This window comes from Vibrio sp. 10N.261.51.F11 (genome assembly GCF_041471665.1).
GTDB lineage: Bacteria > Pseudomonadota > Gammaproteobacteria > Enterobacterales > Vibrionaceae > Vibrio > Vibrio crassostreae_C.
Map to the genome: position 1 here is coordinate 1 of NZ_JBFROW010000005.1, position 110300 is coordinate 110300.

General features: G+C 45.4%; 106 protein-coding genes. 28 read left to right on the plus strand and 78 right to left on the minus strand.

The annotated features are described in order from the left end of the window. Nucleotides 1-68 precede the first annotated feature (68 nt). From hflX to prmB, 10 genes are all read right to left on the minus strand, one after another. The gene (hflX, locus tag AB4351_RS02575) at nt 69-1436 is read right to left on the minus strand and encodes a GTPase HflX (RefSeq protein WP_372124997.1); all 1368 of its coding nucleotides are present in this window, start codon (nt 1434-1436) and stop codon (nt 69-71) included. Nucleotides 1437-1705: 269 nt separating this feature from the next. Then, a complete protein-coding gene (locus AB4351_RS02580) occupies nt 1706-2818 on the minus strand; it encodes an ABC transporter ATP-binding protein (RefSeq protein ID WP_372124999.1) in 1113 nt (370 codons plus the stop codon). Nucleotides 2819-2824: 6 nt separating this feature from the next. After that, nucleotides 2825-3682 (minus strand): carbohydrate ABC transporter permease, encoded by an 858-nt coding sequence (locus AB4351_RS02585; RefSeq protein ID WP_009848502.1) that lies wholly within the window; start codon nt 3680-3682, stop codon nt 2825-2827. Then, a complete protein-coding gene (locus AB4351_RS02590; protein ID WP_372125001.1) occupies nt 3679-4617 on the minus strand; it encodes a carbohydrate ABC transporter permease in 939 nt (312 codons plus the stop codon). Before AB4351_RS02590 ends, AB4351_RS02585 begins: the two co-directional genes overlap by 4 nt. Before the next feature lie 181 nt (nt 4618-4798). Next, nucleotides 4799-6046, minus strand: a complete 1248-nt coding sequence (locus tag AB4351_RS02595) for an ABC transporter substrate-binding protein (protein ID WP_004736057.1) — start codon at nt 6044-6046, stop codon at nt 4799-4801. 111 nt (nt 6047-6157) lie between these two features. Continuing rightward, nucleotides 6158-7603: an ATP-binding protein gene (locus AB4351_RS02600; RefSeq protein WP_017076787.1), complete on the minus strand. Its 1446-nt coding sequence runs from the start codon at nt 7601-7603 to the stop codon at nt 6158-6160. Between the two features lie 72 nt (nt 7604-7675). After that, the gene (locus tag AB4351_RS02605) at nt 7676-8404 is read right to left on the minus strand and encodes a response regulator (protein ID WP_121603504.1); all 729 of its coding nucleotides are present in this window, start codon (nt 8402-8404) and stop codon (nt 7676-7678) included. Between the two features lie 157 nt (nt 8405-8561). Next, nucleotides 8562-10019: a protein adenylyltransferase SelO gene (locus tag AB4351_RS02610; RefSeq protein WP_372125003.1), complete on the minus strand. Its 1458-nt coding sequence runs from the start codon at nt 10017-10019 to the stop codon at nt 8562-8564. Nucleotides 10020-10543: 524 nt separating this feature from the next. Next, a complete protein-coding gene (locus AB4351_RS02615) occupies nt 10544-11185 on the minus strand; it encodes a LysE family translocator (protein WP_017087910.1) in 642 nt (213 codons plus the stop codon). Nucleotides 11186-11424: 239 nt separating this feature from the next. Beyond that, entirely contained in the window at nt 11425-12357 is a 933-nt protein-coding gene (gene prmB / locus AB4351_RS02620) for a 50S ribosomal protein L3 N(5)-glutamine methyltransferase (protein ID WP_017076792.1), read from the minus strand. A gap of 62 nt (nt 12358-12419) precedes the next feature. Here prmB and smrB point away from each other — a divergent pair, with 62 nt between their 5' ends. Further along, nucleotides 12420-12950 (plus strand): endonuclease SmrB, encoded by a 531-nt coding sequence (smrB, locus tag AB4351_RS02625; protein WP_004736048.1) that lies wholly within the window; start codon nt 12420-12422, stop codon nt 12948-12950. Nucleotides 12951-13060: 110 nt separating this feature from the next. Here the strand turns inward: smrB and sixA are convergent, their stop codons facing one another. After that, a complete protein-coding gene (sixA, locus tag AB4351_RS02630) occupies nt 13061-13525 on the minus strand; it encodes a phosphohistidine phosphatase SixA (protein WP_017076794.1) in 465 nt (154 codons plus the stop codon). A gap of 304 nt (nt 13526-13829) precedes the next feature. Between sixA and AB4351_RS02635 the strand changes: the two genes are divergently transcribed. Then, nucleotides 13830-16607 (plus strand): insulinase family protein, encoded by a 2778-nt coding sequence (locus tag AB4351_RS02635; protein WP_372125007.1) that lies wholly within the window; start codon nt 13830-13832, stop codon nt 16605-16607. Between the two features lie 303 nt (nt 16608-16910). On the opposite strand, the gene fadJ is transcribed toward AB4351_RS02635, so the two are convergent. Continuing rightward, nucleotides 16911-19127 (minus strand): fatty acid oxidation complex subunit alpha FadJ, encoded by a 2217-nt coding sequence (gene fadJ, locus AB4351_RS02640; protein ID WP_372125009.1) that lies wholly within the window; start codon nt 19125-19127, stop codon nt 16911-16913. After that, nucleotides 19127-20434, minus strand: coding sequence for an acetyl-CoA C-acyltransferase FadI (gene fadI, locus AB4351_RS02645; RefSeq protein WP_017060645.1), 1308 nt, complete (start codon nt 20432-20434; stop codon nt 19127-19129). Before fadI ends, fadJ begins: the two co-directional genes overlap by 1 nt. A gap of 552 nt (nt 20435-20986) precedes the next feature. Between fadI and AB4351_RS02650 the strand changes: the two genes are divergently transcribed. The 4 genes from AB4351_RS02650 to AB4351_RS02665 all read left to right on the plus strand — a co-directional run bounded on the left by AB4351_RS02650 (nt 20987) and on the right by AB4351_RS02665 (nt 25402). Beyond that, nucleotides 20987-21535 (plus strand): sigma-70 family RNA polymerase sigma factor, encoded by a 549-nt coding sequence (locus AB4351_RS02650; RefSeq protein ID WP_017060646.1) that lies wholly within the window; start codon nt 20987-20989, stop codon nt 21533-21535. After that, nucleotides 21528-22256, plus strand: coding sequence for a DUF3379 domain-containing protein (locus AB4351_RS02655; RefSeq protein WP_017060647.1), 729 nt, complete (start codon nt 21528-21530; stop codon nt 22254-22256). Before AB4351_RS02650 ends, AB4351_RS02655 begins: the two co-directional genes overlap by 8 nt. Nucleotides 22257-22553: 297 nt before the next feature. Then, complete coding sequence (locus AB4351_RS02660; RefSeq protein WP_372125011.1) at nt 22554-23801, plus strand: outer membrane protein transport protein; 1248 nt, start codon at nt 22554-22556, stop codon at nt 23799-23801. A 296-nt stretch (nt 23802-24097) separates the two neighbouring features. Then, nucleotides 24098-25402, plus strand: a complete 1305-nt coding sequence (locus tag AB4351_RS02665) for an outer membrane protein transport protein (protein WP_372125013.1) — start codon at nt 24098-24100, stop codon at nt 25400-25402. A gap of 89 nt (nt 25403-25491) precedes the next feature. On the opposite strand, the gene AB4351_RS02670 is transcribed toward AB4351_RS02665, so the two are convergent. From AB4351_RS02670 to AB4351_RS02965, 60 genes are all read right to left on the minus strand, one after another. Beyond that, nucleotides 25492-26277, minus strand: coding sequence for a VacJ family lipoprotein (locus AB4351_RS02670; protein ID WP_017064102.1), 786 nt, complete (start codon nt 26275-26277; stop codon nt 25492-25494). 124 nt (nt 26278-26401) lie between these two features. Further along, nucleotides 26402-27622: a c-type cytochrome biogenesis protein CcmI gene (gene ccmI, locus AB4351_RS02675; protein ID WP_017064103.1), complete on the minus strand. Its 1221-nt coding sequence runs from the start codon at nt 27620-27622 to the stop codon at nt 26402-26404. Next, nucleotides 27622-28113, minus strand: coding sequence for a cytochrome c-type biogenesis protein (locus AB4351_RS02680; protein ID WP_017066364.1), 492 nt, complete (start codon nt 28111-28113; stop codon nt 27622-27624). The genes ccmI and AB4351_RS02680 overlap by 1 nt, the downstream gene beginning before the upstream one ends. Further along, the gene (locus AB4351_RS02685; protein WP_017060653.1) at nt 28110-28661 is read right to left on the minus strand and encodes a DsbE family thiol:disulfide interchange protein; all 552 of its coding nucleotides are present in this window, start codon (nt 28659-28661) and stop codon (nt 28110-28112) included. Before AB4351_RS02685 ends, AB4351_RS02680 begins: the two co-directional genes overlap by 4 nt. Nucleotides 28662-28666: 5 nt before the next feature. After that, the gene (locus AB4351_RS02690) at nt 28667-30637 is read right to left on the minus strand and encodes a heme lyase CcmF/NrfE family subunit (protein WP_371721000.1); all 1971 of its coding nucleotides are present in this window, start codon (nt 30635-30637) and stop codon (nt 28667-28669) included. Beyond that, nucleotides 30634-31116 carry a cytochrome c maturation protein CcmE gene (ccmE, locus tag AB4351_RS02695; protein WP_008218324.1) on the minus strand — a complete coding sequence of 161 codons (483 nt, stop codon included), beginning with the start codon at nt 31114-31116 and terminating at the stop codon, nt 30634-30636. The genes AB4351_RS02690 and ccmE overlap by 4 nt, the downstream gene beginning before the upstream one ends. Further along, nucleotides 31113-31319 (minus strand): heme exporter protein CcmD, encoded by a 207-nt coding sequence (gene ccmD / locus AB4351_RS02700; RefSeq protein WP_008218322.1) that lies wholly within the window; start codon nt 31317-31319, stop codon nt 31113-31115. Before ccmD ends, ccmE begins: the two co-directional genes overlap by 4 nt. Nucleotides 31320-31333: 14 nt before the next feature. Then, nucleotides 31334-32074 (minus strand): heme ABC transporter permease, encoded by a 741-nt coding sequence (locus AB4351_RS02705; protein WP_004739880.1) that lies wholly within the window; start codon nt 32072-32074, stop codon nt 31334-31336. A 148-nt stretch (nt 32075-32222) separates the two neighbouring features. After that, a complete protein-coding gene (ccmB, locus tag AB4351_RS02710; RefSeq protein ID WP_017060658.1) occupies nt 32223-32891 on the minus strand; it encodes a heme exporter protein CcmB in 669 nt (222 codons plus the stop codon). 1 nt (nt 32892) lies between these two features. Beyond that, nucleotides 32893-33510: a cytochrome c biogenesis heme-transporting ATPase CcmA gene (ccmA, locus tag AB4351_RS02715; RefSeq protein WP_017060659.1), complete on the minus strand. Its 618-nt coding sequence runs from the start codon at nt 33508-33510 to the stop codon at nt 32893-32895. 278 nt (nt 33511-33788) lie between these two features. Further along, nucleotides 33789-34301: a DUF2802 domain-containing protein gene (locus tag AB4351_RS02720; protein WP_017060660.1), complete on the minus strand. Its 513-nt coding sequence runs from the start codon at nt 34299-34301 to the stop codon at nt 33789-33791. Next, nucleotides 34301-34795, minus strand: a complete 495-nt coding sequence (locus tag AB4351_RS02725; RefSeq protein WP_017064109.1) for a chemotaxis protein CheW — start codon at nt 34793-34795, stop codon at nt 34301-34303. The genes AB4351_RS02720 and AB4351_RS02725 overlap by 1 nt, the downstream gene beginning before the upstream one ends. A gap of 72 nt (nt 34796-34867) precedes the next feature. After that, a complete protein-coding gene (locus AB4351_RS02730; protein WP_372125016.1) occupies nt 34868-35983 on the minus strand; it encodes a chemotaxis protein CheW in 1116 nt (371 codons plus the stop codon). After that, nucleotides 35970-36752, minus strand: a complete 783-nt coding sequence (locus tag AB4351_RS02735; RefSeq protein ID WP_017064111.1) for a ParA family protein — start codon at nt 36750-36752, stop codon at nt 35970-35972. Before AB4351_RS02735 ends, AB4351_RS02730 begins: the two co-directional genes overlap by 14 nt. Before the next feature lie 10 nt (nt 36753-36762). Continuing rightward, nucleotides 36763-37887, minus strand: coding sequence for a chemotaxis response regulator protein-glutamate methylesterase (locus AB4351_RS02740; protein WP_372073038.1), 1125 nt, complete (start codon nt 37885-37887; stop codon nt 36763-36765). A 13-nt stretch (nt 37888-37900) separates the two neighbouring features. Beyond that, a complete protein-coding gene (locus AB4351_RS02745; protein WP_372125018.1) occupies nt 37901-40093 on the minus strand; it encodes a chemotaxis protein CheA in 2193 nt (730 codons plus the stop codon). Nucleotides 40094-40102: 9 nt separating this feature from the next. Then, nucleotides 40103-40834 carry a protein phosphatase CheZ gene (locus AB4351_RS02750; RefSeq protein ID WP_017064113.1) on the minus strand — a complete coding sequence of 244 codons (732 nt, stop codon included), beginning with the start codon at nt 40832-40834 and terminating at the stop codon, nt 40103-40105. Nucleotides 40835-40939: 105 nt separating this feature from the next. After that, nucleotides 40940-41308, minus strand: a complete 369-nt coding sequence (cheY, locus tag AB4351_RS02755; RefSeq protein WP_016767062.1) for a chemotaxis response regulator CheY — start codon at nt 41306-41308, stop codon at nt 40940-40942. Between the two features lie 42 nt (nt 41309-41350). Beyond that, on the minus strand, nt 41351-42085 hold the full coding sequence (locus AB4351_RS02760) for an RNA polymerase sigma factor FliA (protein ID WP_372125020.1): 735 nt from the start codon (nt 42083-42085) through the stop codon (nt 41351-41353). Further along, nucleotides 42078-42965, minus strand: coding sequence for a MinD/ParA family protein (locus tag AB4351_RS02765; protein WP_017060668.1), 888 nt, complete (start codon nt 42963-42965; stop codon nt 42078-42080). The genes AB4351_RS02760 and AB4351_RS02765 overlap by 8 nt, the downstream gene beginning before the upstream one ends. Nucleotides 42966-42978: 13 nt before the next feature. After that, on the minus strand, nt 42979-44541 hold the full coding sequence (gene flhF / locus AB4351_RS02770; protein ID WP_372125022.1) for a flagellar biosynthesis protein FlhF: 1563 nt from the start codon (nt 44539-44541) through the stop codon (nt 42979-42981). Between the two features lie 27 nt (nt 44542-44568). Next, nucleotides 44569-46668, minus strand: a complete 2100-nt coding sequence (flhA, locus tag AB4351_RS02775; RefSeq protein ID WP_146492314.1) for a flagellar biosynthesis protein FlhA — start codon at nt 46666-46668, stop codon at nt 44569-44571. A 212-nt stretch (nt 46669-46880) separates the two neighbouring features. Then, on the minus strand, nt 46881-48011 hold the full coding sequence (gene flhB / locus AB4351_RS02780) for a flagellar biosynthesis protein FlhB (RefSeq protein WP_017064116.1): 1131 nt from the start codon (nt 48009-48011) through the stop codon (nt 46881-46883). A gap of 9 nt (nt 48012-48020) precedes the next feature. Continuing rightward, nucleotides 48021-48803 carry a flagellar biosynthetic protein FliR gene (gene fliR / locus AB4351_RS02785; protein ID WP_017060672.1) on the minus strand — a complete coding sequence of 261 codons (783 nt, stop codon included), beginning with the start codon at nt 48801-48803 and terminating at the stop codon, nt 48021-48023. Between the two features lie 6 nt (nt 48804-48809). Continuing rightward, nucleotides 48810-49079, minus strand: coding sequence for a flagellar biosynthesis protein FliQ (gene fliQ / locus AB4351_RS02790; RefSeq protein ID WP_029235191.1), 270 nt, complete (start codon nt 49077-49079; stop codon nt 48810-48812). Between the two features lie 11 nt (nt 49080-49090). Further along, nucleotides 49091-50020 carry a flagellar type III secretion system pore protein FliP gene (gene fliP / locus AB4351_RS02795; RefSeq protein WP_371714731.1) on the minus strand — a complete coding sequence of 310 codons (930 nt, stop codon included), beginning with the start codon at nt 50018-50020 and terminating at the stop codon, nt 49091-49093. Beyond that, nucleotides 50007-50417 carry a flagellar biosynthetic protein FliO gene (fliO, locus tag AB4351_RS02800; protein ID WP_372125024.1) on the minus strand — a complete coding sequence of 137 codons (411 nt, stop codon included), beginning with the start codon at nt 50415-50417 and terminating at the stop codon, nt 50007-50009. The genes fliP and fliO overlap by 14 nt, the downstream gene beginning before the upstream one ends. Further along, nucleotides 50417-50827 carry a flagellar motor switch protein FliN gene (fliN, locus tag AB4351_RS02805; protein WP_004739851.1) on the minus strand — a complete coding sequence of 137 codons (411 nt, stop codon included), beginning with the start codon at nt 50825-50827 and terminating at the stop codon, nt 50417-50419. Before fliN ends, fliO begins: the two co-directional genes overlap by 1 nt. A gap of 29 nt (nt 50828-50856) precedes the next feature. Further along, on the minus strand, nt 50857-51900 hold the full coding sequence (fliM, locus tag AB4351_RS02810; RefSeq protein ID WP_060983689.1) for a flagellar motor switch protein FliM: 1044 nt from the start codon (nt 51898-51900) through the stop codon (nt 50857-50859). Nucleotides 51901-51907: 7 nt separating this feature from the next. Continuing rightward, nucleotides 51908-52396 (minus strand): flagellar basal body-associated protein FliL, encoded by a 489-nt coding sequence (fliL, locus tag AB4351_RS02815; protein WP_146492312.1) that lies wholly within the window; start codon nt 52394-52396, stop codon nt 51908-51910. A gap of 90 nt (nt 52397-52486) precedes the next feature. Next, nucleotides 52487-54571: a flagellar hook-length control protein FliK gene (locus AB4351_RS02820; RefSeq protein WP_372125027.1), complete on the minus strand. Its 2085-nt coding sequence runs from the start codon at nt 54569-54571 to the stop codon at nt 52487-52489. Nucleotides 54572-54753: 182 nt separating this feature from the next. Beyond that, nucleotides 54754-55191 (minus strand): flagellar export protein FliJ, encoded by a 438-nt coding sequence (gene fliJ, locus AB4351_RS02825; protein WP_017060679.1) that lies wholly within the window; start codon nt 55189-55191, stop codon nt 54754-54756. Nucleotides 55192-55210: 19 nt separating this feature from the next. Further along, the gene (gene fliI, locus AB4351_RS02830; protein ID WP_017060680.1) at nt 55211-56530 is read right to left on the minus strand and encodes a flagellar protein export ATPase FliI; all 1320 of its coding nucleotides are present in this window, start codon (nt 56528-56530) and stop codon (nt 55211-55213) included. Continuing rightward, nucleotides 56530-57330 (minus strand): flagellar assembly protein FliH, encoded by an 801-nt coding sequence (fliH, locus tag AB4351_RS02835; RefSeq protein WP_017060681.1) that lies wholly within the window; start codon nt 57328-57330, stop codon nt 56530-56532. The genes fliI and fliH overlap by 1 nt, the downstream gene beginning before the upstream one ends. A 124-nt stretch (nt 57331-57454) precedes the next feature. Next, the gene (gene fliG, locus AB4351_RS02840) at nt 57455-58516 is read right to left on the minus strand and encodes a flagellar motor switch protein FliG (protein ID WP_017060682.1); all 1062 of its coding nucleotides are present in this window, start codon (nt 58514-58516) and stop codon (nt 57455-57457) included. Further along, nucleotides 58509-60251 carry a flagellar basal-body MS-ring/collar protein FliF gene (gene fliF / locus AB4351_RS02845; protein WP_371724532.1) on the minus strand — a complete coding sequence of 581 codons (1743 nt, stop codon included), beginning with the start codon at nt 60249-60251 and terminating at the stop codon, nt 58509-58511. The genes fliG and fliF overlap by 8 nt, the downstream gene beginning before the upstream one ends. A 16-nt stretch (nt 60252-60267) precedes the next feature. Continuing rightward, on the minus strand, nt 60268-60579 hold the full coding sequence (gene fliE / locus AB4351_RS02850; protein WP_017060684.1) for a flagellar hook-basal body complex protein FliE: 312 nt from the start codon (nt 60577-60579) through the stop codon (nt 60268-60270). 132 nt (nt 60580-60711) lie between these two features. After that, complete coding sequence (locus AB4351_RS02855; protein WP_372125029.1) at nt 60712-62121, minus strand: sigma-54-dependent transcriptional regulator; 1410 nt, start codon at nt 62119-62121, stop codon at nt 60712-60714. A gap of 33 nt (nt 62122-62154) precedes the next feature. Then, nucleotides 62155-63195 carry a PAS domain-containing sensor histidine kinase gene (locus tag AB4351_RS02860; RefSeq protein ID WP_372125031.1) on the minus strand — a complete coding sequence of 347 codons (1041 nt, stop codon included), beginning with the start codon at nt 63193-63195 and terminating at the stop codon, nt 62155-62157. A gap of 184 nt (nt 63196-63379) precedes the next feature. Further along, nucleotides 63380-64846 (minus strand): sigma-54 dependent transcriptional regulator, encoded by a 1467-nt coding sequence (locus tag AB4351_RS02865; RefSeq protein WP_017064122.1) that lies wholly within the window; start codon nt 64844-64846, stop codon nt 63380-63382. Nucleotides 64847-65074: 228 nt separating this feature from the next. Further along, entirely contained in the window at nt 65075-65485 is a 411-nt protein-coding gene (gene fliS, locus AB4351_RS02870) for a flagellar export chaperone FliS (RefSeq protein ID WP_004736194.1), read from the minus strand. 12 nt (nt 65486-65497) lie between these two features. Continuing rightward, nucleotides 65498-65803 carry a flagellar protein FliT gene (locus AB4351_RS02875; protein ID WP_017060688.1) on the minus strand — a complete coding sequence of 102 codons (306 nt, stop codon included), beginning with the start codon at nt 65801-65803 and terminating at the stop codon, nt 65498-65500. Between the two features lie 3 nt (nt 65804-65806). Next, complete coding sequence (gene fliD, locus AB4351_RS02880) at nt 65807-67834, minus strand: flagellar filament capping protein FliD (RefSeq protein WP_137001512.1); 2028 nt, start codon at nt 67832-67834, stop codon at nt 65807-65809. A gap of 22 nt (nt 67835-67856) precedes the next feature. Continuing rightward, on the minus strand, nt 67857-68282 hold the full coding sequence (flaG, locus tag AB4351_RS02885; protein WP_372073059.1) for a flagellar protein FlaG: 426 nt from the start codon (nt 68280-68282) through the stop codon (nt 67857-67859). An 81-nt stretch (nt 68283-68363) separates the two neighbouring features. Further along, nucleotides 68364-69494, minus strand: coding sequence for a flagellin (locus AB4351_RS02890; RefSeq protein ID WP_017066381.1), 1131 nt, complete (start codon nt 69492-69494; stop codon nt 68364-68366). A 588-nt stretch (nt 69495-70082) separates the two neighbouring features. Further along, nucleotides 70083-71216: a flagellin gene (locus tag AB4351_RS02895; RefSeq protein WP_048616124.1), complete on the minus strand. Its 1134-nt coding sequence runs from the start codon at nt 71214-71216 to the stop codon at nt 70083-70085. Between the two features lie 648 nt (nt 71217-71864). Then, nucleotides 71865-73001 (minus strand): flagellin, encoded by a 1137-nt coding sequence (locus AB4351_RS02900; RefSeq protein ID WP_017064128.1) that lies wholly within the window; start codon nt 72999-73001, stop codon nt 71865-71867. Nucleotides 73002-73419: 418 nt separating this feature from the next. Continuing rightward, the gene (gene flgL / locus AB4351_RS02905; protein WP_017064129.1) at nt 73420-74610 is read right to left on the minus strand and encodes a flagellar hook-associated protein FlgL; all 1191 of its coding nucleotides are present in this window, start codon (nt 74608-74610) and stop codon (nt 73420-73422) included. A gap of 10 nt (nt 74611-74620) precedes the next feature. Next, entirely contained in the window at nt 74621-76501 is a 1881-nt protein-coding gene (gene flgK, locus AB4351_RS02910; protein ID WP_372125032.1) for a flagellar hook-associated protein FlgK, read from the minus strand. Between the two features lie 220 nt (nt 76502-76721). Beyond that, nucleotides 76722-77663: a flagellar assembly peptidoglycan hydrolase FlgJ gene (flgJ, locus tag AB4351_RS02915; protein WP_372125034.1), complete on the minus strand. Its 942-nt coding sequence runs from the start codon at nt 77661-77663 to the stop codon at nt 76722-76724. A 10-nt stretch (nt 77664-77673) separates the two neighbouring features. Further along, the gene (locus AB4351_RS02920) at nt 77674-78765 is read right to left on the minus strand and encodes a flagellar basal body P-ring protein FlgI (protein ID WP_017062257.1); all 1092 of its coding nucleotides are present in this window, start codon (nt 78763-78765) and stop codon (nt 77674-77676) included. Nucleotides 78766-78859: 94 nt separating this feature from the next. After that, complete coding sequence (flgH, locus tag AB4351_RS02925) at nt 78860-79636, minus strand: flagellar basal body L-ring protein FlgH (protein WP_017071817.1); 777 nt, start codon at nt 79634-79636, stop codon at nt 78860-78862. 88 nt (nt 79637-79724) lie between these two features. Beyond that, the gene (flgG, locus tag AB4351_RS02930; protein WP_017062259.1) at nt 79725-80513 is read right to left on the minus strand and encodes a flagellar basal-body rod protein FlgG; all 789 of its coding nucleotides are present in this window, start codon (nt 80511-80513) and stop codon (nt 79725-79727) included. Between the two features lie 21 nt (nt 80514-80534). Beyond that, nucleotides 80535-81284: a flagellar basal-body rod protein FlgF gene (gene flgF / locus AB4351_RS02935; RefSeq protein WP_017056855.1), complete on the minus strand. Its 750-nt coding sequence runs from the start codon at nt 81282-81284 to the stop codon at nt 80535-80537. Nucleotides 81285-81535: 251 nt separating this feature from the next. Next, nucleotides 81536-82840, minus strand: coding sequence for a flagellar hook protein FlgE (flgE, locus tag AB4351_RS02940; protein ID WP_017062260.1), 1305 nt, complete (start codon nt 82838-82840; stop codon nt 81536-81538). A 49-nt stretch (nt 82841-82889) separates the two neighbouring features. Continuing rightward, the gene (flgD, locus tag AB4351_RS02945) at nt 82890-83603 is read right to left on the minus strand and encodes a flagellar hook assembly protein FlgD (RefSeq protein ID WP_010439286.1); all 714 of its coding nucleotides are present in this window, start codon (nt 83601-83603) and stop codon (nt 82890-82892) included. Nucleotides 83604-83620: 17 nt separating this feature from the next. After that, on the minus strand, nt 83621-84034 hold the full coding sequence (gene flgC / locus AB4351_RS02950) for a flagellar basal body rod protein FlgC (protein ID WP_004736176.1): 414 nt from the start codon (nt 84032-84034) through the stop codon (nt 83621-83623). Nucleotides 84035-84038: 4 nt separating this feature from the next. After that, nucleotides 84039-84434, minus strand: coding sequence for a flagellar basal body rod protein FlgB (gene flgB / locus AB4351_RS02955; protein WP_004736175.1), 396 nt, complete (start codon nt 84432-84434; stop codon nt 84039-84041). 255 nt (nt 84435-84689) lie between these two features. Continuing rightward, nucleotides 84690-85517 carry a protein-glutamate O-methyltransferase gene (locus tag AB4351_RS02960; protein WP_004736174.1) on the minus strand — a complete coding sequence of 276 codons (828 nt, stop codon included), beginning with the start codon at nt 85515-85517 and terminating at the stop codon, nt 84690-84692. 11 nt (nt 85518-85528) lie between these two features. Beyond that, entirely contained in the window at nt 85529-86455 is a 927-nt protein-coding gene (locus AB4351_RS02965) for a chemotaxis protein CheV (protein WP_017066180.1), read from the minus strand. A 77-nt stretch (nt 86456-86532) separates the two neighbouring features. Here AB4351_RS02965 and flgA point away from each other — a divergent pair, with 77 nt between their 5' ends. The 3 genes from flgA (at nt 86533) to AB4351_RS02980 (ending at nt 88267) form a co-directional block, all read left to right on the plus strand. Beyond that, on the plus strand, nt 86533-87279 hold the full coding sequence (flgA, locus tag AB4351_RS02970; protein ID WP_017064135.1) for a flagellar basal body P-ring formation chaperone FlgA: 747 nt from the start codon (nt 86533-86535) through the stop codon (nt 87277-87279). Nucleotides 87280-87457: 178 nt separating this feature from the next. Further along, on the plus strand, nt 87458-87775 hold the full coding sequence (flgM, locus tag AB4351_RS02975) for a flagellar biosynthesis anti-sigma factor FlgM (protein ID WP_017062263.1): 318 nt from the start codon (nt 87458-87460) through the stop codon (nt 87773-87775). Nucleotides 87776-87841: 66 nt separating this feature from the next. Further along, the gene (locus AB4351_RS02980) at nt 87842-88267 is read left to right on the plus strand and encodes a flagella synthesis protein FlgN (RefSeq protein WP_017064136.1); all 426 of its coding nucleotides are present in this window, start codon (nt 87842-87844) and stop codon (nt 88265-88267) included. Nucleotides 88268-88524: 257 nt separating this feature from the next. Here AB4351_RS02980 and flgP read toward each other — a convergent pair whose 3' ends face one another. Beyond that, nucleotides 88525-88956 (minus strand): flagellar assembly lipoprotein FlgP, encoded by a 432-nt coding sequence (gene flgP, locus AB4351_RS02985; RefSeq protein WP_017062265.1) that lies wholly within the window; start codon nt 88954-88956, stop codon nt 88525-88527. A gap of 9 nt (nt 88957-88965) precedes the next feature. Then, nucleotides 88966-89601, minus strand: coding sequence for a FlgO family outer membrane protein (locus AB4351_RS02990; protein ID WP_017064137.1), 636 nt, complete (start codon nt 89599-89601; stop codon nt 88966-88968). 192 nt (nt 89602-89793) lie between these two features. On the opposite strand from AB4351_RS02990, the gene AB4351_RS02995 reads away from it, so the two are divergent. Both AB4351_RS02995 and AB4351_RS03000 read left to right on the plus strand, forming a co-directional pair. Further along, a complete protein-coding gene (locus AB4351_RS02995) occupies nt 89794-90927 on the plus strand; it encodes a flagellar assembly protein FlgT (protein WP_017062267.1) in 1134 nt (377 codons plus the stop codon). 140 nt (nt 90928-91067) lie between these two features. Next, entirely contained in the window at nt 91068-91574 is a 507-nt protein-coding gene (locus tag AB4351_RS03000) for a hypothetical protein (RefSeq protein ID WP_017062268.1), read from the plus strand. A 128-nt stretch (nt 91575-91702) separates the two neighbouring features. Here the strand turns inward: AB4351_RS03000 and AB4351_RS03005 are convergent, their stop codons facing one another. From AB4351_RS03005 to AB4351_RS03015, 3 genes are read right to left on the minus strand one after another with little or no spacing between them, the layout of a single operon-like run. Then, the gene (locus AB4351_RS03005; protein ID WP_017062269.1) at nt 91703-92944 is read right to left on the minus strand and encodes an NAD(P)/FAD-dependent oxidoreductase; all 1242 of its coding nucleotides are present in this window, start codon (nt 92942-92944) and stop codon (nt 91703-91705) included. 23 nt (nt 92945-92967) lie between these two features. Next, nucleotides 92968-94041 carry a methyltransferase gene (locus AB4351_RS03010; RefSeq protein ID WP_017062270.1) on the minus strand — a complete coding sequence of 358 codons (1074 nt, stop codon included), beginning with the start codon at nt 94039-94041 and terminating at the stop codon, nt 92968-92970. A gap of 28 nt (nt 94042-94069) precedes the next feature. After that, complete coding sequence (locus tag AB4351_RS03015; RefSeq protein WP_017062271.1) at nt 94070-94459, minus strand: hypothetical protein; 390 nt, start codon at nt 94457-94459, stop codon at nt 94070-94072. A gap of 72 nt (nt 94460-94531) precedes the next feature. Here AB4351_RS03015 and AB4351_RS03020 point away from each other — a divergent pair, with 72 nt between their 5' ends. The 17 genes from AB4351_RS03020 (at nt 94532) to AB4351_RS03100 (ending at nt 110180) form a co-directional block, all read left to right on the plus strand. Continuing rightward, nucleotides 94532-95278, plus strand: a complete 747-nt coding sequence (locus tag AB4351_RS03020; protein ID WP_372125036.1) for a beta-ketoacyl synthase chain length factor — start codon at nt 94532-94534, stop codon at nt 95276-95278. Continuing rightward, nucleotides 95278-96048, plus strand: a complete 771-nt coding sequence (locus tag AB4351_RS03025; RefSeq protein WP_017062273.1) for a 1-acyl-sn-glycerol-3-phosphate acyltransferase — start codon at nt 95278-95280, stop codon at nt 96046-96048. The genes AB4351_RS03020 and AB4351_RS03025 overlap by 1 nt, the downstream gene beginning before the upstream one ends. 105 nt (nt 96049-96153) lie before the next feature. After that, the gene (locus tag AB4351_RS03030; RefSeq protein ID WP_004736154.1) at nt 96154-96414 is read left to right on the plus strand and encodes a phosphopantetheine-binding protein; all 261 of its coding nucleotides are present in this window, start codon (nt 96154-96156) and stop codon (nt 96412-96414) included. 10 nt (nt 96415-96424) lie between these two features. Then, the gene (locus AB4351_RS03035) at nt 96425-96682 is read left to right on the plus strand and encodes an acyl carrier protein (protein ID WP_004739745.1); all 258 of its coding nucleotides are present in this window, start codon (nt 96425-96427) and stop codon (nt 96680-96682) included. Further along, nucleotides 96682-97239, plus strand: coding sequence for a septation protein IspZ (locus AB4351_RS03040; RefSeq protein ID WP_017062274.1), 558 nt, complete (start codon nt 96682-96684; stop codon nt 97237-97239). Before AB4351_RS03035 ends, AB4351_RS03040 begins: the two co-directional genes overlap by 1 nt. A gap of 6 nt (nt 97240-97245) precedes the next feature. Continuing rightward, entirely contained in the window at nt 97246-98634 is a 1389-nt protein-coding gene (locus tag AB4351_RS03045) for an AMP-binding protein (RefSeq protein WP_372125037.1), read from the plus strand. 88 nt (nt 98635-98722) lie between these two features. Beyond that, entirely contained in the window at nt 98723-99085 is a 363-nt protein-coding gene (locus AB4351_RS03050; protein ID WP_017062276.1) for a 3-hydroxyacyl-ACP dehydratase, read from the plus strand. Further along, nucleotides 99078-100877 (plus strand): glycosyltransferase, encoded by a 1800-nt coding sequence (locus AB4351_RS03055; RefSeq protein WP_017062277.1) that lies wholly within the window; start codon nt 99078-99080, stop codon nt 100875-100877. The genes AB4351_RS03050 and AB4351_RS03055 overlap by 8 nt, the downstream gene beginning before the upstream one ends. Beyond that, complete coding sequence (gene hutH / locus AB4351_RS03060) at nt 100855-102402, plus strand: histidine ammonia-lyase (RefSeq protein ID WP_017062278.1); 1548 nt, start codon at nt 100855-100857, stop codon at nt 102400-102402. Before AB4351_RS03055 ends, hutH begins: the two co-directional genes overlap by 23 nt. Before the next feature lie 39 nt (nt 102403-102441). Next, nucleotides 102442-102945: a thioesterase family protein gene (locus AB4351_RS03065; protein ID WP_017062279.1), complete on the plus strand. Its 504-nt coding sequence runs from the start codon at nt 102442-102444 to the stop codon at nt 102943-102945. Then, nucleotides 102932-103612 carry an outer membrane lipoprotein carrier protein LolA gene (locus tag AB4351_RS03070; protein ID WP_372125039.1) on the plus strand — a complete coding sequence of 227 codons (681 nt, stop codon included), beginning with the start codon at nt 102932-102934 and terminating at the stop codon, nt 103610-103612. Before AB4351_RS03065 ends, AB4351_RS03070 begins: the two co-directional genes overlap by 14 nt. Next, nucleotides 103584-105956 carry an MMPL family transporter gene (locus AB4351_RS03075; protein WP_048659798.1) on the plus strand — a complete coding sequence of 791 codons (2373 nt, stop codon included), beginning with the start codon at nt 103584-103586 and terminating at the stop codon, nt 105954-105956. Before AB4351_RS03070 ends, AB4351_RS03075 begins: the two co-directional genes overlap by 29 nt. Further along, complete coding sequence (locus tag AB4351_RS03080) at nt 105953-106576, plus strand: DUF3261 domain-containing protein (RefSeq protein WP_029235193.1); 624 nt, start codon at nt 105953-105955, stop codon at nt 106574-106576. Before AB4351_RS03075 ends, AB4351_RS03080 begins: the two co-directional genes overlap by 4 nt. Before the next feature lie 5 nt (nt 106577-106581). Beyond that, nucleotides 106582-107781 carry a beta-ketoacyl-[acyl-carrier-protein] synthase family protein gene (locus tag AB4351_RS03085; RefSeq protein ID WP_372125041.1) on the plus strand — a complete coding sequence of 400 codons (1200 nt, stop codon included), beginning with the start codon at nt 106582-106584 and terminating at the stop codon, nt 107779-107781. Next, a complete protein-coding gene (locus AB4351_RS03090; protein WP_017062284.1) occupies nt 107774-108238 on the plus strand; it encodes a hotdog family protein in 465 nt (154 codons plus the stop codon). Before AB4351_RS03085 ends, AB4351_RS03090 begins: the two co-directional genes overlap by 8 nt. After that, the gene (locus AB4351_RS03095) at nt 108235-108960 is read left to right on the plus strand and encodes a 3-ketoacyl-ACP reductase FabG2 (protein WP_017062285.1); all 726 of its coding nucleotides are present in this window, start codon (nt 108235-108237) and stop codon (nt 108958-108960) included. Before AB4351_RS03090 ends, AB4351_RS03095 begins: the two co-directional genes overlap by 4 nt. Beyond that, nucleotides 108957-110180 (plus strand): beta-ketoacyl-ACP synthase, encoded by a 1224-nt coding sequence (locus AB4351_RS03100; RefSeq protein ID WP_017062286.1) that lies wholly within the window; start codon nt 108957-108959, stop codon nt 110178-110180. The genes AB4351_RS03095 and AB4351_RS03100 overlap by 4 nt, the downstream gene beginning before the upstream one ends. Nucleotides 110181-110300: the final 120 nt, after the last annotated feature.

Consider the following 110300-nt stretch of genomic DNA (forward strand, 5'->3'; position numbering starts at 1 on the left):
TAACTGATCGGCATTAGACCTCGTGGTCGACTTTTCTTTGGACGTTCTTATCTAAACTAGATAGACGATCAAGACTTCTGCATACGCTTTTTCAAGCGCGCTAAATCAATTGCACTTGAGCGTACAGTAAGCTTGATGCATTCGTAGTCGTATTCTTCCTTCACCACACTCATGTTTGAGCGAATCTCACCGATAATGCCTTGTCCAGAATAAGGAATCGTGATCTCTTCTTCGATCATGCCTTGTTCAGCCACACCCACAATGTACTTGTGTAGTTTGGTGATATCGAGCGGGTCACGAGTCGAGGTCAGCATTGCATCTGGGAATTCTTCAATCAGCTCTAACTGTTCTTCTTCGCTCAATCTATCGCACTTGTTCAGTACCAATAGTTTTTCGCTGCCTTCAACGCCCACTTGCGCTAATACTTCGTGTACCACATCAAGCTGTGCGCGGAATGAAACATCAGAAGCATCAACCACATAAAGCAGTAATGAAGCATCATGCGCTTCTGCTAGTGTTGAGTGGAATGAAGCAACCAGATCGTGTGGCAGTTTCTTGATGAAACCCACCGTATCTGACACTAAGATACGCGGCTGAGTGATCGGCTGAAGTGCACGAACCGTGGTATCTAAGGTCGCGAATAGCTTATCTTCACCGCTCACTTCGGTTGCGGTCATAGCGCGCATCATCGAAGATTTACCCGCGTTGGTGTAGCCAACCAGAGCAACAGTGAAAAGCTCCGAACGCTGAGTGCGTTGGTTCTTCATTTCGTCTTGTACGCTAACCAGCTCACGCTTAAGTGCAGCAATTTGGTCACGTACTTTACGGCGGTCTAGCTCTAGTGAAGTTTCACCTGCACCCTGACCCATTTGACGCTCTTTATCACCGTCGGCCGTCTCACGCAGTCGAGGCACTAGGTAGTTTAGTCGAGCGATTTCAACTTGCAGACGTGCGGTACGAGTACGAGCATGACGGCTGAAGATCTCAATGATGATACCAGTACGGTCAAACACCTCGACACCCAAGTGAGCTTCTACATTACGCAGTTGAGATGGGCTCAAATCACAGTCGAATACCACTACGTCAGCAGTACCAAACTCCACGTCTTCAGATGGAAGATCATCAAAATCTAACTCATCGATACCAGCACGAAAATCAAAAGACTCATCGATAAAATCTTCATCTTCGGCTTCTTCAATCGAACCTTGGTAACCGGTTAAGTGTGCAATTTCTGCAAGCTTACCTGCGCCCAACACGTTTTGTCGTTGTGTTGAACTGTGGTGCTGTGATTGTGTACCGACCACTTTAAACCCTAGGGTTGTTACTAAGCGAGCAAGTTCGGCAAGAGACTCTTTTGCTTCGTCACCTTTGAAGTCCGGTGTCGTAATAGAAATAAGTAAAGCGTTACTAGCTGAGGGTTTTGCTGTTAGTTTCATGTATTCTTCTGTTTATGCACTAATGTGCAACCTAGTATTTGGTCTAAAGTAGCGCGATCCTACGCTGTTCTCGGTCAGCTTTATAGAGCTAACGGAGGCTAATTAGCGATATTATTGCAGTTAATCCATTTATCTCGTTTATCCCTCTGTTTTCGTGAGGAAATAAAACAGGCTAAAACACAAAAAAGACAGCATCACGTTACTTATTATAAGTTAGTGATACTGCCTTTGTTTAAGCTTAGACTCTCATTGAGCTACTGTCTCAAAAACTAAAAATCAATTCTCGCTTCAGTCTGAGCATCAAAGAATACCGCCTTTGATAAGTCAAAATGCAGCGGCGCCATTTGCCCAACTGACACTTCAAATTCTGGCGACAAGCGACACGCTACTTCTTGGTCGTTCACTTTCACCATCGCAATCGTATCTGGCCCTGTAGGTTCCAAGACTTCCAGCTGTAAATCTAGCTTGGTCGTTCCCGACACATCTTCACTTTCCTGCTCAGTGATGTGTTCAGGGCGCAGGCCAATCACCACTTCTTTGCCATCTTGTTCACGCATGCTTTGTGGTAATCGAATGTGGTGCTCTTGCTCAGACGTACCCGTTACTTTGATGATCGGATTCTGCTCATCATCCAAATCCACCATGGTCTTAATGAAGTTCATAGATGGTGAACCCATAAAGCCCGCCACGAACATGTTATTTGGCTTGGTGTAGATCTCTTGCGGCGTACCGAGTTGCTGCAGTTCACCATCTTTCATCACCGCAATACGGTCAGCCAAGGTCATCGCCTCGATTTGGTCATGGGTCACGTAGACAATGGTGGTGTTCAGCTTTTGGTGCAGACGTTTGATCTGGTGTCGCATCTCGACACGTAGCTTGGCATCCAAGTTAGAAAGCGGCTCATCGAACAGATACAGCTTAGGACGACGCGCCAAAGCGCGCCCCATAGCGACACGTTGACGCTGACCACCAGATAGCTGCGATGGTTTACGATCAAGCAGTTGTTCGATTTGTAGCATTTCAGCGACGCGATTCACTTCTGCGTCGATTTCGTCTTGTGGCATCTTGCGGATCTTCAAGCCGAAGGCGATATTGCCGCGTACCGTCATGTTTGGGTAAAGTGCGTACGACTGGAATACCATCGCGATGTCGCGGTCTTTAGGTTCAACCTGCGCCACGTCAACACCATCAATCACGATTTCACCCGAGCTAATATTTTCTAGCCCAGCAATGGTGTTCATTAGGGTGGATTTTCCACACCCCGAAGGGCCGACAAGTATCAAGAACTCCCCCGAATCGATACTGATGTCGATGCCCTTTAACGTTTCGTTGTCCGCGTTGCGATAGGTTTTACGGATCTGTTTTAAATCTAATGTTGCCATGGGTAATTATCCTTTTACTGATCCTGCCGTTAGGCCACGAACAAAATATTTTCCTGCGAAGACATACACCAACAGCGTTGGCAGCGCGGCGATGATCGCGGCAGCCATATCAACGTTGTATTCTTTAACGCCCGTGCTGGTGTTGACTAAGTTATTTAATGCTACGGTGATTGGCTGAGTCTCTGAGCCGGAATACACCACCCCGAACAAGAAATCGTTCCAGATTGCGGTGAACTGCCAGATCACCGTCACCATGATGATAGGCGTAGAGATCGGTAATAAGATCTTGAAGAAAATGGTAAAGAAGCCTGCACCATCCAGTTTTGCTGCTTTGATCAATTCATCCGGAATCGAGATGTAGAAGTTACGGAAAAACAGAGTTGTAAACGCCATGCCGTAGATAACGTGCACAATCACCAAGCCGATGGTTGTGTTCGCTAGCCCCATCTTGCCGAGCATGGTTGCCATTGGTAGTAGCACCACTTGGAATGGAATGAAGCAGCCAAATAACAACAAACTAAAGAACAGGTTTGAACCTCTGAATTGCCATTTCGTCACGACATAGCCATTGAATGCACCGAGCAATGTTGAAATCGCAACCGCAGGAATCACCATTTGGAACGAGTTCCAGAAGTAGCCTTTGATGCCTTCACATTTCACGCCAGTACAAGCGGTGTCCCACGCTTTATACCAAGCATCGAACACCCACTCTTTTGGCAAACTCATCAGGTTGCCCGCCTTGATGTCTGGCAGAGTTTTGAATGACGTCAGCGCCATTACGAACAATGGCATTAGGTACACTAAACAGAAGAAAAGCAGTGCTGAATAAATAAAGATTCGAGCAAAATTGATGTTGTTCATCATGACTTTTTCTCCCTAAGTTCAGAGTAAAGATAAGGCACGAGAATCGCTAAAATGCCGGCAAGCATCATCATGGCACTGGCAGCACCAAGGCCGATTTGACCACGAGTAAATGAGTGGGCATACATGAATAGCGCTGGAAGATCCGATGAATAACCCGGGCCGCCTGCCGTCATTGCCGTCACAAGGTCAAAGCTCTTAATTGCAATGTGTGAGGTGATGATCACCGCACTGAAAACCACAGGGCGCAAGCAAGGTAAAATGATTTTGAGATAGATAGTGGGTAAGCTTGCCCCATCGATTTGAGCCGCTTTGATGATTGAAGAATCGATGCCACGCAGACCGGCTAAGAACATCGCCATCACGAATCCAGAAGACTGCCAAAGTGCTGCGATAACCAAGGTGTAAACCGACATTTCAGAATTGACGAGCCAGTCAAATTTGAAGTCAGTAAATCCCCAGTCTTGCATCAGCTTTTCAATGCCAAGACCCGGGTTAAGAATCCATTTCCACGCCGTACCCGTCACAATGAATGACAACGCCATTGGGTAGAGGTAGATAGTACGAATCGCGCCTTCTTGACGGATATTTTGGTCAAGCAATACCGCTAAACCAACGCCTAGCAAGATAGCAATCGCCATGAATAGAAAACCAAACACACCAAGGTTGGTGATTGAGGTGACCCAACGATCGTTATCCATCAGCTTTTCATATTGGGTTAAACCAACGAAGTTGAAGCTCGGAAGAAATCGAGAGTTGGTGAACGACAGTGCGGCCGTCCAAAATATATAGCCGTAGATACACACCACGGTCACTAACGCAGTTGGCGCCAGCACAATTTTAGGTAACCAATGTTGCAACCTGTCAGCAAAACTCGGTTTCGGTGCAGGCTGGCTCCTTGTGGGTTTTGGAGTCGACTCAGTCAAAACATGCTCCATAACTTATCCTTGTTGCACAATCGAGCCAATGGCTTACCTTTCGGCACCACATCAGCATCACGCATATTAGAATTGGGAGTGAAGAGCAGATAGGCTTCCTACGAGCCTACCCACCCTGGGGGTTCGATAAAGCAACACAACCCGTCACTCACGTGCGTTGTGTGTCGCTTATCAAGTTAGATTAGATAGCCGCTTTCACTGCTTTTGCTAACTTAGCTGCCGCTTGTTTCGGATCGGCATCTTTCTCATTGAAGAAGTTGGTTACCACATCATAGATAGCGCCTTGAGCGTAGCTTGTTGTCGCTAGGCCGTGAGCCATACTCGGAACAAGATCGCCAGATTCAGCACTCGCTTTAAAGGTTGCCATTGAGTCCAACGCACATTGGTCAAACTTAGACATGTCCATATCTAGACGTACAGGGATAGAACCCTTGTTAAGGTTGAAGACTTCTTGGAAATCTTTAGTAAGAATGGTTTTCGCTAGATCTTGCTGCGCTTTTTGGTTCTCTTTGTCACTTAACTCAAAGAACGCAAAGCTATCGATGTTGAAGGTAAATTGGCCGTCAGTGCCCGGTGCTGGTGCACAGATGTAATCTTTACCCGGCACTTTGCCTGCCGCAGTAAACTCACCTTTCGCCCAATCGCCCATGATTTGCATCGCGGCTTCGCCATTGATAACCATTGAAGTTGCGACGTTCCAATCACGACCTGGAGAGTTGCTGTCGATGTAGTCACGCATCTTTTTGAACTTGGTGAACACTTCCACCATCTTGTCGCCAGATAATACGTCCATATCAAGATCAACGAACGCTTTGTTGTAATCTTCACTGCCTAGAACATCAAGAGCCACCGCTTCGAATACGGTTGCGTCTTGCCAAGGTTGACCACCGTGAGCCAATGGAATGAAGCCAGCTGCTTTAATCTTGTCTGCAGCAACGAAGAACTCATCTAACGTAGTTGGAACCGTAACGCCCGATTTTTCTAAAACAACAGGGTTAGCCCAAAGCCAGTTAACACGGTGAACGTTAACAGGAACCGCCACATATTCGCCATCCCACTTCATCACTTTAGTCACCACCTCTGGCAGTAACTCATCCCATTGTTCTTGTTTAGCAGTCGCATCGAGAGACGTTAGAAAACCTAAACCACCCCACTCTTGAATATCATGACCTTTGATCTGCGCGGCAGATGGAGGATTGCCCGATACTGCTCGAGTTTTCAAAACAGTCATCGCACTTTCACCGCCGCCACCAGCAACAGCAAAATCTTTCCAAGTATGGCCTTGTTCTTCAATCATCTCTTTCAGTACCGCTGCGGATTTCGCTTCGCCACCGGCAGTCCACCAGTGAAGCACTTCCACTTCACCAGCTTGAGAAAATGTTGAGGCAGCAAGAAGAGATAGAGTAAGTAGGGTTTTATTGATTTTCATTATTATCTTCCATGTTTTAGCGGACTCGACGTCCGGTTCAATAAAGAGTCTACTTATTCTGATTGATAAGATTGAAACAAAAGGTAAGCCCTATGTAACACAATTGTTACATTACACTTCTAGGCCTGTTGGGATATAGACTTTGGCTTCTAAGCCGCCTTGAGAGGAGTTGCGAATAATGAGATCTCCGCCGTGTCCGTGCAGGATATTTCGGCAGATCCCGAGGCCAAGTCCGTGTCCTTGGTCGTCGGTTGCCAGCCTAAAGTAGGGTTCAAAGACCATCTCTAGCTTGTCTTCTGGAATGCCATTACCACGGTCTTGAATAGTCACGACCACCCAAAGCTCATCACCACTAACTTCCACTACGGCAGATGAACCATACTTAACTGCGTTGTCGATTAAGTTGGTCAGTACACGCTTAATAGCCAGTGGTTTCGCGACCAATGGCTCAATGACGACCGGCTCGAACTCTACCTTTGTTTGGTATTGGTTATGAGATTCAATCACAGAGAGCACCATTTCATTGAGGTCAATAATGGCATTATTCTCGTGTAGATCGGTGTCTCTTACCGCTTGCAAAGCACCTTTGACCATCATCTCGAGCTCATCGAGATCTTTATTGAATTTGTCTTTCTTTACTTCACTCTCCAACAACTCTGCACGCAATCTTAGACGTGTTATTGGTGTCTTTAAGTCATGGGAGATCGCAGAAAAAAGGTGCTCTCGGTCGGCAACATAGCGACGAATCCGTTGCTGCATGCGATTAAAGGCTCGCGTCGCGGTGACCAATTCAGTCGCCCCCTCTTCTTTCAGTTGGGGTTGCTGAATGTCCATACTCATCTCATTAGCTGCTCTTGCTAACTTTTTCAGAGGACGCACTTGGCGACGAATCATCAAGTAAGTTAGAACCAGCAGAATAAGCGTTGAAGAAACTAAGAAGATCACCTGCTCTCTGCCAAGAATCGTATCGTCGAGCTTTACGTATGGAGCAGGCAACAATGCCGCAATGTATACCCATTCGTGACTGGTCAATTCGATTTGTACAACTAGAATGGGTGGATTCAGCGGTTCTAACGTTAAAGTATGATGTGCCCATGATCGCGGAAGATCGCTTAAATAGATGTCATTTTTGAGCAAGCGAAGGTGTTCAGGACGAGAGAAATCAACCCGCACTGACGCCACTTTATTGAGTTTGCTACTCAAAACACTTTCTATCGCTTCAATCGAGGCGGTTTTTAAGCGGGTATCGGGGATCGGTTCGACAATCAAAGCCTCTTTATTGAAAGAAACGAAGAAACGCGTTCCCCCCATATTGCGGATTTGATCCAACACGATATGACGATATTTAACGGGTAGAGATTGGAAAAAAGTCACCGTTGAAGCAAACATGTTCGCCATGCTCGACGAAGCAGAACGAATCCCTTCCAGCTCTTTGTGTTTTGATTCGCTATACCATATAGACGTTGCGATACCTTGAGCTATCACCACGGCTAACAGTGTCAACAATAAGGTTCTTGCGACTAACGAATTTGGTTTCAACCAACTCATCCAGTTCATACGAGATATTTCATCCGGAATACTTCATTGGAAATGCTTTATTAGCATTACTTCATTAACAGTAGGTCATGCTTAGTGTTCATACTGAACCGGCACAGCAAGAATGTAGCCATTACCGCGCATAGTTTTGATGTAGTGAGGGTATTTACCACTGTCGCCCAGCCGACTTCTCAGGCGACTAAGCTGCACATCAATACCACGTTCAAAAGGCAGCGCTTCGCGGCCTCTAGTGGCGAAAGAGATGGTGTCACGGTCGAGAACTTCATTAGGACGAGTCAAGAACAGCATTAACAAAGAAAAGTCACTGCCCGACAAATCCATTTCCTCTGAGTTTTCATTGTGAGAAATTCTATGCGCGAGTGTATCGAGCGTCCAATCACCAAAAACAATCTGCTTTGGCAGTGCATCACTTGGCTTGTCATCCACTACTTGAACACGTCGTAATAACGCTTTGATACGAGCCATTAATTGGCGCGGACTAAATGGCTTGGCAATGTAATCATCGGCACCAATTTCTAAACCAATAATTTGATCGGTTTCATCCGATACCGCTGTCAGCATGATGATTGGCACATTAGATTGCTTTCGAACTCGCTGACACAAGGTAAAACCATCGTCACCGGGGAGCATAACATCGAGCAGAATCAGGTCTGGATAACCTTGGCTTTGCAGGTGGGCTTCTAATTCAACACCGTCTCCAACAGAAGAGACATCGAAACCCGATTTTGTGAGGTACTCTTCCAGCAGCTCGCGGATTTCTTGATCATCATCCACCACGAGAATTCGAGTATTTGTTGGCATCGCCCAAACCTATTAAATTTACAACTTATTCACATAGTGTATAGGCTGGCCGATTATTTGATTATTGACATGTTTGTAAAGTTAGACGAACAAACAGATAAAGATCACATCTTAGTGACCTCTACCTGTACTTAGCGACTCAAAGAATCATAGAAGGTTAAGAGGAACAGCTGATTTCCATGGCTTTGCCCCACTCAGGCGGCAAGGCGGCAAGGTATTCATAGTCTGGGTGTTCTGCATAAGGGTCAGCCAGAACCACCATTAATGCTTCAATATCGCTGCTATCACCACGCTCGGCTTTATCTATGGCGAGTTGAGCAAGGTAATTTCTGAGGATGAATTTCGGGTTAACCTGTCTCATCTTTTCACAGCGCTCTGCCACTGAACTCTCTTCCAATTCGCAGCGTTGTAAGTAGTTATCCATCCACAGCTTCGCTGCCTCGCGGTCGATAACCAAATCAATCACTTCCTGTGGCGGCAAGGTATCCAAGTTCGACAACGTTCTAAAGAACCTTGGGTAATCGACTTTGTTTTGCGACATAAGCTCAAACATAGATTCAAACAAACGACTGTCACCTTCTTGTTTCGAAAGCAGCCCCAACTTACGACGCATCATCTGACTGAAATAACCATTCATTTGTGGTTCGTATTGTTCGAGTGCCGCCTCAAGTTCGGCTTTATCCACCAGAGGCGAAAGTGAGTGCGCCAGTGCCGATAGGTTCCACAATCCAATTCTAGGCTGTTGATTGAAAGCATAACGACCTTGGTAATCCGAGTGATTACAGATCAATCTTGGGTCATATTCATCAAGGAATGCGAATGGGCCATAATCGAAAGTTTGCCCGATGATAGACATGTTATCAGTGTTCATCACTCCGTGAGCAAAACCATTCGCTTGCCACAATGCGACCATTTCAGCGGTGCGATCAACAATCTCATTAAACATGGCTGCGTAGGGTTTATCTTCATCGAGACACTCAGGGAAGTGCCATTCAATGACTTTATCGGCCAGCAACTTATGCTCAGCCAACTGATTGGTATAAAACAGATGTTCAAAGTGACCGAAACGGATGTGTGATTCGGCAGCACGCACCAACAATGCGCCCCACTCTTGCTTCTCTCGATATACCGGTGTATCGCTGGTCATCATAGCCAACGCGCGAGTGGTTGGGATATTGAGCCCTGCCATCGCTTCGCTACATAAGTACTCACGAACGGTTGATCGAATAACAGCGCGTCCATCGCCCATACGTGAATAGGGCGTTTTACCGGCACCTTTAAGGTGTAAATCGAACGTTTCGCCACTTTTCGCGACAACTTGCGCTAATAACAGCCCTCTTCCATCACCTAAGTCCGGGTTATAAGAGCCAAACTGATGACCTGCGTATTTCATTGCTACAGGCAAGAATTGCTCAGGTTCAATATTGCCAGATAACGTCTCAAGCAATTCCTCGGAAGCGTTTTCAAATGACGGAAAGCCAAGTTCATTCGCAAGATTATGGTTCCATGCGAGCCATTGGACATTGCTGAGCGGTGTAGGTTGAATTGGGGTATAGAACAGTCGAGGTAATGCGGTAAATCGATTGTTAAATGAAATAGAATCCCAGACAGACATGAGAGGCACACTGTAAATAAAAGATGATTTAAGATTATCACAGTTTGATAACAACTTCAGATCAGGTTATGCAGTGAGTCTATTGAGATAAAAGGGTTAATCAGACAAAGAGATTATTCAGAGAAAAAAAGTTACTGAGAGAAAGGTACTGCTAAGAAGAGGAAAAGCTAAGTGGCTAGACTGATGAGAAGAGCCACATTTACGAGAGTAAGAGTTCTGACTTTGAAGACTTTTTAACAAGTGTATTCATAATGAAAACTGAAAATATTGAGCCATAAAACTGACTACATTAGAGCAAGAATACCCATTAGAGAAAGGGTAGAGAAAATCCAAGTGCGACTGATAACGCCGAAATTACTGTGTTGAATCATTTCTTGATGCTGCATATGTCTCTCCTCGAGAACGTGATGGTGTAACACCAATATATCGACTTTATGCCGATATCAGCAAGCACATTAATATTAACCTTTTATGACAACACCAAGAAACTTCTGTAACTATTCAACTATTTGATAAATCAAAAGCTATGCTCGACTGGTCGTCGAAAGCAGTGCACCAGCCCCAATAAAGACACCTCCAGTGACACGATTGAATACCTTGGCTCGGCCTTTAGCAAACAACCAATTTGACGATTTAGCCCCTAAATAGGCGTAAACCAATAACCAAGACAATTCCATTACAATAAAGGTCAAAGCAAACACGGTGAACTGTGGAACCAGAGCGATCGATGGGTCAATAAATTGCGGAAAAAGTGCGGTAAAAAATAGGATAGCTTTGGGATTGCTCGCGCCAACAATAAAGCCACTGAGGTAATGCTGCGCAGCACTTTCTTTAACCGATTTAGAATCGGATTGTTGATTGGATAGGTTGTCGTAATCTTGCTGACTAGAACGCAGAGACTTCCAACCAAGGTAGATTAGGTAAGCGGCTCCTGTCCATTTAATGACGTTAAACACCACTTCAGAGGAAGCAATAATCACACCCAGCCCGGTAAAGGATAACGTTAGAATTCCAGTAATCGCAGTTAAGCTACCCAGCGCGGTAAATATCGATAGTTTAAAGCCAGATTGCACACCTTTGGTCATGCATAATAAAGAGCTTGGCCCGGGCGAAGCTGTCAAAATCAGCACCGCTAATAAATAATAAATCCATGTATCAAAGCTCATCGCGAATTCTCCTTAACTCACTAAAACGACTAAACATTGACCATCAATATGTGATAGTTATTCATATTAAGCAACTAAATAATATGCAACGAATCCTCAACGCTAAGTCCCGATATCCAAAATGTAGGCAATAAAAAACGCCATGCATTGCTGCATGGCGTTTAAATTAATACAGAGAGGGTTTCTCTAATAACGAAGGTAACCCGAATCTAATCAAAGAAGCTTTTTCGATACAAAGCTTAGTCTTTGTAGAGAGAGAACTCATCTGCGCAAGCCACTAGCTGCTCACGAGTGATCATGAATACGCCATGGCCACCATTAGAGAATTCAATCCAAGTGAATGGAATCTCTGGGTACTGATCCATCATGTGAACCATTGAGTTGCCCACTTCACAGATCAGAATACCATCATCCGTTAGGTAGTTTGGTGCGTTAGCTAAGATACGACGAACCAGTTTCAGTCCATCAGTACCTGCCGCTAGGCCAAGTTCTGGTTCATGAGTAAACTCTTCTGGCAAGCTGTTCATATCTTCTTCGTCCACGTAAGGTGGATTCGATACGATCAGGTTGTATTTCTCTTTTGGCAAATCACGGAAAAGATCTGAACGGATTGGGAACACTTGCTGCTCCATGCCGTGATCTTGAACGTTCTGCTCAGCTACTTGCAATGCGTCAGTAGAAATATCAATCGCGTCTACTTCAGCATCAGGGAATGCATGAGCACAAGCAATAGCAATACAGCCACTACCCGTACAAAGGTCCATGATGCGCGTTGGCTCTTCAGTTAACCAAGGTTGGAATTGAGCTTCGATCAGCTCACCAATTGGCGAACGAGGCACAAGAACGCGTTCATCAACGAAGAACTCTAGACCACAGAACCAAGCTTTGTTGGTTAGGTAAGCCGTTGGTGTACGATCATTGATACGCTTGATTACGCGCTCAACAATACGCAGACGTTCGCTGCTCGTTAAACGAGAGTTCATAACATGCGAAGGAACATCAATCGGCAGATAAAGAGTAGGTAAAATAAGTTGTACCGCCTCATCCCACGCGTTATCAGTGCCGTGACCATAAAAAAGGCCCGCTGCGTTAAAGCGACTAACAGTCCAACGAATCACATCTTGAAGCGTGTGTAGTTCTGATACCGCTTCTTCTACAAAAATCTTATCCAAAATTGTCTCCGAAAAGCGCTACAATACTGCTAATTACGTTTCTAATTAGAATTCATAACCTGATGAGCAAAAAAGACACCGACTTCGATGACGATTTCGCCCTATTCAACGATGCAGTAAAGGGCGTTAAAAAGTTGCAACAGGATACCATAGTCCAGCAGCCAAAAAGAAATGCCAAGCAAAAAGAAATTACTCGAACGGCAAGACAAGCCAGTGATAGCGAGTTTTATTTCTCGGATGAGTTCATTCCGCATCTTAGCGAAGAAGGCCCAACACGTTATGCGCGTGATGATGTCTCTAAGTATGAGGTGAAGCGCTTACGTCGTGGTGTCTACGTACCTGATGTGTATCTTGATATGCACGGTATGACTCAACAAGAAGCGAAACGCGAGTTAGGAGCCATGATTGCGCACTGCGTGAAAGAGAGCGTGGCGTGTGCCTGTGTTCAGCACGGTATAGGTAAACACATCCTGAAACAAAAGGTGCCTTTGTGGTTAGCGCAGCACCCTGACGTGATGGCCTTTCACCAAGCACCTTTAGAGTTTGGTGGTAACGGTGCGTTGTTGGTTTTGCTTGCTATTCCAGATAAATAACTCCGACTCACTATTTCCCCCCAACGTCAAAAACAGAAAAGGGCACCTCAAATCATTGAGGTGCCCTTTTCTTTGTTATCTTTCAGCCTACAGGTTAGATAAAACCTCGACTATGGATTGATGTTCCAAAGTAACTCGCCTTTTTGTGTCTCAAGGTCGAATTCAATGCAAGCCAAACCTGACGTCGGAAACATAGGTGGCGCCATGCCCGTTGCAAATTCTGCTGTTAAGTAGCCCACTAGAGGTAAATGAGAAACAAATAAAATGGTCTCTAGTTTTTCTACTTCTGCCATTGCTACGGTCAAATCAAACACATCGTCGGACATTCCATAAGGCGTAATATCATCACAGGTTTCTACTTTCTTTCCAGAAAACGCCTGAGAGATTTCTAACCACGTTTCTTGTGCCCTTAAATATGGGCTCACAAGCACTTTATCGAATTGACTAATCCCCTGCTCATTTGCAGCTTGAGCCACTGCAAGAGATGCCATTTTCCCGCGCTTGGTTAACGCTCGTTCTGCATCCGAATCCGCAAAATGTTCTGCTTCACCGTGGCGCATTATGAATATTTTCATGTTCAGTCCTGTCTACGTAACATTTCGAAAGTCGATATATCCCATATCAGCGATACGCTACTTAGCGTTTGGCTCTCAAACTAGAGAAACCGCAGTCTATATAAATAATTATATCAAGTCACTTGCTAAAGAGTTCGACTTTCTTAACAATCTTATTAAAAGAAAATAAATCACTGATAAAAATCGATAAAAATGATTTAGAAGTCGCCAAAAAGCTCTTCATATCCCAAAATGTGATCGCAAGGTTTGCACCTCAAATCATCGCGTACATAATTTAAAAACCACCTTCTCTGGAGATGCTTCTGTGCATTTAAGCCCTAATGATGAACATCAATACCGTTACGTAACCTTGGATAACGGATTGCGAGTACTGTTAGTTCACGATCAGAACGCTCAAAAAGCTGCAGCCGCACTCGCCGTTAATGTAGGGCATTTTGATGACCCTACCGACCGAGAGGGTTTAGCGCACTACTTAGAGCATATGCTATTTTTGGGAACTGAAAAGTATCCAAAGGTCGGAGAGTTCCAAAGTTTTATCAGCCAACATGGCGGTAGCAACAATGCTTGGACCGGAACCGAACACACCTGCTTCTTTTTTGATGTTGAATTGAATGCCTTTGAAACCGCACTCGATCGCTTCAGCCAATTTTTCACAGCGCCACTTTTTAACGAAGAAGCACTAGATAAAGAACGCCAAGCCGTTGATTCCGAATATAAAATGAAACTCAACGACGACTCGCGACGCTTGTACCAAGTTACCAAAGAACTGGTGAATCACAATCACCCATTCTCGAAGTTTTCTGTCGGTAATATCGAGACGTTAGGTGACAGAAACGGTGAAACGATTCGACAAGAGATCTTGGCTTTCCACCAGCAACAATATTCAGCCGATCTAATGACGCTGACACTGTCTGGCAATCAATCATTAGATGAGATGCAAAGTTGGGTTGAGGAGCGTTTTAGCTCGATTACCAATCACAAACTACAAGGTAAAAAGGTTGCAGTTCCGATTGTTGGCGAATTAAGCACGGGTGTACAAGTACACGTTAAACCGATAAAAGAAGTACGCAAACTTATCTTAACCTTCCCAATGCCAAGCATGGATGAACACTACGGGGTTAAGCCATTATCATTCTTTGCACACCTTATCGGTTACGAAGGCGAAGGCAGTTTAATGATGCAGCTGAAAGAGAAAGGTTGGATTACTTCCCTCTCGGCAGGTGGCGGCGCAAGTGGCAGTAACTATCGTGACTTCACGATCAGTTGCTCAATGACCATCGAAGGCTTAACCAAAACCGATAACGTCGTTCAAGCAATATTTCAGTACATCAAACTCATTGAACAACAAGGCATCGAAGAGTGGCGTTATCTTGAAAAACGCGCCGTTTTAGAGTCTGCTTTCCGCTTTCAAGAGCCAGCAAGACCGCTTGATGTCGTCAGCCACCTCGTCATCAACATGCAGCACTACCAAGAGCAAGATGTGGTGTATGGCGATTACAAAATGTCGCATTTCGATGACGAATTACAGCGTTCTTTGCTGCCTTACTTAACCGTAGACAACATGCGAGCGACCATTGTTGCTCAGGGATTCGAGTATGACAGGGAAGCGAAGTGGTACTTTACTCCCTACTCGGTCACACCTTTTAGCGCTGAACAAGTTCAATGCTTTACGTGCATTAACCCCGGTTGGCAGTTTGAACTCCCAAGCAAAAACCCGTTTATTTGCTACGATCTAGACCCGACTGAACTGGAAGGTGACGCTAAGTTCCCACAACTGTTAGAAGAGCTCGACGGCTTTAAGCTGTGGCACCTGCAAGACCATCAATTTCGAGTTCCTAAAGGTGTGGTGTATGTCGCTATCGATAGCCCGCACTCAGTTGCTAGCCCAAGAAATATCGTTAAAACACGCTTGTGCGTAGAGATGTTCTTAGACTCACTCGAAAAAGATACGTATCAGGCTGAAATCGCCGGAATGGGCTACAACATGTACACCCATCAGGGCGGTGTAACGCTCACTCTGTCCGGGTTTAGCGAGAAACAGCCACAACTGCTCAATATGATTCTTGAACGTTTCCAAGCACGCGACTTTAGTCCAACACGCTTCGAAACCATCAAGCATCAATTGCTCAGAAACTGGAACAACGCGTCGCAAGATCGCCCTATTTCGCAGTTGTTTAATGCAATGACTGGGATACTTCAACCAAATAACCCGCCTTATTCCGTGTTAATTGAAGCCCTAGAAACGATAGAGGTCGATGAGCTCTCCTCTTTTGTTCAAGCAATCTTGGCGGAACTTCATGTTGAGATGTTTGTGTATGGCGACTGGAAAAAAGCCGATGCACACAAGATGGCTGAAACGCTAAAAGATGCACTGCGTGTTCAAGATCAGGCTTACGAAGAATCACTGCGCCCGCTCATCATGCTCGGTGAAAACGGCAGCTTCCAACGTGAAGTGGTGTGTAACCAAGATGATTCAGCAATTGTGGTTTATTACCAATGCCCTGATATTTCACCTAAAAATATCGCGCTGTATTCATTGGCAAACCATTTGATGTCGGCCACTTTCTTCCATGAGATACGAACCAAGCAGCAGCTAGGTTACATGGTCGGTACTGGCAATATGCCGCTCAACCGACACCCTGGTATTGTGTTGTATGTGCAATCACCGAATGCCGCCCCTGCTGACTTGTTAGCTTCAATAGATGAGTTCCTCAATGCCTTTTACATGGTGCTGTTGGAGCTTAACGACTATCAATGGCACAGCAGTAAGCGCGGTCTCTGGAATCAGATTTCGGCACCAGATACGACTTTGCGAGGGCGAGCTCAGCGCTTATGGGTTGCGATAGGCAATAAGGATGTTGAGTTCAACCAGAGAGAGCGCGTATTGGAAGACCTTAAGGGGTTAACTCGCTCAGACATGATGCGTTTTGTGGTTAGCCAGCTAAAACCACGCACGGCAAATCGCCTGATTATGCATGCTCACGGTAATGCTCATAATGAGGAAGAGAAGCTGTCAGCAGGTGTTGAAATTGGCTCTATTGATGAGTTTCAGTTACGCCCGAAAGATACTGAGCTAGGCTGATAAAGCTGGAATGAAAATCATAAGGTTGATGTGAAAGCATCAACCTTTTTTATTGGATGCAGCCCAAAAGCAGATCTCCTATTACGCTCCTTCGTCGCTTTAGGAGATGACGGTAGTTTTGATTGACGTGTGTTTGACCACCTTTCTAATCAACGCAATAACTTACTTTTTATCTCTCAATCATCATTCCCGAGAAGGAGGAACGACTGAGTCGGGAATCTCATTCCTTTCACACTCGTTCATAAAACAGAAAAGCCCGCATCAATTGCTTGATACGGGCTTCTTAATCAATGAGTTAGAGAGTTACTTGTAGAAAGACTCACCCAATCCAGCACGTGTCAGTAGGCCATCACATGGCGCGAAACGATCACCGTACTTCTTAGCGAAATCGTTCATCATCTCAACCAGTGACTTAATGCCGATTTGATCCATATAACGGAACGGACCACCTAGGAATGGCGGGAAACCGATACCGAAAATCGCACCGATATCACCATCACGAGGGCTGCGGATAATGCCGTCGTCTAGACAACGAACCGCTTCGTTTAGCATAGGTAACACACAGCGCATCGCGATATCGTTATCGCTCAACTTAGGATCTGGTTGCAGCTCAAGCAGCTTGTAAACTGACTTATCCACCTCCTTCTTCTTGCCTTTGTAAGTGTAGAAACCTTTACCACTCTTGCGGCCTTTACGATTGTCATTCAAAAGAATATCGAACACATCAGGACCTTGGAAACGATCGCCAAGCTCATTCACTAAAATCGGAATGATCTTCGCACCGATATCAACACCCACCTCATCTAATAAAGTGATAGGACCAACCGGGAAACCGAAGTCCAATAACGTGCTGTCGAGCTTTTCAATCGGCTCGTTCGCTAGCAGTAAATGCGCTGCTTCGTTCATGTACGGAGCAAGAATACGGTTCACATAAAAACCAGCCGTGTCTTTCACAACAATCGGCGTTTTACCTTGCTTCTTCGCTAATGCAACAACCGTAGAAATCGTCTCTTCTGACGTAGTTTCATGAGGGATAACTTCTACTAGCGGCATTTTTTCGGCTGGGCTGAAGTAGTGAAGACCGACCACGTTTTCTGGTCGCTGCGCCTTCTCCGCAATCTTATGGATCGGCAATGAAGACGTATTCGTCGCGAAAATAGTCTCTGGCTTGGCATTGGCTTCGATGTCCGCAACCATTGACTGCTTAAGGTCGAGGTCTTCAAATACCGCTTCAATCACCACATCGGTGTGATTAAAGCTCGTAAAGTCGATACCACCAGACAGTTGAAGCATCTTACTTTCAAGGCCCGCTCGGCTCAGAATGCGACGCTTACGCTGCTTATCGAACAACTTGAAGTTGTAGTTAAGCGCGTTCAGTACACCTTCATTTGATACGTCTTTAATGCGTACAGGCACTTTCGCCTTAGCAACACTGACATGGCTGATGCCTGCGCCCATAAGACCACCGCCTAGCACACCAACACGCTTAACCGCTTTGGGTTCTGCGTCTGCGCCGTGTTCTTTTTTCATTTCCGTGGTTGCAAAGAAAATCGAACGAAGGGCTTTAGACTCTGAAGTCATAACCAGTTCTGAGAAACGCTTCGCTTCATACTGAAGACCTTTATCAAAGCCGTTCTCAAGGCCATAACGAATCACGTCTAAAATCGCATCCGCTGCTGGGTAATTGCCGCGTGTTTTCTGATTGGTCTTCTTAGAAGCTTGTTCAAAAATCACTTTACGACCAAGGCCGTTACGTGAAATCAGCTTTTCTTTGGTCGACGCTTGGCTTTTCGACGCAAGGCGCTTACCTTTTTTACTGCCCGTATTCTTTCCAACAAAGCTTTTAGCGACTTCAAGCAGGATAGTTTCAGGCACACAAGCATCGACAACACCGAGCGATTTCGCTTTCTTAGCGCGCAGTTGCTTACCCGTAAGGATTAGGTCAAGAGATGGCAACAAACCAATAAGGCGAGGTAGACGCTGTGTACCGCCAGAGCCTGGTAACAGACCTAACTGTACTTCTGGCAGACCAACGCGAGTCTTATCTGAATCGGTACATACACGGTAATCACACGCCAGTGCAAGCTCTAAACCACCACCTAAACATGGGCCGTGAATCGCTGCGACTACTGGGTACGGTAGTTCAGAAAGCGTTTGGAACATCTCCTGCCCTTGGCGAGCCAGAGACTGTGCTTCGTCAGCCGTTTTACACGCATCAAGCATTCTTACATCAGCACCAGCGATAAAGTTATCTGGCTTAAGAGAATGAACGATTAGGCCCTTAACTCGGCTTTGCTTTTCTTTGAGTTGCTCGAAGATGGCTTTCATTTCTTCAGCAAAAGCCGCTTGCAGCGTGTTCATTTTCTCGTTTGGTACATCAATCGCTAACCAAGCAATATCTTGCTCATCGATATTGAGAGTAAATGCTGTCGCTTTCTTTTTGGTTGATTCAGTCGCAGAGGTTGAATCTGGTTGAGCGACTGTTTCTTTTTTTGTTGTTGCATCAAGAGTCGTAGACATTATTCTACCTCCAAGATCATTGCTGCACCTAAACCACCAGCCGCACACGCTGTGTTCAGTGCCAAGCCGCCACCGCGACGTTTCAGTTCACGTAATGTTTGAGTCATCATGCGTGCGCCAGTCGCTGCAAACGGATGTCCGTAAGCAATCGAGCTACCCAGCACGTTGAACTTCTCCATATCAATCTCACCGATCGCTTTATCGCGGCCAAGATTCTTCTGTGCAAACTCATCGCTTGCGAACATTTTCACGTTAGCCAAAACTTGGGCAGCGAATGCTTCGTGCATTTCGATCAGTGTTAGGTCTGACAACTCTAAACCGGTGTTCTTTAATACTTGTGAGGTCGCGTAAGTCGGGCCCATCAGCATATCTGTTTCAACACCAATCGCTGAGAACGCATAACCACGAATATAACCAAGCACTTCTAAGCCTAGTTCTTTCGCTTTACCTTCGCGCATCAACATCACTGCTGCACCGCCATCGGTAAGAGGCGTAGCATTGGCTGCCGTTACACTGCCGTACTTTCTATCAAAAGCAGGACGCAGCTTAGCGTAACCTTCAACCGTTGAGTCGTGGCGAATGTTGTTGTCTTCCGCTAGATACTTTTTGTAAGGCGCCGGGAATGCAGTCATCACTTCGTCTTTAATCTTGCCTTCTTTCCATGCCTGAGAAGCCAAAGAGTGAGAACGGTGAGCAAGTGCATCTTGAGCTTCGCGAGTAATACCATGCGTCTTAGCCATTTGCTCAGCCGTTTGTCCCATGGATAAACCGGTCGAGTATTCAGCAACTGCAGGTGGTACTGGCATCAAATCTTTTACGGAAAGTGTTTTAAGAATTTTCAGCTTTTGACCCATAGTTTTCGTTTTACTCAGCGCTAATAGATTTGCCGCTAACTTTTTCGAAACACCGATAGGCAATACAGAAGAAGAGTCCGCACCGCCCGCAATACCGATATCAATCGTGCCAGCCATAATGCTTTCGGTCACGTTAACTGCCGCTTGGAAGCTGGTCGCACATGCTCGTGTGACACTGTAGGCATCGGTATTGATGTTCATGCCTGTGCCCAACACGATTTCACGCGCAATGTTCGGCGCTTCTGGCATTTGCACTACTTGGCCGAACACAACTTGTTCGATAAGCGCAGGATCGACATCCGTTCTTGCAAGCATTTCGCTCACAACCATTTTGCCTAGGTCAACCGCAGGCACTTGGCTAAATTCTGTGCTCTGACGAGCAAATGGGGTTCGTAATCCAGCGACAACGGCAACACGTTCTCCAGAACGCGTTTTGACTTCCTGTTTGCCCATGGTTTCTCCTTAAAGTTAAGAGGTCTGACCTGAAGCATTGTAAAGAAGTTGTTAATTAAATCAAACGAGCGTTTAAATAAACGTGATACGAGTATCTCACTGTTTGAAAATATAACTGCGCATTCAGGCGAACCTTTTGGGGGGAAAGGTTGTCGTAAGAGACTAAACTATTGTAAGCAAAGACTGTTATCGCTGTGTAGGGAATGGTTTTCTTGAGGCAAAAAAAAACCACACAAAGCTGTGTGGTCGGAATGTATATAAAGCAATTAACTTAGCGCCAATTGAAATAATCAGTTTCCTGATTAGGAGAAAGTAAAGTCAGCCTTCAAAAGGAAGTGTCGTCTTGCTCAACATGCTAGCCACGAATGACTAACTAGACGACAAGGTGTACTATAACGGGTTCGAGGCCTTAGATTTTGAAGTAGATCAATTTTAATGTGATTTTACGATTTCCTGCCGATCGTTAGCTCTAAAAATATAAAAACGAAGCACAACGTATAGAGGACAGCTATACGCAGAGCAATTATGGAGGCTCGTGTGTCAATAATAAAAATGTTTGGAAAGAAAACAGCCAAGCGTCCGGTCAACTCTGATATGGACAAACAAAGAAAATACGAAGCACTTGTGCGCGCCTATCATCGTGACCTCTTTCGCTACGCCTATTGGTTATGCAAAGACAAAAGCATTGCCGAAGACTTAGTTCAAGAAACTTGCCTTCGTGCATGGAAGTCACTCGATAGCCTTCAAGATGAAAAAGCCGCCAAATCTTGGCTGATTACCATCTTGAGACGCGAGAACGCTCGACGTTTTGAACGCAAACAGTTTGATCTGGTTGATATCGACGATCACGGTAACGATGCTAGTGTCAGTGATGACCCGCACCATCAGCATCAGTGGTTGCAAGCCCAGATCATGAAACTTGAAATTGATTACCGTGAACCTCTCTTCTTGCAAGTGATTGGTGGTTTTAGTGGTGATGAGATTGCCGATATTCTCGATCTCAACAAAAACACGGTGATGACACGTTTATTCAGAGCTCGAAATCAGTTGAAAGAGCTGTTGGATACAGAAGAGGCAGAGAGGGGGCAACATAATGGATGATTTGGAATTTCGTCGTCGTGTATTGTCGGAACCTAAACAACGTACACAAGATATTGTTGATGCGACCGCGAATAGCGAAGCCAATAGTAACTTCTTAGACGATGTACTAGCGCTTGATAAACAGATCCACTCTGCGATGAATGTGGATGTGCCAGACGATCTTGCTGATCGTATTCTGTTCAATCAGACCTCAAGCGAAGAAAGCAAAGTAGTAAGGCCAACGTTTGCGAGACGAGCAATGGCAATGGCCGCCTCAGTAGCATTCGTTGCAGGTTTATTAGTTGGCCAAGTGAATTGGGGAAATGCATTCGTTTCACCTGCGCAAGCTAGTTTAGTTGATACAGCGATGAAGCATGTTGTTGATGAGAAGAGCTTTGTTAGTAGCATCGATGAACAGGTTACATCGCAGCAGATCAACGCAAAAATGAACCCATTTGCTTTTCAGTTTGATGACGCTTTCCCTTACCATGTTTATTACCTAAACCACTGTGGCTTTGGTAAATCCAACGCAGTACATATGGTCTTCCAAGGCGCAAAAGGCAAAGTAACACTGTTTTTAACCGGTATTCCAACAGACAAACCTATCGATTTTGATGAAAAAGGCATGTCCGGCTCGGTAACACCCGTAGATGGCAGCAGCTTAATCCTTGTGGGTGAAAATGGTGAGGATGTTTCCAAAATCGCCGAAAAGCTGACAAAAATGATCAAACCAATGAGCTAATTCGCTCTTAAAGCCCCGTCACAAAAGGCCCAGCAATTATATTACTGATATTGCTGGGCTTTATTTATAAATAAACCACGAAACCATTCACACCACCAATACCTCTAGAGTTAAAACTCTAAAAAACAGCATTTCACACCATTTTCGTGCCAGATAGGCGTCATTTCCATAATTTTCCACTCAAAATTCCCAATGGTCGGATTTGTATATCGTATACTTCCGAATAGGATCAGCCACCATTGAGCAATTGCTCAAATTAATCGCCCTGTAGAGGCGGATATATAAAGGAATAAATGAATGACTACCAACAACACGCGTCTGTTTAAAAAGTCTCTTTTAGCAGTAACAATCACACTGGCGTCTTCGCAAGCGATGGCAGCAGGTTTCCAACTTAACTCACAATCAGCAACCGGCCTTGGTCGTGCTTTCGCTGGTGATGCAGTAATTGCAGATAACGCTTCTGTGATGGCACGTAACGCAGCAGGTATGGCGTTATTTGACTCATCTGAATTTTCAGTTGGTGTTAACTATATCCAAACTGATATTGATATAACCGATACTACATTTGCAGGTCAAGTACCAGTTGCTGACGCAAATAACAGCAGCGGAACTGCTGTTCCAAACATTTACTACATTCACCGACTAGATGATACTTGGGCCTTTGGTGCTGGTATTTACTCTAATTTTGGTACAACTAATAACTTTGACAGCAGCTATGGTGCTGGTACTGCCGGATTAGGTGGACCAACGAGCCCTGGAGCAATGGTGTTCGGTGGGACTACAGAGATCAAGAGCATAAACTATGCCTTGACTGTTTCGTATCGTGTAAATGAACAAGTAGCATTAGGTGCTGGCTTAGATATTATTCAGGGCAGCGGTAAACTAGTTCGTCCAACGGGACTAGGAGTAAATGCTGTAGATATTGATGCTGATGGCATTGGTCTTGGCTGGAATGTCGGTGCTGTATACGAGCTAGATTCAGCGAACCGTTTTGGTCTATCTTACCATTACAGTCCAGAAATCGAAGCTGATGGTGATGTAGCAGTTGGTGGTAGCTCTGCTGCCGCAGATAAAGTTTACCTTTCTCTTCCGAGCATGGCTGAATTCTCTGGTTACCATGAAATTCAAGATACTAAATTTGCAGTCCATTACTCTGTTCAATGGATTGGGTGGAGCACATTCGATACACTAGATATCAATACTCCAGCAGGACGAACAGCACTTAGCGAATACCAATGGCAAGACGGATGGCATTACGCAATTGGTGGTACATATTTTTTAAACGATGCTTGGACTCTCCGTGCTGGCTACATGTATGACACAGCAGCTCAAGATAAGTTAACTTCAATTTCAGTGCCAGATTCTGATCGTCAATGGTTCTCAGCTGGTTTCTCATATGCATTCGAGAAGCAACATACCGTTGATTTTGGCTTCACTTACCTGCTAGGCGAAGATGTAGATGTAAACGAGGGTAATGGTGCGCTAACAGCAACTACTCACGCAGACGCTATCTTAGCTGGTATCCAATACAGCTACAGCTTCTAATATAAGCCAATAAGTAATCCCCAAAGGGTCGCATTACGCGACCCTTTTTTATTGCATAACCCACTGACCAACATCAATTTAAGCTTACAGCTGTAGCCTGCAGAGGCAAAATATGCCTACAAGTGTACGCTCAAACTTCGCAACACAGCCGAAACATTTAGATTATTTCTCTAATAATTAAACACATTTACTCATTTAATCCCTAAAACACTGTTTTATTCGAATTTCATTTTTAAAGTAATAACTCTAAACGTAGAATCACGACACTAAATACTTATGATTCAGCGAACATAATAATGAAAATGAATAAGACTCTTCTATCTGTTGCAGTGGCAGTTGGACTACTTTCGACTTCTACCGTCACTCACGCGGCAGGTTTTCAACTAGCAGAATACTCAGCAACAGGCCTTGGCCGCGCATACGCTGGTGAAGCTGCAATGGCTGACGGCGCAGACGCACAATGGCGTAACCCTGCCATGCTGACTTACCTAGAAGGTACTCAGGTTTCTGTTGGTGCTATCTATGTTGACCCTAACATCGATATCGACGGTACTTCTACGTCCATGATGGGACAATCTACTTCGTCAAATTCTAGCGATTTTGCGCACAGTGCAGTAATCCCAAACTTTTATGTTTCTCATAAGTACAACGACAAGTTCGCATTAGGCTTTGCTGCTGGCACTAACTACGGTATGGAAACAGACCTAGGTAAAGACTTTGGTGGCGCAAACCACGGTAACGAAGCAAGTGTTACTACGATGGAGCTAAACCTAAACGCGGCTTACCAAGTACTTGAAAGCGTATCTATTGGTGGTGGTATTCGTTACATCATGGCTGAAGGTAGCTTTGGAGCGGTATCTACAGTTAACTCTCTAGTTCCTATGCCTCAAGGTACAGCTTTAAAATACATGGAAGGTGATGACACAGCGTGGGGCTGGCAAGTTGGTACCGCTTGGCAGATCAATGAAAACAACCGCCTTGGTTTTACCTACAAGTCAGAAGTAGACCTAACGCTTGAAGGCCACGCAAATGGTGTCGCTTTTGATGCTGTTGCTGGCGCTTTAGGTACTCCTGTGAAGTCAAAATATAACGGCTCAATGCAACTTGCATTGCCAGCTACCGCCGAGCTAGCAAGCTTCCATCAACTATCAGATAAGGTCGCTGTACATGCGAGCGTTAACTGGACTAACTGGAGCAGCTTTAAAGAACTAGTAGCTGACATCCCTGAATTCGGTCCTGCTCGAACTCAAGATATCAAGCAAGAGAACTGGGAAGATAACTACCGCTTTGCTCTTGGTACTACTTACCAAATGACGCCTAAGTTAGCTCTACGCTCTGGTATCGCATACGATACTTCAGCGGTAAGCGATGAGCACCGTACGGCAACGATCCCAGAAACAGACCGCACTTGGTTAAGCATTGGTGCTGGATATCAATGGTCTGAGCAACTAACTCTAGATGCTGGCTTCACTTACATTCTAGCTAAAGACGCAAAAATGGTTGAAGATGACGCAAGTTCTGCACCATTTGGTGGTGACTTCGAAGGTGAAGTAACAGGTAGCATCTGGCTAGTAGGTATCCAAGCGAACTACCGCTTCTAATCTACCTCCCTAAAAGTAGAAAGCATTAAAAAGGCTCGATGTTGCATCAACATCGAGCCTTTCTTTTATCGATTTTCTAAATCATGTTTCTAGTAATCTTCTAGATAACCATCGATCAAATCTTCTTCTTCAAGGTCGACCTCTTCAGGCTCGATCTCGGCTTTAAAGTCACGACGTTGAATATAAACATCTCGCGTTAACGCATATGGATCTGGCGAGTCATCCAACAGCGCTTCTTGTGACACTAACTGAGCACGAGTTTCCATGCCTTCGAATGCCCACTTTCCTAAGCTAGCCCAGAAGTTCAAGAACGACAGAGGCACATACATACCATCAACGGTTTCAGTTACTTCACGCGTTGTTATTGGGCCATAACCCGGCACCATGAAGTAGGGACCATTCCCTACCCCGTAATGACCAATCGCATCAGAGAACGACTTATCATCGTATTTGGTGATCCCCGCTTCGCTGGCAATATCGATTAAGCCTAACAAACCAATCGTTGAGTTAATCCAAAAACGATTGAAATGGTCGAGTGCTTTTTCACCATTGCCCATAATAAGGTTATTCACCATGCTTGATGGTTCGTCTAAGTTGGCTAGAAAATTGGATATACCAGAACGTACTGGCACAGGGGTGTAGTCAACATAAGCGAGGGAAACAGGGCGAACTAAATAAGGATCTAGATATTCGTAGTTGATATCCCACATCGCTCGGTTGAAGCCTTCAAAAGGATCATTCGGGTGGGACTCTTCGACGTATTCAGAGGTTTCGAGGTTATCATCGTCAACACTTTCGTCCGGCGCACTTGAACACCCAACCGTTAAGCTTGCGATAAAAAGTAAACTCGAGAGTCTTAAAACACTGACAGACATATCACCTTTTCCATAAGGAATTCAAATAATAAAAAAGGCCAGCAATCGCTGGCCTCAATTGTTTGGCTAAGTCTATACCGTTTATCTGCAAATCGGAATAGCTAACACCTATGCAAAGTGATGATTAATATTGCTTATTGATATCAATGGTAACTGGAGCACCCAGTTCAACCACTTCACTTTCACCGTACCAATCGCCTTCGCGAGTTGAAACGTTGCCGTCTGTATCAAGCCTAGCTCTAACCATCAGAGTTTCAAGGCTAGACAGCTCTTGTCCTTCCAGCATGCTGTTGCCGTCATCTAGAACAACAGTACGAGGGAAAGTCCCTAGTGGGTAACGAGCGGCTGCGATAGGCATTGGAGAACCATCTGCTCTGTGTACTGAAACAATTAACACTGAGTTAGGGTCAGCATTCACGTCTGCAGATAGATCGAGCGTTACAGCAACAGTCTTACCTTGGTCGACACCCATATTGTCGCCCATTTTCTTCTGAGCACTTTCAATACTGCGCGAAAGCATTTCATAGCGACTGTCTTGTGGACCAATCATCTGCTGCATGATGCTCCAGTACTTCACCGCACCTGGGTAGTCTTGACGCTCAAACGCATCAAACGCAAGCAGTGAGAACACACGAAGGTCAACGTAATCGTTTTGAATCAAACGGCTCAAAATCAAACGAGCTTGGTTTTGATCAGCTTCATCAGGAGAAAGCATCAGTGCTTGTGCGAAACCTAACTGAACATCTTCATTCTTAGGTTCAAGCTTGTAAGCTCGTTCCATAGAATCTTTTGCTGTTTCAGCGTCGCGGTTAGCCAGTGCAATACGACCGAGTAGCAACCAACCTGTTGAATCTTTTGGTTGGTAATGCAGACGAGTACGAAGCGCTAGAGTCAAATCTTCCAACTCATCATCCGTTAGTGCACCACCTTCCGATGACATTAGCTTTTTAGACAATTCAGGAAGGTTCGAGCTCACTTCTTGCCAGTGTTGAACTTTGTCCAACGCACCGAACTTAAAGTACATACCATAAGTCACAACGACGACAAGGATGATCGACGGTACAACCACACCAAGCGTAGAGATTTGAGTCTTCTTCATCTCTTCTTGTGCAGGAACATCATCAAGCAGAGACTGTTTCAAATCATCGATCAGTTCTTGTTGGTTATCAACAAGACCTTCCTCTGCTTCTACTTCTAACTCGACAAGACGGTCTTTATAGAATGCTTTGTTCAACTCGTCGCGAAGCATTTCGTCATTGTTTGCCTTCTTGTTAATGAAAGGCAGAACAATTAAGAAAATTGCCGCTAGCGAAAGGATAATGGTAGAAATCCAAAATAGAGTCATTACTTCTTATCTCCGTCGTTCTCTTCATCGAGTAACGCTTTTAAGCGAGCTTCTTTGTCTGCATCCCAGTCTTTATCTGACTCTACTGCCGCTTTCGATTTTGACTTTCTGCTTCGCAAAATGATCAAGCCAAATCCAAACACAACCACCGCAAACGGACCAATCCAAAGGATCGATGTTGCTAGTGTCAGTGGTGGATTGTAAGTCACAAAGTTACCGTAGCGAGCAATCATGTAATCAATGATATCTTGCTTCGACTTACCGTCTTTTGTCATCTCGTACACTTTTTGACGTAAGTCGACCGCTAGCTCAGCATTCGAATCACCAATCGTGTTGTTCTGACATTTAGGGCAACGTAGCGTATTACTCAACTCTTTAAACTGCTGTTCTTGATCTACGGTATCAAATTCATGGAACTCGATAGGCGCAGCAGAAACAGTCGCTGAAATTGCGAACGTAGCGAATAGAGTAATCAGTGCCTTTCTAATCATTTCGATTCCTCCAACAACTCTTGATACATCGGCTCAAGCGTCGATGCCCAGTTGGTTGGGTTCACGTCACCAACATGGCGGTAGCGAACTACGCCGTTAGCATCGATTAGGAAAGTTTCAGGCGCGCCATACACGCCAAGGTCAAGGCCTAGCATGCCATTACCATCAAACAGGCTAATTAGGTACGGGTTACCCAACTCTTTTAGCCAACCAACCGCTTTGTTGCGATCATCTTTGTAGTTAAGACCAATGATCTTAACGCCTTGATCCGCAAGCTTGTTCAGGTAAGAGTGCTCTGCATAACAAGTAGGACACCAAGTCGCCCACACGTTAAGAAGCAGTGGCTCGCCTTTAAAGATCGCTTGATCATGAAACTTACCTGGTTGTTCTAAGTCTTCTAGACCAAACTCAGGAACAGGCTTACCAATCAATACGGATTCTAGCTTAGTTGGGTCATCGCCCGACTGGTTGCGCATTAATTGCGTTGCAAAGATTCCAGCTAGAACCATGAACGCAATCAATGGAATGAATAAAATCTTCTTGTTCATTCGAATTAAGCCTCCTGCTCTTCAGCCGACTTTTTGGTTGGCTTACGGAAACGGTAACGACGGTCACTGATAGCAATAGCGCCACCAATCGACATAATCAAAGAACCTGCCCAGATCCAACGTACAAATGGTTTGTAGTAGATACGTACAGCCCAAGATTTGTTGTCGTCTAAACGTTCACCCATTGCAATGTAAAGGTCGCGCGTTACGCCACGGTCAATCGCTGCTTCTGTCATCATAGACTTAGCTGTGGTGTAGAAACGTTTTTCAGCGTGAAGCGTGTTGATGTATTTGCCTTCTTTAGTAATTTCAAAGTCAGCAATGTAACCATCGTAGTTAGGACCATCTTTGTCACGAACCCCTGTAAACAGGAAGCTGTATTCTTCAAGCTGGTAGCTTTCACCTGGCGCCAGACGTACATCACGTTCGATGCTGTAGTTTTGCACCATCGCGATACCAATCACTGTCACGGCTAAACCTATGTGACCACACATCATTGCCCAGTGGCTACGAGGTAGCTTAGTTAGACCTTTCAAGAATGTATGACGGTGAGTCGCACGCTCATGCAGCTCAAAGCCGTGCATGAAGATGATCCAGAACGCCATTACCCAACCAGCAAACGCAGTACCACTGAAGCGGTCAGCCAGTAGAGCAACCATTAGCGCACTCAAGCCAAGTGAGAATGCACCTGAAATCAGCATTGGTTTAACAAGCTTAGACAGGTTGTCACGTTTCCATCGGATCAGAGGACCGATACCAAGCAGGAACGAGAACGGGATCATTAACCAGAAGAACAACATATCAAAGAATGGTGCACCGATAGATACCGAGCCCAAGCCTAACTGTTTGTGAACTAATGGCAGTAGCGTACCTACTAACACAACGACAAGCGCTGCAATCAGTAAGATGTTGTTACCAAGCAGTGCGTTTTCACGAGAAACCAGATCGAAGTTACCGCGAACACGAACCGATGCGCCTTTAATAGCAAACAACAGCAGTGAACCACCGATAACAAAGACTAGGAAACCTAGAATAAACATACCACGAGCAGGATCTGACGCGAATGCGTGAACCGATACCAAGATGCCCGAACGAACTAAGAATGTCCCCAGTAAGCTTAGCGAGAATGCAGAGATAGCCAGCAGTACTGTCCAAGCTTTAAATGTGCCACGCTTTTCAGTTACCGCTAGTGAGTGCATTAGAGCAGTACCAGCCAACCAAGGCATGAATGAAGCGTTTTCTACTGGATCCCAGAACCACCAGCCACCCCAGCCAAGTTCGTAGTAAGCCCACCATGAACCTAGTGCGATACCTACCGTTAGGAATAACCAAGCTGCGATTGTCCAAGGACGCGACCAACGAGCCCATGCCGTATCAAGACGACCACTCATTAGAGAAGCGATTGCGAAAGAGAACGCAACAGAGAAACCTACATAACCCATGTAAAGCATTGGCGGGTGAATAATCAAACCCGGATCTTGCAGTAGTGGGTTCAGGTCACGGCCATCAACAGGGAAGAAAGGCAATGTACGTAAGAACGGGTTAGACGTCACGATAATGAACAGCAAGAAGCCGACAGTAATCAGACCCATGATAGCCAAAACGCGAGCCACAGACTCTTGAGGCATACCACGACTGAATGTCGCTACTGCTACAGTCCAACCCGCTTGGATGAGAACCCAAAGCAGTAATGAACCTTCGTGCGCACCCCAAACCGCCGTAATTCGGTAGTACCAAGGTAGTTGGCTGTTTGAGTTACTTGCTACGTATTGAATCGTAAAATCATTTGTGTAAAAGGCGTAACACAAGATAAAGAACGAAATCGCTAAGAATCCGAACATACCCCACGACAACGGTCGTGCGCTGTTCATCAATAATGTGTTATTTCGAGCGGCTCCATACAATGGGAGCACGCTTAGCAGCAATGCAAGTCCCAAGGACAGGATCATCGCAAAATGGCCGATCTCGGCTATCATTGAGCATTTCCTTCTTTTTGTTCAGTCGTGTATTGCAAAGGCTCATGTGTTTTCTTCATTGCTTCCGCAACTTCAGAAGGCATGTACTCTTCATCGTGCTTTGCCAACACCTCAAACGCTTCGATTGTCGTCGCATCTTTAAGGACACCTTGAGCAACAATACCTTGGCCTTCACGGAAAAGATCAGGAAGGATGCCATCGTATAAAATTGTTACTTTAGGACCTACATCTGCCAAATCAAAGCTTACTCGTAGTGATTCGTTGTCACGGCTTACAGAGCCTACGACAACCATGCCACCAATACGTAGGCGTTGGCCAACCTCTGGTTTTTTACCATCTTTACCATTAACAAGTTCAGTTGGTGTGTAGAACAGATCCATGTTCTGGTTAAGTGCGTAAACCATTAATCCAACAGTTGCACTGATACCAAAAAAGATCGCTAAGACAATGCCCAGCCTCTTTTTGCGTCTTGGGTTCATAGAGTGTTCTCCATATTTTTTGCTGCATCGATACGAGCTTGGCGATCAACCTTAGCTTGTACTTCAGTTAGTAATTGCTTACCACGACGAACGCTTACCACCAGTAAGATAATCATCGAGAGAAATGTGATTCCAAATGCACTCCATACGTATGATGCATAACCGCCCATGGCAAAGAAATCACTCAAAGATTCAAAATACATAAATACCTACCCTACTACGCTTTATCAGCCGCAAGCTTGCGAACCCATGGACGATGGCTTTCTTTACTGATGATTTCGTTACGGAAACGAATCATGGTTAAAGCGCCAAAGAAGAAAGCGAAGCCGAAGATGTTAAGAAGAAGCGGCCATAGCATGTCACTTGAGATCGAAGGTTTTGCGAACTTAGTAATGGTCGCGCCTTGATGAAGTGTATTCCACCACTCTACAGAGAAGTGAATGATAGGGAGGTTGATGACACCAACGATAGCCAAAATGCCTGCCGCTTTCGCTGCTGTTTTTTGGTCGTCAAAAGCGTGGTGTAGTGCGATCACACCCAAGTATAGGAATAGAAGAATCAGCTCTGAGGTTAAACGCGCATCCCAAACCCACCAAGCACCCCACATTGGTTTACCCCAAACTGCGCCAGTTAGTAACGCAATGAAGGTAAACACAGCGCCAATCGGTGCCATCGCCAGTGCGGCCATGTCTGATAGCCTTACCTGCCATACCAAACCGATAAAGGCAGCAATCGCCATCGACATGTAAACGCCCATCGACCAGATTGCAGACGGAACATGGATGTAGATGATACGGAAGCTATCGCCTTGTTGGTAATCAGAAGGCGCAAATGCAAGCCCCCACACGGTACCGACGGATAGACACAATAGCGCTAGGATCGAAAACCATGGCAAAAGTTTACCAGCAAGCTGATAAGAGGTTTCTGCTTTGGCATAGGGATGGAGCCATTTCCACATGTTGTAATCTCACTCTTACTTCATATTGCTTACAGCTATTAAAGCTATAATTATAATAATTTTATTTGTCTTGCTTTCAGTTTTATTGACTCTATGAGTCCAATCGACACATTTGGTTCACATTGGCTATACGATAACGGAACCCCAATCAGTTCACACTTACTCTAAGTGCGGCACTGATCGCAAAAGGCGTCATAGTCATCGCACCCATTAACATTGCCCCAAGCACCGCCAATTGACCGTTGTATGCAACGCCCAAAGCCGCAGCGTCAATTGCTGACGTCGCGAAGATTAAAATGGGGATGTAAAGCGGCAAGATTAACAGGCTTAACAGGACTCCGCCCTTCTGTAACCCAACGGTTAACGCAACACCAATCGCACCAATAAAACTCAATGCGGGTGTTCCTACCAGCAAGGTCAACACAACTGAGAGCCATGTATCAAAATCTAAAGACAACAAAACAGCCAATAATGGGCTGATTAAAATCAATGGTAACCCGGTCAACAACCAGTGTGCTATGACTTTGGACAATACTACCAACTGCAACGGGATTGGCATCAGCATCATCTGTTCAAGGGCGCCATCTTGAAAATCATCACGGAAAAGACGCTCTAAAGAGAGCAATGCAGAGAGCAAAGCGGCCACCCAAACAATACCCGCAGCAATACGCGCAAGTAGGTTTGGCTCTGGGCCAATACTCAAAGGGAAAAGCGTGATAACAATGATGAAGAACCACAAAGGGTTAAAGATATCCGCTTGACGTCGAAACGCGATAAGCAGTTCGCGTCGGATAATCGTGGTCATTGAAGAGATCATATTACTCACCCAACTTTATTTTTCTTAGTTTCGGGCTATCAGCAAACATATCTTGGTGTGTGGTTAACAACACAATGCCACCGTTGTCTGCATGCTGAGAAAAAAGAGATTCGAGAACTTTCACGCCCTGCTTATCAATGGCAGTCAGCGGCTCATCAAGAATCCACAACATTTGCTTGCTCAACCAAAGGCGAGCCAACGCAACTCGGCGTTGTTGGCCTGCTGAAAGTTGCCCCGCAGGTACGTCTTCTCTGCCCGCAAGCCCGACTTGAGCCAGCGCGTGATAAAGCTCTTCTTTGCTGGTACCGCCACTGTGAATCGACTGATAAAAGCTCAGATTCTCATAAGCACTAAGCTCGCGCTTTACGCCTGTTTGGTGACCAAGAAAAAGTAAATTTTGATGATAAACATCTCGACTCGATTCAATAGACTCACCGTCCCAAGAGATAGTGCCGTCATCGCGATCGCCTAAGCCAGTAATAATCCTAAGGAGTGTCGTTTTCCCGGTACCGTTACGACCTTCAACTTGAACCAGCTCACCTGGTTTCAATTGAAAAGACAACGATTCAAACAGAATCCTGTCGTCACGAATAGCAGTTAAATTTGAGACTTCTAGCATAGGTAAATTTAGTCGAGTAATGAGAGCACTATAGTAGCACACCAACATGGTGACAAAACAGGACTAGGCGTTTTCGATAGAACAAAGTCGGTAAGAAACTGTTACCACCTCATCACAATTTACACATTTTCATCAACAAACAAGATATTGTCGTAGATACAAGCACTTATAAACATCGTTCTATATAGATCGGACAGGCATAAAAAAAGAAGCCGAAGCTTCTTTTAAGAGGAATACGTAATAAACATCAATTGCTCAATACGAATTAAGCGCTCAATTTAACGACGTCGAGGCGGGTCTCTGCGATCGCGAGAGGCATCGGGTTGCTGATCGTACGATGAAGGGTCGCTTCGTAATGAAGGAATTTTCTCTTTACCAGCAAGCTTGTTCTGCAGAGACATCATCAGCTCAGCTTCTGCTTTGGGTAATTCACATTCTTCAATTAACTCGTTAATCCCAGCGCCAAGCTGAACCATTTTCGTTGCACGTGTGTACAAACGTCCATCGGTATCCGCATGTTCCAGCTCAACAATACGTTCATTCAAATGTTTGATAAGATCTTGTTGTTCAGTCACTTTCTGGCCAAGGCCAACCACAACAGAGCGAACCTCAAGTAATTGCTTACTCGATTTTTGAAGCTCTTTGTCCAAGTTACGAACTTGCAGGCGTGACTGATCGAGCTGCTTTTGAATCGCACGTTTTACTTTGCTAATCAAAATCAGGATAAATAACGTAAAAACCCCAACGCCTGATATCAGAGCGACAGGGCTTAAAGGAAGCGCTTCAAACATTACAGGTGAGCCATCTCATCCCATTCGTCTTCGCTTAGTAGTTTGTTTAGATCTACTAAGATAAGTAGCTTGCCATCTCGGTTACTTACACCTTGGATGAACTTAGCACTTTCATCAGTACCAACACTTGGCGTTGTGTCGATTTCAGAAGAACGCAGGTAAACCACTTCAGCAACGCTATCTACTAGAATGCCAATTACTTGACGCTCAGATTCAATAACGATGATACGAGTGTTGTCTGTGATTTCACCTTGCATCAAACCAAAGCGAGAACGAGTGTCGATAACAGTAACAACGTTACCACGTAGGTTAATAATACCTAGAACGTAATCTGGAGCACCCGGTACTGGAGCAATTTCGCTGTAACGTAGTACTTCACGTACTTGCATTACGTTGATGCCGTAAGTTTCTTCTTCTAGCTGGAAAGTCACCCATTGAAGTACTTCATCATTCGTTTGCTCTTTTCTTACTTCAACTTCACTCATATGAGACATAGATAATCCTCTTGCCGTCGTTACCGACCACTATTATTAACTTGATGCTTATTGTTAGCCCAATGCTTATTACTAGCTTAATGCTTTTACATCTAGCCCTGCGTTTAGCATGGCGATTAATGCTTCAACATGAATCAAAGCACACATTTTTTCTTTTACCATACCAGCGAGCCATGGGCGTTTCCCTGCCATTTCTCGCCAACGTACTTTGTCTGTATTAAGTAGCTCGGTGCCTTTGAGCTCTGTGCCCGCCAGGCCCCACAAGCTCTCTCCAAGCATCACTATATATTGATAGTTTTCTTTGTATTCGTCACCTGATAGCTTCTCAGACATCACCCATTTTGCGGTGTCGACCACATCTAGCTGACTATCACGGTTGGTTTGTAAACCCAAATACCAAGCTGGCTTACCAATGATATGACTTAACTCTTCAAGGCGATGGATGCCGCCAAGCTCATCAAGTGGCACCGCAAAGGTCACACCGTTCACATCGAAATACAGTACTTGAAAATCTTCTGTGCGAACCGTACTTTCCCAAGAGGTAAACTGGTCAGCACCTCCGGCTTGAGTTTCGGGTTCAATAACTGTTTCGGGCTCAGGAACATCAACTTCAGGCTCAACAGCCTTAACTTCTACTTGTTCCGTCGCTAACTCTTCAATTTGCTGCAATTCAACAGGTGGCTCTACAACAATTGATAAATCGGGTTCTGGAAGATTCCAATCCTGAATCTCTGGCTCTTCGAACACTTGAACAGACTCAACCGCAGCATCAAACATTTGCATGTCAGCTTGCTGGGCGATTTTCTGGGTGTTCTGATCCATCAACTCATCAAGGTTCAGTTCATCAACAACATTGGTCGCCTCTAAACGACTCAGTAGTTTCTGAACATCCTCAAGGTTAGGAACCTCAAACTCAGCCGCGCGTATTTCTGCATAGCTTGAGTGGTGACTCGAAAATTGGCGCTCTGGCTCTGGCTCTGGCTCTGGCTCTGGCTCTGGCTCTGGCTCTGGCTCTGGCTCTGGCTCTGGCTCTGGCTCTTCAGATTGTGATTCGTCGCTCGACTCGTCAACAAAAAAATCGTCAGATTCAAAGCTTTCATCACCTAACAGCGCAGTAAAGTAGTCATCCAGTGCTTGTTCACTGGATAGACTTGGCTGCGCCAATGTTGATTCTTTATTCGCGCTCATTTATCGCCAACCTTTCGAGATAAATAAGCAGCTGTTTATAAGCAAATACACCACGGCTACCCGATGCAAAATGAGAGGCTGGTAAGCGTTTTAGGCTCGCATCTCGAAACTTAGTATCTATCGGCACAGCAGATGTCCAAACTTGGTTTGGGTAATCATCTTTGAGCTGCGTTAATGTTTGCAGTGAGGCTTTGGTTCGCTTGTCGTACATCGTTGGGACAATCGTCACCTTAAACGGTGTTTTGCGAGACTTCTGCATGATGGTCAAAGTGCGAATCATGCGCTCTAAGCCCTTCATCGCCAAAAACTCAGTTTGTACCGGAATCAATATACGATCGCTTGCAGCCAATGCATTGACCATCATCACACCCAGAATTGGCGGGCAATCGATCAACACATAGTCATAGTCGTCTTTCAAAGCGGCCAAAGCGCGTTTCAAGATCAACCCCATGCCGCTTCGATTTCCCATTACACGGTCTAATGTCGCCAAAGACATGTGGGCAGGAATAATATCGATACCTTCGACTTCCGTCTGTAAAAGCAAAGGTCTTACCGTCTGCGCGTTAAACTCACGCAACTGGAACAGATCAAACAGGCTCGATTCCACCGTATCTGAGTCGTACCCCAGATAGGTGGTCAGTGATGCATGTGGGTCAGTATCAACCAATAGAACACGGTGCCCCTTCAACGCAAGTAAACCTGCTAGAGTCACGGTCGTGGTCGTTTTACCAACACCACCTTTTTGGTTTGCAACACTCCAAACAATCATTTCGATTTACCTAAGCTAACCCAACTTCAACCAAGATCCTTTCCGCTATGCGGTCTAGAGGGAGGTCTTCAGTAGAAATGCCAGCTTTTGCTACAGCTTGAGGCATACCATATACAACACAACTATCTTCGTCTTGTGCCCAAATCGTCGAGCCCGCAGTTTTCAACATACGCGAACCTTCTCGACCATCTGCGCCCATACCGGTCAGTATCATAGACAAGACTTTGTCGCCGTAGATCTTTGCAGCAGAGCCGAATGTGACATCCACACAAGGCTTGTAGTTCATGCGGTCGCCGCCATCGATAATTCTTAGACGTGCAGACCCTGCTCGGCCATCAACCATCATCTGTTTACCACCTGGAGCAAGATACGCCACTCCAGGTTTTAACACATCACCGTCTTGCGCTTCACGAACTTCAATCTTGCACAAGGTGTTCAATCGACTAGCAAAAGCAGCAGTGAAAGTTGCTGGCATATGCTGAACTAACACAATTGGGTGTGGGTAGTTAGCAGGGATACGAGTTAAAATCTTCTGTAGAGCAACAGGGCCGCCAGTCGAAGTACCAATTGCTGTTAATTGATACTTCTTACCTGACGCTCTGAATTTCGCCGTTGATGCAACCGCAGGCTTCGCTGTCGAAGTCGCAGCTGCTGTTGAAATCGGCTGGCGCAATGGCGTAGGTGTTGAAGTGGTCGCTGTCGCTCTCGGCGCAATAGGAGCACGACGCATAAACGCACGCTTCGCAGCAATCTGAATTACACGTTGTTGAAGCAATGCAACTGCATCGTCACGGTTACGTGCAATGTCTTCAAACTTCTTAGGTAGGAAGTCGAGAGCACCTGCATCTAACGCATCTAACGTTGCTCTCGCTCCATCATGCGTTAACGATGAAAACATCAAAATAGGCGTTGGAGACGCGGCCATGATTTCACGAACGGCAGTGATACCGTCCATGACAGGCATTTCAATGTCCATAGTGATTACGTCAGGTCTTAGCTGTTTCGCTTTCTCAACGGCTTCTTTACCGTTTACTGCAACATCAATGACTTCTAGGCGAGCCTCTGAGTTGATGATCTCGCTAACGCGACGACGAAAAAAACTCGAATCATCAACGACTAATACTTTAATCGCCATATTTATCCTTAAATTAAATTCTTGACGCTGCTGCGTACTGCTTCAACAAGTCCGGCACATCTAGAATCAATGCAATGTGTCCGTCACTTGTAATTGTCGCGCCTGCCATTCCTGGCGTGCCTTGCAGAAGCTTATCAAGCGGCTTGATGACTACTTCTTCTTGACCGATCAGCGTATCGACAACAAAACCAACACGTTGGCTACCAAGTTGCACGATAACAACATGGCCGTGTCCTTTGCGCAGTTCAACAATACCCGCTTTAGGTGCAAGCCAGTTTTGCAAGTAGAACAACGGAATAGACTTATCGCGAACGATGATCGTCAGCTGACCATCAACCACGTTTGTGCGGCTTAAATCTAGGTGGAAAATCTCGTTAACCGATGCCAATGGCAATGCAAATGGGTGACCTGCAACACCGACCATCAAGGTTGGTAGAATCGCTAGGGTTAGTGGAACCTTGATGGTGATCTTGGTGCCCTGTCCCATTTCTGAATCAATATCAATAGAGCCGTTCAGTGTGTTGATCGCTGTTTTCACAACGTCCATACCCACACCACGACCAGAGATATCCGAGATCTGCTCTTTGCTTGAGAAGCCAGGAGCAAAAATCAGGTTAAAACACTCTTTATTTGATAAGCGAGACGCTGCATCTTCATCCATCAGGCCACGTTTAACCGCGATAGCACGAAGCTTATCAGGGTCCATACCGCCACCGTCATCAACGATAGCCAGTTCAATGTGGTCACCTTCTTGAGAGGCAGACAGAATCACTTTACCCGTTTGTGATTTACCCGCAGCAACACGGTCGTTTGGCATTTCAATACCATGATCGACAGAGTTTCTCACCAAGTGAATCAGGGGATCAGCAAGTGCTTCTACTAAGTTTTTATCAAGGTCCGTTTCTTCGCCACGCATTTCAAGAACGATGTCTTTCTTCAAGCTACGAGCAAGGTCACGGACAACTCGTGGGAAGCGACCAAATACTTTCTTGATCGGCTGCATACGAGTCTTCATTACCGCACCTTGAAGGTCTGCAGTAACAACATCTAAGTTAGAGACAGCTTTCGACATTTCTTCGTCGTTGCTGTTGAGGCCTAGGCTGACTAGTCGGTTACGCACCAATACCAGTTCACCCACCATGTTCATGATGGTGTCCAGTGTTGATGTATCAACACGAACTGTCGCTTCAGCTTGTTGCTTCTTAGCCGGCACTTTAACTTCAGCTTTTGCTGGAGCGCTCGGTTTTGGCTCAGCTTTAACGGCAACTGGCGCAGCAGGTTTAGGCGCAGCTTGAGGTGCTACTGCCTTAACTTCTGCTGGCTTAGTCGCGGCATCCAATTCTTCAATCGAAGGTCCATTACCTGAGCCATGTAGTTGGTCAAGTAACTTCTCGAACTCTTCGTCAGTCATCAGATCATCGCCTTCAGACATCGCCGAAACAGGTGCTGCTGCTGGCGTTGGCGGTGGAGGAGGCGTTGAACTTGCCGCTGTCGGGCTCTTACCCGCACCGTGCAATTCATCTAATAACTTTTCAAATTCGTCATCAGTAATATCACCACTGTCAGCAACAGACTGAGGTGCAGCGGGTGCTGGCGGCGGTGTTGGTGCAGAAGGCGCTGTTGGTGAACCACCTTTACCGTGAAGCTCATCAAGCAAGCGTTCAAACTCATCTTCAGAGATATCATCGACTGAAGATGCATTGATGTTTGAGCTTTCAGCAGTAGGTTCCAGAGCAATAACAGGCTCAGGCGCTGCAACAACAGGTTCAGGGATAATAGGTGCAGGCGCTTCTACTGGTGCCACTTCATCCGCAGACTCTGGTTTACAGAGACGGTGAAGTTCATCCAATAAAGATTGGTCGGCTGGCACTAAAGGTTCCTGATCTTGCACGGCGCGAAACTGTACATTGACTGTATCTAGCGCCTGCAGCATGGTATCCATCAAACCTGATGTTACGCTGCGTTGGCCGTTTCGCAGAATGTCGAACACATTCTCAGCACCATGACAAGTATCCACCAGCTCAGTTAATGCTAGGAAACCAGCACCACCTTTTACTGTATGGAAACCACGGAAAATAGCATTTAATAGGTCTTTGTCGTCAGGGTTATTCTCAAGCTCTACCAGTTGTTCTGATAGGAGTTCAAGGATCTCTCCTGCTTCGACTAAAAAGTCCTGAAGAATATCTTCGTCTAAATCGTAGCTCATACGTTACCTTTAAAATCCAAGACTGGATAACAAATCGTCGACTTCATCTTGAGATGCGACAGCGTCTTCGCGCTCTTCTGGGTTCATAATTGGACCTTCAGGCGCAATCGATGCTTTCTTCTCTGACTCTGGAGTTGGCTCTTTTTGATTCGCACCGAATACCGTGAGAATCTCGACCAAACGTCCTTCCACCTCATTCACCAAGGTAATAACTTTGCTGATTATCTGCCCAGTTAAATCTTGGAAATCCTGAGCCATCAAGATTTCAGTCAATTGTCCGCGTAGTTCAGTACTGTCGCCTTCTACTTGGACAAGCAATCCATCAATGCGGTGACATAAAGCTTTAAATTGTGCCAGCTCAATGCGGCCATGCATCAGTTCATTCCATTGAGGCCTTACTTGAAGTAAACACTCGTGTAGGTTGTCTGCGATTGGCATACAGCGATCGACAGCGTCCATCGTCTTATTTGCCGCAACTTCCGTTTTATCAATGACATACTGAAGGCGATCCCTTGCATCAGGGATTTCGTCATTTGCGATAACGCTGATGCGTTCATCGAAATTGAATTGAGTCAAAGAGTCGTGGAGGTCGCGTGTCAGACTTCCTATTTCTTGAAGCATTGGATTGTCTTGAAGACTAAAGTTATCTTCATAAATGCTTCTCACAAGAGAATCAGCATTTTGCTGCTCATCGTTCTCAAGCAGCTCTACTAATTTTTTTGCTTGTTCTAATGAAATCATCCTGAATTCGGCCTTACTCCGCATACTTTGTGCGCTTAGGCTATCGAGATAAACAGATAACTTATCAGTCAGTGTTTACCTAGAAGTGCCTAAATTTATTGATGCTTATAAGCGATCAAAAATCTTATCAAGTTTCTCTTTCAGCGTTGCAGCAGTGAAAGGCTTCACAATGTAACCATTAACACCCGCTTGCGCAGCTTCGATGATCTGCTCACGCTTCGCTTCAGCTGTGATCATAAGCACTGGAAGGTGCTTAAGTTCTGCGTCTGCGCGAATGTGTTTAAGCAGGTCAATCCCTTGCATGCCTGGCATGTTCCAGTCAGTTACCACGAAATCAAATTCGCCTTTTTTCAGCATAGGTAACGCGGTCAAGCCATCATCTGCTTCTTGAGTGTTGTTGAAACCTAAATCGCGAAGTAGGTTTTTAACAATTCGGCGCATCGTTGAAAAATCATCAACAATGAGAATTTTCATGTTTTTGTTCAAATTAGCCTCCACTGAATAGGATCAGTGTTGTTAGTCGTTCTGTGTCCAAGCACTTAACTTAGTGCGTAAACGCTGCATAGATTGGCTCAGTATTTGGCTGACACGAGATTCGCTGACACCTAACACTTCCCCAATCTCTTTTAAATTGAGTTCTTCGTCGTAATAAAGCGAAAGCACAAGGCCTTCCCTTTCCGGAAGTTGTTTTATCGAATCGATCAAAGCTTGGCGGAATGACTCATCAGCAACCCCTTGAAAAGGCGTATTATCTTGAGAGTCTTCATTCGGAGATATTACATCATCTGAGACGCCTAAATCTTCAATTCCAACCAGTCTTGAGCAATTAATGTCAGTTAAAGCACTGTAATACTGCTCTAAACTGAGCCCCATGTGTTTTGCCACTTCGGCATCACTCGGGTCGCGGTTGAGGATACCCTCTAATTCCGCAATTGCACTGCTGATTTCTCGATTGTTCTTATGAACCGATCTCGGCACCCAGTCCCCACGGCGAATGTCATCCAACATTGCCCCGCGAATCCGAATACCAGCATACGTCTCAAAGCTTGCGCCTTTGGTACCATCATAGTTTTGTTGCGCTTCAATCAAGCCGATCATGCCAGCTTGAATTAAGTCATCAACCAATACATTAGGCGGTAATCGCCCCAACAAGTGATGAGCGATACGTTTAACCAACACAGAGTACTTCTCAAAAAAAGCCTGTTGGCTATTGTGATTAGCGTGTTGGTCGTAAGTAAGCGCTTTATTCACCAAATGGTTCCTCTATAAATTCAGTACGATTCAGCAGCCTTTCAACAAAGAACTCCAAGTGTCCGCTCGGTGTTTTTGGTATTGGCCAGGTCAAGGCTTTGTTAGCCAAAGAGCTGATTGCCAATGCAGCTGGAGAGCGAGGAAACGCATCGACTACGATTTTCTGTCTCTTGACTGATTGACGTACTTTATCATCTAAAGGAATACATGCTACGAGTTCGAGGCTCACATTCAAGAAGCGCTCTGTGACCAAAGTCAACTTTGCAAATAATTCTCGGCCTTCGCGGTAGCTTCTGACCATATTTGCAACAACTTTGAATCGCTGAACTTGGTGTTCTCTGCTTAAAAGCTTAATCAAAGCATATGCATCCGTGATCGAGGTAGGTTCATCACATACCACGACAACCACGTCTTGCGCCGCTCTTGAGAAGCTGATCACCATGTCCGAAATACCGGCTGCGGTATCAACCAACAAGATATCCATCTCGTCTTCAAGCGAACCGAATGCGCGAATCAAACCTGCGTGCTGTGCGTGTGACAGTTCAGTCATGCTTTGTGTGCCCGATGTCGCTGGAATAATTTTAATTCCGTGCGGCCCTTCGACAATCGCATCCTTAAGTTCACATTCGCCAGCCAACACATGCCCAAGGTTTCGTTTAGAACGAATACCTAGCATGATATCGACGTTCGCTAGCCCTAAATCGGCATCTAGCACCATGACTTTTTTGCCTTGGCGCGCCATGCAAATAGCCATACCTAACGTCACATTAGATTTACCAACGCCTCCCTTACCACCGGTTACAGCGATAACTTTTGTGAGTGAAGGCTTGGTTAAGCGACGGAGGCCGCTAGCTTGATCATGTATCATATTTTCATTCATATTTATCCGCCGCCTAGAGCCCTTCAGAATCGCTATTCCAGTAATGAGGTTCATTCTCTGTAGATTTTTCTAATAGCTCATTAGCCTTAGCAATCATGTACTTTGGCTGAGCTATAACGATATCTTCAGGAACTCGTTGACCATTTGCTATGTAAGCAACTGGTAATGCATTTTGTATTACGACACTGATGAATTCACCTAGACTTAGGGATTCATCCAGCTTAGTCATGATGCATCCCGACAATGGGATTCTTCTAAAGTGCTCAATTGTTTCTTGCAGCACTTTGCGTTGCGCGGTTGCAGGCAACACAAGGTAGCTATTGATAACGGAACCACTCTCTTGCATCAATGTGTCTAACTGCTCAGATAGGCGAACATCTCGTTGTCCCATGCCTGCAGTATCGACCAGAATCAGGCGACGATTACGTAACTGATATATTACATCGGCCAGTTCGCTAGAATCTTTAGCAACTCTTACAGGACAACCCATAATTCGACCGTAGATCGATAACTGCTCATGTGCACCTATACGATATGTGTCAGTTGTCACTAGTGCGACGTTATCGGCGCCATATTCCATGGCAGCACGTGCAGCTAGCTTTGCAACAGTCGTTGTTTTACCCACGCCGGTTGGGCCAAGTAGAGCCACAATACCGCCGCGTTTTAAAATATCTTTTTGTGTAACGGAGATTTGATCAGCAACTAAGGCTAACAAAGCCTTCCACGCACGTGCCGGTTTAGTATCTTCAGGAATGTAGCAAGCCATTTGATCGGCAAGCTCTGCAGATACACCCATACGCTCAAGGCGCTTAATAAGCATCGCTCTGAGCGGTTCACGACGCTCAACTTCTTGCCACATTAACCCGGAAACTTGATGTTCTAACAGACGACGAATTGAGGTCATCTCTTCGCGCATCGTTTCCATTTCAGTATCAGAACCTTTGGATTGAGTATTCTCTCGACCACGATCATAACGAGTCGGATCCAAGCGAGGTGCCGGGCGCTCTACTCTGCGGTCTTCAGCAATCAACTTAGACAAACCCGTTTCACGAGCAAATGCTGAATCAAGATTGCCGTGAGACTGTTGGTTTCCGTGAGATTGCAGATGGCCATGAGACTGCAAATTGCTTTGAGTCTGATGACTATAAGGCTTATGACCCGTGCTTGATTGGCGATTGAGCAATGCTGACAATGAATCTTCATTTTCAGCACGATGTTGTGGCTCATCATCGGCGCCATGACTGTATTGCTTTAGCATATTCGCAAAGCGCTTGGTCATTGAGCGTCCACCTTCAGCATTCGACTGTAGGCTAACCTTATCATCGTCTAATTGACGTCGCCCTGCAGGAGCTGCGGGCGCGGCCATTTGCGTATATTGGCTTTGTGCAGGCTGCTGAGGTTTATTTGGTCTCTGGCTCGCTGTCGACGGGCTGGATTCACCATCAATAGCGGCAACAATTTCCACGCCACCTGCGACCTTTTTATTAGACATGATCACAGCTTCCGAACCAAGTTCTTCTTTAACTTGGAGCAAGGCCGTTCGCATATCTTTTGCAAAAAATCGTTTAATTTTCAATTCGATCGTCCGTTCTAATTAGGCGGCTTAATTACCAACAGCTTGTACGATACGTATCTGCTTTTCGTCCGGTATTTCTTGGTAAGACAAGACTCTCAAGCTTGGAATCGTGTTTTTCACGAACTTAGCCAGAGTCGAACGTAACACACCAGAGGTCAGTAGCACCGCGGGCTCACCTTTCAGCTCTTGCTCTTGTGTCGCGTGACTGAGGGATGTCTGTAAACGTTCGGCTAAACCAGGTTCAATACCAGCAGATTCTCCGCCGGATGCCTGCATGGTTTGATGCAAGATTTGTTCCAGCTCAGGAATCAAGGTTATCACTGGCAATTCCGGTTCTATACCATTGATTTCCTGAACAATTAGCCGTTTCAATGAGATACGAACCGCCGCCGTAAGTATGTCAGGTTCTTGACTTTTACCAGAATACTCCGACAAAGTTTGGACTATGGTTCGAATATCACGAATTGGAATGGCTTCATTCAATAGGTTCTGTAGCACTTTTACGACTACACCCAACTGCAATTGATCCGGTACAAAACCTTCCACCAGCTTAGGTGTTGAGCGGCTGAGCATCTCAAGCAAGTTCTGAACTTCTTCGTGACCAATAAGCTGTGATGCGTTATTGGTTAGCAGTTGGCTAAGGTGTGTCGCCAGTACAGTAGAAGAATCGACAACGGTATAACCTAGAGCTTGTGCATGTTCACGCTGCTCTTCACGTATCCATACAGCTTCAAGGCCAAAGGCAGGGTCAATCGTCGGCTCACCATCGATCATACCGTAGACTTGACCAGGGTTAATCGCGAGTTCCATGTCTGGTTTTATCTCAGCCTCACCTACCGCGACACCCATCAAGGTGATTCGGTAGCTGTTTGGTGTCAGTTCTAGATTATCGCGAATGTGCACCGCTGGGATCAAGAAACCAAAATCTTGAGACAGCTTCTTACGCACACCTTTAACGCGTTCAAGCAGTTCGCCTCCTTGGTCTCTATCCACCAAAGGAATCAAACGGTAACCTACTTCTAAGCCAATAATATCAACAGGTTGAACATCATCCCAAGAAAGCTCTTTCTGAGAGCCTACTTCTCCATTCGCTTCAACGGTCGCCGGAAGGTTAGGTTCTTCCGCCTTCTTCTTGTTCTTTTTATCGATGTAATACGCCCCTGCACCCGCAACAGCTGCAAGGCTCAAGAACGAGAAATGTGGCATACCTGGAACAATACCCATGATGCCAAGGATTGCAGCGGTGATCATCAAGGCTTTTGGATTGTCGAACATCTGGAAGACGAGCTGCTGCCCCATGTCTTCATCAGTGTTTTGGCGCGTTACCATCATCGCGGCTGCAATAGACAGTAATAGAGATGGAATTTGTGCAACCAGACCATCACCGATAGTCAGTAGTGTGTAGATTTCAATTGCTTCACCAAAACCAAGGTCAAACTGAGCCATACCAATGCTCAAGCCACCAATGATATTGATGAATAAGATTAAGATACCAGCGATCGCATCGCCTTTAACAAACTTAGACGCACCGTCCATCGAACCGTAGAAGTCGGCTTCTTTGGTTACTTCAAAACGTCTCAGACGAGCCTGATCTTGGTCGATCAAACCTGCGTTCAAGTCGGCATCGATCGCCATCTGTTTACCCGGTAAGGCGTCCAAAGTGAAACGCGCGCTTACTTCCGAGATACGGCCTGCACCTTTGGTTACAACCATGAAGTTAATGATCATCAGAATCAAGAACACCACTAGACCTACGGCATAGTTACCACCGATAACCACGTTACCAAAGGCTTCAATCACGTTACCAGCCGCGTCGCCACCTTCATGACCATGAAGCAAGACCACACGTGTTGAAGCAACGTTCAAGGCTAATCGAAGCAGAGTCGCAATCAGAAGTACGGTCGGGAATGCAGCAAAGTCTAAAGGTCTGCGGGTATAAACCGAAACCAATAGCACAACCATAGACAATGCAATGTTAAAGGTGAAGAACATATCCAACAAGAAAGCTGGAATTGGCAACACCACCATAGCAAGCGTTGCAAGTACCATAACAGGTGCACCAACCGCAGGCATGGCACGGTTCGGGATTTTAGGTAGCTTGTCCGCAAAAGGCAGGGAGAATTTCATAAATCTAGACAGTTTCGCTATGTTGTAGCTCTCTGAACAAGTGGATTAGATCTTAGTCAGGGCTGTTTTGCTATGGGCTTATAATGTTCAGGCTTACTACAGCAAACACTGTACCAACATCTCACGTCAAATTATCGCCATCACCTCAATAAAAGGAAGATTGGCTAGATCACTATTATCAGGGTTCATCACGCAGAGCTCAAGCAATTGATCTAATGACGTAAATCAGGTGGGATCGGCATATTAGAATCTTGCAGTTTTGGTCTCTCACCACCTCGTTTTCGGTACTGCTTAAGCTGGAAAACATATGCAAGCACCTGCGCGACAGCCGTAAACAGACCGTCAGGAATTTGTTGTTCTAGTTCAGTGGTGTGATAAAGCGCCCTCGCCAATGGCGGTGCCGGAACAATATAGATATCGTTTTCGCGTGCAATTTCTCGGATCTTCATCGCCATGTGGTCGACACCTTTGGCAACCACAATCGGCGCTTTATCTTGATTCTGCTTATAACGCAGTGCCACGGAAAAGTGCTCTGGGTTGGTCACAATCACATCCGCTTGAGGGACGTCTGCCATCATACGACGCTGAGCGGCTTCCCTTTGTAGCATACGAATTCGGCCTTTTACTTCCGGCTTACCTTCGGTATCTTTGAATTCGTCTTTAACTTCTTGTTTAGTCATTTTCAGCTGATCAGCGTGTTGCCAGATCTGAAATGGGATATCAATGGCAACCACGATCAGCAAAGAGCAACTGATTAAAAGAATGAAGTTAAGCAAGATATCCAAAGCATGAAAGATATTCTGCGGATACACATCCATACTCAGCTGCATTAAATCATGCTGAGAGGCCTGAATAAGGTAAATAGCCATGCCTGATACAAGTGCCACTTTCAAAATAGATTTCAGCAGTTCAACCCAGCTTTGTAGGCCAAACATACGCTTGATACCACTGAGTGGATTGAGCTTAGACGCCTTTGGCATTGCAGCTTGCATCGAAAAGTTAATCCCGCCAACACCTGCCGCACCAATAACAGCCGCAACAAACAAAGTTATCAAGATTAAGAACAGTGGAAACAGTAAGTTCACCAGTGCGCCACCAGCGATTTCAAGGAGCTTGTTGGTGTCAAAGATCTCGTCGCGGCTCAGAGAAAACAGACGTTGCATGGCCTCGAACAAAGCCTTCGCCATCGATTCGCCAAACCACATTAATGCAATCGCACCGACTATCAGTACCGACGCTGAAGCTAGCTCTTTTGATCTTGCAACCTGCCCTTTCTCTTTGGCCTGTTGCAAGCGTTTGGGCGTGGCGTCTTCTGTGCGTTCTTGACCGTCTGACTCTGCCATTTCAGTCTCCTAGCAATCTAACCGGATTAGACGACATATCTGTTGTTCGCCTTGCATCCAGAATAGCTCATAGTGACTATACAAGCCGCCAAGGATGTACCAACAAAGTAACAGACCCACGAGTAGCGCAAATGCAAAACCCAAAGAAAAGATATTTAACTGAGGTGCAGCACGCGTCATTACACCAAAAGAAAGGTTAATCGTTAACAGTGCGATAATGCCCGACAAGGACATCGCCAATGCCGTTTTGAACATGATACCAAGCCACAACGCGAGTTCTCGAAAATCAACCGAAGTCAAAGAGCCACTGCCAATCGGCAAAGTCTTAAAGCTGAACACCACCAACTGCAGCATTTTCAAGTGACCGTCGGTTGCCAAGAAGAACATAGTGGCAAGTAGCATGAAGAGCTGACCCAATACTGGCGTGTTCTGTCCATTGGCTGGGTCGACCATAGAAGCGAAGCCCAAGCTAGATTGCATACCAAGGATTTGACCGAGCATAACAAAGGTTTGAATCATGAACTGAGTGACAAAGCCCATCGCCACACCAATCACAATTTGCTCAAAGACGGTTAGGAAACCTTGGAAAGAGAGCAGTTCAATCTCTTTTGGAACCGCGGGAATCGCGGGCATTACGGCAAAGGTGATCGCCAAGCCTAAATACAGACGAATACGCGGCGACACAAAGCGCGCCCCTGTTACCGTCATCACCATCAGCATGGCTGAGATGCGAGTGTATGGCCAAAAATAATTGGCTAACCACTCTAGTACAAGGCTCGTCGGGTATTCCATATCGATTTAATACAGAACTTGCGGCAAGCGTTCGATGAGTTCAAAAAAGAACTCCATCATCATCTGAGTCATCCAGTGTGCAAATAGCATCAACGCCAACAAAGTCACAATCAAACGCGGCAAGAAACTCAGTGTTTGTTCGTTGATAGAGGTCGCAGCTTGGAAAACAGCGACGACTAAACCGATCAGCAGGCTCGGGATGATAATGGCGCAAACCATAATGAGTACCATCCAAAGGGCATCTCGGAACAACTCTACGAATATTTCAGGATTCATTATTCCCCCAGCTACAAGGCAAAACTGCCAGCGAGAGTGGAGAGTATCAAGTTCCAACCATCAACAAGAACAAACAGCATCAACTTAAACGGCAGCGATACAATCATTGGTGACAACATCATCATACCCATAGCCATTAATACCGATGCCACTACCAAGTCGATGATTAGGAACGGCAAGAACAACATAAAGCCTATCTGGAAAGCCGTTTTCAACTCTGACGTGATAAATGCAGGAATCAGAACCGCCATTGAAACATCTTCAGGGTTGGTCACTTCCGCACCAGAGATCTCAACAAAGGTTTCTAGATCTTTGATTCGAGTCTGTTTAAGCATAAAGGACTTAATCGGTTCTTGGGCAACATCGAATGCCTGTCGTGCCGATATCTGTTCATTGAGATAAGGCTGAACTGCTTGTTCGTTAACTTGATTAATCACTGGCGACATGATGAAGAAGGTCAAGAATATCGCGATACCAATAATCACTTGGTTAGACGGTGTTTGTTGTAGACCCATTGCCTGACGCAAGATAGACATCACCACCACAATACGGGTGAACGAGGTCATCAAAATCACCATCGCCGGCAAGAAGCCAAGCATGGTCATTAGAGCCAAGATCTGTAGGTTTATCGAGTAGTCTTCACCACCATTAGCATTGGTTGTCATGGTAAAGGCAGGTATGCCACCACCATTGCCGGTTAAGCTACCCGTTGTCATGGTTTGCGATTTGGCTTGGTCTTGTTCCATCGTGCTGATGGTTACCGACTCTGAGCCAGCGGTATTCGCAGGAATGACGGTGCCATCTTCAGCCTGTGCAAATACCGACATACTGAATACGAGTGAGCAGAGGAGAGTGAGCTGAACCAACAACATTTTAACCATTCGGAAAGCTCCGTTTTGGCAAACGTAAGATGAGTTCAAAAGTCCGTTACTTGTTTGCATCTTTTTTTATTAGCTGGGAAAGCTGACTTGAAAATGTACTTTTTTCCAGCATCTCCTGAGTAAGAGGTTTATCGAGCTTAGAAATTAGCTGGATAGATTGCGTGGTAATCCCGACTAAGAACTGATCATCACCAGCTTGAACAATAGCGATGCGTTCTTTAGTACCTACAGGAATTTGCCTAACAATCGCCAAGCCTTGCTGATTCGACATTGCAGGCACTTGCATGCGCTTGAGTAGCCAAGCAATAAATAAGATGAAGGCTATAACGAAAATTAGCGACCCAAAAGTGGTCGCTAAATCGAGAGATGGCGGCGTTGCAGCAAAGGCAACAGAAGGAGAAGATAACAAAGCTCCCCCCACAATTAGCCTAGCCAATCTTGGAGACAGAAAGCTCATTAACGCAGCTTCTTAATTCGTTCTGTCTGGCTAATAACGTCAGTCAAACGAATACCAAACTTGTCGTTCACCACAACCACTTCACCATGAGCAATCAAGGTACCGTTTACCATCACATCCAGTGACTCACCAGCAATTCTATCTAGCTCAACAACCGAACCTTGGTTCAACTGAAGTAAATTACGGATACTGATCTGAGAGCGGCCAACTTCCATTGAGATAGTCACGGGGATATCCATGATGGTATCCAGTTTACGACGCTCATCTTCAGAAATCGGAGACGATGAATCGGTTAGCTCATCAAGTGGTGCCGCAAGCACGTCATCAACATCAATTGACGGTGCTGAAGGATCTTCACCAAGTGCCGCAGCCCACTCGTCTGCTAGCTTTTGATCTTCACTAGGTTCCATTACCAATTCCTATACTTTTATCTATTTTGCTATTCGTCATCGTCGCTATTTTCCAGCTCAGACATTAAGTCCTTGCCTAGAAAAGCGAGATCAGTTTTAACCACATGTGGTCTTTGAATTTTTTCAGAAATCTGTACTGCGAGCTTCTCACCGGAACGGCCCATTTTCACACGATACGTTGGCAGCTCTTCAACGAACATAGTCGCATGCTCAGGCATGTTCATTGGAATGACGTCACCGGGTCGCAGCTCCATCAAGTCACGCAGAGAAATATCTTGCTCTAGCAAGTTCACACGGAAGTTAACCGGCACATCCATAATTTCATCACGCAGCGCGGTACTCCAACGAACATCGGTTTCCATTTTGTCTGATTGAACACCGGCATCCAGCAGTTCACGAATCGGCTCTACCATGGAGTAAGGCATCACGACGTGGAAGTCACCACCACCGCCATCCACTTCAATGTGGAATGAGCTTACAACAATCACTTCTGTTGGGCTCACAATGTTCGCCATACTTGGGTTCACTTCAGAATCCAAGTATTCAAACTCAACCCCCATCACTGGAGACCAAGCTTCTTTGTAATCTTCAAAAACAATTTTCAACAGTAACTGAATAATTCGTCTTTCGGTTGGCGTGAATTCACGGCCTTCAATCTTAGCGTGGAAACGTCCATCACCACCAAAAAAGTTCTCTACGAGAATAAAAACAAGACGAGCTTCCATGGTGATAAGTGCCGTGCCTTTCAGCGGGCGGAAACGAACCATGTTTAAACTAGTGGGTACATACAATGTGTTTTGGTACTCACCAAACTTCATCATCTGCACGCCGTTGATCGACACTTCAGCTGTTTTACGTAACATATTAAACAAGCTAATCCGCATATGACGTGCGAAACGCTCGTTAATAAGTTCAAGGGTCGGCATTCGACCACGGACGATTCGATCTTGAGATGAGAAGTCGAAATTGACCGCACTATCATTGTCGGTTTCTAAGACATCTTCTACGTCTTCAACATCATCAACGCCATGTAATAGCGCATCAATTTCGTCTTGGCTTAATAAATCGGTCACAAATTACCTATTGAATTACGAAGTCAGTGAATAACACTTTTTCAATCACAGGCTGGCCAACAGCTTGAGCCAGGCTTGCTTTAATATCTTCAGTCGCCTTATTTCGCAGTTCAACTCGCCCAGTTGGAGAGCGCAATTGATCAACCGTTGCTGAAGCGAACGTTGCTAATAAAGTACTCTCTACAAGAGGAGAGTGGTAACGAGCCAAGTCTTCATTCTTGCTGCCACGCACCATCAACTGTGCTTTTATCTGAACTAGGCGGTCTTTTTTATCACCTGTCACATTGAACAAGAAGGGCTGAGGGATATTAACATACATAACAGGCTCGGCTGCGACCACAGCAGTAGTAGGCTGAGACTGAGATTCTGAGGCACTATCATCAGAGCCTAAAAAAAAGAACAGTGCGCCACCTACGCCAAGTAGTAAAACGACTACCGCTACAATGATGATGAGAAGCTTACTCTTCCCTTTAGGTGCATCTTGTTCTTCTGCCATATTTTGCTCTAACTTCCTGTTCTTTCGATTAACTGACGGTACTTTCTATTAACTGGTTCTGTCTATTAACTAAGTGTACTTAGCCTGATATTAGGCATAATAACTAATTCCATCACGCTTTGATGCGACATTCAATTCAAGATTGCTGCCACTATCAAGGTTTTCATCACCTTGCGTATCATTTGTGCGGTTAGCGCCGGATTGTTGCTCACCATTGTTGTATCTATCTTGTCCCTGACCGGAGTTCTGTTGTTGAACAGACGAATCGGCAAGCTGCAGACCTTGCTGAGCAAGCATCTCTCTCAAGCGAGGTAAGGTTTGTTCAATCACATCTCTCGCTTGCTGATTACTCACCGTAAAGTGCACGTTTGCCACGTCATTATTCATGGTCATGCGGATTTTCATTTGGCCCAATTCTGGTGGGTCGAGACGAATGTCCAAGTTCTTAAGGTTCTTAGACATCATCATTTGTACTTTTTCAGCCACTTGCTCATTGGCTAGCTCTTTGGTGAGCTGTAAGGGCGCTTGTTGAGCAGCTTGAATTTCAGCTCGCGTAGGTGCTGAACCCACCGTTGCCGTACCTTGTGCACCAGCCGCAGAAGCGATCTGCTGAGCAAAGGTCGAATCTTTAGAATCTTCTTTAGCACCCGCTTTACCCAAACCAGACAGTGCTGCTGCACCGGCGCCCGCTTTAAGAAGCGTATCAGTCGAGCCTGCTTTTGTGGCAGCTGGCGTTGCATTCATCGCCATTCCTTGCGCGGTTAAAGCTGGATCCAACGTTGCTTGCTGCTGAGGTGAAGCCACATTAGCTTGCTGAGCTGCGGCCTGTTGGGCTGCATGTGCATTATTGGCGTGCAGCATTGCCGCCTTGTCCGTAAGAGCATTGTTTGCTGATTGAGAAGCGGCCTGCGCTGACACTTGTTGTGTAGCCGTCGCTACAGCTGCTGTTGATGCTGCCGCAGCTAAGGCTTTAGTTTCGCTTGAATCCGTATTATCCCAATCGATAGCAGTGGGTTCACCAGACGCACTGTTCGCAGCCGGAGCTTGACTTAGCAAAGCTGTTACTTGTTGTTGAACGTTAGCGAGCTGTTGATTCAACAGGTCTAGGTTAGAGGTCGCTTTAGCCAAAGCGGCTTGCTCATCAACCGTCAACTTAGCGCCACTTTGTTGCTTATCAAGCAAGCTATCGACAACAGACTGCTCTGATTCGATTTGTCCATTCAATTGGTTTAGCGCTTTGGTATGGGCATCTACTTGCTTTGCCAGTTCAATATCCACGGCTGACAATGCTTGGCTCTGCTCGGCAGCAACCGCACTAGCTGCATTCTTTTGGCTCAGCTCTCGGCTCATACTGGCTTCAATTTGTTCTGGACTGACGCCTTTATCCATCAACTGTCGAATTTCAGTATCAGTTAGCTGAGAAACACCCTTACCTCCGGTAAGTACAGCGATTTCAGAATCGACTTCAAGGCTCTTCTCCTGATTTGCAGCCTTAGCTTGTTGTGTCGCCTTATCCGTAACGGAAACTCCTGCAACAGAAGCACCGGTGATATTACCTTGGGCTTGTTCTACCTGACCTTGCTGAGGCAAGCCTTTGCCGTTTGGCGCTTGATTTAGGGTTTTGTTTGCCTCATCCAATTGACCAAGCAATTTATTGCCTTCGCTCATCGCTGCATTGGCTTGCGATGCCTGCGTAGCACCATCTACCGCTGATGGACCCTGAGTTTGGGATTTACCATCTGCCTTATCTGCAACAGTCTTATCAGCGACAGTGCTATCAGTGCCCGAATTGGCTTTGAGCTGAGCCTCAGATCCAGACGCAGCCTCTGCTGATGTTTTATCAGCAGCTTTCTCGCCTTCTACTTCTGAAGCTGCTTGCTTGCTTTGCGCTTCGCTCACTTCGTCAGTAGCCTTTGATTCAGCGGAATCACCTTTGTTCGCTTCGGCTGACGCTTCACCTTCGGTAGATGTCTGTTTAGTATCAGGTTTCGCAGTGCTTTCTGTGTCTTTTACTGCGACTTTACTGTCACTTTCTTCAAAGCCGAGCGCTTCTTTAAAGGACTCAAAGAAACCTTTAGAGTCGCCGGTTTCTTCTACCTTGGAAGAGGCAGAACCGGTGTCCAACAACGATGACATTTTGTTGGTCGCTGAATTTGAGGAAAGACTAACATTCATATATACAAGCTCTATCTACTAGCTTTGCTGCCATGAATCAGGCAACAAAAAGAAAGTCGGATGCTTTTCATGCCTTTGGTGGGCATAACGCGCAATTTTATATAAAACGGAGCAAGAAACATGCCTATAAGTTCGGTTTTCACAATATAGAGAACAGCACTGACGTCATTCGTGGCTTAGGATCACATCTTCTTTCGGCTGTATAACAGAGTCGAAAACTCATCCATTTGCTTTTGTTCTCTTCGATCTTGCAGCTTTGCTTTCTCTTTCTGCTTTTTCTCCATCAACCACTCGTAGGATTTACGTTTTTTGCGTAACTCCATCCAGTAGCTTTGGCAGTTGTCGACTTGATTTTTAAAGTGGTGCTCGGCTTCTCTCTGTTTGGATAATGTTTCATCCAACTGAGTTAAGAAGCGGTTCAAGTGACCATATTGGCTCGCCGTTAAGCCTGCCTTGCCGCGGTCAACGAGCTGCTGACAGTAATCCAGTCGATACTTTTCAATCTGCGCAACCTGCTCATAGTAGCCTTGCAGCTCAGAGTTCGCTTTGTTGAGCGCAAGTACCGCTTGGTTCTCTTGATCTTTGGCTTGATCGAGCAAAAATTCTAATGCGTTATCCATGACTAACCTTATTCACCCGTTAGCCACCCAATACATGTTTCAACATGTTGACGCACATGTCGTATGGGACGGTCTCTTTCATCTTCTGCTGCAAGTACTCATCCAGTTTTGGTTTCAACGTGAAGGCACTATCGATTGCTGGATCCGTTCCTGGCTTGTAAGCACCAATCGACACCAAATCTTGGTTTTTACGGCAGATAGACAGCACTTGCCTTACCGCTTTCGACATCAAGACATGTTCTTCAGTGGTGATTTGCGGCATAACACGACTGACGGATTTCTCAACGTCAATCGCTGGGTAGTGACCGGCATCGGCCATCTCACGAGATAACACAACGTGACCATCGAGAATTGCTCGCGACGCATCCGCAATCGGATCTTGTAAGTCATCGCCTTCGGTTAACACGGTAAAGAAAGCCGTGATAGAACCTTGTTCATCATTGCCGTTACCTGCTCGTTCCACCAGCGCAGGAAGCTTAGCGAAGACTGATGGCGGATAGCCCTTGGTTGCTGGCGGCTCACCCACAGACAGAGCAATTTCACGCTGAGCTTGAGCAAAACGGGTCAATGAATCCATGAGTAGCAGAACATCTAAGCCTTGGTCGCGGAAGTACTCGGCGACAGCCAACGCGGTTTGACAGCCTTTTAAGCGCATCAATGGTGATGAGTCGGCAGGAGCGGCAACAACAACCGAACGCTTACGGCCATCTTCACCAAGAATCTCTTCAATAAATTCTTTAACTTCTCGTCCACGCTCACCGATTAGGCCTACGACCACTACTTGCGCAGTTGTGCCTCGAGTCATCATGCCCAGAGTTACGGATTTACCGACACCAGAGCCAGCAAACAGACCGATACGTTGCCCTTTACCCACGGTTAGCAAACCATTAATGGCTTTCAAGCCGACATCGAGTGGTTCAGAAATCGGTTTACGAGCTAACGGGTTGATTGGCTCCGCATTAAATGAAGCGCGTTGCTCTGTATAGATTGGACCTAAACCGTCGAGTGGATTACCTACGCCGTCGATCACTCGACCGAGCAGTTCCATTCCAACAGGGATACCACTTTCGGTAGTCATTGGCGTGACGCGAGCGCCAGGTAAGATCCCGGTGATTTGCTCACTCGGCATCAAAAATAGGTTATCGCCAGAGAAACCGACGACTTCGGCTTCCATCTGACCAGACATGGTTTCGACTAAACACAAACTGCCGATTGGCGCTTTACAGCCGGTCGCTTCAAGCGTTAAGCCAACAACGCGTACTAATTTACCAGAGGCAATTGGTCGCGATTTTAGCCCCTCGACTTTGTACTGACTGAGACGATTCGCTAACTCAAGCATTACTCATGACCTTGGTGACGATTTGCGCCGCAGAAATTTTGAATAACGTTCTTTACACGATCTTCCATGCGGTAGTTAACGCTCGACTCACCCGCTTCAATTTGTACATCACCACGGTTGAGTGCTGGCTCTGCGACCAGCGTCCAATTACGGCAGTCCAATTCAGTCTCGCCATACGCAGAGCGAATGATCGCCACATCTTCCGGATTGAGTTTCAATGTGATTGCGTGACCAGAAATCGGCAACGACTCTACCGATTCTTTAACGGTATCTAATATGATTTGTGGGTTGGTTTGCACTTCAACATGAACCACTTCTTTGACCATGGTAAGCACCATGTCGACCAATTGCTTCTCCACCTGAGCGTTCATCAACTCTAATGGTTGAGCGAACTGGTTTGCCAGCCCCATGAAGACGGCCACCTGCTGTTGAATGTACTCTTGACCCGCGGTTACGCCTTCAAGCTTGCCGGCTTCGTTGCCTTCTTCGTGACCGGCAGCAAAACCTTCTTCTTTGCCTTTTTCATAGCCTTGCTTAAAGCCCGCCTCTTGGCCTTGATGCAGCCCTTCCTGATAAGCGCCTTGTTTAATCAGCTCGATTTGCTCTTCAGTCAGAACCAGCTCTTCATCTTCAATGGCTTCTTCAACCGTTGGCATCCAACTAGGGTCGTAGTTAAAAGCGGTTTCTTTGGCTTGTTTGCTCACGTCAGAGGTGTAGTCAGGCAGCCCCCATTTCTGAGGTTGGGCAACCGTATTATCTTCTTCAGGGCGAAGGAAGCCGCGTTTTCTATCACCTGACATATCAGTACCTATCTATGAGTGGCTTAACTGTATTGTGAATTCAAGCAGTTAAACTGAGTTAATCTGTGGTTCGAGATTGGATAAAGAAAAGCCCCAACAGTGTGGGGCTTTTGAGATTTCTGTATTAAAGGAACTCGTCGGCGCCACCAGACAGCATAATTTCGCCACTGTCTGCCATCTTCCTCGCGATACCCAAAATCTCTTTCTGAGCAGCTTCAACATCAGAGACTTTGACTGGCGGCATCGCCTCAATATCGTCTCTCATCATATCGGCAGCACGTTTAGACATGTTCTTGAAGATCTTCTCACGTAGACCTTCATCTGCACCTTTAAGTGCTTTCTGTAGAATATCTTGTGGAACATCACGTAGTAGTCGTTGAACACCTTGGTCATCAACTTCAATAAGGTTTTCAAAGACAAACATCAGATCTTGAATCTGTGTTGCCATGTCTTCGTCTTGGTCACGGATTTGATCCATCAAGACGCCTTCCACGTTGTTATCCATGTAGTTCATGATCTCAGCCGCGGCTTTCAGGCCACCAATTTTGGCAGCTTGAGCACCCGCTTGACCCGCGAACTGTTTCTCCATGATTTCATTCAGTTCAGCAAGCGCCGAAGGTTGAACTTCTTCAAGGTTGGCAATACGCATCATCAGATCCAGACGAACTCGCTCTGGGAACTGAGACAGGATCTCAGCCGATTGATCGGCATCGAGGTACGACAACACAATAGTTTGAATTTGAGGGTGCTCGTTGATGATAATGCTCGCCACCTGACGAGGATCCATCCACTTAAGCGAATCCAAACCTTTCGAACCTGTGCCGAGAAGGATTTGGTCAACAAGGTTATTCGCCTTGTCTTCACCCAGAGCAGCAACTAACGCATTACGCATGAAGTCTTCGCTGCCCATACCAATGTTGGTGTACTTCTGAATATCATCTAAGAAAGCACGGTGCACAGCGCCTACTTTCTCTTGGGATAGGTCTGTAGCTCGCGCCATCGCACTACCCACACGCTGAACCTGCTTTGGCTCTAGGTGACGAATAATACCAGCAGCATCTTCTTCATTTAAACTGAGCAACAAGATCGCAGCGCGCTCATCGCCTGAGATAGAGCCGATATCCACGCTAGAGACATCAAGCACTTCACCGCCTTCAGTTTGTTGTGGAACTATTTCGTTAGCCATCTACCATCCAATTCTTAACTACTTGAGCTGCTAGCTCTGGTTCATTCGCTACAAGTGCACGTACTGCTTTCAGCACGTCCTCGTCTTTATGAAGGTTTGGTAAGTCGATACTTGAACCAAATTCAAACAGCTCACCACCTTCAATATCACCACCAATTAAGCTGGTTTCGCCGTCGGCACCAATTGGCATGCCATCAGGTCCGTACATCTGTTCATCGTTGTCTGCTGCTGGGTTAAGCAGTTTCTTCATTGCAGGGCGAACAAGTACCAACACCACCACAATGATAACCAAGGCACTTGCAAACCAACGAACCCAATCATTGAAGTTTGGATGCTCCCAGATTGGCACATCAGCAACAACATCTGTTACTTGAGGTGCAAACTGCATGCTTAATACGTTGAGCAAATCACCACGAGTTTCATCAAAGCCCACCGTACCAATCAGTACTTGGCGAATCGCATTGATTTCGCTCGCCGGGATTGGCGTATGAACCACTTCACCCGTATCTGGGTTCAAGGATTGGCGGTCTTTGATCGCAACAGAAACCGTCTGACGATTAACCGTGCCGCTCTGTTTACGTTCATGACTGATGGTGGTGTCTAGCTCAAAGTTTCGAGTCGCTTCTTTGTGAACAGAGCCTTGACCTGTCATCGCGCCGTCTTTCATCTGAGCCACATCTTGTGGAATTGAGGCATCCGCTGGAGGCTGGTTACTCAACGCACCCGGAATACCCGCCACCGTATTTCCATTGTTGTAATCTTCTAAGGTGTATTCACTTCGAGTCGCCGGTGTATTCGGATCAAAACGTTTTCTGGTTTGCTCCACAGCACTGAAATCGAGCTGGATATCAACCTGAGCGGTGTAGTTACCAAACCCAAGAATAGGAATCAGGATGGAGTCAATTTTTTCACGCAGCGCTTGTTCTTGATTGCGCTCTAACTCGTGTTCTTTACGACGCGCCGCTGACATAGGGTCTTGAGAGCCTGAGCTCAACAATCGGCCATGCTGATCGGTCACCGTAATACGTGAGGTTTTCATTCCCGGAACGGCACTTGCCACCATATCCACAACAGAATCAACTTCTTGCTGCTTGAGGTTAGTACCTGTTTTTAGAGTTAGGAATACAGAAGCAGAGGCTTCTTGATTATGACGTACAAAAACACTCTGCTTCGGCAGGGCCAATAAAACCTGAGCTTTACGCACCTGTTTCATCTGCTCAATGGCTTTGGCAAGTTGTCTTTCGCGGCTTAATTTAAGGCGTTCTTGTTCTAAACGTTGTGATACACCAAAACCCATGTCTTGCATGAGGATGTCATCACCCGCGTTTCGCTCTTGATTCAAACCCGCTCGTACCATATTAAGCTTTAATGAGTTGTACTCACTCGCCGGTACTGAGATGGTATTGCCTTCAAGCGTGTAATCGATCTTTTGCAGATCTAAGTAATCAAGAACGGGGATCAATTCTTCTGTTTCGTAAGCCCCTAATGGACGCATTTCTGGCTCTTTTACCCAGAAAAACAGCATCACAATCAGCGCTACACAGATAGAGATAGAAAGGACTAAGACGACCTGACGAAGTAAATCAAGATCACCGACAGCCATATCGAACTTCGATGAACTGCGTTCACCTAGATCGGGATTTTGCCCTTCTCCGTCTAGCTCAGAGCCTGCAATAAGTGCATGGTTGTTGCTATCGCTTACGGTTAAATCTGTTGTTTGACTATTATCTGCCACTATTTAACTACCCAACTTATACCGGCATATTCATCAGCTCTTTGTACGATTCGACCAATTTATTTCTAATTTGGATCGTCGCCTCAAAAGCCACACTAGATTTATTACGAGCAATCATCACGTCCGATAGGGATACGCTTTGGTCGCCACTATCAAAACGAGCTTGAAGATCACCTGAAGTCTTTTGTAATGAGTTCACATTATTGATGGCATTAGTCAGCATGTTGCCAAAATCTGCACCGACCGCTTGCCCCGTTGCTGCGGGACGCGCGCTGGCAGCTTCGACCATCATCGCCTGCATTTCGCCTTGTAAACCATCTATTCTCATCTACTACCTCAGGAGTCAAAATTATGACTATCTATTTAGCTATATTATTGACAGAGCAATTAGCGTGCCACACATTAAATTGACTAGATATCGTATTACACTAGTCAGAAAGCTGACACTACTAATCTATCCTCAGTTTGGGATATCTATTCCAGCATCGCGCATTTTAGCCAACTTGTAACGCAGTGTACGAGGGCTAATACCCAGTTTTTCAGCCATATCTTTGCGTCGACCATTACATGCAATCAGGGTTTCAAGAATGATCGCATACTCTTGATCTCTAAGCTCATTACCTAACCCTTCGCTGCTAGCCGCGATTTTACTGATTGGGTTTGCTTCGGCAATCGGCTTGATTTCTGGCGCAGCTACGTCAGTGCCTTCAACGATTTGTTGTAGGCTGCTTGCGTCTTGCCAATCGACACCTTCAAGAAGGATATGCTCACCAGAGATGTTCTCTTGTTCGCTCAATATTAACGCACGCTGTACCACATTGTCTAATTCGCGAACATTGCCCGGCCACGGATAATTGACGAGTTTGCTGATCGCTTGTGCTGACATAACGGGTACAGGCATACCAAGTTTGGTGCAGTGGCGCTCAACTAAGTGCTTGGCTAAAGGCTCAATATCGCCTTTACGCTCGCACAATGGAGGCCAAGAAATTGGGAATACATTCAGGCGGTAGTATAAATCCTCACGGAAATTCCCTTCAGAAACATACTGTTTAAGGTCTCGGTTACTGGTCGCTAATACACGAACATCCAATTTGATGCTCTTACGACTACCTAATCGCTCAACTTCGCGCTCTTGCAAAACACGCAGTAGTTTGGCTTGTAGGCTAAGATCCATTTCACTGATCTCATCCAACAGAATTGTACCGCCCTGCGCTTGCTCGAATTTCCCCGGGCAAGCTTGAATAGCGCCAGTAAATGCGCCTTTTTCATAACCAAACAGGGTCGCTTCTAACATGTTGTCTGGGATCGCCGCGCAGTTAATCGCGACAAACGGGCCATCTTTTCGGCTAGAAGCATTGTGAATGTAGCGAGACATCACCTCTTTACCAGAACCACTCGGGCCCAACACCATGACGTTGGCATCGGTTTTCGCAACTTTATCAGCCAGCATCATTAGCTTGATACTTTTTTCATCAGCAACGATAGCGTCACCATTGTCATCCGACTTTACAGGCGCATAACGGCTGACCATGTTGAGCAGCACTTCTGGCGCAAATGGCTTTGCCATATAGTCGATAGCGCCCTCTTTCATTGCAGCAACGGCATCTTCGATGTTGGCGTACGCTGTCATTAGCAATACCGGCAAATTTGGCCAATGCTGCTTAATGTTTCTCAATAGTGCCAAGCCACCCATGCCCGCCATCTGCACGTCAGATACGACAATATCAACGGAGTTCGATTTTAATTTGACCAGAGCATCTTCCGCACAATCCGCTTCCAGCCATTCATAGCCAGCAAGCGCGAGTGTGTCGACAAGGGCTTCGCGTAGACCTTCATCATCTTCGACGATTAACACTTTGCTTTGAGCCATAGGATTCTCCAGTGTAAATTCAGTTAAAACTTATTAGTCTTCAGAAGAAGCACTTCTTTCAAGCGGTAGACACATGGTAAAGCATGCGCCGTCGCCTTCTTCTGATATCAATTCCAGTCGGCCTTCATGTGCTCGACATACCATTTGTACAACCGCTAAGCCTAGACCTGTACCTTGTGAACGAGTGGTAAAGAAGGGTTCCATTATTTTACCTTGAAGCTCTTTCGGTACGCCGGGGCCACTGTCTTGCACTGATATCTTAAGCTCGCCATTTACGGACCTAAAAAACACATCGATCTGTGATTCCTTACCCGCAATTTGAACCGCGTTCAACACTAGGTTGCTTAACGCTGAGGCGATAGCATTGGCGTTGCCGAACATTTGAGTCTGTTCGCCCTCAACTTCTTGGCAATAATCAATCTGGTTAGTTTTCAATGCCGCTTCCACCATAGGGTGAAATTCAGTGATCAATTCAGCCACAGTAAATGGCTTAACGACTTTGTTGTCACCACCTTTGGCAAACAACAGCATGTCGTTCACTTGCTTCTCTAAGTCATGCAATCTATCCATAAGCTTAGATTGAAAACGCGTTTTTGTTGCCGGCGGCAGATTTGGCGCGGCAAGGTTTGATGCATACAGCATCGCACTTGAAAGCGGCGTTCGCACTTGATGGGCAAGCGAGGCCACCATTCTACCTAATGAAGACAAACGCTGAAGATCACTCACGCGAGACTGCAATAGTCGGGTCTCGGTCAGATCGGTAATCAAAATCAGCTGACCCGTGGTAGAGGCTGAAATCGCCAAACGCACTTTTCGCCCGTTCTTCAATGAGATCTCATGACCGTCATCGTCTTTTGGGTCAAAGGCACTTTGAATCACTGAAAACCACTTCTCGCCAACCAACTCAACACCAAGAATACGATGCGCTTCAGGGTTCGCTTCTCTCACTTCGCCGTGTGTATCTAACAAGATAACCCCTGCTGGCATCACGTCGAGTACTTGCTTATAGCGCTCAACCTGCTGTTCAACAGAATCTAGGTGTGATTGATTTTCTGGTTCGTTAGATACGCGCATGTCAAAAATTTGCCTCAAATACTAAAACAGCCTGAGACGTACAACACGAGTCAGGCTATTTGCTATATTTATCACATAGTTAAGCAAGCAACAACTCGACTATGGTTTATCTGTTCACTTAGCTAGAGTTACCAAATAGCTAAAAAGTGTGTGCTAGTTTTTCGTTTTCATCGAAAACTGGACACTATCGCTGCAAGTTATATTTACGCATTTTTTCAACCAGAGTGGTTCTACGCATTCCAAGCATGTCAGCAGCACGAGCAACAATGCCGCCCTGCGCTTCCAACGCTTGATTGATCATATTCACTTCCATATCCGCGAGTAGCTCTTTCAAGTTAACCCCTTCTGGCGGTAACTCTTGAGGCGCATTAGCATTGTCGGCAATATCATCTTGCTGATCAAAACTGAAATCTTCTGAGAATAAGTCAGCAAGTGCATCACGCTCTTGCTCCTCTTCAGATCCAAAGCTATTAAACTCTGGCTGGAACTCAGGGATATCGCTGTATCGATATTTAGTTGGCAGGTGATTCACATCAACCAAGCTGTTTGGATACAAGATAACCATTCGTTCAACCAGGTTCGCTAGTTCACGAACGTTACCTGGCCAGTAATGCTCCATCAAAGAGTTGATAGCACGAGCCGTGAAACAGATAGGCATGCTGCCTTCCGCTTCCATTCGAGTCATCAGCTCTTGAAGCAACAGTGGAATATCTTCTTTACGATCTTGAAGCGCCGGCATTTCAATCGGGAATACATTTAAGCGGTAGTAAAGATCTTCACGGAACGAATCATCGTCGATCATATCTTCAAGGTTGCGGTGGGTTGCCGCAATCACTCTAACATCAGCTTGTATGGTGCTATTGCCACCTACACGCTCAAAGCATCGCTCTTGCAGTACTCGTAGCAGCTTAACTTGCATCGCCATCGGCATATCGCCAATTTCATCAAGAAACAGTGTGCCACCTTCAGCCAATTCAAAACGGCCTTTACGTGCAGTAATCGCCCCAGTAAATGCGCCCTTCTCATGACCAAACAGTTCACTTTCAAGCAAATCAGGTGGAATCGCGCCACAGTTTACAGGAACAAAAGGCCCTGAACGACGTTTAGAGTGATAGTGAATGTTACGCGCTACGACTTCTTTGCCTGTACCAGATTCACCAAGAATCAGCACGTTCGCTTCCGTAGAAGAGACTTGTTCAATTAAGTGACGTACTTCTTGAATGCCAGCACTTTGTCCTACTAGGCTGCGAAACAGGGTGTTCTTGCGTGCCGAAGACACAACTTGAACACCTTTGCGGCCTAAGAAGTCTTTACAGTGTCTTAATGCATCACTTAATTGCGGGTAGTTAAGAGGAAGTTCAAGCTCACCAACATAGTTAGTCAACTCGTCAACCGGGTGATTGTTTTTGCCAATCACCAGTAAAGGGATGTGATTGGCGTGAACAAGCTTCTCATTCAGTAATGCGTTGAAGCCTTTACCTTTAATGGTACCAATAATGCAGCCGGCCCACTGTAGTGACCAGTCAACTTTACGTGCTTGTTCAGAGCTGATTACTTCGCAGCTCTCTCCTACAAACTCTAATATTGTGCTTAAATTGTGACGATCTTGAGCGTTATCGTCGACGACAAGCAGTTTTGCCAAACCTTGCATAAGTAGGAATTATTGCCTTTATTTTGGTGCGATGCAGAAAAACGGTGAGCGACGTAATCGATAAAACAGAGAAAAGTATCAATGATTATGGTCTACGTGGACAAATTTAGGAAATCAGCAACGAAAAAAGCCATTAGGCTATCTAATGGCTTCTATTTTATTTGATTAAAAAAATAAGGCAACCAACCAATTAAGGGATATGAGATTGGTTAAAACTGCAATTTTTCTTTAAATACCTACGTCAGCGGACGTCAAGTTGTGATATTCGTTCGGAATTTGGTCCCAAGCGCTCTTAATTTCGCGAATAATATCGATAACATCATCAATAGGCTGTGGGTCATTTTTGTGATTTGCCGCAGAAATTTGCGTGATCATGAACTCATAAAGTTGATCTAGGTTTTTCGCAATATCGCCACCATCGTCCATAGATAGGCAACTACGTAGGCTAATAATGATATCTAGAGCCTTACCAAGTCGCTCACCTTTCACTGGGATGTTGCCTGCTTGCATTGCCGCTTTGCCTTGAATCAAACGCTCGATAGCACCGGCCATTAGCATTTGTACAATCTTATGCGGTGAGGCAGCCGTTAGCTGACTATCCACTGATACCTTTTTATATGCCTGTAAAGAACCGCGCATAGTAAACCTCTTCTATAAAAACTTTTTGTATTGTTGAACTGATTTAGCGCCGTGACGGTATTTATGTAGGGTCTTACCTACTCGACTCGTCTCAGACTGCATCAATTCGACTAATTTTCTGGTTCTGGTAATGGCTTCAAACCATTCAGAACTTTGCTTAACGTCGGGATGTGAGTCGATTATTTGAAGCACGTTTTGCAATAACTGTTCTCTGTTATCGACAAGCTGCGTTATTTCTTCAGCATTAATTTCACTAAATTCCAGTTTAGAGATAATTAGTTGATCGAGTTCACAAAGCTCTTGTAGCTGGCTATTCATCTATTAGCCCAACGCATTCATCATACTGCCCAGCTGAGATTGCATCTTACTGGTCGCATCTTGCATGGCTGTGAACTTAGAGTGGGTACGGCTCTCTAGGCTGTCCATGCGGCGGTCGAGCGCGCTTTGGTCATCAACCAAACGGTAGTTTTGCTCGACCAAGCTCTTTTCTCTAGTACGGATTGAACCCGTGATACCTGTGATACCTTGAATCGCATCTTCCACTTTTTTGGCGAAACCGTTGTTGCCACCAAAGAACTCACCCAACTTATCAAAGTTATTGTTGAGTTGACGGTCAAGCATATCGTAGTTGATTTCTAGCGAGCCTTGTCTTGTGGTGGTGATACCGAATTCAGTCAAAGACTTTAGATTGTCTGGCGCACCTTCGATACTTGATGAGAACACACCTTTTAATCGTGAGTCGGCGTTACGCACGGTACTGTCACCAGACAGCGGGCCTTTTTGGCCAGTCGTTGGGTCAACACCCGCCAAGTTTTTAGACACTTGGTAAAACTGATTATAAGAATTAACAAAAGCTTCAATGTCTTGGCGAACACTATTACGGTCGTACTCCACACCAATTTCTGCCGGCGGCTTATCTTTTGGCGTTTTTCCTTTCACCGTAATATCAATACCTTCAATGGCATCTTCAATCACATTGTTATTACTAGAGAGTTGAGCAACACCATCTAGGACAACCATAGAATCTTGGCCAGCCTGAACTTCAGTCATTCCACTATAGGTATCAAAAGATTGCTGTGCTTGTTCAAGGTCTGCTTGCGCTTTATCGACCTTCTCTAAGAGCTCGCGCTCTTCGGGTTCTAATTTGGCACGCTCAATTTTCTTGGCTTGCTCTGCGGTGAGTTCGCCTTTTTGAACTTTCTCAGCCAACTCCGCTTTTTCTTGTGAAATCTTCTCTTCGATACGCGCTTGCTCAGCCTCAAGCTTTTGTTGGGCTTCTTTCGGTGTCACGTATGAATCGGTCAGAGTACCTGAGGCAGCATTTGACCACCCCGGCACATCGGGTGCCTTCTCTATCGCTTTTTCATCAAGCTCAAGTTCTGGTGTGTAGTAAGAATCTAAAAGCGTACCTGACGCGGTTTCAGTCCAGCCAGGGATATTATCTTCAGGCATCACAGACTTTGCCGCTTGAGCTGCGTCTAGGGCGGCTTGGCCGTCGGCGGCTGCTTGCTCACCGTAGCTGAGACTTTTAGAGTCTCCGTCAACATCTGAAGTAGAATCGGTTTGGGCTGCTGGGATGATATTGCCATCTTTATCGAGTGTTTCATTCGCATTTGGGTCATCGCTAGCGATCACTTCATCGATGAGTTCAACGGCTTTTCCTGCAGGGGTTAGAGCTAGAATATCTTGAGCAGCAACGCGCGCTTTCTCTAGCGCTTTAACACGTTCTTCAAGCGTTTTGTATTCGAGTTTTTTTAAGGGATTGGCAGCATCTGACTCAACATTAATGCTGATCTGCTGATCTGAACCAGACTGGTTCGAGGCAATAATAAGTCTTGGACCTTCGACATCGTTGATAATAGATGCACGAACGCCTGGGTTGCTATCTGCACCGTTGATACCACGAACAACTTCGATAAGTCTCGATCTGTCGCCAACTTGCACGTCAAAGCTGTCATCACCAAGCGAAACCTGCAGCTTACCTGGGCCAAATTTCATGTCCTCTGACAGTACATCAGAAGCCACTTTATGGCTTTGGGCAAGCTGCAACACATCGATGGCATATTTGCCAGCGATCGCTTCGGTAGTCGCGGTTGCAGAGACAAGCGCTTCATCGGTACTTTCCACTGTTCGCACAGCAAAAGCTTTTTCCTGACGAAAGTTTGTCATCAGGTTTTTCATCGAATCAAGGGATTCTCTGAGTCTTCCATAGGCACTAATGCTGGTATCGATTCGCGTTCGTTCATTGTCGATTCGTTGCTGTTTAGGTACACGCTCCGAATCAACAATTTTGCTGACCATGGAATTGATATCCATGCCAGACGAAATCCCCATTGGGCCAAAACTCATTAAATCACCTCAATAATACGACTTAAACCTTCACCTCAAATATTCGACTATTCGAGTTTTGGGCTGCTAGGCGTCTTAGAATTTCAAGCATTTCTTCATCAGGGATCTGGCGAATAATATCACCGGTTGTGGTCTCATAAATGGTCACCACATCTCTCCCAGATTCTTCATCGACCTTAAAAGCCACACCTTTATTGAGAGAGGAGATAAACTCGTTTACCTTCTCCACCATTTTGACTCGCTCTTCATCATTTAACTCTTGTCTATGTTGAGCTAATTGAATCGCCGCTTCGGTAGCTTGCTCTTTCGATTTCTCTACCTTGTCATAAGATGTTGCTTCTTTTAGTCGCGAAAGACTCGACGCACTACTACCTTCATCGCTTGCAATTTTAATGCCATTAGGTGAGCCATAAGGCTGGATGTTCGATGCGTTGGATGATATTTCCATAACACTCTCCCTCCCTCCTTTATGAGCCAAACAGTAAAACTCTACCCAGAGTAGAGTTTACCGCTACTTACCGAGGTAAGTTTAGCCCAATAAGCTTAGAGCTGCTGATGGTGACTGTTTTGCTTGAGCTAGGATAGAAGTACTCGCCTGTTGTAGGATTTGAGACTTCGTCATAGCTGTTGTTTCTTTCGCGTAATCAGTATCTTTGATACGGCTCTTAGACGCATTAACGTTTTCGTTGATGTTGTCTAAGTTGCTGATTGCATGGTCAAAACGGTTTTGGAAAGCACCTAGAGAAGCACGTTGGCTATCAACAGATTTTAGAGCACCATCAATGATAGATACTGCTTCGTTTGCACCTGCAACAGAAGTTACGTCGATATCGTTAACGGTAACGTCTTTACCAGCACCGATACCTAGTTCGCCCGCAAGGCTGCCGCCAAACTCAACATCACCTTCAACTTTTTGGCTTGAAGCGAAAAGTTGCAGTTTACCGCCTTCACCCACAGACGCTTTAACGTCTTGGCTTTGACCATTGATGTAAGTTGCTAGCTCTTCGATATCGTTGCCTTCTTTAGCAGAGATAGATAGCTCTTGCGCTTCACCAAACTTATCGTTGTATTTGATTGTTAAATCAGCACCCGCACCTACACGCCAAGAAGCATCTTTGCCTTCTGTAACGCCGTAGCTCTTACCACCCATGTCTTGAGTGTCAGTACGCATGTTGCTCATAGATAGCATTACTGCTTCACCTGAGTCAGCACCGATTTGGAAAGATTGGCTGCCGTAAGTACCGTTCAGAAGCTTGTTACCACCAAAAGAGGTCGTTTCAGCGATACGGTTAAGTTCTGTGTTTAGAGCAGAGACTTCTTCTTGGATCGCAACACGTTCAGATTTGCTGTTCGAACCGTTTGAAGATTGAAGAGAAAGGTCACGCATACGTTGCAGAATGTTGGTTGACTCATTCATTGCACCTTCAGCTGTCTGTGCAATAGAGATACCGTCATTCGCGTTTTTCACAGCCATATCTAGGCCACGACTTTGCGACGTTAAGCGGTTAGAGATTTGTAGGCCTGCAGCATCATCTTTTGCGCTATTGATTTTATAGCCAGAAGACAAACGCTCCATTGATTTTTGAGTACCTTCAGCCGCGCTATTTAGGTAGCGCTGAGCCGTCATTGCAGACACATTTGTGCTTACATTAATCGCCATAGTTGATCTCCTTTAGGCATTTTTTAATGTACTTATGTGACTCTCACCTCACACTAATACATGTCAATTTTGTTTATGCACCAGTGTCTCTCTCACCTTACATTGGTACATATCATTTCTCTCAATCCCTTTAACGGCGCCTTAATTAGAAGCTTTAATAAAAAATGCGCTTTTTTTCATATTCTTTTCAACAACAAAGGAAAGTGTGATCGGGCTTCAATTAATAGGGCGACATTCGCTAAAGTTGCCCCATTATTTAAGTGAATGAGCGTAGTGTTGAATATAAAGTCAGAAGAGATCCCTGATATCTCGTTCTACTCGATTCTGGGGTGACGAAAGACTGCTTCGATGTAGTAAGCGAGGAAACCATCATTTCCCAATTCCCGTCACTCCCTACAGTGAGGAGCGAGCGTGATAGGGAATCTCGCTTTCCAATCAACGACCAACACCAAAACTCCCCCCTTCTCCAAATTGCAGGCAATAAAAAACCCAGCCGAAGCTGGGTCTGTTTAGCGCTCATCTCTCACCACGAGCTAATTTGTGGAAGCCTAACGTTGACGCTTATAGTCAACGTGGCTTTTTAATCGATTAACCTAGTAGGCTAAGTGCCGAGTTCGGAGCTTGCTTCGCTTGAGCAAGAATCGAGCTTGAAGCTTGAGAAAGGATCTGAGACTTAGTCATCTGAGTCGTTTCTTTCGCGAAATCGGTATCTTTAATACGGCTCTTAGATGCGTTAACGTTCTCGTTAATGTTGTCTAAGTTGCTGATAGCGTGGTCGAAACGGTTTTGGAAAGCACCTAGCTCAGCACGGTGGCTATCTACATACTTAAGTGCCGCATCGATAATAGCTACAGACTCTTGTGCGCCGCCAACTGATGTTACGTCGATAGTATCAACCGTTACGTCTTTGCCAGGTTGCATGCCTAGTTCGCCAGCCAGGCTGCCAGAGAATGCCACTTCGCCTTCAACCTTGTTGTTACCAGTAAACATTTGTAGCTTACCGTCTTCAGTTACAGACGCTTTAACAGAGTCTTGTTGACCGTTGATGTACGTTGCTAGCTCTTCGATGTCGTCACCCGCTTTTGCGCTGATGTCGATTTCTTGTGCTTGACCGAAGTTATCAGTGAACGACATTTTTAGGTCGTTAGAGCCTGCTTGAACGTTCCAATCTTTATCTTTCGCGTTCTCAGTTTGGTAGCTCTTACCACCCATCTGAGCGTTATCAGAGCGCATGTCTTTCAGTTGAAGCATTACCGCTTCACCGTTGTCTGCACCGATTTGGAATGATTTAGTACCGTGAGTACCGTTAAGCAACTTGTTGCCACCAAAAGACGTCGTTTCCGCGATACGGTTCAGTTCGTCGTTCAGCGCTGTTACTTCTTCTTGAATCGCTACACGCTCAGATTTTGAGTTTGAGCCGTTTGAAGATTGTAGAGACAAATCACGCATACGTTGCAGGATGTTAGTCGTCTCATTCATTGCACCTTCAGCTGTTTGTGCAATTGAGATACCGTCGTTCGCGTTACGTACAGCAACATCAAGACCACGACTTTGAACGTTCAAACGGTTCGAGATTTGTAGACCCGCAGCGTCATCTTTTGCGCTGTTGATTTTTGAGCCAGAAGCTAGACGCTCCATTGATGTTTGTTGTGCGCTGTTTGCGTTGTTTAGGTAACGTTGCGCTGTCATCGCTGAAACGTTTGTATTTACATTCACTGCCATGGTGATTTCTCCAATTGATTTTCCGGTATAGCGGTTTCCGACGTCTCGGAAAACCAAGTAGTTCTCTCAAAGTTACTTTTAATAACGGCGCGAAAATCAGAAGCTTTAGAAAAACTTTCAAAAAACCACAAAAAAAATATTAATCTAATATTTATCAACAACTTAATTTTCATCATTTTCTAATACAGCGATAGATTTCAATTGGAAAAAGATCTTAATCTGTTCAGAAAGCGTACGAACCGCCGTCTAAATGGCTCAAGGTCGAGAAATGATCAATCGCCAAAGATCTCTGACTTACGCAAATCTTGTGTAATAGATGACATTATTTGTCGTGAAGAAGAACCATCAAATAGAGATTTGGAAAAGGTAGTGCGAGAAAGTTCACAGGAAAATAAATAGTAAAAACAAGAAATACAGAAAGGAAAAAGCCCCTTTTCCTTTGAGAGAACCGGGGCTAGTTGGCGCGTCAGAGCCTGTGTGGAGATCATCGAGAAATGAACACATTTCCGACTTGCCGTTGCATTCTTACTGCAAAAATGGATAGCAGGTGAGAGATGAGAGAGCTAAACATTCAATAGTAAGTATGCTTGCCAGTTTCCCTTGCTGCATGGCTCACGTCTGAACACGAGCAGCAAGTTCAACCAATAACTATTGCAATAATGACATTGCAGAGTTAGGCAACTGTTTTGCTTGAGCAAGTATTGAAGTACCTGCTTGTTGCAGAATTTGTGATTTGGTCATTTGCGTCGTCTCTTTCGCAAAGTCCGTATCTTTGATTCGGCTGTTTGAAGCGTCTACGTTCTCTTGTACGTTTGCCAAGTTATTAATACTGTGGCTTAGACGGTTCTGTTTTGCACCCAAATCAGCACGCTGTGAATCCACGTACTTCATTGCAGAATCAATCACGCTGATCGCGTTCTGTGAACCCGCAACGCTGGTTAAGCTAACATCTTGAACCGAGGTTGCGCGGCCTTCACTCTTAATACCTAGCTCAGACGCTAGACCACCAGAGATAGACATTGGGCCGTCAAGGTCAGGTTCAGCAACGAACAGTTGAATGCGACCATCATCAGTAACCGATGCGTTCACAAGATCAGACTGACCATTAATGTAAGTCGCAAGCTCTTCGATATCATCGCCCGCTTTGGTATTGATATCTAAAACGATGTCTTCACCCGCTTTGGTTTTGAATTCGAACTTAAGATCGCTCGCTGTTGGCGGCACTTCCCAGTTCTTATCTTTCGCGTTTTCTGAATCGAACGTAGTACCACCCATACGGTAGTCATCTGCACGGATACTTGTCAGAGCCATGATCATTGCTTCACCAGAGTTAGAACCGATCTGGAATGAAGCTTCACCGAATGAACCGTTCAGTAGACGACGACCACCAAACGATGTGGTTTCCGCAATACGGTTAAGCTCATCTTGAAGTGCCATTGACTCTTCGTTCAGTGCAGTACGCTCTGCCGGCGAGTTAGTGCCGTTTGATGATTGAATCGCTAGATCACGCATACGTTGTAGTACGTTAGTCGATTCGTTCATCGCGCCTTCTGCTGTTTGAGCAATCGAAATACCGTCGTTGGCATTACGCATTGCCACATCAAGACCACGAGACTGAGCGGTTAGACGGTTCGAGATTTGCAGACCTGCCGCATCATCTTTCGCGCTGTTGATCTTGTGACCAGATGACAAACGCTCCATAGAAGTCGCTAAGTCATTAGATGCTTTATTCAGGTAACGCTGTGCTGTCATAGCAGATACGTTAGTGCTTACATTGATAGCCATTTTGCTCTCCTTATGAGTTCGCAAAGTTTCTGCGAAGCGGCCAGCTTTACTCTCATATGGATAAGCACTGACCGTGTATTACTCGATAAACCCTATACAAGGTTTAAGATCTGTATTAATCATTTATAACCAACACAGATACAAGTTGTATGCCAAGTTTAATATCATATAAATAATTTTTTAATTATCTAAAAATCAGAAGCTTACAAACAACACTGCGCAATTATGATTTTCTACTATTAGAAGATGAAAAACATTCACCTTCCTTATTGCCGTTTTTTGCCGCTATTCTAGAAACATCATGCTTCGTACAAAAAAGCGGCAAACTGTGGCGTCATTCGCACGTATGGCATAGCACATACGGCAAGGAATCAACGCCATGGTGATCGACAAGCCACCATTAAATACCGATTGATCATTAAATATAGTTAAACAAGGTCAGGTCTTTGGTTTTGCCAAACGCTTGTTGAGAAGCTTGTAGTGCTCGAGAGTTTTCATTGAACTCAATGATCGCTTTCGAGTAATCCAAGTCTTCAAAGTTGCTTTTTGCTTTTGCTAAAGACAACTTGAAATCTTCATGTTGTTGCTCTTGAATATCCAAAGTACTCAAGCGTGCACCAACATCGGTTCTTGCCTTGGTCAAATGGATAAACGCAGCGTGGAACTCTTCAGTTACTTGGTGCAGTTTCGCTGTTGCTGATGCATCCGATACCGGGTTTTCAGCCTGCTCAGCAGCCTCTTTGAACGTATCAAAGATAGAGAAAGTCTCTCGTGGTTCTAAGGTGATCGAATCACCTTTAGTGATTTGGCCTTTGATTTGAATATTCAGCCCTTCATAAACAATGCCTGTCGAAGGATCAAAATCTTCTGCCGCAACCACTGCGCCGTCTTTTTCAAGCTGATAAGCGAAATTGCCCGTCTGCATGTCGACAAACGTCACTTTATAAGTAGACCCATCTTCATCGCTGTTGGTCGCACGCCCGAGCAATAACTCAGACGCAGGTTCAAGCTCGTACTGAGGTTCGTAGTCACCGAACGGGTTGTCTATTTCCATAAACATCTTGCTGCCCGGATCATTCATTGCCATTTCAAAGCTGCTTGCCACACGCATCTTGCGTTGGTAGTCATCACCTTGATATGTCACATTCCCTTCGTTATCTCGAAAGAAAGGCTGATTTTTCGGCTTAGTGCCTGCAAACGTGTAGTTACCCGACTCATCTTGAGAGTTGGCTAAATGCAGGAAGTTATTCGCCAGTTCTTGAATTTCACGCTTCTTAGCTAAACGGTCTTCCGGAGAAAGCGCACCGTTGATCATTTCCATCACGGTTCGTTTTGCTTCATCAGCAAAGCCTTCAGTGTTAGAAACCAATACTTCATGATGCTCAAGACGGTTTCTGACTAGAGTAATCGCATCGACATACTGTTTAAGCTGTTCTGACTGCTGACCAATGTTCTGTAAATAGTGCGTCGCTAATGGGTCATCACTTGGCGACTGTAACTTCTTACCCGAAGCAAGTTGTGCTTGGTTGTGATGCACCTTGTTCTCTTGACGGCGCAAGTCGTTTTGTACTGACTGATAATTATGGAAGCTAGAGATACGATTCAACATTTATACCTTCCTATCTCAGAGCCAAAATAGTGTTAAACGTATCGTTGGCTGCTTGCATGATACGTGAAGAAGCCATATACGCTTGCTGAAATTTCATCATGTTTGCCGCTTCTTCATCGAGGTTTACTCCCGAGATAGAAGCAATACGTTCTTGAGCCGACTGTTTTTCTAATGTCGCAATATCACTCAGGCGATTTGCCGTTGAAGACTTCAAGCCCGTATTAGTATTCAAGTTGTGGTAAAGGTCTAAAATCGTAGACTCACCATCATTCAACAGCTTTCCTGTTTGAAGATCTTGTAGCTTACGCAGGTTACCGTTGTCACCTTCTGATGGGACAAGGTTTGCCGTAAACTTATCATTTGCCACCGCACCGGGTGTGAGCTCAAACGTTGTACCGTTGATGGTCACTGGCCCTTGTGGCGGATACGGTTGAGGCTGCATTAAAATGTTACCCTTCGGATCCGTCACAGCAAACTGCTCACCTTTTGGTGAGACAATCACTTCAAACTCACGCAGTTGACCTGCTTCTAGGATTTTAAATCCCGCTGTACCCTTGGCAAACGTGGTCGATGCCTCATAACTTTGCGCAGCAATGTCTTCCGGGTCTTTGGTTTCCATATGAATCTGCGCAGCAAAATTACGCGTTGGACGCAGTAACAGTTTCTCTCCTAGTTCAGGAGGGTTACGTACTTCCACTCGCATGCCATCAAGATAAAAAGCACTACCGCTAGAGTCGGTCGCCATCTTAACGGTCTCACCGTTCGGCTTAGTCACGACATAATCACTGCCATCGTATTTCAGTCCATACTCACCGCCTTTTAAGGCAGAAGTATCATCAATGTATACCGCAACATCGGCTTTCGATTGCCCGCTAGCCGTGACACGAGATTTTGCCACCAGCTCTGAGTTCACGTCGGTAAACAAGTCCTTACCTACGTTGCCGTTAAGATCCAAACCTTGTTCTTGAAGACTATTGACCTCATATGAAAACGCGGTCGCCAAACGACCAAGCTCATCCATGATTGCTGGGATATGTTCGTCACGCATGTCTAGCATGGCGCCGATTTTTCCGTCGATATCACTGCTGGTGATCGGTTTTAAAGACTTACCTTCAACAATCGCTAGGCGGCGCTGATGTGCATCGGGTAAGCCATCAACCATCTTCAGCTGACTCGCTTCACTACCAGAGACCAAGGTATGGCCATTACCAATATGGACATTAAACCCTTCGGCATTTGAGCGTGGTGTCACCGTAACTTTGGTGTAACCAGAAAGCTCATTAATCAACTTTTCATGCTGATCTCGTAGGTCATTATGAGGCCCAGGAGTTCGCATCATTAAACGCTGAACATCACGGATCTCGTACGCAAGTTGGTTAACTCGCTCGATACCCATATCTAATTTTTTATTCGTAGAATCAGACTGTTGACGAACTGTTTCATGAAATTCATTCAAGGTTTTAGTTACAAGCCCTGCTTTCTCTAACACGACCTTACGCGCACCCACATCATTTGGGGTATCGGCGAGAGTCTTAACGGAATCAAACCATTCGTTGAGGTTTTCTGGAATCTTCTTTGAAGCGACCGACGACAACATGCTCGACAGCATATCGAGGTTGGCTTCGGTATCGCCTTTGTTGGCGGCATTGGTTGTCGATAAGTTAAGTTCTTTGACGGCAAACTGATCCCAAGAGCGGCGAACATTTTCCACATGTACACCCATACCGTAGGATTGCCCACCGTACTGGCGCGGGTCATTCACACCTTGAATCACAGACTGGCGGCTATAGCCCTCTGTGTTAGCGTTAGAAATGTTATGACCTGTGGTGTTGAGCTGTCTCTGAGCCGTAAGAACACTTTGTGCCCCTACATTCAGAAGATCCGACGCCATAATGCCCCCAAAAAACTTAACAAAACCAGAATGAACTGATTAACTACAACCGTATATTACCAAGATAAAAGCAATATATGTGCCAACACAAACAATAGGAAATTAAAAGACGATAATTTATTGAAGTGTAAGGAGATAACTATGGATTACGCGTAAGAACTGAAGGGGCGGAGAAGAAAAGAGCCTGCCAGTAGCAAGCTCTCTATGTTGATTTATGACGCTAGTTCATCTCATCAATCTTGGCTTTAACTCGTAAAACCTTGTCTGCATAGTTAGGGTCAGTTGCGTAACCTGCCTGATGAATACCTTTGATGAAATTCTCTGAATTGCCTTGATGCTGTAGCGCCGTTTCGTATCTTGGATTTTCGTTCAAGAACTTCACGTAATCATTAAAGCTATCTTCGAAATTAGAGTAAGAACGGAAGGAAGCTGACTCTTTAACGGCGGTTTTGCCATGGAACTCAAGAGTTTGAGTCGCGACCTTATCGCCCTTCCAACTTCTATCTGCTTTGATGTTAAATAAGTTATTGCTGTTGCCCAAAGAGTTCTTAACCATTTTAGAACCCCAACCCGTTTCAAGGGCAGCTTGTGCCAATAGAAGAGACGAGTCCACACCAAGCGCACTTGCCGCTTTTTCCGCGTAAGGCTTCATTGAGGTCACAAACGATTCTGGAGAATCAAAGGATACTGGCTGTTTTACTGCTTGCACATCTGTTGCTGACATAGCTTGCGCAGGTTGAACGTCTGACGCTCGCTCTTCCGAACGGCCTGAATATTGCGGTCTTTGCAATGAAGCATCAAAGCCTTCACTGCGAACCTTCTCTTCAGACGTATCGCTTGCTTGGCCAGCGCTTAGTTGAGCCACGATCATATCTGCAAGACCTAATGAACCTGAAGCGCTTAACTCACTCGCCATTTGGTCATCTTGCATCTGACGATAGAACTGCTCGTTCTGGCTGTTCAACATATCCGACTTAAAGCTCGAGTTAGCATCGCGCATTGACTTAAACAACATCGAGGTGAAAATCGATTCAAACTGTTTTGCCGCCGCGGTTAATGCTTCTTTCTCGCTACCTTCTTCACCGTTTACCGCTTGTTGACGAAGACGGTCTAAACTACCGATGTCGTGAATAAAGCCGATGTCATTGTTATTCTTAATCATGCTTTATTCCTTAGATAATGATCAATTGGCCTTCAATCGCACCCGCTTGTTTCAGTGCTTGAAGGATTGCCATTAAATCAGAAGGTGCAGCGCCCACTTCATTGACTGCGCGTACCAAATCGTCCAGCGTTAGGCCAGGTTCAAATTTGAACATCTTACCATCGCCTTCCGTGATTTCGATATCAGAATCAGGGACCACTACCGTTTGGCCACCAGAGAATGCATTCGGTTGGCTTACGTTTAGATTTTCTTTAATTGCAACCGTCATACCACCGTGGGTGACCGCCGCCGCTTTTAGGCGAACGTGCTTACCAACCACAATCGTACCTGTACGAGAGTTGACGATGATTTTTGCAGAGCCTTCAGCAGGGTCGAACTCGATGTTTTCGATAGCCGACAAGAATGCTACACGCTGGCTGATTTCACGCGGTGCACGAACTTTTACTGAAGTTGCGTCTACCGCTGAAGCCATTTGTGGGCCTAGGAAATTATTAACCGCATCAGCCATACGCTGAGCCGTTGTGAAATCTGATTGGATTAGGTTGAAGGTGATGTAGTCACCACGACCGAATGGCGTTGGGATCTCTTGTTCAACCGTCGCACCGCTAGAGATGATACCAACGTTAGGGTTGTTACCGACAATCTTAGAACCGTCGTTACCTTGTGCACTAAAGCCACTTACCACCAAGTTACCCTGCGCGACCGCATACACTTGACCGTCTAGACCTTTCAAGAAGGTCTGTAGCAAGGTACCACCACGAAGGCTTTTTGCTGAACCGATAGAAGAAACGGTTACGTCAACTTCTTGGCCTTGCTTAGAGAATGCTGGCAGTTCAGCAGTCACAATAACAGCCGCGACGTTTTTGGTTTTTGGCTTAGTGCCGGGCGGCAATTGGATGCCAAAATTTTGCAGCATTGCGTTAAATGTTTGATCGGTAAAGGGAGTTGTCTCACCAGTACCCGGCAAGCCCGTGACCAAACCATAACCGACAAGTTGGTTACTACGAACACCCGCCACTTTTGCCACGTCTTTGATTCGCGCAGCATGGGCACTGGTGGCAAGAAATAGCATGCCGAATAGTACGAGTGTCAGTTTTTTCATTGAGTAACCTGTCTGTATTGCTTAAATTTATAATAGCTTAGCTAAATGTGGCTGAGTGATAGAGGCTGTCAGTATGTCGTCGTCCTATCAAGCTCTACAGAGATACATTAAAGAATCGTGCCAAGAATCCAGGCTCTTGCATATCTTTCTGTACGCCAGTCCCTGAGTACTGAATTCGTGCGTTAGAAACACGGTTTGAAGCAATGGTATTTTCGAAGTCAATATCGTCTGGACGGATGGTACCGCTTAGGCGGATGTACTCATCGCCGGTGTTCAGTGTCATCCACTTCTCACCACGAACCACTAGGTTGCCATTAGCTAATACTTCGATGACTTCAACGGTAATGTAGCCGCTGATGCTGTTACTTTGGTTGGCTGACGCATCACCAGCAAAAGTATTGGTGTTACTCAGATCATAAGAGAAGTTGTACTTGTCGATCGTCAGATCTTGACCACCAACAGCCAGCGGCTCCATTGATGCATCATTCGACTTAGACATGTCTGCGTTGGCTTTTTTGGTCGCTCGAGTATTCTCATCTAGCGCTACAGTGATGATGTCACCAATACCACGAGGCTTTGAGTCGTCATACATGCTGCCAATGTGGTTCACATTAAACAGTGAGCCCGTTGCCGCTGCATAATGCTCTGGCTTCTGCTTGGGGTTGATTGGCGCCCATGCAGGGTCACCAGCAATTGGATCGGTTCGCCCACGAAGCGTGTCGATAATTCCTGAACTTTCTTCTGCCGACTTATCGCCTTCAACCGCATCAACCACTGTGGTCGCGTTCTCTTGTGCTGGCGTCTCAATTGGATCCAGTACTGTACAACCAGTCATCGAAGCTAACAGGGCTAAACAAAAAATACGTTTCATGGCGATATACTCTCAGCAGGCAGTGGTAAATGGGTCAATTAGCAAAAACAGATAGATTAATTAAAAAAGTAAACGGCGAATAAACCAATTACAGCTGTTGGTTAACAAAGCTCATCATCTTGTCTACTGACGAGATAACTTTCGAATTCATTTCGTATACACGCTGAGCTTCAATCATGTTTACCAGCTCTTCGGTTACGTTTACGTTCGATGTTTCTAGCATCGATTGGCGGATGTTACCCAGGCCATCAAAACCCGGTACACCCTCTTGTGGGTCGCCACTCGCGCCAGTTGGCAAATAAAGGTTTTGACCTACTGGCTCTAGACCACCTGGGTTTACAAAGTCAGTAATGGTAATTTGACCAACCACGACGTTGTTTTGCTCGCCACGTAGACGAACCGATACTTCACCGTCGTTACCAACCGTTACCGAGATCGCGTCTTCAGGAATCACAATTTCTGGTTGTAGAGGATAACCTTGGCCCGACGTTACGATCGCGCCTTCACCGTTCAGTGTGAACTGACCATTGCGGCTGTAACCTGTTTCACCGTCTGGCATTTCAACTTGGAAGAAACCGTCGCCTTCAATCATCATGTCTAGGCTGTTAGATGTCGTTTGTGCGTTACCGTGAGTGTGCACTTTTTGAGTCGCGACGACCTTAGAACCGGCACCCAGCATCAAACCACTTGGCAGCTCAGTATTCTGAGACGATTGACCACCCGGTTGATTAATATTCTGGTAGAACAGATCTTCAAATACCGCGCGGCTCTTTTTAAAACCAATGGTTGAGGCGTTGGCAAGGTTGTTCGAAATCGTTGAGATATTGGTTTGTTGAGCGTCTAAACCCGTTTTACTTACCCATAATGCTGGATGCATAGCAATGTCCTTTAAATTCTATTAGCTCATACGAAGCAGTGAATCAGACGACTTGTCCATTTCCTCTGCTGTGCTCATCATTTTGACCTGCATTTCAAACTGACGTTGTAAGTCAATTAGGCTGGTCATTTCACCTACGGCATTTACGTTACTGCCTTCGATAGCACCTTTTAGCAACGTTACCGCTGCATCTGCTTCGTATGCCTGATCTGGGTTTTTCGAACGGAATAGACCATTCGTGTCTTTAAACAAACTTTGGTTGTCTGGACGTACAAGCTTAATACGATCAACCACGGCCAATTCTTCAGCTGGAGCGCCTTGAGGAATGACAGAGATCGTACCGTCTGTACCAATTTCTACTTTGCTGATTGGGATTGGCAGCGTGATTGGTGCATCGTTTTCACCAAGCACTAAGTGACCGCTTGCGTTGGTTAGTAAACCGTTTTGGTCAACCCTTAGGTTACCGTTACGTGTTAAACCTTCACGGCCAGTATTGTCCATCACTGAAATCCAACCATCACCTTGAATGGTAACGTCTAGATCTCGGCCAGTAGTAACCACACTACCCTGAGCGAAATTATGACCCGGACGCTCTGTCATGCTGAAAACACGAGTAGGCATGCCTTCGCCATACGCTTGCATTGAACGTGCCTGTGCTAAATCAGCACGGAAACCCGTTGTACTTACGTTGGCAAGGTTGTTTGCACGTAGCTGCAAAGCTTGCATATTTTGCTTAGCGCCACTCATGGCAAGAAACAGTGCGCGATCCATAATTTTGCTCCAAAAATCATCTTCTGGGGCTAATAAAGCAAACACTGTGCCAATATTTTTAACTGTTATTTATCAATAATTTAAATAGAAAACGAACAAGAAGGGTGATCATCAAAGGATCATTGAGGAAGAATTGTTGCCAGTGGCATTACCGGGCGGCAATAGGGGCGGCAAATAAAAAGACAAACAACAATACCCAATTCAATAACATTGAATTGGGTATTCGCAGATGATTCAAACGCTTTAAACGATTAACGAATCTGAAGAATATTCTGTTGTAGCTGGTTGTGTACTTCTAGAGAACGCGAGTTCGCCTGGAAGTTACGTTGAGCAGAAATCAAATCAACCAGTTCTTGAGTCATATCGATGTTCGACTGCTCTAGCGAGCCGTTGTTGATGCTACCAAATGAACCTTTGTTCGATTCACCCCAGATCTTGTCACCAGAGTCGTTGGTAGAATCCCATTGAGTACCGCCTTTCTTATCCAGACCTTGCTCATTTGGTACACGAACCAAGCCTACACGGCCAAGCATCACGTTTTCACCATTTGAATAAGTACCTAGAACACTGCCGTACTCATCGAAATCGATTTTTGTTAAGAAACCTGTTGTCGCGCCATCTTCATCAAACTTAGTCAATTCAAACGGAGCGGCAAACTGAGTTGAAGAATCTAAACCAAACTTAAGCACTTGAGTTGGATCAGCACCGTTCAAGTCAATTGGGTTCGCACCAGCACCCAGTGGTTCCGAGTTAATCGGCTGACCATTGTTTAGGCTTGCTAACGTACCGTCATTGTTGAACTTCATTGTGTGACCAACATGACCTTGTGCATTCGTCGCATCACCACCAGTAATGTTGACCGGCTTTTCACCGTTCTCATCTGACATGGTGTAGTACGTTTGCCAAGTGTTTGGTTGAGTCTGATCTTTGAGGTAGTAAGTCGTTAACTTGTAAGACTGACCCATAGAATCGTATACCGTCGAAGACGTTGCACGGTTATAAGTATCAGCATCTTTGAAGTTAAATGCAGCCGGGTCTTTAAGATCACCGTTTGCAGGAAGGTTAACCCCTACTTCAATGTTTTCTGTCTGTTTTGGTTTACCAAACTCAGCAGGAATGTCGAGAGGCTTTGGTGCGTAAGAAAGAACTTCACCCGAGTTTGGATCAACATCGTAACCTAAAAGAAACTCATCGTTAGCGGTAACCATGTAGTTGTCTTTGTTTAGGTGAAATGCACCATTACGCGTTAATTCGTTAATCTCTGGCACCATGCGGTCTTTCGATACTGCAAAGAAACCTGTACCACTTACACGTAAGTCCATTGGGTTGTTCGTATAAATACTTGAACCTTCGTGGAACTGTTGCGCCACTTGGCTAGCTTGCGCACCGCCACCTGCCGTCGTTTTTGCGTTAGTGAACAACGAGCTTGAATAAACATCACCGAACTCGGCACGAGACTCTTTAAAGCCAAATGTGTTTGCGTTCGCAATGTTGTTACTGGTTGTATTAAGGTCTAATTGTGCAGCGGATAGGCCGCTTAAAGCTACATATGACATTCCATTATTCTCCTAATCTATCTAGCTAGCATAGTCACTCAATAAAGAGCTACGCTTTACCAACTTCTAGTACTTCAGCAAGTCGTACTGGCGATGTGAAACCAGCCAGATTGAGTAGTACGTTGCCATCGCCCTTACCAAGAAGCACACTGTTCACGTTCGCATAACTGGAAACTTGGAACTCTGTGTTCTCGCCATCCAGCAAACCCGACGCTTTCACGTTGTATTTACCGGCCGGCAATGGGTTACCGTCTTCGTCTTTTCCGTCCCATTCAACACGTGTATCACCAGATGGTTTAGAGCCGATATCAAATGTGCGAACCAATTGGCCAACTTCGTTCTCAACACGGACCATTACATTGTCCATTGCCTGAGGAAGCTTAACCATTGCCGCCATACCGCCATCACCGGGTTTTACACCTGCCGCACCAGGAACCAATACATCACGCCCAACTAAAGAGGAGGCCTGAAGAGCTTGGTTAGAGGTCATTGATGAATTCAAGCTTTCAAACTGTGTATTCATTTTGCCAATGCCATCTACGGTCGCAAATGAAGCCATTTGCGCAATCATCTGGTCATTGCTAACCGGCTTGAAAGGGTCTTGTTGTGCTAGTTGCTTAGTCAACAAAGATAAGAAGTCTTCTTGTTTAAGATCCTGCTTACCTGTTGTTTCGTCGGGCTTTTTAGCGCCATCTTGAAGACTCTTCAGCTGGTCAACATAGGACAAGCCGCTTTGACCAACATTGTTGTTGATTCCAGCCATGTGCTACCTCCTTATCCTTATTGACCCATCTGCAGCGTACGCAGCAGCATTTGTTTACTCGAGTCAGCAACCTGTACGTTTGTTTGGTACGCACGTGATGCCGAAATCATGTTTGCCATTTCTTCCATAACGTTGACATTAGGCTTGTAGATATAGCCTTCGTTGTTCGCTAATGGGTGATCCGGGTTGTACTCCGCGCTTAGCGGCTTATCGCTTTCCACAATACCTAATACTTTCACAGGCACAGTGTGACCACTGTTGCGTGCTTTATTTAACTCAGCGCCGAACACTGCGTGACGAGCCTTGTAAGTTTCTTCAGCAGAACTACTTACACTGTCCGCGTTCGCAAGGTTGCTCGAGGTCGTATTTAGACGAACAGATTCAGCACTCATCGCAGAACCAGTCACATTGAATACATTGAATAAACTCATCTAATTATTCCCCTTTAATCGCTTTAGTTAAATTCTTGAACTTACTTCCTAAGAAGTCGAGAGAGGCTTGATGCCTAATTTGGTTTTGCATGAAAAGGTTTCTTTCCAAATCCAAATCAACCGTGTTGCCATCTCCTGTATCAGGTTGGGTAGGAATGCGATACTTCGTTTCCCCGTTCACCGTTGTTGAGGCAGAAATGTGCCGACCATCTGTACGGCTAAGACCAATGCTTGCCCCAGAACTTGCCGCTTGCAGTGATTTCTTAAAGTCTAATCCCTTTGCTTTATACCCAGGCGTGTTTGCTTGCGCGATATTGGTGGAAAGCACCTCAGCGTTACGCTCACGTACACCAACTGTGTGCTGGTGAATGCCCAAAGCATTGTCAAAAGAAATAGCCATGTAAACCTCAACTCAAGAACTGACTGTTATGAAATAACCAAAGCAATATATATACCAACTTTTGAAACAAGGCGGTCTATCAATGCTTTTACAGGTTACTCGTGGGTAAACTTGCAATAAACAAGCCAAAAAATAGAGTAAATTGGAATGTCACTCTGACTTAAAGATATAGCTTAAGCAGGAAAAAGAAAACCCAGCACTTGGCTGGGTTTTAAATTTAGACGGTAACCTTACACCTAATATCGGTGCCGCTCGTTACTTTAATTTGTAGATGATGCCTGGATTACAGCGAACCATTTCAAAACGATCGGTTAAGCCTGTTAACGATTCAGACGCGCCCAATAGTAAGTATCCACCAGGGTTCAGGCTATTTGCCATCTGGTTAAGTACCTTTGACTTCATATCAGGCGAGAAGTAAATCAGCACGTTACGACAGAAAATAATGTCGAACTTGCCTAACAATGCATAGCTGTCCATCAGGTTCTGAGGGCGGAAGTTCACCATGCGCTTGACGTTATCTTTCACTTTCATGCGGCCATCGCCCGCATCTTCAAAGAAAGTACGACGGCGCTCTGGAGAAAGTCCACGTCCCAATGCAAGGTTGTCGTAAGCGCCAGTGCGGCACATATCCAACATACTTGCTGAGATGTCAGTTGCGGTAATCGATACATTTGGCAGCATACCTGGCTTACGAGCTTGAGTTTCAAGAATCGTCATTGCCATTGAGTATGCTTCTTGGCCTGAAGAGCTTGCCGCAGACCAAATCTTAATAGGACGTTTATTTGCCGCTATTTCCGGTAGAAGCTTATCCGCAAGCACAGCAAACGGGTAAGTATCACGGAACCAAAGTGTCTCGTTCGTCGTCATGGCATCGACAGCAGCCACACGCAGCTCACGGTTTCGACCTGTTACTACATCTCTCAACAAATCAGACAAAGAAGCTAACTTAAACTTCGTTACTAATGGGCTTAGACGACTGCGCACTAAATACTGCTTGCTGTCACCTAATACAATGCCACATTGAGATTCTAAGAAACGGCTGAAATCGCGATACTCTTGATCACTTATTGTTATAGCAGTCATTAATGTCTCTTTTAGTTAGTTAACGCAGCTTTTACAGCTGCACCAAGCTCATCTGGGTTGAATTTAGCGATGAAGGAGTTAGCTCCAACACGCTCAACCATGGCTTGGTTAAATACACCACTCAACGATGAGTGTAAAATTACGTATAAATCTTTAAGTTCGGCGTGACGACGAATCTCAGCAGTCAGCGTATATCCATCCATTTCTGGCATTTCGATATCAGAAATCACCAATGAAATCTGATCGTAAATACTGCCTTCTGATGACATCTGTATCAGCTTCTCGTAGGCTTCTTTACCATCCTTCACCGAGATAACTTCAAAACCAATCGACTCAATAGCACGTTGAACCTGCTTACGAGCAACGGTCGAGTCATCAGCAATCAAGATGCGGCGAACCAGTTCTTTCTCTTGTTCTACTTTCGCAATATCTTCAGCAATCTTGCTGTCCATTGTTTCATCAACAGGAGAAATTTCTGCAAGGATCTTCTCAACATCAAGAATTTCTACCAATTCATTATCAATGTTGGTTACCGCTGTCAGGTAGTTAGCTCTACCTGCGCCATCTGGCGGCGGAAGAATCGATTCCCAGTGCATGTTAATAATGCGCTCAACTGAACTTACCAAGAAACCTTGAATGGTTCGGTTAAACTCAGAGATAACCACAAAACACTTTTCAATATCCGTTGTAGGACGGCCACCAATCGCTAAGCTCAAGTCGATCACAGAGATCGTTTGGCCACGAATGTGTGCTACACCTTTAACCAGTGGGTTCAAGTTTGGCATCTTTGTCAGCTTAGGGCATTGCAGCACTTCTTTTACTTTAAAGACATTAATGCCGTAACGCTGACGCCCCATTAGGCGAAAGGTTAGTAATTCTAATCGGTTTTGACCGACGAGTTGCGTACGCTGATTCACCGAATCAAGAATACCCGTCATGAGCTCATCTCCATATCAAACTTTTTTGTATAAAAAGTGTTAGTCTACTGCAGGCTACGAACCACCAGAGAAACGGAATGACGTATTATAAAACAAATTTGCCACCTCTTTCCATAGCAATGTGTAGAGCTACTTTTAAAACTGTCGCTAAGTTTATCGGCATTTTATCAATATTGTTTAGTTTTTTTGTACAAGCTGCGACCCCAGAACAAATTGAGATGATTCAGTCTGCAGCGGAGCAACATATCCTTGATACAGTTGAGCAGCCACAAGGTGGCGAACTCTTTGTTAATTCAGCAAATGTTGACTCAAGAATCAAAGCGACAGACTGCCCAGTGCCTTTAGAGACCAGCGCTTCAACAACCACCAATACCCGCAGCAGTATTACGGTTTTAGTGCAATGTGTTCCTGATGAGTGGCGAGTTTATGTACCGGTGCGCCTTTCGATGTCGGTGCCTCTTGTCACCACCACTCGCTCACTCGCGAGAGGCGAAATCGTCGGTCAATACGATGTCACCACCGCTATGATTTCTCTTAACAAGTTTCGTCGCCAAGGTTTCACAGCTCCACATCAGGTCATCGGCGCTAAGGTAAAAAAGAACCTAAGACCGGGCGATGTTGTAGAAAGAGGTGATATCTGTGTCGTGTGCCGAAACGAGAAGGTTATCATACAGGCAGTAAAAGGTGGCATGACCATTACCACCAAAGGAACTGCGCTTACCGATGGCTCTATGGGTGATCAAGTAAGAGTGAAAAATGATAAATCACAGCGTATAATTGAAGGGATTGTTACCAGCATGTCTGAAGTCACGGTTTACTTTTAACTCTTTACTTCTAAATTGACGGTATCGTTAGCGATTTCACTCTCTACTCTAACGCCAAATGTGACGGCGGCGGTGTTTTGTCGCTTTTCGACTATTGAGCTAAAAATTGCTAAAGTATTCGAACCCTTGGTCGATATTGACTGTACAGGTTCCCATTTTTGAAGAAAAAGGCTTAACTATGGCAGGCATTGATAATATTCGTTCAGGGCAAACCCTAACGACCACTAACCGATCAGCAGTACGCTCTGATTCTAGTTCTGAGGCATCACGTTCTGATGTATCAACTAAATCACCAGCAAGCAAAGATGCGGTTTCACTTAGCCAACAAGGCAAAGCGATTGGTCAGCTCCACCAAGATATGGCAGCACAGCCAAGCTTTGATTCTGTGAAAGTAGCAGCGATCAAAGAAGCAATTGCGAATGGTTCATACACTGTCGATCCAGAGAAACTGGCTGACAACATGATCAAGTTCGAAGATGAATTAAAAGGCCTTTAAGAAAACACTAACTTTTCATTGAAGTTATTGTCTTAAAGTACACGAGGTTATGAATAGGTTTACGTTATGGCGGCACTAGCAGATTTAGTTAATTTTCAACTTCAAAATGCCAAAGCCTTATCTGAATTACTAAGTTCAGAGAAAACCGCTATTACGAGCCGACAATCAAACGATATTGAGCGAATCGCCAAAGAAAAAGTGGTCCTAGTTGAACAACTAAGATCAACCGATCAGCGAATCGCAGCCCATACCAATATCTCAGAACTGACCGAGAACCCTGAACTTGCTCAGTTAGTCACTAAGATCCAGTCCATAGTGCACGATTGCCAGCAAGCGAACCTTGTGAATGGCGAAGCCTTAAATCGAGCGCACCTTAGCTTCAAAAAACTCAGCAATATGATGCAGCAAAGTCACGGAAAAATTGGCATGACCTACAATGCCGGTGGTCAAACGCATACTATCTCTACGCTGGGAACCAACGTAAAAGCCTAGTTAAGTTAACTCTTCCTCTTCAGTAATACCCCTTGTTAACCGTTTATCTGTATCTCAGACTATTCCTGTCGTTATCTTTTATTAAAACACCTAATCAGCCTTTGAACGCCCTGACAAAATCGATAAACAAAAAAGCGGCAAGTATTTTCATACTTGCCGCTTTTACATTCATATTAGTTATTGGTTGCCGATACGCCATCTGGAAAACGAAAGCAGCCAATATAACTGGATAGTCCTATCGCTAGACGCCCCTTGGGCTAGAACAGCGTTTGTTGTCTCTTTTCAGGTACAGGTTGAACTTCACCGTAATTACGTAGCTGTTCCATCTTACGGATATCAAGCTGAAGCTCAGTAACATAGCTATCGCCCACAGGGTAGCTGCGTACCACTTCTGCACCGCGGATTACGCCATCAACCGCACCAGAAGTACGTTCCGTACCAAGGCGTTGATCTTCCAACTCTGCCCGACCACTCACTCGCATACCGTAAACTTGTTCTGCAAGTTCACGATAGGCGTCGATCTTAGAAGCTCTCATCGCACGGATACGTCTTTCTTCATCGTTACGTCCTTTCTGCTCACTGATACTCGCGTAGCCAACGGCAACTAAGTAGTCGTCTGGCCTCATGTTTTGCAGTGGCTGACAGCCAACAAGCAGTAAAGCGGCAACAACAAATATTAACTTCTTCATCTCGAACTCCTAAGGGCGAAGAATAACAGTATAAGGCTGGCTGATCGTTGGGTCAGAACGAATGATAACGCCATCTTGAGTTCGAATACTGTTTAGAGTATCTAGGTCACGACCAATACGGTCTGCAGGCAAGAAGCCTTGTGCCGTCGCCACGACAATGCGAGTTTGCATGCCAACAACACGAGCATTGACTAACACACCACCTTCTTGGCGAAGCATAGTGCCTGTCAGTACGTACTGTACGTCTTGTTCTTGAGCTAAGTCTTTCCAATCGCGGCTTAACGCAAAGTCACCTTGATGAGTCACTTGAATAGAACCTGTTGTTTTGAAATCAACAACCTTGAAGCCACGACGCTGAAACTGATGAATGAAACCTTCTGATACCGAGTTTCCTAGCCAGTTCGTTGTGTCCATGTGTTGCAGGTCAACAAACGACGTAATCGCTATCGGAGTTCTTGCTGAGATACTCGTATTCGAAATGATCAGATCTTCGGTCATACTTTCCACGAAGAAATCCATGGTATGACGAGGGCTATCCATCAACATAAACTGACTGCCTGAATATTCAGACTTGCCGTTATAGATTGGCGAATAAGCGCATGAGGTCAACAACATGACACTCATTACTACGAGCCATTTTTTCATTCTCTTATCTCCAGATAGGTTTAGTGCTCCCTGTTCCAATATGTTCTCACCATTATTCTTTTCAATGGATTACAATGTTGGAACAGTCTTTGCTTTTCATTAATGGTTCAGATTAAGAAAAACGCACTTAAGTCAGCTTCAAGCTTATAGTTATTTGTTAAGCAATATTTATACCCAACTGGTAACGAATAGATGAAAAAAATAATTTCTTACTTATTTTCAATAAGTTCACTGATAACCATAAGCTTCAGTGCTCATGCCTCTTGGTATGAGGTTACCGGTACCGCAGCCATCGTATCGTCAGAGGAAACGGCAAGGGTCCATGCTCTGGAAGACGCGGTATATAAAGCGATCCAGTTCTCAGGAGCCGACATTGGTAGCATTGCCAACCTCACGCCCTACCTCGACGCAAACAAAAAAGAGTTTCAATTTACCAATCATGAAGTGCGCTACATCTTGGTAGAAAAAGAGAAAAAACGCAGTGGCAATATAATGATCACCGCAAGGATCGATATCTATCCTTCGGCAAATGCTTGCCATGAGAGCCAATATAAGAAGACATTTTTGGTCGGCAACATCGATGTGACTTCCCCACAGCAAGCTGTAATGGGCAGAATCTATAACATCGGTGATGATTTTGGTCATGTCGTAGATCGACAGCTGGCGCAAGAGTCTCGCAGCTTTGTTTCCGTTGGCACGACCAATTACGATATCGACAAGCGTCGACCTGAAGTGATCAAGATGATCGCCCAAGACACTGGCGCACAATACATCATTGGTGGCGACATTACCGATTTAACCGCGACCATCGAGTCCAAACTGTTGAAAGACGACATCATCAATCGCCAGTTTGCGTTAGAGATGCAAGTCTTCGATGGTAAAACAGGACATCAGGTTTACAACCGTAGCTATCGTGAAGTGGCAAAGTGGCCATTTGCTAAGACCAGCGAAGTCGACACCCGCAGTGCTCGTTTCTGGGCATCAACCTACGGCAGTATGATGCTGCGTGTTAGCCGCAATATTATGTTGGACTTGGAATCTGAAGTGTCATGTAAGATCACGCTTCCAGAGGTGGCAGCGGTATTTGGTAACACGGTGACCATTGATTTAGGTCGAATGCATGGTGTTCAACAAGGTGACAAACTGCAACTGTGGCACACAGGTTCGTTTATCGACCAACGCGGCTTGCCACGTAATAAGGTATCTCAAAGCGATATCACACTGACCGTTTCTCGCGTTTATGAAAACGAAGCAGAACTGACGATCGACCAACCAAGCCTTGCTGGAAGCATTCAAATTGGTGATGTGATGCAGAAAATCATGTAGTTAGCGACACGCCCGCCTCACAGTTTCTAATAAAGCCTTAGCACTTTTGTTAAGGCTTTATTTTTTTTCATGGGTATTAGTTTCGGTTTTGCAGTATTTGGCGTAATCTTATTAATAACATAATCATCACTTAGCAAACTATGAGTCAGAATAATCTAATTGGTGCTACCGGTTACCGCTTTATCTCGAAAGGTAAAACCGCTTTTAAGATCCACATTCATACTCCCGAAGATACGGTGTTGCATCGGTCGGTCGGTTTTGTTCGTATGGGTGAAGACAAAGCACTGAAGAAAACCATTAAATTAAGAGATGAACTGGGCAGACAGCTATGGGGCAAATTTTGGCCCAAAGTCCTCAAAGAGCCCTACCTGATGACGCGCCTGCCTCATAGTCTAGAACCCAAAATTGTATTCAAACCAAATCCAACTCAGAGTGATCCTGAGCACCGCGACGAGTGCTACATCGCTAAGTGGCGCGTCTTCTCTGAGAATGGTGACTACAAGTACAAAACCAAGGTATGTTCAATCAGAAAGCACGGCCGACTTGCAGCTTATAGCCAAACCAAACGTGCGCTGCTTGATGCTCACAAAGACGTAATTGATCTACTTATATTTATGGGACGATTGAACAGCATCGACTTAAAATAGGCTTAAATCCGATTAAGCTGACCGCCCATATTTTTCAGATACAAAAACAGCCGCACATTGCGGCTGTTTTTAATTTATGACGATCCATCGTGGCAATTTAGAGTATTGCTACATACAAAATCGATTACCTAGTTTCGGCATATCTCAGCCAGTGTCGCCAATCGGCGCTTAGACTCTTTCACATAAGGGTTGGCTTGATCCCATGCGTAACCCGCCAGAATTGAGCACACCATCTGCTTAATCTTTGGATTTGGATCTTGATAGAAAATCACATCCTGCAAAGTACCTGAGTACCACCCCTCAACATACGTTCTAAAGGTGTTTACACCAACCATCAAAGGAGCGGCATAATCGCGTTCCCAATCTACCTTCTCACCGTTAAGTTGCTTTTCGACACACTCAACCGCAAACTGTGCCGACTTCATCGCAATCGTCACGCCTGACGAGAACACCGGGTCAAGGAACTCGCCGGCATTGCCAAGCAACGCGTACTTATCCGTCGCCAAATGTTTTACATTGGCAGAATAGCCACCAATTTCACCCGCAGGGTTTGGATACTCGGCGCTTGCCAGTATCTCAGCCAAGCCCGGCTCTTCCGCTGCCAGCTGTTTAATTGCAGCAATCTTGTCTTCTGGATAGGACTCAAAGAACTTAGGCTCTCCTACGACACCAAACGAAGAGACACCGTTACTAAACGGGATCAACCAATACCAAACATCAGGGTTGGTTGGATGCACAGAGATAAGAATTTTATTTCGGTCATATTCAAGATCGGTATCCACCTCTGCAATATGATCGTTAATGTGCGTAAAAATAGCTTTGCGTGGAGGGAGCGATGACGGCTCTGCCAAGTTAAGCATTTTTGGTAGCACTCGACCAAAACCACTGCCATCCAGAACGTATTGCGCTTCTATCTGATAACGCTCTCCACCCAGCACTTGTACATCTAAAATGGTGCTGTCGTCGGTGAAATTAATGCCCATTAACTCATGTTGGTAATCAATGCAGACACCCTGCGCCTCAGCCGTATCTGCCAAAACCTTATCAAAGGCACCTCGCTGAACCTGAAACGTAGTTCCAGGGCCAGAAGAGAACTTGTCTTCAAAATTAAACGCCGTATAAACGCCATTTTTGCGAAAGGCAGCGCCATCTTTGTATTGGAAGTTAGCGTTGATCACTGCGTCAGTCATCCCAGCCTGTTCAATCACTTCCATACAAGCTGGTAATAGGCTTTCACCAATAGAAAAGCGAGGGAATACGCTCTTTTCAATCACTCGAACATCGATGCCTTTTTTATGAAGTAAAGACGCAGCAATAGACCCTGATGGCCCAGCTCCGATGATCACCACTTGAGTTGATAGTTTTTTCATTATTTAAGCCATGTTTGTTATTTTTATTGCGCGCCAGCTTTCAATTCTAGAAGCGTGTGACCAAGACCGATATCGTCGGTACGCGTTACCACTTCAAAGCCCGCTTCTTCAACAATCTCTAAGAAATCTTCACTGCGGTAAAAACGACTGTTGCCATTGGCCAAGCAGGTAAAGTAGAGAGACGTCGCGTTTAAGCTATAAGAAGCCGCATCGTATTTCTGTGAATCCCAAAACAGTTCAAGGATATAGACAGTCGCATCTTCTGACATATGAGAGCGAACGCGCTTTAATATGCTCAGAATCTCCATTGGCGAGAAACAATCAAGGAACTGACTCATCCACCAAACATCCGCGCCCGTTGGCAGAGTTTGCTGTTTATCCAGCATATTCGCTGGGAATGGCGTGACTCGCTCTTGATGACCATGCTTTGCCGCGTTTGCCATTGCCATTTCTAGCTGCTGTGGCAAATCAACAATCGTCACCTCAACGTCCGCATCATGGTTGCAGCATTGCATCGCCCACTTACCCGTGTTGCCGCCGATATCCACCAGCGACTTAGGTTTCTTGCTGAAGACTTTTTCAAGTAACACAGGGAACGAGCGATCCGAATAGAAGTGATCAAACTTGAACCAACTCTCTTTTGCTTTTTCTGGCAATTGAGACAAGCCTTGGTAAATGGTTTCCCAATCACCCAACTCTTTCAAGCCTGCAGGTGTGCCTTCTTCAATCGCTTCTGTTAGATGCATCATCGCGGCATAACAAACATCGGCTGTGAAATCCATGTTTGCGTTAGTCATACCATCATGCAGAAGGTAGAAACCAAGGTTAGCCATTTTGTAGTTAGGCTTTTCCCAAGTCACAATATGAGCACTTAACGCCATATCGAGCAGGACTTTCACGCCGTACTCAGAGACACCGGTCGATTCAGAGATAGACTCTGCTGGTAAACCCTCGTTGCCCGCGTCATCTAACGCTTTCAAAATGCCTAAATCACGAAGTGTACGAGCAGTATGAAAAACAATCGGAGCGAAAGACAATTTCTGCGCTTCTGTTTTTGCTTCTAATGCGTTGAATGGATCTAATTTATATTCCGACACGAAAAACCTAACTTTAAATAATAGAGAGTTACTCAGCTGCCATTTGCGCAAGCTTACGTTTAATATCAACGTTTAAGTTATTAACCCAACGGTTGTAATTACGGTGTATTTCACCATCGTCGTACTTCAAATTCTCTGATTCAACGTAAAGAATAGAGTAAAACTTATCACTATAAGGAATTTCAACCACAGCGTGGTGCGAACGAACATACAATTCAGCGCGGATCAAACCAGGCTTTATTTCTGAAACCAACCAGCCTCGATTTTCAGCAGATTCAGAAATAGCTGATTTAACCTGTTTACTTTGAAGATTCAGTGCAACTGGAGTATCCTCAACATTCATTACAGGTTGGACTCGTCCACATCCTGCAAGAACGAATATGAATAACATTGAAACTGCTATTTTTAGTAATTTCATATAAATTCCTTATCTGTGTTTATTTATAAGCGCGCATAGTATTTAGTTAGACTCAAAGCAAATCAATACTCTATGTCAAATCAATCCCAATTAATGTCGTTTAATATTGAGAAATGGTCTGCAAATTCGGCTGGTCTCAATTCTGTTGCCCAATGGCAAGCGTGGAGCACTAATTTAGATTGGCCACAAGATGGCTCAACTGAATTTAAAGCTATTCCTCCAATGATGCGCCGCCGAATGAGTGTGCAAAGCAAACTTGCTGTCCAAACCGCGTTAACCCTATTAAAAGACACCTCGATTGATTATCTGGTCTTTGCTAGCCGACATGGTGAGTTGCATCGAACCGCCACTTTGATTCAGTCGATATTAGAAGGTGACGATGCCTCACCAATGGCGTTCTCGCAGTCGGTACATAATACCGCAGCTGGTCTAACCACCATTGCCGCCAAAGCACCGATTCCACTGACTTCAATAGCCGCAGGGCAAGATACTTTCCATAACGCTCTGATCGAAGCTTATCTTTACCTTCATCAATATCCGTCGCATCGAGTGTTAGTTATCGATTTCGACCAACCTCTGCCCGAGCTCTACCAAGAGTACGAAACACAGAACTTTGCTGATTATGCGCTGGGCTTAGTGCTCACCGCTGGCAGTGAATACTCTATTACTAGGACAGTAGAGACCAACCAAGCACCTTCCGTGTTACCACAAGGGTTACAAACGCTCCAACATATCTTATTAGGTACAAATGGGTGGGCTATTGCTGGCAAGCACCAAACTTGGTCTTGGGTAAATAACACCGAGACAGGTACAGCGTAATGAGCAGAGTAGACCAGTATTGGCGAGTATTCGCGACAGGCCTCTGCTTTACCATCTTTGGTTTGGGTGGCTTAGTATTGAGCTTCTTAATCTTACCGACTATCGCGCTAACCAATCCCAATACCATTAAAAGAGAGCTTAAAGCACAGCGATTAATCCGTTTCTCATTCAATGCGTTTTGCCAGATCATGAAGTTCACCGGAGCAATCGATTACCGAATTGATGGTGCAGAACTACTGCGTAACGACCGTAACTGCATTATCGTCGCCAACCACCCAAGTTTGATTGACTATGTGCTGATCGCCTCTCAACTTCCTCAATGTGATTGCCTCGTCAAAGCGGCCATTTGGGAAAACCCTTTTATGAAAAGGATTGTCAAAGCGGCAGGTTATATACCGAACCAAGCCCCTGACGATCTTTTAGAGCGCTGTGAAGAACGCTTCTCACGTGGCAATGTCATGCTGATTTTTCCCGAAGGAACTCGCACAACGCCAGGAATTGAACCATCCTTACAGCGTGGGGCGGCACAAATCGCGACTCGAACACAAACCGATTTACGCGTGATTCATATTACGGTTTCTCCGACATTCTTAACGAAAGAGAAAAAATGGTATCAAGTTCCTGCGTCGAAGCCCTTTTTTCATGTCGCGGTGAAAGGTAAAATAGAAGTCGAACCATTTATTGAAGGCTCAAATAATTTAACTTCGGCAGCAAGGCGCCTTAATCATCATCTTGCACAAACAATTTTCCCTTCCGAAGAAAACATTTAGCGTATCAATAACATAACAGGCGATATCGGCATTTCGAAAATACCTCATATAATGTAGAATCGCCCCCTTAAAGCAGCATTCAGATAAAGCATTAAGTAGGCCAAAGTGGAAACATTACACAACGAACTGAAACAACTGATCATCGACGCATTGAACCTTGAAGACATGAGCATTGATGAGATTGAAACGGAAGCTCCACTATTTGGTGATGGACTTGGACTAGACTCTATCGATGCCCTTGAGCTTGGCCTTGCTATCAAGAAAAAGTACAACATTGTTATCGATGCAGATGATTCAAACACTCGACAGCACTTTGCGTCAGTTGAAAATCTAGCGAACTACATCTCTTCTCAAACGAATAACTAGACAGATCTTTATGACACAAGCTAACCAACAAGAAGTATACAACCAGGTTAAAGATGCGCTTATTGAGCTGTTCGAGCTTGACGCTGAAGATATCACCCCTGAAGCTCATCTCTATCTTGATCTAGACCTAGACAGCATTGATGCCGTTGATTTGGTCGTTCACCTACAGAACGTCACAGGTAAGAAGATAAAACCTGAAGAGTTCAAAGCAGTGCGCACCGTTAATGACGTTGTCGAATCTGTGGTTGAACTATTGAAGGACGCCTAATGCGTCCTCTGCTGACTTTACTGTCGGCAATTATACTTTTCACTTATCCAATAGCGGTTTACTTTGGACTCAACAAGTTTGGCTTACAAACCGTTGGTATTGCCTTAGCCGCTATCTTTGCTGTACGCATTTTCACCGGCGGTCAGGCTAAAATCAAAGAGCTAAAACACCTAGCTTGGATCAGTGGAAGTGCCGGTATTGTTCTGCTGGCTTTAGGCTTAGCCTTTAAGCAACACGGCTGGCTAACCTATTATCCCGTTATCGTTAATGTTTGTATGCTGGTTGTATTCGCTTCGAGCCTATGGCAACCACAAACGATTATCGAACGTCTTGCTCGCCTTCAAGAGCCTGAACTTCCGCAAAGTGGCGTTGATTACACACGAAAAGTCACCAAAGTGTGGTGCTTGTTCTTTGTTATCAATGGCTCTATTGCCCTTTACACCTGCTTCCAACCGCTAGAAGTATGGACCCTATACAATGGCTTACTCAGCTATCTGTTTGCAGGGTTACTCTTTGCAGGAGAGTGGGTAGTAAGACAGCGCATTCGTCAGAGTTAAATTGTTATGACCCAAACCGTATCTTACACCTCGTTGTCTGAGCTTCTTAGCCAGGACAGAGCCCCTGAATCTATTGTCTGCTTTGACGACAATAGCGAGATTACGTGGCAAACATTTAACGACGACTTATCTCAACTCGTACAATTTTTGTCTTTATCCCCTTTTCAACGAATCGCGATTTGTACCCAAGACAGCTACCTATTTGCGGTGGCCTTTTTGGCATGTACAGCAGCCAACAAACACATCATCTTACCGGGCAACTACCAGCCATGTGCGCTTGCTGAGTTAAGTAAGCAGTTTGATTGCCTGCTAGTTGATAACTCGATTGGCGAAGTTGAGGTGAATGACGTTCGTAATATCCAAACCTTATTGGATTCAAACACTGAAGCACAAAAACCTCTAACCGAGAATCTTACGACCATTGATTTGGCAACAGTCCCATTAACTCTGTTCACTTCAGGTTCAAGTGGCACGCCAAAAGCGATAGATAAAACGTTAGAGCACCTCGATATTGAGACCGCTCAGTTACACAAGAACTGGGGTGAGTTACTCAAGGGAAACCAAATCCAAAGCACAGTTTCTCATCAACATATCTATGGTTTGCTGTTTAGAATCTTATGGCCACTATGCTCTGGTGTTCCATTTGCTCGACACAACCTTGAATACCCAGAACAGATCTTATCTCACGCAAATCAAAACTGTGTACTAATCAGCAGCCCAGCGCTACTTAAACGATTAAAGCATGAGACCAACAAGGTACAACTTGCAGGAATCTTCTCTTCGGGTGGTCCATTGCCTACCGAGTCGGCTCACCAGTCACGAGATCTGCTTGGTCATTTACCGATTGAAGTCTTTGGTAGCACAGAAACCGGTGGCATCGCATTTCGTCAGCAAGAGAGCGCTCAAACGCCTTGGCAGCTTTTTGCCTGTATTGAGGCTAGTCTCAACAGTGAGAATTGCATTAAGTTATTGTCGCCGTACATCGATAAGAATAACTGGTATCAAACCTCTGATGAGTGCGAGATGGTCTCGGAGAATCAATTCATATTGAAGGGCCGAACGGACCGAGTGATCAAGATAGAAGAAAAGCGAGTATCACTGGTTGAAGTGGAAAAGCGACTGGAGCAACTGCCTTGGATAAGTGAGTGCGTGGTTATTCCATTTGAGGAGCCTGAGCGATTAATATTAGCCTCTGTTTTGGTATTATCAGATGAAGGCCAAGCCGCTCTATCGACCATGAGCAAAGGTAAATTCTGGTTGATGCTGCGTACAGAACTCAGAAAGTGGTTAGAGCCAATCGCAATCCCGAGAAAATACCGTGTTGTCGATGAGATCCCCCTCAACAGCCAAGGTAAGCGATTAACATCTCAAATAGAACAGCTAATAAAATCATAGAAACCGCTGATCGTATTTTACACTGAGATTATCTTTTTATATTTTTGTCAAAGAACCAATATTTGCCCAAGGATTCTAAGCACGCCCTATGGATAAAAGAAAACCAAACATCATTGCTGTAGACACGGTAGAAAATGAATCGACCCTGACACTTCATGTTAGCGGAGATATCACCGACTTTAATGGGCACTTCAAGAGCTTCCCTATTCTACCTGGCGTCACGCAAATTGATTGGGCACTTCACTACGCAGTCCAAGAGTTAGGCGTTCCTGGTTTCTTTAAAGGAATGGAAGTCATTAAGTTCCAAGAGCCTATCCTGCCTGACGCTACAATCCAGCTATCACTCAAATGGGATGCTGACAAAGACAAGCTGAGCTTTAGTTACACATCAAACAACGGTGAACAGACCCACTCTTCAGGCAAAATGAAGCTGGGAGAAAAAAGTGAATAGCGCTCCCGTCGAGGCTACTTCTCAACACCACACAAAAGAAAGCAGCTACAAGGCTTGCTTCCTTATCCCGTGCTTTAACCATGGCGCAACCATGCCGGCTGTGGTGTCGTCACTTCATCATTTTGAGTTACCGATCATCATCGTTGACGATGGCAGTGAACTCACAACAAAACAGTTTCTGTCTCCCCTAGCAGAGAATTCAAACGTAACCTTGGTGACGCTTGAACAGAACCAAGGTAAAGGCGGCGCAGTAAAAGCCGGAATCAAAAAAGCGCAGCAACTAGGCTTTAGCCACGCTATTCAGATAGATGCTGATGGGCAACACGACCTGGAAGCCTTGCCAACATTGATTGAGGCCTCACAAGCTAAGCCACAACGTCTGATATCAGGCCAGCCTATCTACGACGACAGCGTACCCAAAGCAAGGCTCTATGGGCGCTACGCGACACATATCTGGGTATGGATAGAAACCCTTTCTTTATCAATTAAAGACAGCATGTGTGGCTTTAGAGCGTATCCTATCAACCAAACTCAAACTGTGTTGAATAAGTACGATGTTGGTTCGAGAATGGACTTCGATATCGAGATTTTGGTTCGCCTGTATTGGGAAGGTTGCGACATAGACTTCGTTGAAACGCGCGTTATCTATCCTGAGAACGGCATCTCTCATTTCGATGCGTTGTGGGATAACGTCAAAATCAGTTGGATGCATACACGTCTATTCTTCAGCATGCTGCCAAGAGCACCAAAACTGATTGCTCGCCATTTCAAATCCGATTCAGCTGATAATAACCCAAATTTATCGACTGATTCAGAGCCGCAAGCTTCTGAACAACCACACTGGTCCCGCACTCAAGAACGCGGCACAGTATTAGGCATTAAGCTGTTATTAGCCATTTATACCTTGTTAGGTCGCGGTGTGTTCAACCTCATTCTGCGTGGTGTGATGCGTTACTACCACTTGACGGGCCAGCGTGCGCGAAACGCTTCCGAACAATATCTATTCCAATTAAAAGCCTATGCGGAACAGCAAAATATTGAGCTCCCCGGAGAACTAACCAGTTACAACCATCTGCTTTCATTTGGCCATACGATGCTCGACAAGCTCGCGGCATGGAAAGGTGATTTCTCGGCAGATAACCTGACTATTCATGGCCAAGACCAGTTCGAGAGCATGGTGGCAAATAAGCAAGGTGTGCTAATCCTTGGATCTCACCTTGGCAATATTGAGCTGTGCCGAGCTTTAGGTCGCAGACACTCGAACATCAAAATCAACGCCCTGGTTTTTACAGAACACGCCGAACGTTTTAATTCCGTGATGAAAGCGGTTAACCCGCAGTCTGATTTAAATCTGATTCAGGTGACATCGATGGGGCCTGATACCGCTATCTTGTTACAACAGAAACTAGAGCAAGGCGAATGGATCGTGATTGTTGGCGATCGAACTTCCACCAGCAAAGAGAGCCGCTCAGTATGGGCTGAGTTCTTAGGTAAGGAAGCTCCATTCCCTCAAGGTCCATTTATGTTAGCCTCGGTTCTCAAAGCACCCGTATTTTTGCTGTTTGGGTTACGTGACGACTCACAATCTAAGCCGCATTTTAATGTCTATTTCGAGCATTTTAGCAACAAGATCGAGCTACCAAGAAAGACTCGCGAACAATCTTTACAGCAAGTCGTGCAAAAATACGCAAATCGACTTCAGCACTACACACTGCAAGCACCGCTTCAGTGGTACAACTTTTTTAATTTTTGGACATTGAGCAAGCACCATGACGAAAAAGAATCCAAATAGCATCACCTTTGGTGCCGAGCGCCTCACGATTGAGGATGTTGTCGCTATCTCACAAGGCGCAAAAGCCTCGATGAACACAAGTGAAGCATTCACATCTAAGATCGACCGTGGTGTCGCTTTCTTAGAACGCCTATTGAAAGAAGAAGGTGTGATTTACGGTGTAACGACGGGTTACGGTGACTCATGTACGGTTGCGATTCCGCCAAACCTAGTTGACGAGCTACCACTGCATTTAACACGTTTTCACGGCTGTGGTTTAGGTGAAATATTGTCTCACGAACAAGCTCGTGCAGTCCTTGCAACTCGTCTTTGTTCGTTATCACAAGGTGTCTCTGGTGTGACTCACGATCTACTCAACCAGATCGTTACCCTAATCAACCAAGACATCTCACCACGCATTCCTCAAGAAGGATCGGTGGGTGCCAGTGGCGACTTAACACCTCTGTCTTACTTAGCCGCAGCACTGATTGGTGAGCGTGATGTAATCTACAAAGGTGAAGTGCGCCCAACCAGTGACGTCTACAAAGAGTTAGGAATTAGCCCTATCAAACTTAAGCCAAAAGAAGGCTTGGCGTTGATGAATGGTACGTCTGTAATGACGGCATTAGCTTGTATCGCTTACAAGCGTGCGGAATATCTAGCTCAGCTATCAACTAAGATCACCGCTATGGTATCAGTCGGTATGCACGGCAATGACTTCCATTTCGATGAAGCGCTGTTTGCAGTCAAACCTCATCCTGGTCAACAACAAGTTGCTGCATGGCTGCGTGATGATCTGCAAGCGGATCGCCCGCCACGTAACAGTGATCGCCTCCAAGATCGTTACTCTCTGCGCTGTGCTCCACATGTTATCGGCGTGGTTCAAGACTCTCTGCCTTGGCTACGCCAAATGATCGAGAACGAGCTAAACAGTGCCAACGACAACCCAATTATCGATGGTGATAATGAGCGCGTACTGCACGGTGGACACTTCTACGGTGGACACATTGCAATGGCGATGGATACGTTAAAAACTGCAGTTGCGAACCTTGCTGATCTGCTTGACCGTCAAATGGCTCAGCTGATGGACTACAAGTTCAACAACGGTTTGCCATTCAACCTAACGGGTGCTGAAGGCGAACGTAAGCCAATCAACCACGGCTTTAAAGCAGTACAGATTGGCGTTTCAGCTTGGACAGCAGAAGCATTGAAACACACCATGCCAGCAAGCGTATTCTCTCGCTCAACTGAGTGTCACAACCAAGATAAAGTGAGTATGGGCACCATCGCAGCTCGTGACTGTTTACGCGTTCTAGAGCTAACCGAACAAGTGGCAGCAGCGTCACTACTGGCGGGGACACAAGCACTCGAACTTCGTAAGCGCCACAATGAGCTTGATGAGCACCACATGAGTGAGAACCTCAAGCACATTCGCGACGAAGTGCTTAAGGAGTTTGAATTTATCGTAGAAGATCGACCACTTGAAGGCGATCTACGCCACTTCATTGCTCGTATTCAAAGTCAGCACTGGTCACTTTACTCATAAAGTAGCCAACCCTTTACGCAATATTGTTGAGAGCGATTTATGTCTGAAATCCTTCACCCATTACAATCTGAGGTGACGCTTATCACCTCATTCCAAGATGCCGACCCAATGGGCGTGATCTATCACGGCAACTACTTCCGATTCTTTGAAGAAGTTAGGCGCATCATGATGGATAAGATTGAGTACAACTACCATGAGATGAAGGATTCTGGCTACATGTGGCCTATCATCGATACCCGCGTGAAATACATTAAGGCGATACCGTTTAATCACAAGATTAAGGTAACGGCGAAACTCACCGAGTGGGAAAATCGCCTGCGCGTCGATTATGAAATTCATGATGCTCTAACCGGTGCTCGAATGACACGTGCTCACACCATGCAGGTTGCCGTCACCATCGAAGAACAAGAGATGTGCTTTGCCTCACCCAAAGTGTTTACTGACAAAGTCGAACACTGGCACCAATTTGGTTGCTTACCTCTAGCAACTGAACATCAAACACAAACCTCTAACCCACAGCAGGTGAACCATGAATCTGTTTAAACGCAGTCGCAAATACATCAATATCGCGCTAATTGGACTTACTGCGATGATGGCAAGCGGCCTTGTAAGCGCCAAAGAAAACTCTGCTGCTGTCAATTCTATTTCAGAGCTGCAGACGGTGCTCAGCGAAAATAGTATTGTGCGTGGTGAGTTCACTCAAACACGCAATATGGAGATGTTCGCCCAGCCTTTAACGTCACAAGGTACATTTCTGTTAGACAAATCAAGTGGCTTACTCTGGACACAAACCACTCCGTTTCCCGTGAACTTAGTGCTCACCGATAACAAACTGAGCCAAAGGTTTGCCGATCAACCCGCAAAAATCATCACCGACAAAGAAAATCCAATGGCGTTTTATTTCAGCCATATCTTCTTGTCAGTGTTTCATGGGGACACGCAAAAACTTCAGGAACAGTTCGCACTCAATTTTGAGCCCGCAACTAACACCAGCTCTGATGAAAATGTACAAGCATGGACACTGACTCTAAAGCCCAAAAATACACCGATGAATGCGGTGTTTGAGGCTATCACGCTGCAAGGCAACAGCGATATTGAACGTATTGAGTTGAAAGAGATTCGTGGAGATAGCACAGTGATCGAATTCAGTCAGTTAAGCCATCTACCGGAAGTATTATCAGATGCTGAAGCGAAACAATTCCAACTCTAGTCTTGCCCTTGTTTGGCTTGTTGTTGTAATGCTGTTTAGCGGGTTGTTGACCAAACAATTCGCTTTTTCTTCGTCGGTACCGATTGAAAGCAACATTCTAAAGTTACTGCCCGAAAACCAGCAAGACCCAATGGTAGAGCAAGCCTTTCAGCAGATATCCAGCTCGATGAGCGAGCAAGTGGTATTTATCATAAGCGCTCCCGATATCGAACAAACCATGGTTGCGACCGACGCTTTTGAAAAAGCTCTCAACCAAAGAACTTTTTCAAGTCAGCCAACTCTGTTTAAGCAAGTTCAAGGTAAAATCAACGCCAGCACTCAAAGCCAGTGGAGCGATTTCTATTTTCGTCACCGATCTCAACTGCTGACCCAACAACAAAAAGAGACGCTGACACACTCGCCTGATTCGCGAGCTCAATATGTCATTCAGTCTCTGTACAATCCATTCTCAGGCGTCACTGCAGCAGAGTTATCTCTCGACCCATTCTTGTTATTTCGCGACTACATCAGTGCTATTGGCGTCCAATCAAGTAACTTTGTTCTGAAAGAGGGCTATCTCACGGCCCAGTCGAATGAGCAAACTCATATTTTAGTCACGGCTACTCTGGCGGACTCACCTTATAGCTTGGCGATTCAAGAACAACTTCCAGATCTTGATTCAATTGAGCGCGAGGTCGAAAAACAATTTGGCGTCAAGGTGCAGCATACTGGTGTGGTGTTCTACGCCAATTACGGTACCGAAAGCGCGAAATCAGAAATCAGTACCATTGGTTTGGGCTCATTGGCAGGCGTTATTTTATTGGTGTGGCTGACATTTCGTAGTGCGCTACCACTTGCCTTATCTTTACTCTCAATCAGTACAGGATTATTGGTTGCACTGGCAAGCACTGTCGCTATCTTTGGTAAGGTGCATCTATTCAGCTTGGTGTTTGGCGCTAGCTTGATTGGCGTATCCATCGATTACTCTTTTCACTATCTCACTGACCGTTTGGCCGCAGGAAGCCACTGGCAGAGCGATAAAGGCCTAAAGCATATTTTCATTGCCATCACTCTAGGTTTAATCACCAGCTTAATCGGATACTTAGGGCTACTGGTTGCGCCATTCCCAGGCTTGCAGCAACTGGCTCTGTTTTCGTCGATTGGACTGATCGCAGCTTACGCCAGTGTGGTGTGCTGGTACCCCGTTTTAGCGGTAAAACCAGGCCAAGAGCGCCCTCTTCCCCTGTCGAAACTTTGGCATACTTGGTTAAGCCTTTGGAGCAACCAAAAATTTAGAATTGGCTTACCGTTAACAGTGACTGTCGTTAGCTTGATGTCACTCAGTCAAATTCGTTACGACGACGATATTCGCCAGCTTCAGGCTATGCCCGAACAACTCAAACAACAAGAGCAAGCCATTACTGAGATATCAGGGTTAGGCAGTGGTCAAAATATGCTTTTGGTCACAGCTCAGAGCGACCAAAAGCTACTCAAAAAATTGACAGAAATCACCACAAGCTTAGATTCTCTGGTCAATAGCCAAGGTATCTCCGGGTATCGCAGCATCAATCAACACTTGTTAAGTAAACAAGAACAGCATGATAACTATCAGTTGGTTGAACAACTCTATAGTCAACAAAGCCATATATTACAAAGCTCTCTCGGTTGGTCTACGTTTCCAGAACTACCAAAATTCGAACCAATCACGGTATCTGGATTTTTGGAGTCTCCAGTCTCAGAGCCTGTTCGACCACTTTGGTTAAAACCTATCGACGGGCAAGCAGCGTCGGTCATTTTGATAAAAGACGTCACTGATGCTGAGCTGTTCTCACAGTGGTTGGAGTCAGATTTTGCTCAGAAGCAAGGTGTGAAACACCTCAATAAAGCGGATGAAATCTCCTCTCTTTTTGCTGAGTACCGCGTCAAGATTACCGAGCTGTTATTGATAGCATTGGCAGCTATTGGCATGCTGTTAGGCTGGCGCTATGGTGTGAAGCAAAGCCTGTTAATGCTGTTGCCTTCATTGATTGCAGGCGTAGCAGGTTTGGCGGTCACGGGCATTTTAGGCTCGACACTGAACCTATTTAACCTGCTTGGTTTGATTCTGATTTTAGGGATTGGCATAGACTACACCCTGTTCTTTGCTGAGCAAAAGAAATCGCTGAGCACCTTATTAGCGATCACCTTGTCAGGTCTCACAACACTACTTTCATTCGGCTTACTGTCGCTGAGCCAGACTCATGCTATTCATAGCTTCGGGGTGACGGTTCTGACAGGGATCTTTGTCGCTTGGCTGCTTTCTCCACTCGCGATCAACAGTAGTAAAAACGTAGAAGGACCAATTACTCGAGAGGCTTTTAGATGATCCAGACATTAAAGGTAACCTTCGCCATACTAGTGGGCATTCTAATGAGTGCCTGCTCGATGGTTTCTCAGCAGCCAAGTGGTGCGAGCGTGTCTATCGATCAAGACACCGATCTAGCACTACCACTGCCAGCTGAACTGGGATACTCATTAACAGCCAGTCAGTTGATTAGCGCTACGTGGGAAAATGATACACAGCAGCTTCCGGTTCAAGTCGAAGTCACACCAGGTAAAGTGGTTTTGGCGGGGTTCTCCTCTTGGGGTACTCGCATTCTATCGCTGCAATACCAGAATCAAGTAATTGATACGCAGGTTTTGTCTGGGCTTGGCGCAACTTTGCCACAACCTGAACAGGTGCTATTTAATTTAATGCTTACCTTATGGCCGGCTGAAGCATGGGCTCAGCCTTTACAAAGCATAGGTTGGCACCTAGTCGATACCGACAAAACAAGAACCGTATTTGATGAAAACCAACAGGCAATCATTCAAATTGATTACCAAACAGATCCTGGTACACACAAAACGGCAGGCGACATTGTTTTCAAACATTTGACCCTGGGCTACAACATCACCATACAAACGTTGAACTCAACGATTGTCGACAATCCAAGTAAGAGTTGAACACTATGCCTATTTACATCCAAGACTGTGGTTTCCACTCAGCGCTAGGCTCAGAGATTGCCGATATTCATGGCTGTCTAAAAGACGAGCGTGAATCAAATATGGTCGAAGTGCACGATATGCTGAACGATGGTAAACACACTGTCGTTGGTCAGATCGCGGGTGAACTACCACCGATTCCTTCAGATCTTACGCAATACGCCACTCGCAACAATCAACTGGCGCTGTCGGCTCTTCACCAAATTGAAGATTCTATCGAGCAAGCCAAATCTCAGTTTGGCGCAGATAGAATTGCTGTTGTTATTGGCACCAGCACATCTGGGATCTCCGATGGTGAAGCAGTCTTCAAACAAAAATTGGCAAACGGCGAGTTTCCAGCAGATTACCATTACTCAAAACAAGAGCTTGGTGATACCTCTGAGTTTGTTAGTCAATATTGCTCATTAACAGGGCCAAACTACGCAATCTCGACCGCCTGCTCATCAAGTGGCCGCGTATTTCTGACCGCCCAGCGCTTATTAGATTCAGGTATGGCTGATGCCGTGTTAGTGGGTGGTGTGGATACATTGTGTAAGCTGACACTCAATGGTTTCCACGGTCTTGAAGCACTCTCAACAACACATTGTAAGCCATTTAGTGCAACCCGAGAAGGTATCAACATAGGAGAAGCAGCGGCATTTATGTTGCTCAGCAAAACAAAGTTAGCCGGTGTTAATGCAGCACAAGACACGTCAAACATTGCCTTATTGGGCTGTGGGGACAGCTCTGATGCACACCACATTTCAGCGCCTCACCCTGAAGGCAATGGTGCTGAACAAGCAATGAAAAAAGCGTTACATTCTGCACAGTTAAACGCAGAAGACATTGGTTATATCAATGCACATGGTACAGCAACGCCACTCAATGACTCGATGGAAAGTAAAGCCATTCATCGTATTTTTGCAAACAAGGTTCCCGTCAGTTCTACCAAACCGCTGACCGGGCATACTCTAGGCGCAGCAAGTGCGATTGAGGCTGCAATTGCGTGGCATATTTTGAAATATGACTTACCGCTTCCCTTACAAAAATGTCAGGATAAAGCTGAAGATATTGAGATTGATTTGGTAAACTGTTCACAGAAACTTAAAGCAAAGAACATCTTAAGCAACTCGTTTGCTTTTGGTGGCAACAACATTAGCCTGATTTTTGGTGTAGTAAATGACTGATATCCCTTCTGTAGACCAACTTCTCCCTCACGATGATCCGATGATATTAATCGATCGTGCTATCAGCGTAGAGGCGTTGTCGATCCACTGTCAGGTCGATATTGGTGACCATAATCTGTTCTTTGACGCCGAATCTCAAACGGTACCAGCATATGTTGGAATCGAGTTTATGGCGCAGTCTGTAGCGGCATGGTCTGGATATCACGCACTTAAAAACGGCACCACGCCCCCAATCGGATTCTTACTCGGCTCTCGTCGCTATAAATCACTGTGTGATGAGTTTACTCAAGGTCAGACCCTTGATATCTACGCCGAACAGATGATGGAAGACAGCGGTATGGCTGTGTTTACCGCAAGAGTCGAAGACCGAGGTGAGTTAGTGGCTCAATGCCAACTCAACGTCTACGTGCCGACCGAACAAAAATTACAAGAAATGAAAACTAGGAGCCCATCATGAGCCGTCAGGTTTTAGTCACTGGTGCCAGTAAAGGTATTGGTAAAGCGATCGCTATTCAACTCGCGAAAGACGGGTTTGAAATCGCCGTTCATTACATGGGTGACAAGCAAGGTGCTGAAGAGACGCTAAAGTCGATCACCGAACTGGGTGGCGCTGGACGTCTTATTCAATTTGATATCAGCAAACGAAGCGAGTGTCGCGAAAAGCTTGAGTCTGATATCGCTGAACATGGTGCTTACTATGGTGTAGTGAACAACGCGGGCATTACTCGTGACACTGCATTCCCCGCGATGACGGAAGAAGAGTGGGATGGTGTGATCCATACCAACCTAGATAGCTTCTACAACGTACTTCACCCTTGTGTAATGCCTATGGTTCAAAAGCGTAAAGGTGGCCGTATCGTCACTCTAGCGTCGGTATCCGGCATTATGGGTAACCGTGGTCAAACTAACTATGCTGCAGCAAAAGCGGGGGTGATTGGCGCAACTAAGTCTCTTGCTCTAGAACTCGCAAAACGCAAGATCACGGTAAACTGTGTCGCTCCTGGCTTAATTGACACAGGTATGGTTGACGAGCACGTGAAAGATCATGCACTTCCTCAAGTACCACTGCGCCGTATGGGTGAGCCGGAAGAAGTAGCCGGCCTAGTCAGCTACCTAATGTCTGATATTGCAGGCTACGTAACTCGCCAAGTGATTTCAGTAAATGGAGGCTTAGTATGACCCGCCGCGTTGTTGTAACTGGAATGTCTGGTGTTACTGCTTTTGGTAACGACTGGCAACAGATAGAGCCTAAGCTAAAGGCCTGTGAAAATGCGACTCAATATATGCCAAGCTTCGAGCAATATGATGGTCTCAACACAAAACTTGCCGCGCCTATTGATGACTTCCAACTGCCTAAACACTACAAGCGTAAGCAAGTGCGTGGCATGGGCCGTGTATCACGCCTAGCTACCGTTGCGACTGAGAATGCATTGGAGCAAGCCGGCTTAATTGGTCACGATGTATTGACCAATGGCGAAACTGGTATCGCTTACGGCTCTTCAACTGGCAGTACCGATGCGGTTGGTGCTTTCGGAGTAATGCTGAACGAGAAGTCGACACGAGCAATCACAGCAACCACTTACGTTCAAATGATGCCACACACAGCCGCGGTAAACGTAGGTCTGTTCTTTGGTCTGCGTGGCCGCGTGATTCCCACCAGCAGCGCCTGTACTTCAGGAAGCCAAGCCATTGGTTACGCCTATGAAGCGATCAAGCATGGTTACCAAACCGTAATGGTTGCCGGTGGTGGTGAAGAGTTATGCCCAACTGAGTCTGCCGTTTTCGATACCCTTTTCGCTACCAGTTTAAAAAACGACACACCCAAGAAATCCCCTAGCCCATACGACAGCGAGCGTGATGGCTTGGTTATCGGCGAAGGCGCTGGAACCCTGATCCTTGAAGAGTACGAACATGCTGTTGCTCGTGGCGCAAAGATCTACGCAGAAATCATAGGTTTTGCGAGCAACTGTGATGCGGCTCATGTGACTCAACCTCAGATGGAAACCATGCAAATCTGTATGGAGAAAGCATTGAGAGACGCACAACTTCCAGCTGAGAAGATTGGCTATGTTTCTGCGCACGGTACTGCGACTGAAAAAGGTGATATTGCAGAGAGTAACGCGACAGCGAATATCTTTGGTGAAGTACCAATCAGCTCTCTTAAGAGTTACTTTGGCCATACGCTTGGTGCATGTGGTGCAATTGAAGCGTGGCTCAGCCTAGAGATGATGCATAGCGGTTGGTTCAGCCCAACCCTAAACCTTAAGAATGTCGATGAACAGTGCGGCAAGCTCGATTACATCACGGGCTCAGGTCGCGAATTGGATGTTGAATACTTGATGAGCAACAACTTTGCTTTTGGTGGAATCAACACCTCTATCATCTTCAAGAAAGTCTAAGCTTAGCTACATAAAACGCTAAGTAAATAAAAAGGTTCATCACGGATTAGCGGGAACTAAAAACAAAAACGGTAGTAAGTGATATGGTTTAGTCGCCAAACAAAAATCATACACAAACTA

Excerpts from the sequence above, each read along its gene's own strand:
- AB4351_RS02600 (WP_017076787.1), bottom strand. The coding sequence starts at position 7,603 with ATGAACTGGATGAGTTGGTTGAAACCAAATTCGTTAGTCGCAAGAACC.
- flgJ (WP_372125034.1), bottom strand. The coding sequence starts at position 77,663 with ATGATTAAGAATAACAATGACATCGGCTTTATTCACGACATCGGTAGT.
- ccmB (WP_017060658.1), bottom strand. The coding sequence starts at position 32,891 with ATGATCTCTTCAATGACCACGATTATCCGACGCGAACTGCTTATCGCG.
- AB4351_RS03090 (WP_017062284.1), top strand. The coding sequence starts at position 107,774 with ATGACTGATATCCCTTCTGTAGACCAACTTCTCCCTCACGATGATCCG.
- sixA (WP_017076794.1), bottom strand. The coding sequence starts at position 13,525 with ATGAAAATATTCATAATGCGCCACGGTGAAGCAGAACATTTTGCGGAT.
- AB4351_RS02590 (WP_372125001.1), bottom strand. The coding sequence starts at position 4,617 with ATGGAGCATGTTTTGACTGAGTCGACTCCAAAACCCACAAGGAGCCAG.
- AB4351_RS02965 (WP_017066180.1), bottom strand. The coding sequence starts at position 86,455 with ATGACGGGTATTCTTGATTCGGTGAATCAGCGTACGCAACTCGTCGGT.
- AB4351_RS02670 (WP_017064102.1), bottom strand. The coding sequence starts at position 26,277 with ATGTCTGTCAGTGTTTTAAGACTCTCGAGTTTACTTTTTATCGCAAGC.
- ccmI (WP_017064103.1), bottom strand. The coding sequence starts at position 27,622 with ATGACTCTATTTTGGATTTCTACCATTATCCTTTCGCTAGCGGCAATT.
- ccmE (WP_008218324.1), bottom strand. The coding sequence starts at position 31,116 with ATGAACCCAAGACGCAAAAAGAGGCTGGGCATTGTCTTAGCGATCTTT.
- AB4351_RS02665 (WP_372125013.1), top strand. The coding sequence starts at position 24,098 with ATGAAAATGAATAAGACTCTTCTATCTGTTGCAGTGGCAGTTGGACTA.
- AB4351_RS03040 (WP_017062274.1), top strand. The coding sequence starts at position 96,682 with ATGCGTCCTCTGCTGACTTTACTGTCGGCAATTATACTTTTCACTTAT.
- fliR (WP_017060672.1), bottom strand. The coding sequence starts at position 48,803 with ATGGAATACCCGACGAGCCTTGTACTAGAGTGGTTAGCCAATTATTTT.
- flgL (WP_017064129.1), bottom strand. The coding sequence starts at position 74,610 with ATGTTGAATCGTATCTCTAGCTTCCATAATTATCAGTCAGTACAAAAC.
- AB4351_RS02865 (WP_017064122.1), bottom strand. The coding sequence starts at position 64,846 with ATGCAAGGTTTGGCAAAACTGCTTGTCGTCGACGATAACGCTCAAGAT.
- AB4351_RS03000 (WP_017062268.1), top strand. The coding sequence starts at position 91,068 with ATGAGTCAGAATAATCTAATTGGTGCTACCGGTTACCGCTTTATCTCG.
- AB4351_RS02980 (WP_017064136.1), top strand. The coding sequence starts at position 87,842 with ATGGCGGCACTAGCAGATTTAGTTAATTTTCAACTTCAAAATGCCAAA.
- AB4351_RS03085 (WP_372125041.1), top strand. The coding sequence starts at position 106,582 with ATGCCTATTTACATCCAAGACTGTGGTTTCCACTCAGCGCTAGGCTCA.
- AB4351_RS02735 (WP_017064111.1), bottom strand. The coding sequence starts at position 36,752 with ATGATTGTTTGGAGTGTTGCAAACCAAAAAGGTGGTGTTGGTAAAACG.
- ccmD (WP_008218322.1), bottom strand. The coding sequence starts at position 31,319 with ATGTATTTTGAATCTTTGAGTGATTTCTTTGCCATGGGCGGTTATGCA.
- fadI (WP_017060645.1), bottom strand. The coding sequence starts at position 20,434 with ATGGGCAAACAGGAAGTCAAAACGCGTTCTGGAGAACGTGTTGCCGTT.
- fliE (WP_017060684.1), bottom strand. The coding sequence starts at position 60,579 with ATGAGAATAGATGGTTTACAAGGCGAAATGCAGGCGATGATGGTCGAA.
- flaG (WP_372073059.1), bottom strand. The coding sequence starts at position 68,282 with ATGGAAATATCATCCAACGCATCGAACATCCAGCCTTATGGCTCACCT.
- fliP (WP_371714731.1), bottom strand. The coding sequence starts at position 50,020 with ATGCAAACAAGTAACGGACTTTTGAACTCATCTTACGTTTGCCAAAAC.
- AB4351_RS03020 (WP_372125036.1), top strand. The coding sequence starts at position 94,532 with ATGTCAAATCAATCCCAATTAATGTCGTTTAATATTGAGAAATGGTCT.
- AB4351_RS02890 (WP_017066381.1), bottom strand. The coding sequence starts at position 69,494 with ATGGCGATTAATGTAAGCACAAATGTGTCTGCAATGACGGCTCAGCGC.
- AB4351_RS02685 (WP_017060653.1), bottom strand. The coding sequence starts at position 28,661 with ATGAACAAGAAGATTTTATTCATTCCATTGATTGCGTTCATGGTTCTA.
- AB4351_RS02585 (WP_009848502.1), bottom strand. The coding sequence starts at position 3,682 with ATGATGAACAACATCAATTTTGCTCGAATCTTTATTTATTCAGCACTG.
- AB4351_RS02605 (WP_121603504.1), bottom strand. The coding sequence starts at position 8,404 with ATGCCAACAAATACTCGAATTCTCGTGGTGGATGATGATCAAGAAATC.
- AB4351_RS03075 (WP_048659798.1), top strand. The coding sequence starts at position 103,584 with ATGCTGAAGCGAAACAATTCCAACTCTAGTCTTGCCCTTGTTTGGCTT.
- flgG (WP_017062259.1), bottom strand. The coding sequence starts at position 80,513 with ATGCATCCAGCATTATGGGTAAGTAAAACGGGTTTAGACGCTCAACAA.
- AB4351_RS03025 (WP_017062273.1), top strand. The coding sequence starts at position 95,278 with ATGAGCAGAGTAGACCAGTATTGGCGAGTATTCGCGACAGGCCTCTGC.
- AB4351_RS02855 (WP_372125029.1), bottom strand. The coding sequence starts at position 62,121 with ATGGCTCAAAGCAAAGTGTTAATCGTCGAAGATGATGAAGGTCTACGC.
- AB4351_RS03070 (WP_372125039.1), top strand. The coding sequence starts at position 102,932 with ATGAATCTGTTTAAACGCAGTCGCAAATACATCAATATCGCGCTAATT.
- AB4351_RS03035 (WP_004739745.1), top strand. The coding sequence starts at position 96,425 with ATGACACAAGCTAACCAACAAGAAGTATACAACCAGGTTAAAGATGCG.
- smrB (WP_004736048.1), top strand. The coding sequence starts at position 12,420 with ATGAGCAAAAAAGACACCGACTTCGATGACGATTTCGCCCTATTCAAC.
- flgH (WP_017071817.1), bottom strand. The coding sequence starts at position 79,636 with ATGAAACGTATTTTTTGTTTAGCCCTGTTAGCTTCGATGACTGGTTGT.
- AB4351_RS02580 (WP_372124999.1), bottom strand. The coding sequence starts at position 2,818 with ATGGCAACATTAGATTTAAAACAGATCCGTAAAACCTATCGCAACGCG.
- AB4351_RS02750 (WP_017064113.1), bottom strand. The coding sequence starts at position 40,834 with ATGATTTCATTAGAACAAGCAAAAAAATTAGTAGAGCTGCTTGAGAAC.
- fliJ (WP_017060679.1), bottom strand. The coding sequence starts at position 55,191 with ATGGATAACGCATTAGAATTTTTGCTCGATCAAGCCAAAGATCAAGAG.
- AB4351_RS03095 (WP_017062285.1), top strand. The coding sequence starts at position 108,235 with ATGAGCCGTCAGGTTTTAGTCACTGGTGCCAGTAAAGGTATTGGTAAA.
- flgP (WP_017062265.1), bottom strand. The coding sequence starts at position 88,956 with ATGAAGAAGTTAATATTTGTTGTTGCCGCTTTACTGCTTGTTGGCTGT.
- AB4351_RS02995 (WP_017062267.1), top strand. The coding sequence starts at position 89,794 with ATGAAAAAAATAATTTCTTACTTATTTTCAATAAGTTCACTGATAACC.
- flgF (WP_017056855.1), bottom strand. The coding sequence starts at position 81,284 with ATGGATCGCGCACTGTTTCTTGCCATGAGTGGCGCTAAGCAAAATATG.
- AB4351_RS02725 (WP_017064109.1), bottom strand. The coding sequence starts at position 34,795 with ATGTCTCATATGAGTGAAGTTGAAGTAAGAAAAGAGCAAACGAATGAT.
- AB4351_RS02705 (WP_004739880.1), bottom strand. The coding sequence starts at position 32,074 with ATGTGGAAATGGCTCCATCCCTATGCCAAAGCAGAAACCTCTTATCAG.
- flgD (WP_010439286.1), bottom strand. The coding sequence starts at position 83,603 with ATGGCTGGAATCAACAACAATGTTGGTCAAAGCGGCTTGTCCTATGTT.
- AB4351_RS02990 (WP_017064137.1), bottom strand. The coding sequence starts at position 89,601 with ATGAAAAAATGGCTCGTAGTAATGAGTGTCATGTTGTTGACCTCATGC.
- fliS (WP_004736194.1), bottom strand. The coding sequence starts at position 65,485 with ATGCGCGGTTCTTTACAGGCATATAAAAAGGTATCAGTGGATAGTCAG.
- AB4351_RS02595 (WP_004736057.1), bottom strand. The coding sequence starts at position 6,046 with ATGAAAATCAATAAAACCCTACTTACTCTATCTCTTCTTGCTGCCTCA.
- AB4351_RS02690 (WP_371721000.1), bottom strand. The coding sequence starts at position 30,637 with ATGATAGCCGAGATCGGCCATTTTGCGATGATCCTGTCCTTGGGACTT.
- flgB (WP_004736175.1), bottom strand. The coding sequence starts at position 84,434 with ATGGCTATTTCTTTTGACAATGCTTTGGGCATTCACCAGCACACAGTT.
- AB4351_RS02765 (WP_017060668.1), bottom strand. The coding sequence starts at position 42,965 with ATGAATGAAAATATGATACATGATCAAGCTAGCGGCCTCCGTCGCTTA.
- AB4351_RS02740 (WP_372073038.1), bottom strand. The coding sequence starts at position 37,887 with ATGGCGATTAAAGTATTAGTCGTTGATGATTCGAGTTTTTTTCGTCGT.
- fliG (WP_017060682.1), bottom strand. The coding sequence starts at position 58,516 with ATGGCTAACGAAATAGTTCCACAACAAACTGAAGGCGGTGAAGTGCTT.
- AB4351_RS02875 (WP_017060688.1), bottom strand. The coding sequence starts at position 65,803 with ATGAATAGCCAGCTACAAGAGCTTTGTGAACTCGATCAACTAATTATC.
- AB4351_RS02655 (WP_017060647.1), top strand. The coding sequence starts at position 21,528 with ATGGATGATTTGGAATTTCGTCGTCGTGTATTGTCGGAACCTAAACAA.
- fliN (WP_004739851.1), bottom strand. The coding sequence starts at position 50,827 with ATGGAACCTAGTGAAGATCAAAAGCTAGCAGACGAGTGGGCTGCGGCA.
- AB4351_RS03050 (WP_017062276.1), top strand. The coding sequence starts at position 98,723 with ATGGATAAAAGAAAACCAAACATCATTGCTGTAGACACGGTAGAAAAT.
- fliQ (WP_029235191.1), bottom strand. The coding sequence starts at position 49,079 with ATGAATCCTGAAATATTCGTAGAGTTGTTCCGAGATGCCCTTTGGATG.
- AB4351_RS02895 (WP_048616124.1), bottom strand. The coding sequence starts at position 71,216 with ATGGCAGTGAATGTAAATACAAACGTTTCAGCGATGACAGCGCAACGT.
- ccmA (WP_017060659.1), bottom strand. The coding sequence starts at position 33,510 with ATGCTAGAAGTCTCAAATTTAACTGCTATTCGTGACGACAGGATTCTG.
- AB4351_RS03065 (WP_017062279.1), top strand. The coding sequence starts at position 102,442 with ATGTCTGAAATCCTTCACCCATTACAATCTGAGGTGACGCTTATCACC.
- flgM (WP_017062263.1), top strand. The coding sequence starts at position 87,458 with ATGGCAGGCATTGATAATATTCGTTCAGGGCAAACCCTAACGACCACT.
- AB4351_RS02900 (WP_017064128.1), bottom strand. The coding sequence starts at position 73,001 with ATGGCTATCAATGTAAGCACTAACGTATCTGCTATGACAGCACAGCGT.
- fliI (WP_017060680.1), bottom strand. The coding sequence starts at position 56,530 with ATGCTTGAGTTAGCGAATCGTCTCAGTCAGTACAAAGTCGAGGGGCTA.
- AB4351_RS02960 (WP_004736174.1), bottom strand. The coding sequence starts at position 85,517 with ATGACTGCTATAACAATAAGTGATCAAGAGTATCGCGATTTCAGCCGT.
- hutH (WP_017062278.1), top strand. The coding sequence starts at position 100,855 with ATGACGAAAAAGAATCCAAATAGCATCACCTTTGGTGCCGAGCGCCTC.
- AB4351_RS02820 (WP_372125027.1), bottom strand. The coding sequence starts at position 54,571 with ATGAATGTTAGTCTTTCCTCAAATTCAGCGACCAACAAAATGTCATCG.
- flhA (WP_146492314.1), bottom strand. The coding sequence starts at position 46,668 with ATGAAATTCTCCCTGCCTTTTGCGGACAAGCTACCTAAAATCCCGAAC.
- AB4351_RS03005 (WP_017062269.1), bottom strand. The coding sequence starts at position 92,944 with ATGAAAAAACTATCAACTCAAGTGGTGATCATCGGAGCTGGGCCATCA.
- cheY (WP_016767062.1), bottom strand. The coding sequence starts at position 41,308 with ATGAAAATTCTCATTGTTGATGATTTTTCAACGATGCGCCGAATTGTT.
- AB4351_RS02615 (WP_017087910.1), bottom strand. The coding sequence starts at position 11,185 with ATGAGCTTTGATACATGGATTTATTATTTATTAGCGGTGCTGATTTTG.
- flgE (WP_017062260.1), bottom strand. The coding sequence starts at position 82,840 with ATGTCATATGTAGCTTTAAGCGGCCTATCCGCTGCACAATTAGACCTT.
- AB4351_RS02720 (WP_017060660.1), bottom strand. The coding sequence starts at position 34,301 with ATGTTTGAAGCGCTTCCTTTAAGCCCTGTCGCTCTGATATCAGGCGTT.
- fliO (WP_372125024.1), bottom strand. The coding sequence starts at position 50,417 with ATGAGCTTTCTGTCTCCAAGATTGGCTAGGCTAATTGTGGGGGGAGCT.
- flgK (WP_372125032.1), bottom strand. The coding sequence starts at position 76,501 with ATGGCGTCGGATCTTCTGAATGTAGGGGCACAAAGTGTTCTTACGGCT.
- AB4351_RS03080 (WP_029235193.1), top strand. The coding sequence starts at position 105,953 with ATGATCCAGACATTAAAGGTAACCTTCGCCATACTAGTGGGCATTCTA.
- AB4351_RS02680 (WP_017066364.1), bottom strand. The coding sequence starts at position 28,113 with ATGATTAGAAAGGCACTGATTACTCTATTCGCTACGTTCGCAATTTCA.
- AB4351_RS02730 (WP_372125016.1), bottom strand. The coding sequence starts at position 35,983 with ATGAGCGCGAATAAAGAATCAACATTGGCGCAGCCAAGTCTATCCAGT.
- flhB (WP_017064116.1), bottom strand. The coding sequence starts at position 48,011 with ATGGCAGAGTCAGACGGTCAAGAACGCACAGAAGACGCCACGCCCAAA.
- fliL (WP_146492312.1), bottom strand. The coding sequence starts at position 52,396 with ATGGCAGAAGAACAAGATGCACCTAAAGGGAAGAGTAAGCTTCTCATC.
- AB4351_RS02610 (WP_372125003.1), bottom strand. The coding sequence starts at position 10,019 with ATGTCTGTCTGGGATTCTATTTCATTTAACAATCGATTTACCGCATTA.
- AB4351_RS02920 (WP_017062257.1), bottom strand. The coding sequence starts at position 78,765 with ATGAAAAAACTGACACTCGTACTATTCGGCATGCTATTTCTTGCCACC.
- AB4351_RS02860 (WP_372125031.1), bottom strand. The coding sequence starts at position 63,195 with ATGCGCGTATCTAACGAACCAGAAAATCAATCACACCTAGATTCTGTT.
- hflX (WP_372124997.1), bottom strand. The coding sequence starts at position 1,436 with ATGAAACTAACAGCAAAACCCTCAGCTAGTAACGCTTTACTTATTTCT.
- AB4351_RS02660 (WP_372125011.1), top strand. The coding sequence starts at position 22,554 with ATGACTACCAACAACACGCGTCTGTTTAAAAAGTCTCTTTTAGCAGTA.
- flgA (WP_017064135.1), top strand. The coding sequence starts at position 86,533 with ATGACGTATTATAAAACAAATTTGCCACCTCTTTCCATAGCAATGTGT.
- flgC (WP_004736176.1), bottom strand. The coding sequence starts at position 84,034 with ATGAGTTTATTCAATGTATTCAATGTGACTGGTTCTGCGATGAGTGCT.
- AB4351_RS02745 (WP_372125018.1), bottom strand. The coding sequence starts at position 40,093 with ATGAGCTACGATTTAGACGAAGATATTCTTCAGGACTTTTTAGTCGAA.
- fliD (WP_137001512.1), bottom strand. The coding sequence starts at position 67,834 with ATGAGTTTTGGCCCAATGGGGATTTCGTCTGGCATGGATATCAATTCC.
- AB4351_RS03015 (WP_017062271.1), bottom strand. The coding sequence starts at position 94,459 with ATGAAATTACTAAAAATAGCAGTTTCAATGTTATTCATATTCGTTCTT.
- AB4351_RS03045 (WP_372125037.1), top strand. The coding sequence starts at position 97,246 with ATGACCCAAACCGTATCTTACACCTCGTTGTCTGAGCTTCTTAGCCAG.
- AB4351_RS03100 (WP_017062286.1), top strand. The coding sequence starts at position 108,957 with ATGACCCGCCGCGTTGTTGTAACTGGAATGTCTGGTGTTACTGCTTTT.
- fliH (WP_017060681.1), bottom strand. The coding sequence starts at position 57,330 with ATGTCAGGTGATAGAAAACGCGGCTTCCTTCGCCCTGAAGAAGATAAT.
- AB4351_RS02650 (WP_017060646.1), top strand. The coding sequence starts at position 20,987 with ATGTTTGGAAAGAAAACAGCCAAGCGTCCGGTCAACTCTGATATGGAC.
- fadJ (WP_372125009.1), bottom strand. The coding sequence starts at position 19,127 with ATGTCTACGACTCTTGATGCAACAACAAAAAAAGAAACAGTCGCTCAA.